The following is a 115,343-nucleotide window of genomic DNA, read 5'->3' as shown; positions in this document are numbered from 1 at the left end:
CCATCTCCTAAATCCTGAATGATTGCACCGCTGTTGCTCCAAACTTTTTTGCTTTCGCGGATGTTGTTCAAGATAATAAATGAATCTTGCCCAGGAACCTTAGTTTGTAATTTTGTTGGAATATTATAGAAATAAGTTGCTCCTTCTTTTACAGAGTAAAAACTTTCGCTTCCAGAAGCCAGCATTTCAGTAACCCATGCAGCAGGGGCTAAACCTTCTGCTTTCATGATTTCGATTCCGTTTGCAACACCAATTGCATCCCAAATTTCGAATGGACCATTTTCCCATCCAAAACCAGCTTTCATGGCATCATCAATTTTGTATAATTCGTCTGAGATTTCAGGAATTCTGTTTGACACATAAGCAAACATTCCGGCGAAACTCTTACGGTAGAATTCTCCCGCCTTGTCTTTTCCTTTTACTAAAACTTTAAAACGATTGATTGGTTTATCAATAGTTTTTGTAAGTTCAAGTGTAGCAAAATTTGCTTTTTTAGCAGCACGGTATTCTAATGTATCTAAGTCTAAAGAAAGAATGTCTTTATCTACTTTTTTATAAAAACCTTGACCCGTTTTGCTTCCTAACCAATTGTTTTCCATCATTTTGGTAACAAATTCTGGAAGTTTGAACAATTCGTGCTGTTCGTCTGTCGGGCAATTTTCGTAAATACCGTTGGCAACGTGTACCAAAGTATCCAATCCAACAACGTCAACAGTACGGAAAGTAGCTGATTTTGGACGACCAATTACCGGACCAGTCAATTTATCAACTTCTTCAATCGTTAATCCCATTTCTTTTACTAAATGGAATAAACTCTGGATTCCGTAAATACCAATTCTGTTTCCAATAAACGCCGGAGTATCTTTAGCAACAACCGAAGTTTTTCCTAAGAATTTAGATCCGTATTCGTTTAAGAAATCCAATACTTCTGTAGAAGTTTTTGGACCAGGAATAATTTCAAATAATTTTAAGTAACGCGCAGGGTTAAAAAAGTGGGTTCCGCAGAAGTGTTGTTGAAAATCTTCGCTTCTTCCTTCGCTCATAAAGTGAATTGGAATACCAGAAGTGTTAGAAGTAACCAAAGTTCCCGGTTTACGGAATTTCTCGATTTGTTCAAAAACTAATTTCTTAATGTCCAAACGTTCTACTACAACCTCAATAATCCAGTCTACATTGGCAATTTTTGCCATATCATCAGTCGTATTTCCAGTTGTGATTCGGCTAGCGAATTTTTGACTGTAAATAGGAGAGGGTTTTGATTTTAATGAATTCGCCAAGTGCTCGTTTACCACACGGTTGCGAACAACTTTACTTTCAAGCGTTAATCCTTTTTTAGTTTCAGCTTCTGTCAACTCGCGTGGCACGATGTCAAGTAATAAAACTTCAACACCAATGTTGGCAAAATGACAAGCTATTCCTGAACCCATAATTCCGGATCCAATTACAGCAACTTTTTTAATTGTGCGTTTCATATTTGTTAATTTTATTTTCTATTGGTCAAATATGTTATCGCCTTTTTATTATTTGGTAAAAAATTTACTGTGGACGATTTCATAATTTGTTACTATTTGTTTTTTTGTATGAGAATTTGAATTGTTTTTTAAAGACTATTCATTTTCCGTATTTTCTGTTTGGGTAAATATATTTTTGTCTTGAATTAATTCGTTTATGATTTCAGAAACCTCAATAAAATGTTTTAGTTTTTCGTCTGAAACATGTTTTCTAACGGTTTCATTAAATTTCAAAACAGTATTTTTAGATAAATCTCTTTTTTCTTTTCCAAATTCGGTCAGGTAAATCAAAACACCTCGTCCGTCAGTTGGGTTTTTTTTGCGAACAATCAAACCTTTGTCTTCCATCGATTTTAATGTTCTTGTCAGGCTTGTAGCTTCCATTCCCATTCTTGGCCCTAAAGCTGTCGATGGAGTTCCTTCTTCTTTATCTATACTTAAAAGAGCAAATCCGGTTGCCATTGTGGCATCGTATTTAGCAGCTTCTTCGTTATACATTCTTGAAACAGCCTGCCATGTAGCTCTCAAAATATAATCTATTGTTTTGTCTTTCATAGGTAACTATATCGATTTCAAATATAATCAAAAAATACTATGCGTGCATATAATTTTTTAATAAATTTTTGGTTAGTAAAAAAATATCTCTGATTTAGAGCGGTTTAGGTTTAAATTTGAATTGAAATATACTATTCTTTTTTGAGATTTTAACAAAATTAATGTGGTAAAAATTCTTTTATGGATTTAAAAGGAGATTTAATTCTGTATAATTCAAAAAACCATTGATTTAATGGAGGATTATTTTTTGGTTTGATGTTTTGAAAAGGAGTTTTTGTAGAATATTTTTTATTTAGTTATGAAAGTTTTCGGTTATAGTATTTCTATACAATCTCTAAATCTATTTTGATAATGGGTTTTATCTTTGTTTTACGGGAGCGATTTCTGATACCAAACGTTTCATCATTTAAAAGAAATCATTCAGTACGTATTGTTCGAACGAATGATGATTGAAACCGATGCGCCGTTTATGCTTCCTAAAAATGTCCCGAACACTCTTTTGAAGAAATACCATGTACGCCGATGCGAACCTGCTTTTCTGCTTTTGTTGCCGGAACAATTGCACAGTTTAAAGGAGTTTCGGGGATTGTTGTTGCGCAAGAAACTACGAAGAATGCTAAAGAGTTTTTTGGGATTTAAGGTTTCTTAACAGGTTTTTAAAATCTGTTAGGTATAATTAAAAGATTATTCTAGGTGTTTTTTAATTGCACAATAAACTATATGTTTACGCTTTCTGACTTGATTTATAAAATGCTTTTCTTTAAAAATTTCTGAACATCTTTTAATATATCCCATGTAATTAGAGTTCTTTTTTTTAGAAGTTACTTTTTTAGAAATTATAGAATACTCACTTCTTTCATTTAAAACTAAAGATGTTTTATTTCGTTCTTTTTGCTTTAGATCACTATTTTCTGCATCAAGTTCGCGTAGTGGTCTGTTATACAATTTTTTTATCTGATTTAGATAAATAGCTTTCTTTTGATAAGGATTTTTATCTATACCTTTTATTGCTCGTTTTGCTCTACGTTTTATAATACTAATTAATCTTCTATAAAATTTTGCTAGATTAGTAGATTTTATTACCACATTGTAACCTCTGAATTCAAAACCAAGATAAATTAAGGGAGAATTAATGGATTGAGTTCCGTCACTATTTATTTTAATTGATGTTAAACGTTCTTGGTTTAATTTGTTAAATATTCGATTTTCAAAAATAAAAACTTCAGTTTTAGCAGAACTAATTTCTAAATTACTCTCTTTAATTAAATCTTCAATGTAAGTTTTAGTAGTTTGGATGTCATCAATATTACAAATTATTACGATATCATCTGAATATCTTCTGTAGTAACCATTTTTTTCTTCTACAAGATTTTGAATTATTGCTTTATCGAAATCGTATAAATATATATTTGCTAAAACTGCGCTAATCGGCAATCCTTGAGGAATGCCAATTATTTGTTTTTTTTCTTTAGAATCTTCTTTCCTAAATGGGTTTTTATATATTCTTAATTTACCATTTTTTATATGATTTCTGAAATCTTCATTCGATTCAAAAAAACATTTGAATCCTTTTTCTCTTCTAATTCGGGCAAGTTTATCTTCTTCGAAACCACTTTTTTTGCCTGATTTGTTTTTTCTTTTTCTTAAATCATCTTTCAGTACATAACTAAAATTTGTACAAGATTTAAAAACATTATAGTGATCATTTGGAAGTTTTGTTTCGTTTATCATAAAAGACCATTTTTGCTTCAAAATGTCATGATCTAATGAAGAAAAAAAACCTTTAATATCGAAAGTTAGTACAGCAGTTTTTTTATTAATAGACGCACGTTGCTTTACTTCGTCGAAGACTTCTTTTGCAAAATGAATTGTACTTTTTCCCTTGTCACATAATTTGTCAATTTTTAATTTACGATAAGCCGTTACACTATCAAATAATTTAGGTGATAGTATTAACTTTTCTTCATATTTTTTATTTAATAAATAAGCATAATATCCATAAATTAAAGCATCATAATGGCTTGCATAATGAAGAGGTCTTAATTTTGAAGATTTTTCTGTGATATTTGTTTTAGAATTTACATGCTTATGAGAGCGTCTATGTATTGTATGTTTATTAGGGTCTGATTTTTTATACTTTCTTTCTTTAATAAACGCATGTATTAAAGGATAAAAAGCATATTTCGAAATAAATTCTTTGTTTTCAATTTGAAGTTTATATTTACGCCAATTTACATCAATTTGTAGGCTAGGAGAAAGGTGTAAGTAACCCTTTGTTTTCATCCAATCCGGGATATTCTGTAATTTACTCATAAATAACCTTGTGCATTAAGTTCTAGCAATAATAATATTCATTTTACATACACCCAAAAGGGGCGGACTAGCACCCAATTACTGAGTCATCGTTTATTTCGTAAATTATAACTTAAATGCAACATCAATGACTATGACCTTGACTTATATCAAATTAATGACTATCTTTGCAACAGCGTTATCCCTTGCGGGTGAACTGTTCTTGATAAATTCTAAACCTGAATATCTCAAATATTCAGTAAAGCAAAAAGCCCTATAGTCCTCGCTAGATGTAAAAAATCAACTTTTCTGCACAAGGTATACAAATGTAAGACTTAAATGTTTATGTTTACACTGAACAGAAAATAAAAATTTTATGACAAAAATTAGGATAGGAGATTTAGTTTCACTTAAAAATCATCCATTTGGTATAGATGCCGATAATGTTAAAATTTCTGCATTTGCTGGCATGACGCCCCCAATTCTGGTAGTTTCTGAAATAATGAATTCAATAACAGAATTTGATGGAGATACAGGGGAGGAAAAACCTAAGCAAGTAAAATGTATCTTTTATTCCCACAAGTCCCATAAATTTGAAAATTATTGGTTTAATGTTAAACAGCTTAAAATTATTTCGAAATTTGAAGATGATGATGAAGACGAAGAAAAAAACGTCGTTGTTAGTAAAAAAGGTGAATTTAATACAGCTTTAGATTCTAGTTTATCTGATGTTGGAATTGAATATCCAAAATCCAATATATTAAGTGAATTAAAAAAGGATTTTTTAAATAGACAAGTTATTCTAAAATCATGTGATCATGAATTAGGAAAAATTAAAAGTACATTTTCTAAAGTTGATAATAAATCATCACAAAAACTTAATTCACATCTAGATTTTTTGCCTCCAGTTTTAACAGTTATAGATGTCAAGCTAAATGATGAAAAAATTTCCTTTAATACTAAATCAGGAAATCAAAAAAAGATAATCTCTTATTTTTTGCTTAAATGTAAATGGTATAATCCATCATCAGGAGGTTTTTCAGAAGATTTTATTCCCATTGAAACAGTTTTACTTGTGCAAGAAGTAAAATCTTTAGAATTAATATCACAATTCATATTAGATAAATTATTTTTAAGGCAAAATCTCGAAAATCAAATAGTTTTGGAATCTGGTGTAGTGATTGATCATAGTTATTTCCAGCCAATTGAAATAATCTTTAATCATTATTATTATAAACTTAAGTACTATGATTTCTTCAAAAATAGATTCAACGAAATTGATTTATCAAAAATAGATTTAGATGAAGAAACTGTCGAGTTAAGTGATTTTATAACTGAAAAAATTCCTGAGTATAAAAAACAATTGGAGGAATTTAGTAGTGTCAAAGAGTTTGATTTTATTGTTGGTAACTATTATCGAATAACTTACAAAGATTTACAAGAGAAAATTACTAGAAGGATAATATTAGTTAAAGAGTTTATCAAAGATAAAGTAATAATAGCCGATTGTTTACTCAGAGATGGTGAAGAAAGACATTTTAGGTTAGATGGAGGTATTTTGAAAATAGAAGTTCTTGATTCTAAATTTTTTATATAATAACATATTTTTATTAGAACTAACCCTGTGAAGTTTCCCAACCTCACATCAGTAATTTAAAGCCAACAAAAATAAAATGCGCAATTCCCATTGCGCATTTTATATATAATAAAAAAAATATTATTTCAATTTCATCAATTTCTCTAAATACCCAACCTTTTCTTTTTCAGACTGAACCAAACGTTCGTAAAGTTCCACAACTTTATCAAGAGGATTGAATGAAATAAAAAATATAAATGTTTTTTAATATACTCTTTTTCTTACTTTAGTTCAATAGTCAATAAATAGTAACTTTAAATTTTTATATTTGCACTATAAACTTCATGAAAAATGAATTACAAAATATCATTTCAGGAAAGAGCCAAGTTAGGCATGGAAATTCTATCCAAACAATCTCCCGTTACCTTAGAAAAAGCGAGAGCGCAGGCAGAGCGCTTAAGTCAAGCAAGCAAATCAAAAGTGAAGAAACAGCGTTAATAAAACAATTCTGTGATCGAAATAGTTTTTGGATTACATACATAAACATTCATGCTTTTATATCTTCAGGTGCAGAGCAAAAAGTCTATCTTCAGAACAAGCATAAAGTAATTAAGCTTAATGATAGTATATATTATGAATCTTGGGAAGATTATTTCAACAATTTGTTGCTGAATAATTATTTCTTTCCAGATACTGCATATCAATTAATTGGATTTTATGAACAAACAGAAGTACTTTACGCTGTAGTGGAACAAAAATTTGTTCAATCTGATATTGCAACAGAATTAGAGAATGTGAAATATTTTTTAAACTCAAACGGTTTTGTTAATACTAGAAATAATGATTATTTTAATGCTGAATTAGGTATTATTCTTGAAGATCTACATGATGAAAATGTTCTGACTTTTGAGAATAATTTATTTTTCATTGATACGGTTTTCTATCTGACAGAGCAATTTTACATACCTTGATTTGTTATAATTTAACAAATTATACTTTTCAGTATAATTTGTTAAATTATAACAAAATATACTACATTTGTATCTGTAATTAAAAAACAGAAAAATACATATGATACTTTCAGTAAAACAAAGTTTTGAACATTTAGCCGGAGATATTTCAGCTGAAATGGCAGGACGTTATATGTATTTTTATGAAAATGAAATGTAAATTTTAGAGTTTAAACTCAACATAAAACAAAAAAAGCGTCCTTATTTGGGACGCTTTTTTTGTTTTAAAGCACTTCTCCCGAAGTCTCGGGACGCTCAGTATGACAAGAAAAGGGCAACAAAATGATTGAAAACAAACCATAACTAAAAATAATTAAAAAATAATTTGACCAAATGTTTAATGATTAATCAAAATAGGGAAATATAGTCTTGGAAAGTAATTCGATGAGAGCCAGTCTTTTGGTATAAAACCTAGATCTGCACTAGTATGCGGACAGGCATTTCCTTGTCTTAATCTTAACTGTAACTATTTGATAGTCAGAAAAATAATCTTAAAAATGATTTGGAAATGTGATTTTTTCTATCCTATCTTTGCCAAACAAAATCGGAACAATTAGTTTCAGAAAATAACAACAACAACAACAATTAAAGAAATAAATAAAATGAGTTTTAAATTATACATAAACAACTTAGGATTAGCAGCCGCGACTTCGGACCGTGGATGGATTACTATGTCGGTGCATCATTATAAGCAATAGGATAATTATATCGTATTTGTTATGAAGCACCTTTAATCGGGTGCTTTTTTTGTTTAGGTGCAAAGGTTCAGAGATACAAAGGTTTATAGATAAGGTTTGAATAATTAAAGAATAACTGATGAAAAAGATAAGCACATTGTTTGCTAAAGCAGCAACTATTTTAGCGAGAGCAATAAATAAACTAAATGCAGAAAACGTATCGCTAATAAGCGGAGAAATAATAGCCAGCAGAAAATTTGATGTTCAATCTTCAGCCATTAGCGATGGAGAATTATACAAAAGATTTTGCGCCAAAAACGAAGATACAATTCCGGCGAATGAGCGTTCGTGTCAGGAAGCAGCTTTAAAAAATAAAATTAATAAAACATACGAATTACACGGAATGAAAGAGCGAATACCTAATTATCAGAATTATGGTGTTTTCCTGAAATCCCCAAGAATTCTTAAAAAAATATACGACCATGAGCAATATATTAAAAGAATACAAAAAAGCGATTAAAATTAAATATGAAATAGAAAAACAAGGCAAATACTTCGATTATTTGCACAGTCCTTCTCGTGCAAAACTGCGTGATTTGTGCTGGCTTATTTTCGAGAATAATCCAGCTCAGGATGACTTAAATGTTTTTAGAAATTTATTTTCTTTGGATTTTGATCATAGCAAAAAGAATAAGTTTAAGGAACAAAAAGATAAGTTCAGACCTATTGAAACGTTCTTTAAAGGCGAAACAGATCCAACAAATATTGATGCAATAAATATGGCAGCAATTATGGTAGATTTTGAGCCGCGTCCTTTTAAAAAGTTTTATGATGCCTATAAAATGGAAGGTGCAAAAGAGATTGAAAGTACTGGAAAAAAGAACGCGGTCACGCATCATTCTAAGCGGAGAAAATATCTATCTAAATTTTACAGCTATTTTTTCTAAAAATAGATTAGAACACATTACGATGTAAGACAGCGAGGGCGTTGTCTAATTGAAGTAAATCTTCATCAAATAAAAAGGCTGTCTTATAAAGACAGCCTTTTCTTGGTTAAATTATTTTGATTCTTAATTCTGATTATAGATTTTAGCGTAAAGATCTTTGTAAATTTCTTTGATGATCTTACGTTTTAATTTTAGCGTAGGAGTAAGCTGTCCGCCGTCGATAGACCAAACATCTGGAGTCAGCTCAAAACGTTTGATTTTTTCCCAGTGACCAAATTTCTCATTAATGCTTTCAACTTCTTCATCGATGCGCTTAATTACATCTGGATTTTCGCTGATTTCTTTGTCAGTGCTTCCTAAAGTAATTTTATGAAGTTTTGCCCATTCTTTTACAAATTCAAAATTGGGCTGGATAAAAGCGGCCGGCATTTTTTCGCCTTCGCCAATAACCATAATCTGCTCGATAAAACGAGATTGCTTCATGGCATTTTCAATTAACTGAGGTGCAATGTATTTACCTCCAGAAGTCTTGAACATTTCTTTCTTGCGGTCCGTAATTTTCAAGAAACCTTCGCTGTCAATTTCTCCAATATCTCCAGTGTGGAAATATCCGTCTTGCAAAGCTTCGGCTGTTTTTTCAGGATCTTTAAAGTAGCCTAACATAACATTTGGTCCTTTGCATAAAATTTCACCGTCTTGGGCAATTTTTACTTCTACGTTGCGAATTACCTTACCAACAGTTCCAATTTTAAAACCTTTGTTTCTTTCATCGTTTACGGCAATTACCGGTGATGTCTCAGACAAACCGTAACCTTCCATAACCGGAATTTCTGCAGCAGCAAAAACTCTTGTTAAACGTGGCTGTAAAGCAGCACTTCCAGAAACCATTAAATCTAAATTTCCTCCCAAACCTTCTTTCCATTTGCTGAAAATAAGTTTACGGGCGATTTTTAATTGAAATTCATACCAGAAACCATTGGCTCCGTACGGTTCGTATTTTAAACCTAAATCAATAGCCCAGAAAAATAGTTTTTTCTTGATACCAGTTAATTCAGATCCTTTTGCGTAAATTTTATCGTAAACTTTTTCTAAAAGCCTCGGAACTGCCGTAATCACAGTTGGTCGAACTTCTTTTAAGTTATCACTAATTTTATCAATTGATTCTCCAAAATAAACCGAAACACCATAATATTGATAGATATACAAAATCATTCTTTCAAAAATATGGCAGATAGGCAAGAAGCTCAAAGCAGTGCTTTTTCCCGCATCAAACGGAATTCTAGGTGCACTGTCTAAAACATTCGATACAATATTTTTGTGCGAAAGCATAACGCCTTTTGGCTTTCCTGTTGTTCCAGAAGTATAAATAATCGTTGCTAAATCATCCGTCTGAATGCTGTTTTTTCTAGCTTCAACTTCGTTTTGATTGCTTTCGTCTTCACCAAGTGTCAATAAATCTGTCCAATGTTTGCATCCTGCAATCTCATTAAAAGAATAAACTTCTTTTAAAGTTGGTACGTTAGCTTGAATCAGTCTTACTTTTTGAAGTACTTCTTCATCAGACACAAAGCAGTAAATACTGCCGCTGTGATTTAATATATATTCGTAATCTTCTTCAGAAATTGTTGGGTAAATAGGCACGTTTTGAGCACCTGTCTGCAGGATACCAATATCCATGATGTTCCATTCAGTACGATTGTTTGAAGTAATTACTGCAATTTTATCATCTTTCTGAATGCCCATGCGTAATAATGCTCTAGAAACAGCATTTGCTTTTGCAATATATTCCTGGCTAGATGTTTTTTCCCAGACTCCATTTTTTTTGGTCGCTAAAGCAACCGGAAGGTTATAAGTTTCTTGTTGATAATAGGGAAAATCAAAAAGGCGTGTGATTGAAACCATGTTTAATATATTGAATTTTATCGCAAATTAAATAAAAAATAGGTATAATTTTTAATTTTATGGAATTTTATAGGAAAAATTATAGGTACTATTGAAAATCAACGAAAACGTTTTCTTTTTTGTAGTAAATTTTCCAAAAAACCGATAAAAATTTAATTAGTTCTTATTTTTTAAATAGGCTATTGCACGTTGTAATCCACATATTCTTTTACTCTTTCTCCCATCAAGAACATTTTTTTCTTAGTGAAGTGAATAGAAAATTGAGAATAAATCCATGCATCGCTGTCATTTGGTCTGTACCAAAATGTATAAGATGCACTATTGAAACCTTCTTTAAAGATTGGCACTCCTTCATCAGTACATTCAATTCCCCAGTTGATTTTCTTTTTGCTTAAATCAGCTGATTGAATAACTCCGGTTCCATCAGGATTCAATAAAGTAAAAGGTTCTTTTACGCCTGCAGGGATATAAGTTCCTGGAATAGGATAACCAATGGTTGTAGTAATATAATGATCACGTCCGTTATAAGAGATTTGATCTACCTGAACTTGCGAATGTGATTTTGCACCAATAAAAAATAATGCAATAAATAGGTAATGTATTGATTTCATTCTATGTAGGTTTAAGTGTTTTTGGGGTTTTAAAAAAAATCAGCGGCAAGATTTTTTTGCGAATATAGTTCAAATTTCATTAGAAAAATGAATCCCAATTACAAGAATGAAATTTTTTATTTTTTAAAAGATTACTCTGTTGAAAATTGATTTTCTAATAATTTTTCTTTAAAATCTGACTTGAAAGTATAAGCAAACGTAATCATCAGCGCACGCGTATCTGATTTATTAGTTCGATTATTACTAAACAGTAAAGTATTGTTTTTGTAACCGCTTTCGAGCGTATTAAACAGATCTGTCACAACTAATCCTAAACGTGCATTTCCACTTCCAAGTTTTTGCTGAAAACCCATATCTACGTTGTAAATCGGAATTCTTTTTCCCTGTGGTGTTGTCAAAGCCGAGTTGTAGTTTCCAATAAGCTGGAGTTTCCCGCCTTTCCAGGGAGCAAAATTGTTTATGATTTTTCCGTACCAGCTAAAAGCATTGCGAACAACATCTTGTGCAAGATTAGAGGCATCGATGTTTTGCTGAAAAGCAGTTAAGCTGATGTTTGCATCATAAAAACCAATTGGCTTTAGACTGAAAATAGTTTCTAATCCGTAAGTTACAGTGCTTCCAATGTTTTTTGGCATCAGCAAAACAACTCCATTATCTTGAAGTGTCGCATATTGCTTGATGGTATTTGAAGCATTTCGATAAAAAGCATTTGTAGAAAACGAATAGTTAGACCAATCTTTAGTATAGCTTATTTCGCCAATGTGAATAATTTCTGGTTTTAAATACGGATTTCCGCTATGTGGATTCAATGCATCTGTAATATCCATAAACGGATTCAGATCATCTAAATCGGGACGATTGATGCGTTTGCTGTACCCAATTTTTACAAATTCATCTTGTTTTAAATTCAATTGCAATGATGCTGATGGAAAAAGTTTAAAATAATCGTTGTTAAAACGATCGCTATTATTTTGTGTGGCTCCATTGTTCGAAACATTTTCTGCACGCAGGCCTAAATTGTAATTCCATTTCGGATTTTCTTTATCGCCTATAAATGAATTCAACATAGCGTAAGCAGCATTTATTTGCTCGTTGTATTTAAAAATATTGCTTGCTAACGGATTTATAACATATTCGCCATTAACCAGATCAGCGCTTTCAAAATCCGAATTAAAAAAGCGGAACGTTCCTTTATAACCTGTTTCTATAATTGATTTTTCAGAAACCGGAAAAGTATAGTTTAGAATAGCATTTGAAATATTTTCATGTTCATAATTATGTGTTCGCTGCAAGACAACTTCGTCAATCTGCTGTTGATATTCGTCGTAATTATAAGTGTCAATATTGGTGTTTTCTCTGTCTTTATTGAATGAAGAAATAATACTCGCATTTAGATTTTTTCGATCATCATCAAATTTTTTGTCATAATTAAAAGCCAGTTCACCAACTTTTGAGCGTTCCAGCTCTAATGAATGTCTTTTGGTACTAGAGAAAAAATCATTTGCACTAGTAGTAACCTGCGTATATAAAGTTTCATCATTATCTTGACTTTCCATATTTCCTAAAGCTTCAAATGAAAAAGTGTTTTTTTCGTTTGGAGAAAAATCAATATTCAATTTCAAATTCTGAAGTCCTTCCTTTCGTTCATCGTTTCTGTTTTGATGAATAAAATGCTCGTCATCAATAAAATAATTAGTTCTGTCTGAATTTATTTTTTTGGTTCGTCCAGCAAAACGATTGTCATAACCTAAACCAAAATTCCATTTTTCTGTTTTTTGATTTAGTAAAACAGAACTGTTTATCCTTCCTTTGGCACCAAAACCGCCTCCTAAAACCACTGCGCCATTTAGTCCATTTTGGTTGTTTTTCTTTAATTTTATATTAATGACGCCACTTTCAGCATTAGCATCATATTTTGCCGTTGGATTGCTTATTATTTCAATACTTTCGATACTGCTTGCTGCAATCTGATCCATATTTGAAATCGCAGAATTTTTTCCGTTAATCAAAATCAAAGGTGATTTTCCTCTCATGGTAATACCGCCTTCAGCATCTACAGCAACGGTCGGAATACTTTTTAGCATATCGGTAGCCGTTCCGCCTGATTGCGAGATATTTGAAACGGCATTAAAAATAAAACCCTCGTCTGTTTTCTGAATTTGTTTTTTTTGAGAATGTACCACAACATCATTCAGCAAATTGGTGTCATTTTGTAAAATAATTGTTCCGATGGAAATTGGAGCACTTTCAATTTTTACTTTTTTTCTAACTGTTTTAAATCCGATTAATTTGAATTGTAATTGATAATCACCAGAAGCTATATTTTCTAAAACAAAATTCCCTGAAGCATCCGTTACGGCATATTGGGCAACTTTAGTCGAATCGATGCTGTTTTTTAAAAGGACATCGACAAATTCTACGGCTAGTTTTCCGTCGGTAACATTTCCTTTTATAACAGCTGTTTTTTGTCCAAAAGAAAATGGGCTGATAGTGAATAAGAGAATCAGAAATAAGAATTGATGCGTCCGTTTTTTCATAAGACAAAGATATTTATCCGAATAAATAGAGCTTCTTAAACTTCCTTAAGATAGTATTAAGTTAGCCTTAGCTAAGATTAAATTTCTATTAACAGATAAGATATCAAATAAAAAAAAGGTCTTTTTCCCCTATAAAAAACAGGAAAAACCATTGCCGTTTTGACAAGCAGTACTATTAATTTTATTTTATTAAAATGCGAAAGCCGAAAAGCAAACGAGTAGGCATTATTTAAAATCTAAAGAATATGGAAACTGCTTTTTTCTTAGCAATGGGATGGTGTGGGACCAAATACCCAGGCTGGTGGAGACGCTTTTGGAAAAACCCACCGCCACCGCCAGATCCGGAACCTTGGTGGACTGTTGCATTAATTGGTATTGGACTAGTTGCGGGAGTTGCCGGCGGCACATTATTTAGCAACGCAATACTTGACAGCCGATTTTTTGCTGGTCAAAATGCTATTGCTTCAGGTTTATTTGCCTTTGGTGCTGCTAATATTGCAACAGGTATTGCCTCAGCGTTTAAAAACTAAAAAAAATGCCTCGACTTAAGTATAGTGTCGAGGCATTTTTTTATATAATGAAACTAAAATTTAGTTTTTCTCAATCCATTTTCTGGCGTTAACAAAAGCTTCATGCCAAGGCGAAACCTCGTCGTTTCTGTCTTTTGGATAATGCGCCCAGTTCCATTGGAAAGTCGAACGCTCAATATGAGGCATCATAACCAAATGTCTTCCAGTTTTGTCACACATCATTGCGGTGTTGTAATCAGAACCGTTTGGATTTGCAGGATAACCTTAGTATTATTTTGGTGTTTCGAAACCATCTGCTGTTTTAAATGTGAAACTTACATTCAGATTATTATCTTTTAAAAAATTAACTTTAGTGTTCATAAAACTACCACGAGGTGTGGCTAAATCAAATATTAAAGGTTTAATCTCATCATCAGGAAATATATCTGAAACATAATCTATTTTTACTTTTGCGGCATACATGTTTTCAATTAAATAAATTCTATAATTCAGAATTTGCCCGGGCAAAAGCAAATCATTTTGAAATTGTTGAAATTTTGTTCTTTTCAGTTCAACTAAAGTATCTGGAGGTACACTTACACTAAACTTTATCTCTGGTCTTGGAATTAATATTATACCTTGCTTTAAAGTTTTTCCATTATAAACGGTCCCTGCTGGTATTATTTTGGATTTTTTCATACTTGTATCCGCAGGTACAATTTTGAAAATTTTCATAGTACTTGGCCCTCCAAACATTTGGTATTCTATAGTTTTAATTTTTGCTGGTACTTTTCCAGTATTTTTTAATTTATATTCATAATAAAAGCCGTTAGTATCATTTAAAAAAGAGTAGTTAATTTTAACAAGATGTGGTGTTCTGTTGATAATCTCTTCTCTTTTTGATTTAATTTGATCACAATAAAATGAATAAGATGCAAATAAAATTATAAATAATAATGGAACTAAAATTAATATTAATTTGACTTTTCTTGAACTGTTAGGGAAAAGATCTAGAAATTTATCATAAAAGAATTTAAAAATGTCTGCCATGTCTTCAAAAGGAGATTATTTACTTATTAAATATTTTTTGATTTTTTTTTGTTACCGATAATACTGTGTTTTTTATTTTTTAAACTTTTTTATTAATTAGAATATATATTAGTTAATGTTTCTATATAATAGAATGGATGGAATTTATCAAAATTTTGTCTAAGCTATTAAAAAAGAAAGCTTCAACTATATAGTTGAAGCTTTCTTTTAAATTTAGTTTTTCTCAATCCATTTTCTGGCATTAACAAACGCTTCATGCCAAGGTGAAACCTCGTCGTTTCTGTCTTTTGGATAATGCGCCCAGTTCCATTGGAAAGTAGAACGCTCAATATGAGGCATCATAACCAAATGTCTTCCAGTTTTGTCACACATCATTGCGGTGTTGTAATCAGAACCGTTAGGGTTTGCAGGATAACCTTCGTAAGCATATTTAGAAACAATGTTGTAGTTTTCTTCCGCAAGAGGCAAATTGAATTTTCCTTCTCCGTGAGAAACCCAAACTCCTAAAGTACTTCCGGCCAATGTCGATAACATAACCGAATTGTTTTCCTGAACTTTTACAGAAGTAAAGATACTTTCGTGTTTCTGGCTTTCATTATGCAGCATTTTCCCGTGAACTTCGTGTTCTGGATTAATTACCTCTAATTCCATAAACAACTGACAGCCGTTACAGATTCCGACAGATAAAGTGTCTTCTCTTTTGAAGAAATTATCTAAAGCTGTTTTTGCTTTTTCGTTGTATAAGAAAGCACCGGCCCAACCTTTGGCAGAACCTAAAACATCTGAATTAGAGAATCCTCCAACTGCACCAATAAACTGAATATCTTCAAGTGTTTCACGACCAGAAATTAAATCGGTCATGTGAACGTCTTTTACGTCAAAACCTGCTAAGTACATTGCATTTGCCATTTCACGTTCAGAATTACTTCCTTTTTCACGAATAATAGCTGCTTTTGGTCTTGGTTTAGAATTGTCTATTTCTGGTTTTTTTCCTGTAAAGTGAGCAGGGAAATTATAATTTAAAACCTGATTTTTATAGTTTTCAAAACGTGCTTGAGCTCTTCCGTTTTTAGATTGTTTTTGGTCTAATAAATAAGAAGTCTCGAACCAGATATCTCTGTATTTTTTAATGTCTAAAGTCCATTCAGAAGCTTCGGAACCAACTTCCAGAGTTTCTGTAGAAGTTACAGATCCAATTTTGAAAAATTCGATATTGTTGGCGTTTAATTTAGCTTCAACAGATGCATCTTCTTTTGCTTGGAAAACAATTCCGATGTTTTCAGCGAAAAGGATTTTTAATAAGTCTTTTTCCGCGAATCCCGAAGCTTCGGGACTGAAATCAATTTTAGCTCCCAAATTCACATCAGCAAAACACAATTCTAAAAGTGTAGTAATCAAACCACCGCTTCCGATATCGTGACCTGCTAAAATCTGGCTTTCGCCGATTAATTCCTGAATGGTATTAAAAGCATTTTTAAAGAAAGAAGCGTCTTTTATAGTAGAAGTTTCGTTTCCAATTGTATTTCTGATTTGTGCAAAAGATGAACCTCCTAATTTGAAATCATCTTGGGACAAATTAATATAATAAATAGAATCTCCGTCTTTTTGTAAAACAGGCTCAACTACTTTTCTAATATCGGTACAGTTTCCTCCAGCCGAAATAATAACCGTTCCCGGCGCGATTACTTCGTCGTTTGGATATTTTTGTTTCATCGAAAGTGAATCTTTTCCTGTCGGAATATTGATTCCCAATTCGATAGCGAAATCTGAACAACCTTCAACAGCAGCATATAAACGAGCGTCTTCGCCTTCGTTTTTACAAGCCCACATCCAGTTTGCAGAAAGTGAAATTCCTTTCAATCCGTCTTTAATTGGTGCCCAGATAATGTTTGATAACGATTCTGCAATAGCATTTCTAGAACCCGCAACTGGATCAATCAAAGCTGCAATAGGAGCGTGCCCAATAGAAGTGGCAATTCCTTCTTTACCTAAATAATCCAAAGCCATAACGCCAACATTATTTAAAGGCAATTGTAACGGACCTGCATTTTGCTGTTTTGCCACTTTTCCACCCACACAACGGTCCACTTTATTGGTTAACCAGTCTTTTGAGGCAACAGCTTCTAAACGTAAAACGTCTTTTAAATAACTTTCGAAATCATTTGCTGAATACGAAACGTCAGCATATTTTCTATCGATAGTTTTATCTGTCATAACCGTTTTTGGAGAACTTCCGAAGAAATCTTCTAAAGCATAATCCATCGGTTTTGAACCATTTGAGTGTGATTGAAAAGTAAAACGGTGATCTCCCGTTACATCTCCAACCTGATACATTGGCGAACGCTCTCTGTCGGCAATTCTTTGTAAAATATCAATATCTTTTTGACCAATAACCAATCCCATTCTTTCCTGAGATTCGTTACCAATAATTTCTTTTGCAGAAAGTGTCGGATCTCCAACTGGTAATTTATCTAAATCGATCAAACCTCCAGTTTCTTCAACTAGCTCTGAAAGACAATTTAAGTGTCCACCTGCACCGTGATCGTGAATCGAAACAATTGGATTATTGTCGCTTTCTACCAAACCACGAATGGCATTAGCAGCACGTTTTTGCATTTCAGGATTTGAACGCTGAATGGCATTCAATTCGATTCCTGAACCGAAAGCTCCTGTATCTGCAGAAGAAACTGCAGCTCCGCCCATTCCGATTCTATAATTTTCTCCACCAAGAATTACGATTTTATCGCCTTCTTGCGGTTTCTTTTTAATTGCCTGATCTAATTTTCCGTAACCAATTCCACCCGCTTGCATGATTACTTTATCGTAACCAATTTTACGGTCGTTTTCTGAATGTTCGAAGGTTAAAACTGAACCTGTAATAAGCGGCTGTCCGAATTTATTCCCGAAATCAGAAGCTCCGTTTGAAGCTTTGATTAAAATGTCCATTGGCGTTTGGTACAGCCATTTTCTTTCTTCAACAGCGTTTTCCCATTTTCTATCGTCTTTCAAACGAGAATATGAAGTCATGTAAACTGCAGTTCCTGCCAATGGCAAAGAACCTTGTCCACCTGCTAAACGGTCACGAATTTCTCCTCCTGATCCTGTTGCAGCTCCGTTGAAAGGCTCAACTGTTGTTGGAAAATTATGTGTTTCTGCTTTTAAAGATAAAACCGAATCAAATTCTTTTATCTCATAATAATCAGGTTTATCTGCCGATTTTGGTGCAAACTGCTGCACTTTTGGTCCTTTTACAAAAGCAACGTTGTCTTTGTAAGCAGACACGATATCGTTAGGATTTTCTTGGGATGTTTTTTTGATTAATTTGAAAAGAGAAGTCTCTTTTTCTTCACCGTCAATAACAAAAGTTCCGTTGAAAATTTTGTGGCGACAATGTTCTGAATTAGCTTGAGAGAAAGCAAAAATTTCAGAATCAGTTAGTTTTCTTCCTAGTTTTACAGCAAGATTGTCTAAGTAATCAACTTCTTCCTGGCTTAAAGCCAAACCTTCTACTTTATTATATGTTGCAATATCATCGATTTCCAAAATAGGTTCTGGCTGAACATTAATTGTAAAAATCTCCTGATCTAATTGATTGAATTTTTGAAAAAGCATCGGATCAAAATCAGTAAAGTCTTCCGTTGCCGGATGAAATTCTTCAATTCTGATAATGCCCGGAATACCCATATTTTGAGTGATTTCTACAGCATTTGTACTCCAAGGTGTGATCATAGTGGCGCGTGGACCAACAAAAAAATCCGACAGCGCGGATTTTTCGATCTTATTAGAGTTGGCAAAAAGCCAGTTTAGTTTTGAAATGTCTTGAGCCGAAATTTCGTTTTGCGTTTGTACGGCAAAAACAGTTTTGCTTTGGTTTTCAAAGAAATGGATCATTGTGATGTGTAGTTTGTTGTATTGAAGGTGCAAATTTAGTGTAAATAAATAGCAAGCGCAAATTTGAAAACAAACTCTTTTGAACTTTTTGCCACAAAGGCGAGAAGGCGGAAAGTTTTTTTGTTTCTCGCAGATTTGGCAGATCAAGCAGATTTATTTTAGATTATTAAATCGGCGTAAATCTATAGTTAGTTTTGTATCTGCCTTATCTGTAAAATCTGCGAGAAAAATTAAATTCTTAAACTAAATAAAACAAAAAAAGCGACAAATTTTGTCGCTTTTAAATAAAGTAAGATGTAATTTAATTGATAATTATCTTTTTAGCTACTGTTTTTGAATCGGTCGAAATTATAACCACATAAATTCCTTTTGCAAGATAACTTACCGATACTGTTGTATCTGTAGTATTTTGTTTTTTGAAAACAGTTTGACCTGCAAAAGAAAGAATTTCGATTGAATATGGAGAAGCCGAATTACCTAAGCCGACATTAAAATTTCCGTCAGAAGGATTTGGATAAAGTACAATTTCATCTGAAAGTTCTACCACCTCTTCTTCAATAGGCTGCGCCATTTTGCTTGCCAGATTATTACAAGTATCTGTGGTATACGAATCCCATTGTGAGCTCAAATTGAAAGTTGTTGTTGGAGAGGTTACAGTTGATTTTCTTCTTAAAGTGACATCAGCAGCAAAATTTGCTGTTCCGCCACTAAAAGTTCCGATGATGTCAATTAGAACTCCATTTTTAAATAAACCTACAGCGTCATTTCCATTAAAAGTCAATTCGGTTGCCGTTGTTGAGATGTTGGCAGCACTTGTAGAAAAACAGGTTGATGAAATAGAACTGTTTACAATTACAAACTTACTTCCTGTTGTTAATGTTCCTGTTAAAGCCAAACCTGTGCTCCAAGAACCTGCACCATTAGTTTGTTTTTTGATCATATAAGCAGCTAAACTAACTGAACTTCCGGTATTGTTGGCGATTTCCAATGCTTTGTTGTTTCCAGAACCTTCAATATATTCAGAGAAAAGCAAATCGGTTGCTGTCCCGGTGCCACTGCTGTTGGTTGTAACGGCAATGATATTGCTTGATGCAGAAGTATTTCCGGCAGCGTCTTTTGCTTTTACATAAATAGAATAACTTGTTGAGGCGGTTAAACCTGTAATTGTTGCTGTTAAACCAGAAACGGTTGTTTTTAATACACTGTTAGCGTACACATCATAACCTGTAACGGCAACGTTATCTGTAGAGGCACTCCACGAAAGTGTAATAGAAGTTGCTGTTTTTGTTGTTGAAGCCAAACTCGCAGGAGCACTCGGCGCTTGAGTATCTCCAGAAGATGTTCCGCCCCAAATTTGAGTTACATATTCTGGATGGTCTATGTATGGATTTCTATTTCCTTGACGTGCATAAATAGCATTATTTCTAGCAATTTCTCTAGCGCTAACAGGATCTTGTGCGTTCCATGCTAACAGAACATTTAAGAAAGCAGTTGTAAAAACTTTATTGCTTGAACCATCAAACATAGCGTATGAATAGCCGGAAACGGTATTTTCGTAGCGGGTTGCAAAATAGAAATACATTCTCGCAATGTCGCCTTTAAAAGCATTTACCGGTTCAAAAACAGTTCCTGAATATCCGGATACTGAACTTGATCCCAATTTGCTTCCGTTTTGAGAAGTATACGTTGCAGCACTCACGGTTCCATGTGGGTAATTAGAACGCATTCCGTTTACTTTTCCGTCTGTTGGTGTTATAAAATGTGCATCGGCAACCATTGGTGACTGCTCATTAAAAACCGATTGCGGAATAATGTGTTCTCTGTTGTAGCAATCGCCTTCTACAGAATAATTTCCGCATCGCTGTGTAGTTCCTGTACTGTAATTGTAAGGATCTGTTCCTGATGGATTTTCAGAATAAATATCTAAAACTGTTCCGTCATTTTCATAGAAATTATCAACATCAGACGTTTGGTAGGTTGTATACAAGCCGGCATAACCATTATCAGTATGCCCTTTTATAATGTTGTACAATTGCGTTTTTAAAGTGTAACCCGTTCCGGTTGCAGTGGTGTAATAACCAGAAGGAATTTGAGCAAAACCAGCTGTAACAAATACCAATAAAAATAAAAAGTAGTTTTTTTTCATAGTCAATAGTTTAAGATTTGGTTAGAAATATAATTTTAAGAATCTGATTTTTAGAAGTTTAAAATTAGTATTGTAACAAATCTACTACTTTTATGAATACGATACGTTAAGTGATGTTTAATTTTAGATATATTTTCTTACGGATGTTTTTTGTTGCCACAAAGGCGCTAAGACGCAAAGATTTATTTTAACAATAATTACGGGCTATTTGTCATTTCGAGGAACGAGAAATCACACTCGAAACTCTACAAAGATTGGCGATTCTAGGAATGGAATCACTAGTGTGATTTCTCGTTCCTCGAAATGACAAGATTGTGAGTAAGAAACTTTGCGTTTTAGCGCCTTCGCGGCAAAATACTACTTCGGAAAATCTTGACTCTGATAAGCGCCCAAATCCGGAGGAGAAGTTCTCGTAATGCCTAAAATATCCAGCGGCATTATATAGGCCTGATTCCCTTTCGCGAAAGCGGCAGAAGTTTTATCAATATTGAATTGATTTTTAGCAACATTATAAAACTTCGGATTTTCGTTTAGAATAATCTGATTGTAATGTTGTGTATCTGTCTTAAATTGATAATCAGCATTTGTTGTTGAACCGCTAAATTTCAGCAAACAATTGTTTAATTGATATACAAATGCGGTATTTGCATTTTTGCTTAAATTGAATTCGTTGGTATTCGAACCGTAAATAATACAATTATTAAAAGTGGCTTGAGTAAGCGGATTTGTTTCTGGTGCTGCGCCGGCCAAACTATTGCTTAAATTGACTGCAAAATGTGAACTGTTTTGCCAATTGTTGTTGAAAGTACAATGCGTAAAACTATAATTGCCTCCATAAACACAGGACAAACTTGCCAAGCCAGAATAATTGATAACTATATTTTCACCAGAAATACGGGCATTTTGAGCTAAGATTCCATATTCTGCACAATTGTAAATCTGCGTATTTTTGATTGTCAAAGTCGTTGCATCCTGATTTTTTATATTTAATCCATTTACAGCATTTTTGAGCGTTAAATGATTGATTGTGTTATTTGTACTTCCGTCAGCTAAAATAACCGAATTCCACTGCCCAGGAATAGCATCATAAAGAGATTCTAATCTGTCACCTTCAAAAATTACTTCATTTTCTAATTCTTTAGTAGTAGAAACTGTTCCATTAATTTGAAGTGAGGCCTTATTATCTACAAAAAGTCCTGAATTGGCATGAAAAAATACTCGTGATCCTGCTTCAAAAGAGACTGTTTTATTTTGAGGAACTCCTGCATATCCGTAAATTACATAAGGTTTTTGTTTGGTAAAAAATAATTCGTTTCCGTTTACGGCGTCATTTTCATCCAAATAAAATCCGTCAACATCTTTGCCGTCAATTTTGATTTTTTCTTTAGTTCCGTCAGCATTTTGCTTTGGATATAAAAAAACCGCATCCTGAATTAAAGTTACTAAAGCGACTTGCTGTAAATTAGCTCCGCTGTCAAACTGAATTTCGTCTGTGTATAAAAAATCTGCAGGATTGGCGTCTGTAATATCGGCGGTCGTTTCTATAAAAATATACAAACTGTCTTTTGCCAAAAGCGTAACATCTTTAAAGATTTTTCCATTGTTGCCGCTCATTCCGTCTACCGTCATTCGGTATTTAGAATTCAGTCCTTTTTTTAATTGTACAATCGGAATCGAAATGTCATTTTTGCTTTTGTTGTACACTTTAAGCTGATAAGTACTTGAACCGATGTTTTTAAAAACAGTATCCAAATAAACGGTATCTTTTGAAAACTTTAAATCTCCAGAACTGGCGACAGTATCAAAATCAGTTCGGCAAGAACTGAAAGCTAAAAGTAAACCGAGAATGAAGAGTACAAAATAATGACGCATTTGAATAAGTTTTTTTGCCACAGATTAAAGAATTAAAAAAAATTCTCGTGCCGGAATAATCTTAAATCTGTAAAAATCTGTGAAATCTCTGGCTAGAAAAAATTAGTTTCACCAAAGATAGAGATTGATTGTTTTTGTAAAAATAACAAAAAACTTACATGTTTTTAAGTTGATTTTTAATTTAGAATTCGATTTTCCAATTTGTATCTCATCTTTTCTTTAATTTTACGATTTTAAAGCTTAATTTAATGAATTATACAAAAGAGCAAATCTTAGCGCGTTGCAATGAGTTTTCTAAAAACACGTTGATGGAAACGCTTAAAATTGAATATATAGATGCAGGTGAAGATTTTTTAACAGCTAAAATGCCTGTAAATCCAAGCGTTCACCAGCCAATGGGATTACTGCATGGCGGTGCTTCGGTTGCTTTGGCAGAAAGCGTAGGCAGTGCAGCATCATTCTTTTTTATCAATACAAAAGAACAAGAAGTTCGAGGTATTGAAATCGCTGCAAATCATTTAAAAAGTATTCGCGAAGGCTGGGTTTTTGGCACAGCGCGCATTATTCATAAAGGAAGAAGTATTCATTTATGGGAAATAAAAATTACCGATGAAGAAGGAAATTTAATCTCGCTTTGCAAATTGACAAATATGGTTTTAGATAAAAAGAAAACCGAATAGAACCTATGAATGACTTTTTTTCTACTATAAGAAAACACCAAGCACAAAATTTACCTTTTGTAATTTATTCTAAACCAAATTCGTCGAGCATTTTTGCGCTTTTACAGCAAGATGACACGTTGTATAAAGTGTCAGATTACAGTGAAAAAGGGTTTGTTTTTGCATCTTTTGATGAAAAACAATTGATTTTAATTCCAGAAAAAGAATCTAAAATCATAAGCGCAGAACAAACTCATGTTGATTTTAATCCGATTGAAATTGAGGATTTGCCATTTGATTCTGATGCGAAAACGCAATATGAAAATTTGGTTGAAAAAGGAATCGAAGCGATTAAAAACGACGAATTTAAAAAAGTAGTTTTGTCCAGAAGCGAGAAAGCAGATTTAATCGATTTTGATTTTATTGTTACTTTTCAGCGTTTGATTCATTTATATCCTACCACTTTTTCATATTGTTTTTTTCATCCTGAAATTGGGCTTTGGATGGGTGCAACACCAGAACAATTACTAAAAGCTAATGGAAGCGTTTTTGAAACTACAGCGTTGGCAGGAACGCAGAAAGCCAATTTAGAAACTGAAATTTCTTGGCAGCAAAAAGAAAAAGACGAACAGCAGTATGTAACTGATTTTATTGTAAAGCGATTACGCGAAGTTGCTTCTTCTGTAGTTATAACAAAGCCTTACAGCATAAAAGCGGGATCAATCTGGCATATTAAAACAGATATTTCTGGAATTTTGAATGAGAATTCAACTTTGCAGGAAGTTATTGATACACTTCATCCGACGCCGGCCGTCTGCGGTTTGCCAAAGAAAAAAGCAAAAGCATTTATTATAGAAAACGAAAATTACGACAGAACTTTTTATACAGGTTTTCTGGGCGAATTAAACAGCAGTTTTGCGCATAGCGCCAACAGTTCTGATTTATTCGTAAATTTACGAAGCATGCAGATTAAAGATAAAACTGCCATCTTATACATGGGATGCGGTATTACCAAAGAAAGTGTTCCTGAAAAAGAGTGGGAGGAAAGCGTCAATAAATCGATGACGATGAAAAGAGTTTTAAAAAAATAGTTTCACGTTTCAGGTTTCAGGTTTCAAGTTTCAAGTCGCGCAAAGAACGTGAAACCTGAAACGTGAAACGTGAAACCTGAAACTTGAAACCTGAAACGTGAAACCTGAAACGTGAAACCTGAAACTTGAAACAAAAGATATAAATAGTATACAGTTTGCAGTCTCAGTGCACAACTTGAAACCTGAAACTTGAAACAAAAAACAAAAGAACAAAATGAAATTAGACATACTAGCCTTTGGCGCACATCCTGACGATGTAGAATTAGGTTGTGCAGGAACCATTTTAAAAGAAGTATCTCTTGGTAAAAAAGTAGGTATTGTAGATTTAACCCGTGGCGAATTAGGAACGCGCGGTACTGCTGAAACAAGAGATCAAGAAGCAAAAGATGCCGCAGAAATATTAGGTGTTTTGGTACGTGAAAATTTAGGTTTGCGCGATGGTTTTTTTGTAAATGACGAAAAGCATCAGTTAGAAGTTATTAAGATGATTCGCAAATACAAACCTGAAATTGTATTATGCAATGCAATTGATGACCGTCATATCGATCACGGAAAAGGAAGCAAACTGGTTTCTGATGCCTGTTTTTTATCTGGATTGATGAAAATTGAAACTTCTATTGACGGAGAAAATCAAGAAGCGTGGAGACCAAAAGTAGTGTATCATTATATTCAATGGAAAAATATTACGCCAGATTTTGTAGTTGACATTACAGGTTTTGAAAAGAAAAAAGTAGAAGCAATTTCAGCTTATAAAACACAGTTCTATGATCCGAATTCAAAAGAACCTGCAACACCAATAACAAGCAAAAATTTCTTTGAAAGCTTAAATTATCGAGCACAGGACTTAGGAAGACTAGTTGGTAAAGATTTTGCGGAAGGTTTTACTGTCGAAAGATGTTTGGCAGTCAATAGCTTAGAAAATTTGATGTAATTTTTTCATTTTTTTCTTTGTAGAAGTAAACCTTTGTTATATATTTGCAACCGCTAAGCAAAATGGTGGTTGTAGCTCAGCTGGTTAGAGTAGCGGTTTGTGGTGCCGCGGGTCGCCGGTTCGAACCCGGTCAGCCACCCAGAAATTTAAAGCCTTGAAGAAATTCAAGGCTTTTTTTGTTTCTTAGCAGAAACAAAATCTAAAAATTAAAAAAATTCCAAATTCCAAGACTTACTGAATTGGAATTTGGAATTTTTTTTAGAATTTTTCAAAAAAAAAGCATGACGTTTAGATCATGCTTTAGCGGTTATTATATTTGGTTTAATGTATTTTATTGAATTTCCTCAAACGTAGTTCCCTGTTTGATGTCGCCGGTTTTAAAACCTTTTTTAAACCAGTACATTCTTTGTTCTGATGTACCGTGAGTAAAAGAATCAGGCACAACTTGACCGCTCATTTTACTCTGAATGGCATCGTCTCCAACTGCATTTGCTGCACTTAAAGCTTCATCAATATCTCCTGCATCTAAATTTTCTTGATTATAATGTGCCCATACTCCTGCATAAAAATCAGCTTGAAGTTCAAGCGCTACCGAAAGTTTATTGGCTTCGGCTTCGCTTTTGCCTTCTTGTTCCTGACGCATTTTTGCTGACGTTCCCAGTAAGGTTTGTACATGATGGCCAATTTCATGTGATATAACGTATGCAATGGCAAAGTCACCACCTTTGGCGCCAAATTTAGTTTTTAGTTCTTCAAAGAAGCCTAAATCCATATATACTTTTTGATCGCCTGGACAATAAAAAGGACCAGATGCTGAAGATGCGCCGCCACAGGCTGTATTTACAGCACCTCTAAAAAGTACTAATGTTGGTTTTTTATAAGTCTGGCCGTGCTCTTCAAAAATTTTAGTCCAGATGTCTTCATTATCTGCTAGAATAACTCTAACAAAATTCCCCATTTCTTCATCTTCTTTACTTAATGGAGCTGCAGCCTCGGTTTGTGTTTGTCCTCCCTGCATTTGTTCTAAAATATTCCCTACAGTTTGTCCGTTTTCACCGCCAAAAACATTTAGCAACAAAATGATTATACCTATAACACCTCCGCCAACGGCAACTTTTCCGCCAGAAATCGATCTACGGTCTTCTACGTTATCACTTTGTCTTCTGCCAATCCATTTCATAGTATATTGTATTTAAACTTATTGTATTTTATTTAATACGAATTTATATATTTTTTAGGAATATATATTAATGAAAGCGATAACTTTTTTACATTATTTCAACCATTTTCGCAATGCCTCTTCTACTGTGCCGCGAATAATTGGTTTTGAAATATAGTCGTTCATTCCAGCAGATAAACATTTGTTTCTTTCTTCCTTTTCTGCCCCTGCGGTCACGGCAATTATCGGAATGATTTTTCCAATTTTAGTAACCCTTATGGCTTTTGTAGCTTCATAACCGTTCATAATTGGCATTTGTATGTCCATAAAGACAAGATCTGGATTTATATTTTCTATTTGCTTAACCGCTTCATATCCGTTTTCGCATTCAAAAATAATAGAGTTTATATTTAAGTTTTTTACAATAGTTTTTAAGAGAAGCATATTTACTTTATTGTCTTCAACAATTAAAATAATTACTTTTTTCTGGTTAGAATTATAACTTAAAGCATATTCTGGATTGTGCCTATTTGAGATTTCTTTAAATTTCTCATTTATAGATTCGTGACTGATTTTAAGATTTAAATCAAAATAAAAAGTGCTTCCTTGATCAATTTTGCTCTTAAGCTGTAAACGGCTTTCCATCAAGGCCAGCAATTGATTCGAAATAGTTAGGCCTAATCCTGTTCCGCCAAATTTTCGAGTTGTTGAACTGTCTTCTTGCGAAAATGCCTTGAATATTTTGTTTTGATTTTTCTCTAAAATTCCAATTCCAGTATCGGTAACTGAAAAACGGATGATATAATTATCATCAAATTTTTTGTCCAAAACGGTAACATTTAATTTTATCGAACCTTCATTGGTAAATTTAATAGCATTTGAGAGAAGATTAATCAAGATTTGTTTTAAACGTACAATATCTGTCCATATGTATTTTGGGACATTAGGATCTACGTTGAGCTCCAACTGAAGGTTTTTTTGATTGGATTCATAAACAATCAAATCAAATATTTGTCCGAGTATTTTTTGAAGATCGTATAAATCTATAAAAAGTTCCAGTTTTCCAGCTTCAATTTTAGAAAAATCAAGTATATCATTTATGATTTCAAGCAATGAATGTGCAGATTGATTAATTGTTGTCATGTACTTTTCCTGAATTTCTTCAAGATTTGTTTTCATCAGTAAATGTGTAAATCCGATAATACCGTTTAATGGAGTTCGGATTTCGTGCGACATATTGGCCAAGAAATCAGACTTCGATTTATTTGCAGCCTCTGCCAGTTCTTTGGCTTTAATAGCATCTTCACTTTCTTTGATTTTTGCCTGATTTCGATTTCGGTCTAAAGCCGATGAAATATTATTGGCTAAAGTTTGAAAAATATAAATCTCATCATCGCTCCATTTTCTTTCTTTGGTACAATCATCAAATCCAATAAAACCAGAGAATATATTATTCGAAAACAAAGGAAGTATCAATATCGATTTAATTTCATTGGCAATTAATAATCTTTTAAAAAAAGTGTCTTCAAGATTTTGAGTCAGTGTACTCAAAACTTTTTTTGTTTCAGAATGGTAGATTATTTCTTTTAAATTTTCTTCTGTAAAATCTTGTAATTCTGTTATTTGATGAGGTATTCCTTCTCTTGACCATTTATATTGCTGGCTTATGGTATTGGTTTCAAAATCCTTTTCATAATAAAATATATGATCCACTTTTGAAGCTTTTCCAATAATAGCATAAGTTTCTTCAAACATCTTTTGCGGACTTTTACTAAGCAAAAACTTCTCAGTACAAAGTGCCAATGCCGAAAGCAATTCACTTTTCAGTTCTAGTTTTTTCTCTGCTTTTAATCGCATTTGAGAAGAAATAGCCAACGAAATTACATCCGAAATCGTTTTGGCATAGTTGATGTCTTCATTGTCCCATTCCCGTTTTTCACCTGTACTTTCAAAACAGGCAACTCCTGCTAACTGTCCGTTTAAAAAAATAGGAACATCCAGCATCGATTTTATTTTATTTGTAGTAAAATAAATTTCTTGAAATTCAGAAGTTTCTAATTTGTCAAAAACATCTGGAGCATTAATAATGGCTTTGCTTTTTAAAGTTTCAAAATAAATAGGATAGGATTCTTTGTCCAGAATATTTTTATCGCTCAACGTTTGATTGTCTCGGCTAAATAAATTTTTGCAGGCAATAACATCATTTGAAAATTTCCAGAAACTGACTCTGTTTGCTTGTGAAACTGTAGCTGCTTCTCTGATAATGTAATCAATTACAGTCTGAAGATTATCATAATCACGGAAATCAGTAGTCGATAGTTTTTTAGTTGAATTGTTGTACGCTTCAATTTTTTCTAAACGTCTTTTTTTCTCGTTTTCTATATTTTTAATTTCTGTTATATCTCTTGCAATTCCAGCAAAACCAATGGTTTGGCCCGAATCATTTTTACGGATGATCACTTTTTGGGAAATCCATATTTCTTCTCCATTTTTCTTTAAAATCGGAATTTCAATTGTTGGGTAATTAATTTCATTTTGCTCCAGATTCTCATAAAAATCTACTGCATTCCGAATATAGTCGTCGTGAATGAAATTAGAATAATGCTGCCAAAGAACCTCATTTTCAGTATAACCTAAAATCGAGTAGCCAAATTCATTTATAAAAGTAAAATACCCGTCAACATTGATTTCAAAAATAATATCAGTTGCAGTCTGAATCAGATTTTTATACTGATCCTGAACAATAATCTGCTCCGTAACATCCTGACCAATGCTGATAATTAAATGCTCTGAGAATTTTTTATCTTTCCATTGAATGTATTTATATTCGCCGCTTTTATTTTTTAGTTTCCGGATATATAATTTGTTGTCGATATAGTTTTTAAAGTAATTATCCTGGTTGAATTCAGAATCTTCGGTAAGACGCCAAAATTCCATATCGAGAACTTCTTCTGGCTGATATCCTAAAATTGAAGTTATAGTCTCGCTGCAAAACAAAATTTTTCCGTTTTCATTTGTAGCAATCGTAAGCGAATTTCCTTTATGAACAATCTCATTTGTAAACCTGAAATTGTCGCGGTTATTCAGCAAAACAGCATATTTTACCTGATTAATGATAAAAATCAGAATACTGAAATTGATTAAGAGAACAGATGTTTTTAAGGGAATTAATTTGAAAACAACTGTTGCAGTCAAGTAGATGAAAGTAACTGCAACAAATGTCCAATATATTTTTATAGGCTTAATAACATTGTACGAGAAGAAAAATGCAATTAAAAAAGTGATAATTGGGACAACATCATTTGGAAGAAAAATAATATTACGGCCAATATAGACCATATAGACAAAGAAGGCAATGATGAAATTTTCCTGAATTCTATCTCGTAAAAATTTGACCTTATCTGTAATGAGGTAAATAAATAAAACTGAAAAACCAATAGAAACATTTAGAATTAAAAGACTTGTTGGTCTAATTTTGAAAATTTCATTGATGATTTCGATTAAAATAATCGCAATACCAAAAAATAAAACGTAAAGAAGATACTCTTTATTTGCGGTTTCAGTATCTCTTTTTTTTTCGATGAAATTGCCAATCTTAGCTTTGATTCTAAAGAATTGATAAATCAATATGCTAAGAAATCCGCAGAGAGATAATCCTAAGACAATAAGTTTTGGATTGTTATAGAAAATGATATCAGAATTGAAAACGTACCAGTTTGTTATAATTGATTTCACGGTATTGCCGATAGCAGCAATACCTGAAATCAATAAATCATACAAACTATAGTTTTCTACCATAGAGTTTGGGTGTTTGGTTTAATAAGTAGCATTTTTTGAATTTCTAAACAGAGTAGGTTAGGCTCTTTTTTACTTTAGAAATTTTTATTTTATTCAAAATCCGATTGCCCAATTGAGTCAATTGAATCTTCTTGTTCTTCTTCATTAAAAATAGCATAGTAAGTAGCATATGTCATTGACGTATTAAAAACAAGTGTAAACACAACTCCCACACAACATGCAACAAAACCTACCATCGATCCTAAAAAACCAATAATAAATAAGGCAAACATTAATAATGGATTTTTGCTCACAACAATAATACTTGATTTAATAGCTTCTAAAGCTTTTAATTTTCCAAAAATGATTAATGGGATAGTCAGGAACGTAAAGAAAGATATGATTCCAGAAAGCATACCGCCTACAAATCTTAGTCCCGCACTCTCAATAACATTTGAAATTGCTGTACCAATAAGAGCGATAACTAAAGTTGCTAAAAATAGCTGACCAAAATAAGGTGCTTTGTAATAAGTAAAAATAGTTGAAACATTAAATTCTTCATCTTTATCTGCAGAATCTGCCATTTTAAGAAATCCGGCACTAAAAGGTGCCAGCAAAGCAGTTATAAAAGAAACACCAATTGTTGATATTAATATTTCTGAATAAGATAATTTTTGAGTTTCAAGATTTTCAAAAAACTCTCGGGTAAGGCTTTCCGCGCCATAAACACCAGCGATAATACCCAAAATAGCTAATCCAAATACAAATGAAAAAACTACAATTATTAATGCTGAATACAGCGATATTTTTTTAAAATTTTCGATAGCGTGATTAAAGACTGCTGAAAAATCAATTGTATATCCGTGATTTTTAATGTCTTCGATTTGGTCAAGAGTAGATTTCATTTTTTTGTAGAATTGTTTATACTTTTAGCGTTTAAGTTAAATATTGAAACGTAAATATAGTATTTTTAATCAATTATGTATGAAAATCTACAAAATATACGAGAGTTCGTTTTTATTTTCTTACAACCAGTCTAGCAGGCGTTTAAGGGATGTTAATTTATCTTTGTAAGGAGCATATCGCATTGGAAGGTCAAGCCAGTTTCCTTTTTTGACTACAGCTTTATGATGAGAAAAAATATCGAAGCTTAATTGACCATGATAAGCACCAATTCCGCTATGGCCAACGCCTCCAAAAGGCAGTTTTTTATTGGAGAAATGAACTACAGTATCGTTGATGCATCCGCCACCAAAAGAATAGGCAGTAATTAATTTTTTCGCAAATGATTTATTTTCGCTAAAAACATAAAAAGACAAAGGTTTTTCATAACGGCTTACAACGTTCTGAATATCGGCTTCGGTTTCGTAAATCAGAATAGGCAATAGTGGACCAAAAATTTCTTCTTTCATAACCGGACTGTCAAGTGCTGGTTCTTCGATTAAGGTGGGCGAAATGTATAATTTGCTAGAGTCGGTTTCGCCTCCAAAAATTACTTTTTCGCGGTCTATCATACTGTCTAATCGTACCCAGTTTTTGGTATTGATGATTCTGGCGAAATCAGGAGATTTTTCCATTTTTTTACCATAGGCTTTTATAATTTCTTCCATTAAAAAAGAAACAAAATTTACCTTCATATTTTTTTGCACAAGAATATAATCTGGCGCAATACAAGTTTGGCCTGCATTGATGAATTTTCCCCACACAATTCGTTTGGCGGCTAATTTTAAATTGGCAGTTTCATCAATAATGCAAGGGTTTTTTCCGCCTAGTTCTAATGTAACTGGTGTTAAATTTTCTGCTGCAGCTTTAGCAACAATCTTACCGACAGAAACACTTCCGGTAAAGAAAATATAATCCCAGCGCTGTGCCAATAATTTATCTGAAACTTCGACTCCGCCTTCAAAAACTTCAACATGATTGACGTGAAATGATTTTGAAATGATTTTGGCAATAATGGCAGAAGTATGAGGTGTGAGTTCTGACGGTTTTACAACAACTCTATTACCTGCAGCGACCGCGGCAATTAACGGACATAAAGCCAGCTGAAAAGGGTAATTCCATGGAGCGATTACCAAAACATTTCCGTATGGTTCTTTGTAAATAAAATCAGTAGAAGGAAAATTAAGCAACGACGGAAAAACGCGTTTTCTTTTCGCCCATTTATGAATGTTTTTAATTGTGTCTTTCAGGTCTGAAATGACATAATTAGTTTCTGTTAAAACAGCTTCAAATTCGGGTTTTTTAAAATCATCATACAACGCTTTTACAATTAAATCTTCGCTTTGCTGAATAGTATGCAATAATTTCTTTAGCGTTTCTCTTCTGTATCCGATGTCGTTTTTGTAGTCCATTTTATGATCAGCTTGTTTTTTTCTCTATGCAAGTTAATCGATAAAATTTAAAAAATTAACAATTATATCATAAAATCACAAAGCATTCCAGATGGTTTCGTCTGGTGTTGGTGCTGTAATTGTAATGTTTTCTTTAGAAACCGGATGAACAAAAACTAATTTTCTGGCATGAAGATGAATTCCACCGTCTGGATTACTTCGGTCAAAACCGTATTTTAAATCGCCTTTTATCGGAGATCCAATTGCAGACAGTTGTGCTCGAATCTGATGGTGACGGCCTGTATGAAGATTAATTTCTAATGCCACATAATTCTGAAGTTCTTTAAACACAGTATAATCTAAACTGGCAATTTTACTGTCTGGAACTTCTTTTAAATGTGCTTTTGAAGTATTATTTTTTTCGTTTCTTTTTAAAAAATGAACCAATTTGGCTTTTGTTTCCAGAGGTTTGTTCTTAACAACTGCCCAATACGTTTTTTGCGTTTCACGATTGCTGAACATTTCGTTCATTCGTGTTAATGCTTTACTTGTTCTGGCAAAAACAACAATTCCGGTTGTAGGTCGATCTAAACGATGAATCACACCAAGAAAAACATCACCAGGTTTATTGTATTTATCTTTTATATATTCTTTTACAACATCAGATAATGGTTTATCGCCCGTTTTATCGCCTTGTACAATATCGCCTACACGCTTGTTTATCACAATAATGTGATTGTCTTCATGGAGAATTTGCAGGTTGTTTTTATTAGATATGATTTTCATTTTTCGACTTGCTTAGATTTTAGACTGACTTAGACTTCTTAGATTTAGACTTGTTTTTTGTTTACAATAAAGTTGCTCTAAATCTGGATGTCATTTTAGTAATTTCTTCTAACATATGAATTAATTCGCTTGTAATTTCGTCATTTATAAAACCTAAATCAGATGAAATTAAGAGTTGTGTTTCAACTTCGTATGCAGATCCAATAGCAATTTCTAAAAATCTTGCAAAGTCTCTATTTGAATTTCGTGAAGAACCTTCTGCAATATTTGAAGGAATAGAAACAGATGCTCTTCTTAATTGGTTTGTGATTCCAAATTTTTCTTCACTAGGAAATGTTGATGTTATCGAATAAATTTTAGAACAAAACATTCTGCTTTTTTTCCAAATTAAAAGCTCTTTAAACTGATGCATTTTTCTTAGATTTTTAAATTTTTTTAGCTCTTTAGAATGAATTAGACTCCTAAAATCATTTATAAAAATCTAGAAGTCTAAGTTAGTCTAAAAATCTAAGAAGTCTAATTTTAATACTGTTCTCCAGAATTAGGAAAATCACTCGACTTAACATCAGCGACATATTGACCAATTGCAGAAGTCATTTCCTGATAAAGATTCAAGTAGCGACGTAAAAAACGCGGACTAAATTCATTGTTCATTCCAAGCATATCATGAATAACTAAAACTTGACCGTCAACACCGCCACCGGCACCAATTCCGATAACTGGAATAGAAATGCTTTTAGCAACTTTTTCGGCTAACTCAGCTGGAATTTTTTCTAAAACAATACCAAAACAGCCAATTTTCTCTAGCAATTTTGCGTCTTCGATTAATTTTTCTGCTTCTTGATCTTCTTTAGCACGAACGCTGTAAGTTCCAAATTTATATATAGATTGTGGAGTTAAACCCAAGTGACCCATAACTGGAATTCCAGCGTTTAATATTTTTTTGATTGATTCTTTTATTTCTTTTCCACCTTCTAATTTCACGGCGTGACCGCCACTTTCTTTCATGATTCTGATAGCAGAACGCAATGCTTCTTTTGGATCAGATTGGTAACTTCCGAAAGGCAAATCAACTACAACCAAAGCTCTTTCGATAGCGCGAACTACAGATGAAGCATGGTAAATCATTTGATCTAAAGTGATCGGCAAAGTTGTTTCGTGACCCGCCATAACATTTGATGCCGAATCTCCTACTAAAATCACATCGATTCCTGCAGTGTCAACAATTTTTGCCATCGTATAATCATAAGCGGTAAGCATAGAGATTTTTTCTCCGTTGCTTTTCATTTCGATTAACGATTTTGTAGTTATTCTTTTATAATCTTTTTTAGCTACTGACATTTTGTTTTTTGTTTATTTTTTTTTGATAATGTAAAAGTATTGAATAATTGTAACTTGAGAATCAGCAATAGAAGAATATTTCGATGCTGAAAAGCTTTCCGTCTTTAAATTCAATCCTAAATTGACTCTCTTCCATAACAATAGAATAATTATGAGGAGACTTTATTGAAGCTTCAATATAAGTTCCGTATTTTTCAATGAAAGCTTTTTCGGACATTGAATTGTCTAAAGTAGAATTTGCGTTTATGGCAAATTTGTTGTTTTCATTGATAAAAACCTTAACGATTTCTGCTTGATTTTTCTTTTCATCGACAGAAGCTTCTAGATCAGGAAAATAATAAAACAGCTCGCTTAAATATAGGCCGCATTCATCAGGAACACTAGCTTTTTTATCAGGCTGTCCCAATGTTTTTACTAAATCTTTCTGAGATAAAAAAAGCGATTTTGTTTTAGTGGTTTTTAAAATAAATTCTGCTTTTTGAAAGAATGCTGCAATTTCTTCAGGAAGTTTATGTTTTGCTAATCCTTTGGCTATAGCTGTATTTAAGTCTGTTTCAGCAATAAGTTTTGGATCATTTAATTGCTTGACAACTTCAGAATATCTTTGATAGGCAGGTGCCAGTTTTGAATAATCACTATTCCATGCTAATTCAACAAGTCTTTCGCTGACTGTTTTTCTTTCTGAAACAGCATTGCCATCAAGTTTATCGAAATCTTTTATCAAGGTGTCAAAATTTGGTCTCTGCCCTATAAATTTTCGCAAAGTATATTTTGCGTATTCTTGATCAAAATTTCCATTTATGTTTACCCAGTCATCTTGATTTAAAGGTAGATAGCTAACTGCAACCGGATCTCCAGTAAATAGAACTTCTTTTATTTTTGAGTTTTTATCCGGCAAAGCTCTTGCTTTTAAACCTGCAGCCAAAACAAAAAGATGATTTCCGCCATAATATGCATCTCCGCCTTCTAAAATAGGATTTTCAGGATCTTTGATTTTAATGTCTTTAGCATTTAATCTTGTGGAGACAAATTTCTCCTGAACATATCCTTCGTTAAAATTATCGGCTTGAATTTTATACCAGCCATTCTTATTTTCTGATAACAAACGAATTTCGGCACCATATTTAAAATAACCTAAAAATTCAGCTGAGGAGCTAGCAGAGGTATAAAGTCGGGTATCTGAATTAAGGAAATAACGTTCTTGTGAATGCAGTAAAACTGAGCCAAATAAGGCAATTACAAAGTAGAATTTTTTCATGAAGTATGTTTGAGACGTTTTTTGCTGCAGATTAAAGGATTTTAAAGTTTTTTTCATCTGTGCTAATCCTTTAATCTGTGGCTAACTTTATAAATCTTAGCAATCGGCCATGTTTACGGCAATTGCCAAACCGCCTTCTGAAGTTTCTTTGTATTTAGAGTTCATATCTTTTGCCGTTTCCCACATCGTATTGATTACTTTATCTAAAGGTACTTTTGCATTTTTTGAGTCGGTTTCCAGTGCTAATTCGGCAGCATTTATCGCTTTAATCGCACCCATTGTATTTCTTTCGATACACGGAATCTGAACTAAACCGCCAATTGGGTCGCAGGTTAAACCAAGATGATGTTCCATTGCAATTTCAGCAGCCATTAAAACCTGAGCAGGAGAACCGCCCATTAGTTCGCAAAGTGCAGCAGCTGCCATTGATGACGAGACGCCAATTTCGGCCTGACAACCGCCCATCGCAGCAGAAATAGTAGATCCTTTTTTAAAGATACTTCCAATTTCTCCAGCCACCATCAAAAATTGTTTAATTTCTTTTTCGCCTGCGTTGTGGTTTTCAATCACTAAATAATACATTAAAACGGCAGGAATAACGCCCGCACTTCCGTTTGTTGGTGCAGTAACAACGCGTCCTAAAGAGGCATTTACTTCATTCACGGCAAGTGCAAAACAGCTTACCCACTTTAAAATCTGGCGAAATTTTACTTCTGTTTTTCTAATTTCTTCGAGCCAAGACTGCGGATCATGATAATTAGATAATCCAATTAAACCTTGATGCATATCAAAAGCCCTTCTGCGAACGTGTAAACCGCCAGGAAGAATGCCTCCGGTATGACATCCAATGTACATACATTCTAACATCGTATTCCAGATGCGCATTAATTCCGTATGAATTTCTTCTTCCGTGCGCATCGATTTTTCATTTTCATAAACAATTTCTGAAACAGATTTGTTCTCAGAAACAGTATAATTTAAAAGCTCAACAGCATTTTGAATCGGGAAGGGGAAGGCACATTTAATGACTTCTTTTATTCTAGCATTTGTACGCTCTTCTTTTACAACAAAACCGCCTCCAATAGAATAAAAAGTAGATTCATATTCAGAATCATCTGCCTTATAAGCAGTGAATTTTAATCCGTTGGCATGAAAGGGAAGAAATTCTTTGTTGAAAACAATATCTTGAAGAAAATAAAACGGAATAGTATATTGATTTGCCAATACAATTTCATTTTTATCTTCGATGGTTTTAATGATTCCGGCAATATTTTCGACAGGAATATATTCTGGATCTTGACCGCTTAAGCCGAGCATAACCGATAAATCTGTTGCATGACCTTTTCCTGTCAAGGAAAGCGATCCGTACAAATCGACTTTTACACGCTTAATTTGATTTAAAATAGATTCGCTTTTTAACTCTTCTAAAAAACGTTCTGCGGCTCTCCAAGGTCCTAAAGTGTGCGAACTAGAGGGACCAACGCCAATTTTAAGCATATCAAAAACAGAAATACATTCTTCCATTATATAATTTTTATTAAGACAAAGATAATTGAATAATGCAATGAAGTTTTATTTTGGATTGTTAATGTTGCGGTTTTGTTAAAAAAAATATTAAATTTTAATAATTCGATAACGAAATAAATTTAATTGCTTAATATAGGGCTTTCGTAAAGAGTTCGTGGTTTTTTTAGGTATTTTTGTATAGAAGCAATCACACAAAAAACACTCGGTTTTTTAATTCAAAAAAAATCGAAAAACGATAACTTCACGTCTTTATTTTAATTGTTTAAATGTCTTTACAATACAGTTAAAATACCACAATGAAGATTAAAATTACATTATGATAGAATTTTTCCAGCATTTAATTGACGAGTTAGAATTTCCACTTGTAAAACCAGTACCTATTTTTTCCCTGATACTTCTTATAATTTTATTATGCCCAATTTTACTTAAAAAAATTAATATTCCCGGAATTATCGGCCTTATTATTTCAGGTGTAGTCATTGGTCCTCACGGATTAAATATGTTGGCCAAAAGCTCTGCAGTAGATTTGTTTTCGACCATTGGATTACTTTATATCATGTTTATTGCAGGTCTTGAACTCGATATGAATGAGTTTAAGGCAAATCGAAATAAGAGTTTATTATTCGGATTTTTTACCTTTATCTTTCCGCTTTCGATTGGTTTTCCCGTTTGTTTTTATTTATTAAATTATGATTTTAATGCGAGTTTTTTAACCGCAAGCATGTTTGCTACGCACACTTTAGTAGCGTATCCGATAGTAAGCAAACTCGGAATTGCAAAAAATCAGGCAGTTGCCATTACCGTTGGCGGAACTATTTTAACTGATACCGCCGTTCTGATTATTTTAGCGGTGATTATGGGAAGCAGTCAAGGGAATCTAAATCAGGCTTTTTGGATCAAATTAGGTGTTTCATTGGCTATTTTTTCAGCCATCATGTTTTTGGTTATTCCGAGAATTGCCAAATGGTTTTTTAAGAAATTGGAAAGTGAAAAACATGCGCATTATATTTTTGTACTTTCAGTAGTTTTTTTCGCGGCATTTTTGGCCGAAGTGGCAGGAGTTGAACCTATTATTGGTGCGTTCGTTGCCGGTTTAGCGCTAAATCCTTTAATTCCGCAATCGTCTGCTTTGATGAACAGAATTGAGTTTATCGGGAATTCATTGTTTATTCCGTTTTTCTTGATTTCTGTTGGAATGCTCGTTGATATCAGCGTAATTTTAAGCGGACCAACAGCACTTATTGTGGCCGGAACATTGAGTGTTGTAGCTATTTTCGGAAAATGGATTGCGGCCTTTTTTACCCAAATTGTTTTTAAATATACAAAAACAGAGAGACAGCTTATTTTTGGATTGAGCAGTGCGCACGCCGCCGCAACTTTAGCCGTTATTTTAGTTGGATTTAAAGCGAAGATTTTAGACGAAAATATCTTAAACGGAACTATTATTCTAATTTTAATTACTTGTATTGTAGCCTCTTTTGCGACTGAAAAGGCGGCGAAAAAAATTGCAATCTGCGAGGAAGAAATTTTAAATGAAGATGCTCATAAAGACCAGATTTTAGACGAACATATTTTGATTCCGCTGGCAAAAACATCTGCAACGTCAAGTCTTTTAGATTTTGCACTTTTAATTAAAGACAAAAAATCATCGAATCCCGTAACACTTTTAACAATTGTTCCGAATAACGATCAGGCGGAGAAAAATATTTTGAAATACCGAAAAGCGGTTGACAAATTCGTAATTCAAGGTTCTGCTTCAGAAGTTAAGATTAATACAATCGCCAGAATTGACCATAATCCTGCGAGCGGAATTGCGCGAACTTCTAAAGAAATAATGTCGGATATTGTAATTGTAGGCTGGCCGAGAAAAACCGGTTTTTTAGATAAAATCTTTGGAGAAAATGTAGATTCAATAATTAATAATGTAGATAAAAGTTTATTTATCTGCCGTTTTCAAAAAACATTTATAGAAGAAAAAAGATTGGTTTTCATTTGTCCGCCTTTTTCTGAGAGAGGAAAAGGGTTTCAGCTTTTACTGCAAAAAATTTGTCGATTGTCTCAAGAATTAAGTGTTCCGATTGTCATTTATGCCGAGTATAAAACGCATCAAACGATTTTGCAAATTGCCAATAATTTGAAATTGAATGCTAAATTAGGTTTTAAAAGCATAATGGATTGGGATGATTTTGAATCTATTTCTGATGAAATAAAACCAACAGATTTAATTGTTTTTAACTTGTCTCGAAAAGGTTCTGTTTCGTATCAATCAATATTTGACAGATTGCCGTCAAAATTTGAAAAATCTTTCAATGACAATAATTTGATTTTAGTTTATCCGCAAGACGATAATAAAGTAACTTCAATGGATGCGTATGAAGATTTTACCGCAACGCCATTGAAAAAAGGTCTTGAAGCGATCGAGCAGCTTGGTAGAGGCTTGGGGAATATTTTTAATAAGGGATAGAGAAAATATTAATTATGAAGGAAAATCTACAAGAGATATTTAAAAAATATAGTTTTCCTAAAAGAGATATAAATGCTTTGGTTGAAGTTTCAGATGTTGAATATTATTCTAATTTAAAACTTCCCGAAGATTATGTATTTTATCTTGAAAATTATTTTGGCATTGACCAGTTTATTGGTGTTGAGTTTATAAAACTTTGGAGTTTAGAAGAAATTATTGAAGCTAATAAAAGTTATAAAATTGTTGAAGAATTAACTGCAACTATTGGAATTGGTACAAATGGAAGCGGTGAATTTATTGGAATTGAAATTGATTCAAATAAGAATAATGTAAAAATTATACTTTCACCTTTTATCGATTTAAATTCGAAATATCATGTTGAAATAGGAACTTCATTTACAGATTTCCTTATTAAGCTTGATAAAGGAATTGAATGGTTTTCGTAAATAAAATTAAATAACGATATTAATATGAGCAACAAGATAAAATCAATACGGCCATTTATAGGATCTAAAGATTTCGAAATCTCAAGAAATTTTTATAAAGATTTGGGGTTTGAAGAAATAATTTTAGGGCCTAATTTTTCGGTTTTTAAAACAGATGAAATTGCCTTTTATCTTCAAGATTATTATGCCAAAGAATGGATTGACAACACCATGGTTTTTTTGGAAGTTGAAGATGTAGAAAGTTATTATGCAAGACTTTTAGATTTGAATTTAACTGAAAAATATCCAACTGCAAAATTAGTTCCGATTCAATATTTAGATTGGGGAAGCGAATGTTTTCTGCATGATCCGTCGGGTATTTTGTGGCATTTCGGAAAGTTTAAATAATTTTATTTTAAATAAAAATCACATAAATTAACTGTGTTTTCTTTTCGCTGATACCAATCGTTATAAACTAATTCTAATTTCTCAACGGTAAATTCTCCGAAATCATAATCACGGAATTTTTCAACAACATCTAGTAATTTTTCAGGATTTTGAAGTTTTTCCTGAAAACGCATTATTGTAGAATGTGCTGTTGCAATTGCATATCGGCTGTCGATACTTTGTTCTAAATTCGATTTTTTGAAGTTCTCCCGAAGTGTGTTTCGCAAAATATTCAACGTTTCGTCAGCAGGAAAACCTTGAATCATTATGGCATCATTTGAAGCTGTTACGCCCCAAAATTTGATTTTGATTTCATCTACTTCAACCAAACTTTTTTGAATAATTTCGATATACTCTTCAATATTTATTTTATCTAAAGTAAAACCTGCATAACACGAAATAATAGACATTACTGTAATATGAAAATCAGCATCAGGATAATAATATTGTGTTGCATCAATTGCATTTAATTCGGCTAAAAAGGTTTGAATATTATCTTTTATTTCTTTCGAAGGCCGAATCAATAAAGTAAGTCCGAATCGCGAATCAGAAGTGTCGGTAATATGCGTGTCTAATTTGTAATCTCCCTCTAAAATAGCTTCGGAAGACTTTTTATAAAGTTGAGTATAATGGTCTTTTAAATTCATTTAGAGTTATTTCTTTTTTGCTTTTTCTAGATTTTCTTTTACTCTAAATTTTACAATTTTAGTAATCAAGTCAAAAGGCATTGGTTTATTTAAAGGAAATTGTACAGAACCTTTTCCGGATTTATATTGTGAAAGCTCCTCCTGAAAAGCTTCGTGACCACTCGGCAAAGCATACAAGCCAACATGATTTTTAAAAGCAGCAAAATAAACTACAATCCCATTCTGTTCAAAAGCCGGCATCGAATAACTGATTTTTTCTTTGGCTTCTGGCGCAGCTTTTTGAATCGTCATTCGAACTTTCTCCAAAATTTCCTGAACTTCATTGGGAAATCCGCCAATGTATTCGTCTATGTTTTCAGGTTTTTTTATTTCCATGAGGTTTGGTTTTTTTGTTTCAAGTTTCAGGTTTCAAGTTTCATGTTGCGTACAGAACTTGAAACTAAAAAAACTTGAAACCTGAAACTTTTTTAAGCAAGTCCTTTCGGGAATCGATCTAAAACCAAATTCAGCTGAATTTTATGTTCTAAATACGCTTTTGCACCCGCTAAAACCAATGTAAAACCTTCAGTCGAATTTCGAACTTGATCAATTATTTTATCTGAATCTCCTTTTAAGCCTGAATTTGTAATACTCACAAAAGTTTCATTTTCGTTTAACGGATGAAATACCCATTCGACGATTGTAGTTTCATCAGGATTTCCCCATTCGATTACAATTTTTTTATTTTCCTGCAAAACATGAGTGGTTATGGTTAATGAAAAACCATACATTTCCCAAGTCCATTCGGTTGTAGTGTCTTGTTCTAATTTTCCGGAGCCTTTTGTAAACCAAAATTTACTAGTAATTTCCGGATTAATAAAAGCCTGAAAAACTTCTGAAACGGGTTTTCTAATCAGCATTTCAGCTTTTGCAAAGTGGTTGTTTTCTACTTTCATTTTAGTAAGATTTAAAAGTTAGAAGTGAAATGTAAATATAACTCTAATTGTTTAATTCTGAAATCATGATTTAAATTTCAATTTAACACTCACAATTCAAAATTTACAATTCATAACTTCTTACTGTCAATCCATTTTCCAACAGTCGGCGGAACATAATTTTTCATTTGTTCCAGCAAATCATCAATATTGTCGCTTACCAAAAGCATTTTTTGATTGGCATCTTTCAGCAAGCCTTTCTCTACCATAACTTCTGTCAATTCAATCAAAGAGTCGTAAAAACCATTAATGTTTAAAATAGCAATTGGTTTTTTGTGCAAGCCTAATTGTGCCCAAGTCAGCATTTCGAAAAGCTCTTCAAGAGTTCCAAAACCTCCCGGAAGCGCAATAACACCATCGCACAAATCACTCATTTTAGTTTTTCTTTCGTGCATGCTTTCGACCAAAACCAATTCGGTTAAACCAAGATGCGCAATTTCTTTCGATCTTAAGAAGTTAGGAAGAACGCCAATAACTTTTCCGCCTGCGTTTAAAGTTCCATCTGCAACAGCGCCCATAAGACCAACATTTGCGCCTCCATATACTAATTCTATGTTTTGCTGGGCTAAAGTTTTACCCAGCGCAATTGCTTGTTCTTCGTAAATTTTATCAGTACCAAAACTTGAGGCACAGAAAACTGTAATTCTTTTCATTTTTTTTGGAGTTATGGGTTGTGGGTTGTGGGTTAAGGGTTAAGAGTTATGGGTTATGAGGTTTTGAATTATGAGTAGTGGGTTATAAGCTGTGAGTTTGGCTTAAACGCCACAATAATTAACGGATGACTCTAGTTTGATTTCTAACTTCTAACTCATAACTTATAATTCATTACGCTTCTTCAGTTCATATTCAAAGTGGGGTAAATTTATCCCATTATTAACAACTACCATTGTATTTGTTTTTTGTGCTCCCAATTTTAAAACGGCTTTCTGAGAACGGAAATTTTCTTCTCCGACATGAAATATTATAGAGTTTACATTTTGAAAAGCATAATCAATTAATAGTTTTTTACAAGATTTATTATAAGGTCCGCCCCAAAATTTTCTTGCTAAGAAAGTATATCCAATCGCAATACTCGAATTTTCTGGTTTATAATCGTAATAACGGGTAGTTCCTATAATTTCATTGGTTTGCTTATCTAAAATTAAAAAAGCGCCCTTAGAATTTATTCCTGTTTCAAAAAAGGTTTTAAAGCCTTCTCTGTTACTTCTGTCTTTTGCAGGATGCTGTTCCCAAATTAAAGGATCTGAAGCAACTTTGAACAGCTCTTCAAAATGACTTTCTTCTAAAGGAATTAATTTTACGATTTCATCTTCTAAAAAATCGGGTTGTAAGTTGAAATATAGTGGTGTCATTTTTATGTTTTTATAGTTAGTTTTTTTAATTGAGATTACTCGTAGAGTATGTCATTCTGAGGAACGAAGAATCACACAAGAATTCCAGTCTGTAATTCCGCCAATTTTTGTCGATAAACTAGTGTGATCCCTCGTTCCTCGGGATGACAAAACAATTTTAAATCCCTTTAATCTGCACACACGAAACATTTTCCATTTTAATTTCTTTACCAACTTTCTTTAGTAATCCCGTTCTGGAATCTCTTTTAAAAACAATCACATTCCCAGTGAGAACATTCGAAGCAACCAAAAATTTGCCGCTTTCATCAATGGCAAAAATTCGAGGATGTTTTCCTAAAGTCGATTGATAACCAATATTTTTCAAAAGGCCATTTTCGTCAATAGAGAAAATGGCAATATTGTTTTCTTGACCTCGGTTTGTGGCGTATAGAAATTTTCCGTCTGGTGAAATATGAATGTCTGAACTTTCAAAACCTTCTTTTATTTTGTCAGGATGTGTATTGATTCGCTGTATCTTTTTTAAAGTTCCGTTTACATATTCGTAAACACTTATCGCGCCTGCCATTTCTTCAATACAATACCCGAATTTTTGATTGGGATGAAAAGTAAAATGTCTTGGCCCGGCTTCTAAGTCGGTTTTTAAAAACGGATTTTTTGTTTCGATTAAAGGCTGTTTTTGTGTTTCGTCAAAATCATAACACCGAATTTTATCTGCGCCTAAATCAGGTAAAAAGATATAATCATTTTGAGGCGAAAAAACTGCAGAATGCACATGCGAACGAGTTTGGCGCTCTTTATGAACGCTTCCGTCGCTGTATTGAAAATTCTGCGCAAGCGAATCGATTTTTCCATTTTCTAAAAGCGGATGAACGGAAACACTTCCTTCTGTATAATTTGCATTTACGAGCCATTTTCCGTTTTTGTGAACCGAAACATAAACCGGATTTTCTCCACCACTGCTTTGTTTATTTAAAAAAGTCAGCGATTTATTTTCAGGATTAAATTCAAAACTGCTCACACTTCCTGCGTTCGGCGTTTTGGTTTGTGTACAGGCGTAAAGAAATTTTCCGTTGGGAGACAAGGTCAAATAAGATGGATTAACGACATTTTTTGCCGCTGTTATTTTTGTCAATTTTCCGCTTAACGTATCCAATTGATAAACCTGAATTGATTCTGCGGTAACATCTTTATTATACGATCCCAAAAACACATATGTATTTTGAGAAAATACACTGCATGTTAATAAAAAAGCAATTGCTAAGAAGTTTATTTTTTGTTTCATTTTTCATGTTTTGCTTCATTGTACGCAAAGTATGTCATTTCGACCAAAGGGAGAAATCAAACAAGATATTTTTCACAGAAAATCGCCAGTCTTTGTCGAGTTACGTGTGTGATTTCTCCCTTTGGTCGAAATGACAAAACCAAGTGTTTTTTAGTTTGGGTTTCAATCTAAAATTTATCTAATCCCTTTCCACCATTGCTGGAATTCCTGATTCTCATTTTTAAGTTCTACCAATTCTCCAATTCTAGGAGTAATTAACGGAATTGGGTTTTCTGAATTGGCATTCAATTCGGTTACTTTTATAAGCGGTTCATCCCAAGCATGAAGAGCCAATGCAAACTTAGACGAATGAACCGGAAATACTCTTTTTGCTTTCAAATCTTTCATTGCTTTTATGACATGTTCTGGCAGATTATGAATGTATTTCCATGCCGGATTATATTGACCATTGTCGATTAGTGCAATGTCAAAAGGTCCAAACTTTTCGCCGATTGCTGCATAGTGAGAATCGTAACCGCTGTCGCCTCCCAAATACATTTTAAAATCTTTGGTTTCTAAAACAAACGAAGTCCAAAGCGTGTTGCATCGTTTAATGCTTCTTCCAGAAAAATGCCTAGATGGAGTAGTATAAAGCGTTAAATTTTGATCTAATTCTATTTTTTCGTGCCAGTCTTTTTCGATAATATTTCCGACAGGAAAACCCCAAAATTCAAAATGTGAACCAACACCAAGTGCTGTGATTACCTTTTTTATTTTTGGTTTCAACTGCATAATCGTTTTATAATCTAGATGATCATAATGGTCGTGCGTCATCAATAAATAATCAATTTCTGGAAAATCATCGGCTGTGTAAATATCAGTTCCCTTAAATGCTTTTGTTGTTCCGTAAATAGGAGAGGCGTTGCCGCTAAAAACAGGATCTATTAGAAAACGTTTGCCTTCAAGCTGAATGTAATAAGAAGAATGCCCAAACCAAACCAGAATATCCTGCTCTAACGGAATTTCTAATAAATTGGTTTTTACAGACGGAATAATATCAGTCGGAATTTTGCGATCTACTTTCTTAAAGAAAAATTGTTTTAAAATATCAAAATAACCATAACCTTCTGCAAGTTCAGGCGTAAAGTTTTCGTTTTCGAATTTTCCGTTTTTATACTGAGGCGATTTTTGTATTAAAGCCAATCTTTCTCCAGAAGGTTTTTTTCCAAATCTTGGATGTAATAAAAAGTAAAAAATAACAGATAATAGAAGAATAGATATTATTAAGATCATGATTTTTTTGTGTGGTATTTTATTTTTTTGTGACGGTCACAATTTAATTTGAAGGATACAATTTATTTAAATTTTGGACAGAAAGCAAAACCATTTTTTTGAGAATTTCAGCATCAATGTCAATTAGTTTTTTGATGTAAATACAGCCTTTTGCCGATTTGTGTTTGCCTAATTTAGAAAGTAATTCTTCTCTATTTTCAGGAGTAAGATATACGTAAAGCGAAATAGCCGCTTTTCTAGGAGAAAATCCAGCAAGCGGCGCATCACCCTCATGTCCGCTTTCATATTTGTAATGATAACTGCCAAAACCAATAATACTCGGTCCCCACATTTTAGCTTCAAACCCGGTTGTATTTTGCATTATTTTAATCAGTTCGAAAGCATCATTTCTTTTAATTTCATCCTCAACAGTATTTATAAAATCAACAACACTGCTTTCTGTTTCTGTGGTTTTATTTTTTGCCATCGTATTTTATTTTGAATTAAGTAGATCGCTTTTCAATAAAATGGTTTTGATTTTGAATTCAGAAATATAAAACAAATCAGAACTTTCATTCATCTCATTTTCTAAAACAATCAAACTGATATCGCTATCAGGAAAATACAAATTTACAGAAGAAAATCCGTCGCCCAAACCGGTGTGCCCAACATATTTTACAGTTTCTTTTTCAATAGTTCTTATGCCATAACCATAACCGTCTTTTTCTTTTCCAAAGAAATTGTGTTGCGACAAAACTGTATTTTTAACCATTTGATTGTAGAATGCCGGTTTCAGAATTTTCCCTTTATGAAGATTATTATTCCAAATGGCTAAATCTGAAACAGTAGAAATAATGCCATCTGCACCAAAACTTTCTGGTGTAATCTGTGATGAATTTTTTGGATCTAAAATATTTTTTGTATTAATATATCCGGTCGCTATATTTTGTGCTTTGTCTTTTGAATAGCAAAAAGTATGGTTCATTTTTAATTTCTTAAAAAGAGCTTCAGCTGCTTCAGCATACCTTTTTTTGGTGCTGAATTCTACTATTTTGCCCAGAAGATTAAAACTTAAATTTCCGTATTTAAAATCGGTTCCGGGTTTAAAAGCAAGCGGCTTCTGCAAATCGACAATTCCGTGTGTATGATTTAAAAGCTGATGAACAGTTACAGAATCTGCCCAGCTTTGTTTGAGTTCTGGCAGGTATTTTTTTATTGGCGCATTCAAATCGATTTTACCTTTTTCTGCTTCCAGCAAAATCAAAACCGCAGCAATTTGTTTGCTGTTCGACATAATCTCAAATTGACTGTCTAATTTTAGAGGTTTTTTAGTTTCAAAATTAGCAAAACCATACGCTTTAGAATATAATGTTTTTCCGTTTTTCGAAATCAAAACCACGCCATTAAATACTGGATTTTTTGTGTTTTGAATCAAGCTGTCGATTTTAGCTGAATAGTCGTCTTTTTTCTGAGCGAATGAATTGCAGTTTGAAAACAGGAAAAGGAAAAATAATAAAGAGCAAATTCTAAAAGTAGCGTTCATTTTGTAAAGTTGTTTTTTGTTTAAGGTTTCAGGTTAAAAGGAGATAAATTTACCGCAAAGCACGCTAAGATTTTTATGTAGCAGTATGTTTAACAACGACACAAAGCTCGCAAAGCTTGATCAACACAAAGCTTTGCGAACTTTGTGTTCTAGTTATAAAGCGATGTAAAAAAAATCTTAGCGTACTTTGCGGTTAAAAATCAAAACATTCCGTTTTCGTTAATTTTTTCAGCAGGAATTGGTTGTCCTAAATCCCAAAGTTCTACTATTTTATCTGCTTCAAACCTAAAAATATGAACGACGGCAGCGCCCAAGTCATTTGAATTTTGTTTTACATGCGAATGAACTGCAACCAAATCTCCATCTCTTAAAGCATGATGAATTTCAAAAGTTTTATTCGGATTTTTTCGTGATGATTCTTCCATTGCCAGCATCAGCGTCTGAGCATCTCCTTTAAAATAAGCATTATGATGCTTGAAATTCTCGCCAATGTAAAGTCGGAACGCTTCGTGAGAATGTCCTTTTGCAGCGAGTTTTAAAAAGTCTTGGGCTATATATTTCTTAGTCATAATTTTAAGGATAAAAAGATAACTAAGTTATGAAATTTAGAAGTATGTTTTCAAGGAAAAATGAGGGAAGCTGAAAAGTTTTAGAATTCCTCTGATTTAATTTTAGAAACGTCAATTCCCAGTTTTTCCAATTCTTTTTGACCTAAATCAGTTATATAAAAGTGCTTGTCTGTTGGTTTGTTTTTGGCAATCCATGCTTTATCTGCAAAATTTTCCATAAGAAGCTGTCCCAATTTGCCGCCAATATGTTCGTAGCACATTTTGGCTGGTTTTTTGTTGTTGAATTTTTCCATTATTCTTAATTAAAAGATTGTCTGAATTCTAAAGGAGAAAAATTTGTTTTGGTTTTGAATAATTTGCTGAAAGACTGCTGATGCTCAAAACCCAATTCAAAAGCAATTTCACTTATTGACAAATTTGTTGTCGAAAGTTTTTCTTTTGCTTTTTCGATCAATTTATCGTGTATGTGCTGTTGTGTACTTTGTCCGGTGTGCAGCTTTAATAAACTGCTTAAATAATTAGGAGAAACATTTAAACTTTCAGCAATGTAATGAACTGTAGGCAAACCTTTTTTAGCCAGAGAATCGCTGCCGAAATAATCACCAAGCAGTTTTTCTAAGCGTGCCAGAATTTGATGATTGCTTATTTTTCGAGTAATGAATTGACGGTTATAAAAACGTTCAGCGTAAGTAAGAAACAATTCGATTTGGGCAATAATAACGTCTTGGCTGAATTTATCTATATTAGACTGATATTCCTGCTGAATGTTTTTGACGATATTAATAAGCATATTCTCTTCTTTATCAGAAAGATGCAATGCCTCGTGAACAGAATATTCAAAATATTCGTATTGTTTTATTTTTTGTGCAAGCGGAGTATTCCACAAAAAATCAGGATGGATCAATAATGACCATCCTGTATGTTTTAGTGCTGCATTTCCTTCAATAGAAAAAACCTGACCGGGGGCAATAAATAGCAAAACGCCTTCTTTAAAATCATATTCCTGCTGGCCGTAACGCATTTTTGCATTGGCATTTCTTTTAATTGCAATAGAATAAAAATCCAGCATCAAACTTTTAGGTTCTTCCGCATTCAGGTATTTAATATCATCAAAATTATAAACACTGATTAACGGATGCTGCGGTTTAGGCAAATCTCTAAATTCATGAAATTCGCTTATACTTTTTATTCGATGCGGTTGCTGATTTGCCATGGTCTAAGGTACTTATTTCTGATTATAAATTGAAGCAAATTCTTTTGCATAATCTGCCAGTTTTACTTTTCCCATTTCGGCTGGTCTGTTGCGGTAATAATCTTCTCCTAATAAGCCGTTGTAAAGTCCGGCGTACATTTCGACTAAACCTGTCGCAATTTTAGGCTGCATACCCACAAAAATCAATCCGTTAAGGACTTCTTCATCGCTGATTAACTTCCATTTTAAATCTGGTTTTCCAATCGCTTCGCCTAAAATACGTGCTGTTTCATTTCCGTTAACTTCTTCGCTTGCAACGTAACGAACTTTTTTCCCATCAAGCGGTGTTGTCAATTCTTCTGCAATGGCGCTTGCGATATCATTTGGAGAAACCCACGGAATCAACTCTTCGCCGCCATAATTTGCGCTGATAAAACCTTGATTTTTTATCGCCGGAATATAAGCCAGTAAATTATAATAAAAAGAAGTTGGGCGCATATAGGTAATCGCAACATCTGAAAGTTGGTTTAAAACACCTTCGATTTCATTATAGCGCTGAATAATACCTGAGTTTTGTTTTAAATGTGCGCCAATACTGCTCAAGAAAACCACACGTTTCACACCCGATTTTGAAATGGCTTCGGCATAATTATTCCCGATATTTCTAGTAAAAGCGTCTAAATCAAGATTCGGATCGAAATAATTCGCACGCGGAATCATACAATAAACTGCATCGGCTCCGGTAAAAGCATTCGTTAAGAATATTGCATCTTCTACAGATCCAATTACTGCTTTTGCACCTAATTTTTCAATTTCGTCTTGATTTTCAGCTTTACTGCTGATGATCGAAATGTCGTGTCCTTTTTGTACCAATATATGGGCTAAAGGTTGGCTGATGTTCCCTAAAGAACCTGTAAGTATAATTTTCATCGTTCTATTTTTTGATGTTACAAAGTTGCGCAACAACAAACGAATAGATTTAGCCAAATCTACTATTGTCTTAGTCTAAAATGAGTTGCTAAGATTCTGATGTTCTAAGATTCTAATTTTTCCAAATAGTAGAATATGAGTTCTTATTTTTTTATCATTTTAATTATTAATCTGTGGGTAATTTTAGTTTTCAGATAATTTCTTTTCATTTTCTGTTTGAGGTTTTCCCGTGGCATTTGGTTCTCCTTTTCCGGTTGTTATCAGTTTTTGAAGACTATTCTGAATATAATTTGTCCAGGCATCTCGGCAGATTTCAAAACATTCGTAATCTGGAACTAATCCAAAATGAGTGAAACGAAGTGCTGTTTTTCCGTCTTTTTCGGAAATTTCAAAAGTAGGTTTTGTTCCAGTCCACTCAGTTTTGTCTTCTGTAAATTTGAAATAGTTTTTTTCAACCAGCCAAACAATTTTCTGATTCGGAATTACCTCAGTTAATTTTATTTTACAGCGGTGAACATCTTCATAATGATACTCAAATTCGTCATTTAGTTTAGCGGAATTCCCTTCAATTTCTTCTGACCACCAGCCACGAACATTGGCAACGGCATTAAAAACTTCTTGTGGAGTCTGATCTACTAATATAGTTGTGGTGAAATCTTTTGCACTCATTTTGTTTGATTTATAAATTAGAGTAACAAATTTACTATTTGAAAATCAATATTTTAGGGTTGATAAAGGACAATTTTGAGGGTTGTTTCAGACAGATTTTGAAGGTATGCCGGTTGTACGGATTTAAAAAGATTTGCGCGGATTGTTTTTTTTCATCGTGAATTTCGCGAATACCTTTGCGTCTTTCCGGTTAAAATTTATTTAACCTGTCTCTCCTAAAAATCCCAATCAATACATTAATAATATAAATTGGGGTTGCAATAAAAATAATTAATAAAATCTCACTCACTAAAACTACATTTATACTTTGATAATCATCAAATAGAGGAAAATTAGTATTCGTGTAGGTTCGAGGATTATAAAAGAAAACAATCCAATATAAAAGAAAACTTCCGAGTAAAATAACGGAATGAATTATAGTTAACAGTTTTATCAAGTGTTTTTTGAAAACGTACTGAACCAGCCAATACCCAAGACCGTTTAAAGTGTAGAATAAAAATAAAACGATAGCTAAATGATAATTAGCTATAACAAAATAAGTATCATGAACATTAATATCTACTGTACTATCAGGATTAAATAGCCCGATTATCAACATTATAACAGCAACGATCCAGAAGATGTGATAGACTTTAATTTTTTTAATATTCATATAATAAATGGAGTGTATAATTTTTAATTAAAAACATTCTGTACAAATCTTTAAGTCTGTAAAAATCCGTACTCGATCTAAGTAAAATTAGTTTAATCTCTTTCACATTGTTATAAACAATTAAAATATTCATGACAATAATAATTTAATAAAGACCATCTTCAGCCTCATAAATCCATTCTGGAGCGTTATCAATATTTTGACGCAGCAATAAATTCAGCTGAGCGGTATGATGCTGTACGTGACGCATATTATAAAGCAATATTTCGATAACATTATAACGCATGGTTTTCGATTCGTTTTCCCAATTGCTATTATAAATTTCATCAGTCATTTCTGCAAGAAGGCGACGTAATTTCTCGCGTCCGAATTCTAAATAAATCAAAACTTCTTCCTTAGTGTAAATCCTTTCAGGCATTCTGTCTTCAAATTCTGAAAGCGAAAATGGTGCAGGCGGTTCAAAACCCTCGGGTTCAAGAGTTAAATAATAATCTAAAAAGAATAATGTATGAAAAGCGTTGTAGCCAAATAGTATTTCAGTGTCCCAAAGTGATTCTGGACAAAGGTCAACAGCATTTTTGAGCATATCAATACTTCCTGCAAATTGGCGCCAAACTATTTCCTTTAAAGAATTGTCCATAGTGCTTTTGTTTTGTTAAACGAAAATACAAATTAAAACCATATTAAAGATTGTTTTGGTAATAGTTGACTTATAAAACAATAATGCAATCTTTTGTTTAAAATGGTAATATTTATTTCGATTTTTAGATTAGTATAAAGTAAATCCTTATTTTTAGCCATCAAGAAATTTAATCCAAATTATGAAGAAAACATTTTGCGCCGCAGTACTATTGTTGACCGCCTCTTTTTCTGTTTTTGCACAATTAAAAACACCATCAGAATTTATTCCGAATTACGGAAAACAAATTAGTTACTATCATCAGGTCGAAGATTATTTTAAGTATCTGACAGAACAGTCTCAATACATCAAAAAACAAAAATACGGGGCAACAAACGAACAGCGTGACTTGAATGTTTACTATATTTCGACTCCAGAAAATTTAGCAAATCTGGAACAAATCAGAAACAACAATTTAGCTTCGATAGGATTGTCGGACAGCAAAACCGCTTCTGCAGATGATAAAATTATCGTTTGGCTGAGTTTTAATGTTCACGGAAATGAATTTGCCGGAACCGAAAGCGCCTTGACTGTTGCGTACGAACTTTTGAATCCGTCGAACGAAGCAACGAAACAATGGCTGAAAAATACTGTTGTAATTCTTGATCCGTGTATAAATCCTGACGGCTATTCGCGTTACGGAAATTGGCTTAGAGAAATAACAGGCAAAAAAAATCACCCCGGCTTATACGACAGAGAGCATATGGAAGTTTGGCCAGGAGGAAGATACAATCACTACCTTTTTGATTTGAATAGAGATTGGGCTTGGCAAACGCAAGTTGAATCACAGCAGCGTATTAAATTATATAATCAATGGATGCCTCAGGTTCATACAGATGTGCACGAAATGAGCTATAATTCGCCTTACTTTTTTCCGCCCGCAGCAGAACCGCTGCATGAATTTATCGAGCAATATCAAAAGGATTTTCATAACGTCTTAGGAAAAAATATCTCTCAGAAATTCGACAAACAAAATTGGATGTACAATACTAGAGAACGATTTGATTTGTTTTATCCGAGTTATGGCGACACTTATCCAACGTATAATGGTGCTGTCGGATTAACATTAGAGCAGGGCGGAATAGGCGCTGGCCGAGAAGTTACCATGGAAAACGGGGCAAATGTGACTATAAAAGACAGATTAACACATCACGCCACAGCAGTCTTAACGGTTGTAGAAAGTGCTGCTTCTCAGAAAGATGTTTTATTGAAAGGTTTTAGAGATTTTCATTCCAATGCGCGAAAAAAAGCAAAAGGGATTTACAATACTTACGTTTTAAAAAGCAATCCTAAATTGGAACAAATGGCAGAATTGCTAAAGAAAAACGACATCGAATACAGTTATGCTGATGCGTCAGGAACTGCATCTGGATTTCATTATCAAAATAAAAAAACAGAAAGTTTTAAAATCGAACCGAATGATTTGATCATAAGAGCAGATCAGCCAAGATCTGTACTGGCGCAGGTTTTATTTGAACCAAATCAAAAATTAAATGATAGTTTGTCCTATGATATTACGGCTTGGGCTTTGCCGTTGGCGTATGGAGTAGAAGCATATGCAGTTAAAAACAGTGTTCAGATAAAAACAAAAGCCAAAATTGAAACTGCTGAGAAAACAGTTCCGGCAAGTGTTTACGCATTTTATGTGCCTTGGAACAATAGAACTTCGGCGCAAGTGGTTTCATTATTGCATCAGGCGGGAGTAAAAGTACGTTCGGCTATGAAAAAAGCGGTTTTTGGAACCATTACAATAGAACCAGGCGGTTTAATTATCAGCCGAGCCGATAATCCCAAAATAGCCGATTTTGAAAAAACAGTAAGCGAAATCATCAAAATAAAAACTGATTATAGTTTTATAACCACAGGATTTTCAACCAATTCTAAAGATATAGGAGGTGAGAATTTCGTTTTGCTGAAAGCTCCAAAAATCTTAATGTTATCCGGAAAAGGTGTGGTTTCGACCGAATTTGGCGCAACTTGGTATTATTTAGACGAAACAATAAGCTATCCGGTAAGTATTGTTGAAACGGCTAATTTTAGCCGAGTTAAATTGTATAATTACAATACATTAATTCTTTCTGACGGTTCTTATGATTTTTCAGACGATCAAAAAAAGCAAATTGACGAATGGATTAAAAACGGCGGAAAAGTAATTGCTATGAGCAGTGCTATTTCTTTATTTCAGGATCGCGAAGGCTACGCTTTGAGTTTATTTGCAAGCAAAGAAGACAAAGAAAAATCGGAGAAAGAAGAAAAGGAAATTGAACTTAAAAAACGCTTTTTAGATTTTGAAGGTTCAGAGAGAAGAGAAATTTCAGGGTCGATTCCGGGTGCGATTATCGAAAATAAATTAGATAAAACGTATCCGATGGCTTTTGGCTTAGGAAATAGTTATTTCAGTCTTAAAAGCAACGAGCGATCTTTTTCTCTTTTAAAGAGTGCTATTAACGTGGCTTATATTCCAAAAGATTATGTAAGTTATGGTTTTGTGGGCAATAACATCAAGAAAAAACTAAACGAAACGGTAAGTTTTGCAGTCGATAGAAGAGGCGACGGAAGTGTAATTTATATGATGGATAATCCGCTTTTTAGAGGTTTTTGGGAAAACGGAATTCTTTTATTCAGCAATTCACTTTTCTTAGTTAATTAAAAAAAAACGCTCTTCAGATAAAATTTGAAGAGCGTTTTTTTTAGGAGCAAATGGTATCGTTTTCAATTCAATGTCCCGTCCCGCTATCCGCTAAATCTTTTTTCTGCTAAAGAAGCAGAAAAAAGGATATCGCTTCTATCGGGGCTAGAGATAACGTCTATTTTTCAAAGGATCGAAAAACTTTTCTTTTCAATGGGATTTAATTTTTAATTAAAAGTATCTTTATTCCTTACAAAATCATTCTTTTGTCATAACAAATAGTTGCAAAAGTATATCCTACACAGAGAGTTTGTTTTCTAACTCAAACAAAATATAACCTCCATGCTCAGATTGTCCTCTTTCTTTAGCGACAAAACCTTTGCTAAAATAAAACTGAACAGCTTTGGTATTATTTTCTAAACATTTTAAAGAAAGAGGAAAACCTGTTTTTGCGATTGTAGCTTTTAATAATTCAGTTCCAATTCCTTGACCTTGATATTGCTGGTCAATGTATAAATGGTGAATAAAATTGCCTTTCATCCAAATCGAAATAAATCCAACCGGAACATTATTAAGAAGAGCAACTAAAATAAATTCTCTTTTAGTGTCTCTATCAAAGTCTTTTAATTGAAATTCTGAAGGATCAAGCCAAGAAAAAGTATTAATCCTTTCTTTTAAGAATAAGGTTCTTAATGGTTCGTAATCACTTTTTCTGATTTCAACTATTTTCATTGTATTAAAACTAATGCGCTTTTATTTCAATCCTTTCATTTCATTTTCCAGCATTTTTTCAATATTGAAAAAAATGCCGTCTACTTTATATTTTCCTTTTTCGAAACTTAAAAAATCACAATTGCCAACTAAAGATTGCGATTTGCTTTCGAGTTCGAAGACATTCAAAAGTACATATTCGTGATCAACCAATATCACATGAAAACCACTTTCGCATTTTTGCCCGTCTCCAGAAGATAAAATAGCATTTATAATACTATGAAATTTTACAGAAGTTTTTTGTGCCAAATCATCATCGCCTTTTAAGTGATAGACATAACCTAGAAAATTGAGTTGTTTTAAATCAAACGGAAAATCGCTTAAAGAATGATTAATTAAATTTATAACTTCATCATAATCTTTGGTTTCTAATTGCTCTTTGTTGTAAAATTCGTGAAGCTTTTTCTCGTCTGGCGATCGCCAAAAAGCATTGTATTTGGGCTGAAAAACATATCCGAAATACAAATGGCGATAATCATCATGCGTTAAAAGAGTGTCATTTTTGACTAGTCTTTCCATTAATTTAGGATAGTAATAAGAAGAATTTTTATCTTGAATTTCTTTTTCAATTGCTTTATAATCAGGAATTTTAAAATTATTTTCCTGGGCAAAAGCAGTAATTCCGACAAGGAAAATGGCAATGAGTAAAATTTTTCTCATCATGATTTTAGATTTAGATTGTGATTTTGGTTGAACTATAGTACAATTAATATTTAAATGTTTATTTACTATCTGAAATCTAAAGTTCAGAAAAAAGTGATTTTTAAAAAGAAGAATTAATTGCTGATCCTATTTCTATTATTGGTTTTTTTTAGATATAAATAAGTCAAAATTGGCAATCCAATTATTTGTAAAGCAAAGAAAAACATTTGATTTATCAAACCAGTAGAGCAATAACCAAGAAAAGATAAGTTCGACTAATATTCCGATCATATATTTTTATTTTAATCGCTCTAAAACTCCTTTTCGCTTCACAATGTTTTTATAATCCCATTGTATTTCGATTGCTTTTGTGATCCAGCGTTCTACATCTTCTTTAACAATTTGAGCAGAATCTGTATAACGAAATTCTGCAGCTTTGAAAGAACCTTCATTTGAAAGTTTTTCTTCATCAAAAGATTGACCGCTCCAGAATAGTAAACGAACAGAGCCTTTTAATTTGCTGTAACCCACAATCGGATTTCCTTCTAAAAACCAAACCGGATGTGCGTGCCAGATTTTATTTTCGGCATCAGGCAAATTTTTATTGATTATAAAAGCTAATTGATCACAGATTTCTTTGTCTGCACTGGTTTGTAAATTATTATAATCTTGTACGGATGCGTTCATAATAGAAAACTTTAATTTATTGATGGTAATACAATTATGAACTAAATTAGTGTTTTTTATTGCAAAATATAAATTGAAAAACAGAATTTATTTTGAAAACGATTTTGCGTTAGGGATAGGAGCGGTATCCTTTTTGTTTGTTCTTTAAAAACAAAAAGATATAGCGGATAGCCCGGCCGAAGGTAACGCCCAAATTAATAGACTAATTTTAAACTTAAAAATAGATATGCGTATTGAAAGTGTCTGTTATATTATCTACAAAATCTTTTGTGTATTGTCCGGTTTGGTCAAGATCTGGATCTAAAATGGTAATATCAAGTCCGCTTAGTTTTTCGCTTTGAAATAAATAGGAGGTAAGCTCATTGAATTCGTTGTAAGTAAGACCGTCGGGCGATCTGCTGTCGACGCATGGCATTATAGAATCGTTTAAAACATCGACATCGATATGTAGCCAGAAGCCGTCTAGATTCTTGTTTTTAACTTGAGTAAGAAAAGATTCAATACAATTTAAAATGCCTTGTTTTCTTAATTCGTAAAGACTGATATAAGTGGCAGAAGAATTTCTGATTTCGTTTTCGTATTCATCGTCGTATTCGCGATTGCCTACGCACCAAAGATTGTCTTCTTTTATATAGGGCGCTAAGTTTAGAATATTAGTCAATTTTTGATGCCCATTTCCGGTTACTATTGATGCTGCCATGCCACCAACTCCTCCAGTTTCAGATAGCGAAACATTCATAAAATCAGTGTGGCCGTCGAGATAAAACAAGCCGTAATTGCCTTTTTGTTTTAAAGCAATTGCTGGTCCTAGAAGAATACTGCAATCACCGCCAAGTACAAAAGGAAATTTATTTTGTGTAAGCAGATTATTTATTAAATATGCCTGTTCTCTGGCATAATGTACTAATGAATTTGCGTTGAGAATATTCGTTTCTGGATCCTTACTATTGGTATATTTTGGAGCATCAAGCCGTATAATGTTTTCAGTATTAAGAGCTTTGTGCAGATTGTGTTTCCAAAGCCAGTCTGGTAATTTTTTTACGCCAGGTTCTTTTCCGGGCTGTGGTTCTTTTAAGCCTAAATTGGATGGAAATTCGACTATGCGTAATTCTTTCATGACTTTTTTATTTAGTGATAAAGTTATGGAAATAAGATTTAGGTTGAAATAAAAAAAATCCGACTTGCTTTCACAAATCGGATTTTTTAAATTGAAAATAATATGTAACCGCATCAATGCAAGGCATCAACACAATGTTTTTTACAAGTGAATTACTTCGCCGTAGGCATCAGCCACAGCTTCCATAACAGCCTCGCTCATTGTTGGGTGAGGATGGATAGATTTAAGGATTTCGTGACCTGTAGTTTCTAGTTTACGGGCTACAACTGCTTCAGCAATCATATCTGTAACACCAGCACCAATCATGTGGCATCCTAACCATTCTCCGTATTTTGCGTCAAAGATTACTTTTACGAATCCGTCAGCTGCACCGGCCGCTTTTGCTTTTCCAGAAGCTGAGAATGGGAATTTACCAATTTTTAATTCGTATCCTTTTTCTTTAGCTTGTTTTTCAGTTAAACCTACAGAAGCAATTTCTGGAGTTGCATAAGTACAACCCGGAACGTTTCCGTAATCGATTGGGTCTACGTGTAAACCAGCAATTTTTTCTACACAGTTAATTCCTTCAGCAGAAGCCACGTGAGCCAAGGCTTGACCTGGAGTAACGTCTCCAATTGCGTAATATCCTGGAATGTTAGTTGCGTTGTATGCGTTTACTAAGATTTTATCTCTGTCAACAGCAATTCCAACTTCTTCTAAACCAATATTTTCGATGTTTGTTTTAATTCCAACTGCAGAAAGTACAATGTCAGCTTCAAGAATTTCTTCTCCTTTTGCTGTTTTTACCGTTGCTTTAACGCCAGTTCCAGTAGTATCAACCTTTTCAACAGAAGCGTTAGTCATAATTTTAACTCCTGCTTTTTTCATAGAACGCTCCATTTGTTTTGAAATGTCTTCGTCCTCAACAGGAACAATGTTTGGCATGAATTCTACGATAGTAACTTCAGTTCCCATAGAATTGTAGAAATGAGCGAACTCAACTCCAATTGCTCCAGAACCTACAATAATCATAGATTTTGGCTGTGTTGGCAATGTCATTGCCTGACGGTAACCAATTACTTTTACACCATCCTGAGGTAAGTTTGGCAACTCGCGAGAACGAGCTCCAGTTGCGATGATAATGTGATCAGCGCTATATTCAGTAACTTTATTGTCTTTATCTGTAACGTCAAGTTTTTTTCCTGGTTTTAGTTTTCCAAAACCTTCAATAACGTCAATTTTGTTTTTTTTCATTAAGAATTGAACCCCTTTGCTCATTCCGTCAGCAACACTGCGGCTTCTTTGAACCACTGCTGGGAAATCTTTATCGAATTCAGAAACTTTCAATCCGTAATCAGAAGCGTGTTTTAAGTAATCAAAAACCTGAGCTGATTTTAATAATGCTTTTGTTGGGATACATCCCCAGTTTAAACATACACCACCAAGGCTTTCTTTTTCAACTACAGCTACTTTAAAGCCTAATTGTGAAGCTCTAATAGCTGTTACATATCCGCCAGGGCCACTTCCTAAAACAATAACGTCGTATTTCATTTTTTTGGTTTTTAGTATTTATTACCGAAAATGAAGTTTAATTCCGAAACTCATTTTCCGATTTTTCTTTTGTTATTTGTGATTGCGAATTTAAGGATTTATTTTAAAATACACTTTAGATATGTAAAATGTTCATTGTAAAATGTGAAATGCAACTTTATAAAGTGAAATAAAAAAAGTAAAATGTGAGATGAAACCCAATTTGGATTCACATTTCACATTTTACTATTTACATTTTACAAAAAATACAATTAAACCTTAACGTGTCCCCAGTTTTCTCCGCTTGCAATTCTTCGAATTTGCATTTCGCTAACGCCAAATTGTTTTGCGATCATTTTAAGACGTGTTTTTTGTTCAGGTCGAGATAAGATTTTCTTGATCAGCATAACCTTTGTAGTAGTTAATTTTCTTCCGTCTGCTTTTAAGTTGTGTTCGATTAGGTTTTTCTTTGCCTGAATCACACGCGGACTTTTACGGCTGTGCGCCATCATTTCTGCTTTTGTTGCCCAACGTAAATTGCTTACATTATCGTTGCTTCTGTTATAGTCAAGATGCAGGACATAAGTTTGTTCTTCTGACTCTTTCGGAATAAAATATTGCGCAACTAATTTGTACAAAAAGAGGTATTTGTTAACGATTTTATCGTCTTTTTTGACTTTAAATCTAAAAGTTGGATATCCATCACTTAAACCGCCTTTTAAGAGACGTCCGTTTTCAATTTCATCAGTAAAACTAATTAAGCGTCCTCTGTTTGAAATGGCATAACGTAATTGTAATGAAGCATTTATTTCTATTTCTTTGAACTGTTCGTTTGGATAAAATCTATTTTGTGGCATTTTCTTTTACATTTGATTTCTATACTCTCAAAGATAAATAATAAACGAAAAATTACCGCTATGTTGTTGATTATGAAAGATCAATTTTATGATTTCTATAACGCTAATTTAACGTTTTAAAGCGATTTCGATAGTTTTTAATCGGGTTTTTAATCACAAATTGTGAATTATGTAGTTTTTTATTTTTGAAAAAAGAATAAAATTTAAGATAAATGATCATTAAATTATTGACCTAACCAATTTTTAAAATTATAAATTTCTTTTTTACTGCTGAAAATAGGCTCATTTTCTACAGACGAACAGTTAAAATAAGTTCGACTTTTTGATGGTGATGTTTTATACTTCTATAATTATGTTTCTTTAACTATATTAAAAAAACAATAGGGTTCAACTTGAATTAAAGTTGAACCCTATTGTTTTTAATGTAAACACTTTTTAAGAGTGTGATTTGATTCTATATTGTATTTGAAACCTAAGTAATAAGTGTTTTAAAATCTATTAAAGGTATTCAAACCCATGTCATTTTCTTTTTCTTTATGAAACAATTAATTATAATTATGGACAAGGATTGCTAAGAACCATATGTATTGTGCTCTCTTTTAAAATATTATAATCACATAATGTTCTCCCGTCTTCAAGTTGTTTTCCTGCAAATATTAACCTTTGGCATTGAGGGGGAATTCCTTCTTTATCTTGTATCTTAGCCTTAATATTATCAATAGTATCTGAACATTCAACCTCAAGAGTTATAGTTTTTCCAGTCAATGTTTTTACAAAAATTTGCATTGAGAACGCATTAACCGAACAGGCTAAAAATAAAACGATAATTAGTAATTTTTTTTTCATGGTTTTTTTTAAATGATTATTTATTTTTCAAACTTAGTTATTTATTTGTAAGAATGCAACTAGTAGTATTAAGTTATAGTTAGCTTACTTTAAATAAAATACAATGAAGTATCATAGTTTTAATGTCTAAATTATTTGTAAGAATTTGAAAATAAATGATATAGGAAATTTCGCAGCGTTAATTAGCTACTGAAAATTGCGAATCGTACAGGTTTTTGTAATAACCATCAGTTTTATTGAGTAATTCCTGATGTGTTCCTTGTTCAACAATTAGTCCTTTGTCCATTACCACAATCTTATCTGCATTTACAATTGTCGCCAATCTATGGGCAATAATAATAGAAGTTCTTCCTTTTGTAATAGTTTCTGTTGCACGCTGAATCAATTCTTCTGAATAGGTATCTATCGATGAAGTTGCTTCATCTAAAATCAAAATACTGGGATTGCTTACATATGATCGTAAAAATGCGATTAATTGGCGTTGTCCTGAAGATAACATTACACCGCGTTCTTTCACATCAAAATCATAATTATCAGGCAAGCTCATAATAAAATCATGCACACCAATTTTTTTAGCCGCATTTAGCACTTGTTCGCGTGTAATCTCAGGATTGTGCAAAGTAATGTTATTATAAATCGTATCAGCAAACAGAAATACATCCTGCAAAACCACAGCAATTTGTTTTCTTAATGAAGCCAAAGTATAATTTTCAATATTATGTCCGTCAATAAAAATAGTACCGCTGTTGATTTCGTAAAAACGATTCAATAAATTAATTATAGTCGATTTTCCTGCTCCAGTCGAGCCTACAATCGCAATCGTCTGTCCGGCATTCACAGATAAATCAATACCTTTTATAACTTCTTCTTCCGGAATATAGCTAAAACGAACAGCTTTAAATTCAATGCTTCCATCGAAAATAGGCGCTTCTAGAGTTCCAGTATCTTGAATATGATCCTGTGTGTCAATAATATCAAAAACACGATTGGCTGCAATCATTCCCAATTGCATCTCATTAAACTTATCTGCAATCTGGCGCAATGGGTTAAAAAGCATTCCGATGAACATTGTATATGAAAATAAATCTCCAAAAGTGGTAAAATGATCGCCGTTCAAAATTTTAAATCCACCGTAAACGACAACTAAACCTAACGTAATAGACGAAATAATATCAGCAATGGGAAAAAATATCGAGTTGTATAAAATTGTTTTTATCCAAGCAACTCTATGTTTGTCATTGATGTTTTTAAAGTTTTCAGCTTCAATTTTTTCACGGTTAAAAAGCTGAACGATTTTCATTCCTGTAACGCGTTCCTGAACAAAAGAATTCATATTCGCGATCTGAGTACGAACTTCTTCAAATGCAACCTGCATTTTACGCTGAAAAATTCGGGTAATAAAAACCAAGATCGGCATCGCAACCACAACAATCCAAGTCAGTTTCCAGTTCATGTAAAACATAAAAATTAAAACCACCAGCATTTTCATCAAATCACTTATGATCATGAACAATCCTTGACTGAAGATCCTTGCAATCGATTCAATATCAGAAACTGATCTGGTTACCAATTGTCCAACCGGAACCAAATCAAAATATTTCATTCTAAAACTCAAAATATGCTTGAAAAGTTTTGTTCGAATGTCTTTTACAATATCTTGACCAAGCCAGTTGGCCCAGTATACAAAATAAAATTGGGAGAAAACTTCCATAAGCAAAACACCGCCCATCAAAACAATATACATTAATAAACCTTGTTTATCGTGTGTCTTTATATAGCCGTCAACCGTTTCTTTTAATAAATAAGGGCGAAGTGCTGCAAAAATCGACAGCGATACTGCAAAAAGAATAACGCCGTAATAGCGCCATTTATAAGGTTTGGTATAAGTTAAAATTCGTTTGAATAATCCGGTATCGAATGCTTTTGCTTTCATTTGTTTTTTTTATGCTTAAGCAACTGGCTTAATGCTTGCTGCTTATTGCTTATTCCTATAAATAATCATAATCAATTTTGGTTAAATATAAACCATGCGCCGGAACAGAAAATCCAGCTTTTTCTCTGCTTTTACTGGCGATAATATTTTCAAAATCTTCTAAAGAAATTTTATGTAAACCAATATTGACTAGGGTTCCTACAATAGAGCGTACCATATTTCTTAAAAAACGGTTCGCTGAAATAGTAAAAATTAGCTTATTATTTTCTTGTTTCCAATACGCCTCAAAAATCGTGCAATCAAATGTATTTACGTCTGTATTTACTTTCGAAAAACATTGAAAATCGGTATGATTCAATAAAATATTTGCTGCTTCATTCATCAAAGCTACATCTAATTTTTGATTAAAATACCAGCTCAATTCCTCTAAAAATGGATTTTTAACAGTATTGATATGGTATTCGTATGTTCTTTTTGTAGCGTCAAATCGGCAATGTGCGTCATCTTTTACTAAAATGAGATTAAAAATCGCAATGTCTTTTGGTAAATAAGAATTTAATTTATGTACTAAATTCGGAACATCAATTTCCGTTTCAAAATCAAAATGGCCGTACATTTCCTGTGCATGAACACCTGTATCAGTTCTTCCGGCGCCCATAACATTTATAGTACTATTTAATAAAACAGAAAGCGCTTTGTTTAAAGTTTCCTGAACAGATGATGCATTCGGCTGAAACTGCCAGCCGTGATAATGTGTTCCGTTATAAGCAAATTGAATAAAATATCTCAAGGTAAAGGTTCAAAGGTTTTGAGAGGCAAAGGTACAAAGGTTTTTTTGAAGTTGCTAAGATTCTGAGTTGCTATCCCGAAGCCTCGGGACTAAGGTTTCTTTTTTAGGTTCACAGAAACAAAGGTTCACAGGTTCAAAGGTTTTTTTTGCGATGTTATTCGTAGAGACGCACTGCAGTGCGTCTAACATAACGGGATAACGTTTTTATCTATATGATATGTAACCATTTTTACGTAAAACCACAAAAATCTTCACAGAAAAATATTTATTTTCTGTGCCACTGTATTTTTTAAAACTAGATAAACAAACCTCTCTCCCTTTGCCTCTCTGTACCTCTGTACCTTTCCAAAAACTGTTAAACCCAAAAATACCAATCATAGTTTGTCCAGTGAAAAATCGTGTCAGAAATTGACAATTCCAACGATTTAATTCGAGCCTTTTTTTAACATTTTTTAGAAAAAATTGTCAAAAGTTAATTTTGCAAATATTTCATTTTAATAGGAAATATTTCTCCTATGTTTGTAATCTAAATATCAAAAACTATGAATGAAATTACTTCTTATTGGTGGGTCATTTTAATATTGTTTTCCATCATTTTTTACAAATTTATTTTGCGCGTTTTCTTCGGAATGGTAATGGTTCCTGAAGATAAAATTGGTTTGGTTACTAAAAAATTCGTTTTGTTTGGCGCAGACAAATCATTGCCGGACGGCCGTATCATCGCAACAAAAGGTGAGGCAGGTTATCAGGCAAAAACCCTTGCTCCAGGTTTATATTGGGGAATGTGGATCTGGCAATATTCAATAGATATGACTGGATTTACAGTTATTCCGGAAGGGAAAATTGGTTTGGTTTTAAGTAAAGACGGACAGGAAATTCCAACCGGACGAATCTTAGCACGAAAAGTAGACAGTGATAATTTTCAAGATGCTACTTTTTTCTTGAACAACGGAGGACAAAAAGGACGTCAGACGGCTTTCATTACAACAGGTTCGTATCGTATCAACACCTTCTTGTTTGAAATCGTAATTGCAGATCAAATCAAGATTTACGAAAACATGATTGGTATCGTTACAGCGCTTGACGGAGAACCAATTCCGCAAGGACAAATTGCTGGTAAATTTGTTGAAGGCCATAATAACTTTCAAGATTTCGACAAGTTTTTAGGAAGTGGAGGAAATCGTGGTTTACAGCCTCAAGTTATGTTGGCAGGATCATACTATATTAATACATGGGGAGTTCAGATTGAACAAAACCCAATGACAGATGTGCCAATTGGTTACGTTGGAGTTGTGATTTCTTATATAGGAGAAGATGGACAAGATGTGACCGGCGATACTTTTAAACACGGAAATATTGTTTCTAAAGGACAACGAGGTGTTTGGATGGAACCGCTTGGACCTGGAAAATATGCCTTGAATAAATATACAACAAAACTTGAAGCAGTTCCAACAACTAACTTGGTTTTAAACTGGGCAAACGCTCGAAGCGAATCGCATGATTTAGATAAAAATTTATCTACAATTACCGTTCGTTCAAAAGACGGGTTTCCATTTAATCTTGACGTGGCGCAAATTATTCACGTTCCGGCAAATGAGGCGCCAAAAGTTATTGCCCGTTTTGGAAGTATGAACAACTTGGTTTCTCAAGTTTTAGAGCCAACAATTGGTAACTATTTTAGAAACTCGGCTCAAGACAGTGATGTGATCTCTTTCTTATCAACTAGAAAAGAGCGCCAGGAATCAGCCAAAAATCACATTAAGTTAGTTCTTGACGAATATAATGTAAATGCAGTTGATACTTTGATTGGAGATATCGTCCCACCAGATTCATTAATGAAAACTTTAACTGATAGAAAATTAGCTGAAGAAGAGCAAAAAACCTATCAAACGCAAAGAATGGCGCAGGAACAGCGTCAGGGAATGGAGAAAGAAACCGCAATTGCTGATATGCAGAAAGAAATTGTACGCGCCTCACAAAGTGTTGAAATTGCACAACGTACTGCCGATGCAACCGTTAAGAAAGCAGAAGGAGATGCTACAAGTTTAAAACTGAATGTAAATGCCGAAGCAGAAGCTACAAAAATGCGTGCCAATGCAGAAGCCGAAGCAACAAAAGCGAGAGCAGGAGCACAGGCAGAAGCAACTAAATTAAATGCAAGCGCAGAAGCAGAAAGAATCTCAAAAACTGGTTTAGCCGAAGCAGAGAAAATTATGGCAATTGGTAAATCGACTGCAGAATCTTATCAATTGCAAGTTAGTGCCATGGGCGGTGATAACTTTACGAGATATAAAGTTACTGAGGAAATTGGTAAAGGAAATATCAAAGTGATTCCAGATGTTTTAATTTCCGGTAATGGAGGTTCTGACGGTTCGATCAGTGGTTTATTAGGATTAAAACTAATGGAAATGATGGATACTAAAGATTCTAAAGATTTAAAAAATCCTAAGAAACAGTAACCGTTAACATATTTAGATTTCCTGTTGGAATGAATAATTATAATACCTAACAGGTTTTAAAAACCTTTTAGTATACAAATCCGATCTGTATCTGCAGATCGGATTTTTTATGTTCAAAATAAAAAAAGACCGTTCGAAAGACGCACTGCAGTGCGCCTCTACAGAAAAACCTTTGTACCTTTGAACCTGCAGAAAAAATCTCAGTCCCGAGGCTTAGGGATAGCAACTTAGAATCTTAGCACCTTAGAATGAAAAAAATCCTCTTGCTCTCCGATACTCACAGTCATATTGATGATACTATTTTGAAATATGTCGCTCAAGCTGATGAAGTTTGGCATGCTGGAGATATAGGAGATTTAAATGTAACAGATACCATAAAAAAACTGAAACCGCTGCGTTGTGTTTACGGGAATATTGATGACGCACAAGCAAGATTAGAATTTCCATTACATAACCGATTTTTATGTGAAAATGTTTCTGTTTGGATTACACATATTGGGGGTTATCCCGGTAAATATAATCCAGCTATAAGGGAAGAAATGGCTTTGAATCCACCAAAATTATTCATCTGCGGACATTCGCATATCTTAAAAGTAATTTTTGATAAAAAAAATAATCTATTGCATATGAATCCTGGCGCTGCCGGAAAAAGTGGGTTCCATCAAGTTCGAACAATGCTTCGATTTGTAATTGATGATGATAAAATTAAGGATTTAGAGATTGTCGAAATGGGTAAAAAGTAATTTCAGATTAATGAGGAAGTGGTATTTTTATTTTAATCTTAGTTCCTTCATTAACTTTAGGAGAAATATCAAAACTTCCTTTAAATTTTTTAATTCTGGCTCTGATTCGGTTAAGTCCAAAACCTTCAGCTTCATTTATTTTTTTTGCTTTAAAACCTTTTCCGTTATCTCGAATTTTAATGGTAAAATGTTTTTGGCTTTCGCTTAAAACAATTTTGGCATTGTTTGCTTCGCTGTGTCTAATAATGTTGTTGAATAGTTCTGATACAATAAAGTAAATATTCATTTCAAATTTTTCCGAATATCTTTTATCGGTCGGAACATTGCTTGAAAAATCAAAATGAATAGTAGCGTTTGAGTTTCTCTCGCACAAATCTTCCAAAGCATAAATTAATCCAAAACGAACTAAAAGACTCGGGACAAGATCATGAGATATATCGCGCAAAAGATCGTGAGCATCTGCTAAAATGGCTTTGGCTTTCTGAATTTCATCTGATTTAATGTTGTTTTGAGCTGTAAAAGTATTCAAATGCAAACCTACAGAAGATAATAAAGAGTTGATGTTGTCGTGTAAAAATGAAGCTATTTTTTTTTGTTGAACTTCTTGAGTGTCAATTCCTGCATTAATAATATTGAGCAGTATTTTTTGCTTGATGTCTTTTCGTTTAATTTTTTGTTTTAATTTATTATTCTGATAAAAGAAATAGAATAAGAAAAACAGAATTATAACAAGTACAATTGATAAACTGACTATCTTCTTGTTTCTCAATTGTTCTAATTTATGCGATTCTAAAATAGTGGCTTTTTTAGATGTTTCAGAAGAGAAAGAAGCTGTCGTAACAAATATTTTTTGCTTATTAAAAATGGGATTTCCATTTATAAAAACAAAGAAAAAAAAGGCTGTGAAAAATCGAGAAAGCATAAAACCAACAATTTAAATCATGATATATTTAAAATCTAAGGATTGATTAAATGATTTTTTAGGGCATACTTGACAAGACCAATTGTGTTTTTGGTTTGAAGTTTTTTCATAATATTTTTTCGGTGTGTTTCAACCGTATGGATGCTGATAAAAAGCTGTTCGCTAATTTCTTTGCCGCTGTATTCTAGTGAAATTAGTTTAATGATTTCGATTTCTCGATTACTTAAAATGGGATTTTCTACGTTTGCGCTTTTGCTTAATTTCGGATTATTTTGGGTGAAATTCGCAAAGATTTTTTCTCTTACAGCATCAGAAAAATATTCTTGATCTTGATAAACAGCATGAATGGCTTCAATGATATTTTCTCCAGCGCATTTTTTAGTCAGATATCCTTTTGCGCCTAATTTCATTACTTCCTTAATGATTTTCAAGTCATCATAACTTGATAAAATAATGACTTTGCAGGGAAATTGTTTTTCGCTAAACTCTTTGAGAACACTAATTCCGTCTTTTTCAGGCATGCTGATATCTAGTACTAAAATGTCAGCATTATTTTGAGTGACGTCATTATAGATTGCAGTTCCATCTAATGAATTACCCACAACTTCAAAATTTGAGACAGTCTGTAATAAATTCGTAAGACCATCAATAAGCACTTGATGGTCATCTGCAAGATGGATTCTTATTTTGGGTAATATCATTGTTTATGGAATGAAACCGCAAATTTATAAAGGAATTATCTGGAAAGATTGCCCTAATAAGGTTGTTTTATATCTTTTTAGGGCACAAAAAAACCCGAATATAAAATTCGGGTTCTCTTCGCACAAAAAAATTAAGTTTATAGGTTTATCTCAAACGATCTACAGATTTTACGAGATCTTCATCTTTTTTGATGGCCTTATTAGCTAACACTAATAATACGATAGCAACAATAGGAAGAAACATCCCAATACCTTTCTCTGAAACAGCGTTTACTGTTTCTCCAGATAGATTTAGTGATCGATATACAAATAATCCTAATAAAATTAAATTTAATATTATGTTCAGTCTGTTCATCACAAACTGATTTTGTCTTTTCTTGTATGAAATAATGCTGACGATAGAAAGCATTGTACTTAAACCTAACAAAATAGTATAAAGCTGTTCCTGCATAAAGTAGAAAGGCTTTCCAGTATTTAATGTCCAAAGCGGAATAAAAAACATTAGCACCCCTGTCACTACAAAGGTAAGAATTAAATATACGGTTTGAATTCGTTGTATCATGGTCTAAAATTGTTTTACAAAAATATATTTTCTTTTTTATAAATACTATTGTATGATTAAATTTTATTCGTATTATTGCATCATAATACCGTAAGCACTTCATACTGCGGTCAATTGAAATCATTTATCTACCTATTCTTTTTACAGTATTTCCTTTAAAATAATTAAATTCATAGAACATTCATGTTTGATATTTCTGCATTAAAAGAAATGAAGCTTTCTGAGCTTCAAGAAATAGCTAAGTTAGCTAAAACTATAAAGTTTAATGGCGTTAAAAAAGAGGCTCTAATCAGTCAGATTTTATCGCATCAAGAAGCGACTGTAGAACCGCCGGTTACTGCTGTGGCTAATACGGAAATAGCTGACGATAAACCAAAAAGAGCCAGAATAGCTCCTGTAAAAAAAGCAGCTATTTCAAAAAATGCTCCGGTTTTAGAATTTGATAAAGTAGAGGAACAAGCTCAAGAAGAAAAAGAAGTACCAGTAGTTTCAAAACCAAATTCAAAAATTCAAGCGGCTCCAAAAGTTCAAGAAACGGCAGAAACTGCACCAATTGAGAAAAAAGGTCCGAAAATCGTAAAGTTCAATAAATCGGCTTACGAGAAAAAAGTAGCTCTTCAAAAAGAAAAAGAAGCAGTAAAAGAGGTTAGTACTGAAGAAGCTGCAGAAGAGGCAGAAACGGCACCGCCAGCTCCAACAGCTGAAAAAATAGAACAGCCTGCCCCGGTTAAAAAGCCTAATCCAAATCAGAATAAGAATCCAAACCAAAATCCGAATCAGAATCCAAATCAAAATGGGAATGTAAACGGAAACGGAAATGGAAGCAATGGCAATCAAAACCCAAATCATAAAAATAAAAAGAATAATTTCAGAGATTCAGATTTTGAATTTGACGGAATTATCGAAAGTGAAGGCGTTCTTGAAATGATGCCCGACGGTTACGGATTTTTACGTTCATCAGATTATAATTATTTAGCCTCTCCAGATGATATTTATTTATCAACTTCACAAATAAGATTATTTGGTCTTAAAACCGGAGATACTGTAAAAGGAGTGGTTCGTCCTCCAAAAGAAGGCGAGAAATTTTTTCCGTTAGTTCGTGTACTTAAAATTAATGGTCACGATCCTCAAGTAGTTCGCGATAGGGTTTCTTTTGAACACTTGACACCAGTTTTCCCTTCAGAAAAATTTAAATTAGCCGAAAAAGGCAGTTCAGTTTCAACTCGTATTATCGATTTATTTTCTCCAATAGGAAAAGGACAGCGTGGTATGATTGTCGCACAGCCTAAAACAGGTAAAACAATGTTGTTAAAAGACATTGCAAATGCGATTGCAGCAAATCACCCTGAAGTTTATCTTATTGTTCTTTTGATTGACGAGCGTCCTGAGGAGGTTACAGATATGCAAAGAAGTGTAAGAGGAGAAGTTATTGCTTCTACATTTGATAGAGAACCGCAAGAACACGTAAAAATTGCCAACATTGTTTTAGAAAAAGCAAAACGTTTGGTAGAATGCGGGCACGATGTAGTAATTCTTTTAGATTCAATTACACGTTTGGCAAGAGCTTACAATACAGTTCAGCCAGCTTCTGGAAAAGTATTAAGTGGAGGTGTTGATGCGAATGCATTGCAAAAACCAAAACGCTTTTTTGGAGCAGCAAGAAATGTAGAAAACGGAGGATCTTTAAGTATCATAGCAACTGCATTGACTGAAACAGGTTCTAAAATGGATGAGGTTATTTTTGAAGAATTTAAAGGAACCGGTAATATGGAACTTCAATTGGATCGTAAAATCGCTAATAAGCGTATTTTCCCTGCAATCGATCTTACTTCTTCAAGCACGCGTCGTGATGACTTACTATTAGACGAAAAAACGTTACAAAGGATGTGGATTATGCGTAAATATTTATCAGATATGAACCCAGTAGAATCTATGGATTTTGTAAACGAACGTTTCAAGAAAACAAGAAATAATGAAGAGTTTTTGATTTCTATGAATGACTAAAAGCAAGGTACAAAGGTACAAAGGCTCAAAGTTGAAGAGGTTTTCTTTTAGGAATCTATCAATATATAAAAAAAGGGATGAGTTTTAAAACTCATCCCTTTTTGCTTTTTATCTCAGAGACTTATTTATGAGAACTTTATGTTTTTTTTTAAACCTCTAACCTCTGCAACTTTGAGCCTTGGTCCTCTATTTAATCGGTTTATCAACTACTGGTCTAGCATCTCTATTTGCTAATTCCCAAGCAATAACAAAAGCTAACTGCGCTCTTTTTGTTAAAGCATCGTATTCAATTTTTTGAGGTTCATCACCTTTTCCGTGGTAATCTTCGTGAACTCCATTAAAAAGGAAAACAGCAGGAATTCCGTGTTTTGCGAAGTTATAATGATCAGAACGCTCATAAAAGTGGTTTGGATCTTTAGGATCATTAAATTTAAAATCTAAATCTAATTTGGTGTATTTTTCGTTTTTGGCTACTGTAATATTGTGTAATTCAGTTGATAAACGGTCAGCTCCAATTACATAAACATAATTATTAGTATTAGCATGTTCTACGTCGCGACGGCCAATCATATCAATATTGATGTCAGTAATCGTGTTAGCGATAGGGAATAACGGATTTTCAGAATAGTATCTTGATCCGTGCAAACCATGCTCTTCTCCAGTTACGTGAAGGAATAAAATGGAACGTTTTGGTCCGTGTCCTTCTTTTTTGGCTTTTGCGAATGCTTTTGCAATTTCCATAACAGCTACAGTTCCAGAACCATCGTCATCTGCTCCATTATACACTTCTCCGTTTTTAATTCCAACGTGATCATAATGTGCTGAAATTACTAAAACTTCATCTGGTTTCTCAGACCCTTCAATAAATGCCCAGATGTTTTCAGAATCTGGTAAATTTTCATTGCGTCTTGCATTCAAAAAAGCTGCAGGAATATGCTGGTAGTAATCTGTTGCTCCTTTAGGGAAAGAAATTTTATTTTTTTTGTATTGCTCAATCATGTAAAGACCCGCTTTTTTTTGTCCTTTCGAACCTGTATCACGGCCTTCCATTTCATCAGAAGCAACAACGTATAACATTGTTTTTAAGTCATTAGATGTAATAGCGTTCATGTATTTAGTTGGGTCTGAATTGTCTTTAGAGACAACCGACTGTGCATTTTTACATGAAAATGCGGTGGCAATTAATAGTAGAATTACAATTTTTTTCATTTGTTGTTTAGTGTAAATTAAGGAATATGTATAATACATAGAAAATAAGTAAAAGTAGAATAAAAAAGGAGTTTATAAAGAATAAGATCACGCTTTTAACAAATGAAACAAATCTGCTTTCTCCATAAAAACGGTGATGTGCCGGATAAAAGTAGTAACACATCCAGATTATTCCAACAAAATTTATGATATCAGCTACAAATGCAATTGGGCTGATTGCTCCAATTGTTTTGTTTACAATAAATAATATAAGAAATATTAAGAGCAAAAATGAAAAATAATGCAGTGTAAAGATACCGTGATCAAAATAATACCACTTCTTTTTATTGTGGAAAATCCATAAAAAGAAGGCGAAAAACGGCATTATAATGAAGAGTATTTTTGGAATATTATGTATAAAGGATTCAATAAATTTTTCAATGATTTCGGCTTTGGTGTTGTTCTCCGTCACGTGTACAGCCTTTTCGTAGATCCAATATTCAAAATCGGTAAATTTTTCTTTTGGTTTTCCGTATTTCTGAATCGAATCAATTTCTTTCATTGAATCTAGTTTAAAATAGGACTTGTCAATTGTTTTTGACTGTAAATATGACTTTTCATTCCATTTTTTATGTTCTTTTGTGTTTGCTTTCTCGAAATTAGACGTAATTTCCTTTTCACTTTTTGCCAGGTTCTCAGTTACATGGCTTGGAAACATAGCAATTAAAAGAAAAGTAATAAAACTGATAAAAATATAAAGTCGCACTGGAGCCAAATAAGACAGTCTTTTTCCAGAGAGATATTCTTTGGTTAATGTCGAAGGTTTAAAAAGTAAGTTTTTAATGGTTTTCCAAAAGGCATTTTCATAATGTGTCAAATCTTCAAAAAAATGAATGAACAAATGATGAAATGTTTTTCTGCTATCAGTATTTTCCTGTCCGCAGTTGGGGCAGAATTTTTGTTCGACAACATGCCTGCAATTCAAACAGGTTTTGTCTTTTCTAATGGGACTATGTGACATTGGTTAATTCGTTGATTTTGATTTGGTTTAGTATGGTTTTTTTTTATGCCCGCAGTTGAAACGGATTTAATCGGATTTACGCTGGTATCTTATCACTGCAGATTTTTTTGTTGATTATGAGTAAAATCTGTGCAAACCAGTTTAAATCCGATTAATAAGTCTTCTATCAGCAAAATTATTTTTTCAAAACTTCATTCAAGAAAAGCTGTAAATGTTCGAATGATCTTTTCGCAGCTACTGGATTATAAGCTGCGCCTTTGGAATTATCGCTTCCTGCTTCTGGATTTGTAAAAGAGTGAACAGAATCTGCATAATAGATCATTTGCCAATCGGCTTTAGAATCGCGCATTTCTTGTTGAAAAGCAGCAACTTCTTCTTTAGAAACATAAGGATCATCAGCTCCGTGGCAAATTAAAACTTTAGCAGTAATTGGCGTTGCTGGTCGTGAAGCATCTTTGCCTAAACCGCCGTGAAATGATGCAACTCCCTTTACGTTCAAATGTCCGCGTGCCGCTTCAAGAACTCCCGTTCCTCCAAAGCAATAACCAATAACAACAATATTATCTGCATTTGCTCCAGATTTGATTAATTCCTGTAATGCAGCGTCGATTCTTTTTTGATACGCTTCAAAATTAGTTTTATAGAAACCAGCCTGTTTTCCTGCTTCAGCAGTGTTTTTTGGATAATTTCCTTCTCCATAAATATCAGCTATAAAGACATGATAGCCTAATTTCGATAAATTCTCTGCAATTCCTTTAGAGGCGTTGTCAATTCCGAGCCACGCAGGCAAAAGTAAAATACCAGGGTTTTGACTGCTTTTTTTAGCAGCTTTTATAGACAAACCGTTCAATACCTGACTTCCGTCGGCATATTTTACGGGTTTTAGTTGTGCATTTATAATGTTAGAAAACAGTATAGTAGCAAAAATAAGAAGGGTCGAATTTTTCATAGTGGTACAATTTTAAACAAATATCAGAAATATTATGTTACAAAAAAACCTCGAAAGACAATTCTTCCGAGGTTTATTTAAAGTGATTTTTCTGGCTAAAATTATTCGCCGGGATGATATGTTTTTTCGGCATGTTTTTCTACATCTTCCTTATAGAATAAAACGTCTTTAAATTGACCTTTTTGGTACATTTCTGCTTGATCTGTAAAATGTTTTGAGTTTATATCGCCGCTGTTTCCGCCAGCCAATAATGATTTTGCTTTTATTTTAGGGCCAAATTCAACGGCGCAGATAAAACTGTTTCCGTTATAGCCGTAACGTTTTTTTGAACCATTTTGGTAACTGCTTTTAAAAGAGGGCAGACTTCCCCAAGATCCTGGACCAAAACCAATTGGCAAGCTTGGCCTAGCATCGTCATATTTTAAATCAATATCACCGCTTGAACGCTGAAAACGGTTGATTTCGCCCCAGGCAACTTGCCAAGTTCCCCATTTCGATTTTAAGTCTTTTATAACTGCCTGCAATTGCGGAATAAGCTGACTTACTGTAGCATTTTTAGCAAAATTTTTAGTGTTTTCAACCTGATCTAATTCTCCTTCATCTATATAGGCTTTTAAGATAATCGGATCTAATTTATATGCCCATTCAATAGCTAATGTGGTTGCAACTGAATTTTCTTTAGCGTAATAATCCCAATTTTTTAGAATTGAAATTGGTTCTTGTAGTTCTAAATATTCGGCTGAATCTGGTTTTATATTTTTTTCAAAAACATTAATTAAACTCGGAATCAAAATTTCAAAAATTGATAATTTCGAATCATAACCGTCTGCAATAACTTTGTCTAAAGTATATTTGTTGTCTTTGCTGAAGATTCGAACGGCATTTATTCCTCTAAAATTTTCTCCGTCTGGCGCCATATAAGGTACATAATTTTCTTCTTTCGGACTGTTTTCTCCTGCAACACTATATGGAGTTGAATTGCAGTTTTGTAGCCAGCCGTTTGCCGGATTGTACAAATGAACCGTTTCATCAACTTCGTGCAAACCTTTCCATTGAGTCGAAGAAATAGAACCGTCAACCACTTTTGACCAATTAAGGTTTTTGTCCCGGATCGGAATAAAATTGCCATGCCAATACGCGATATTTCCTTTACTGTCAGCATAAACGGTATTGTTAGAGGTGTTGGCTTTTAAATCCATTGCTTTTTTGTACTCTTCAAAATTGGTGGACTTTGTTCGCACCCAGCTTTGAATCAAACTTGCCATCGAGCGGTTATTTGATTTCAGGCTAATCCATTTTCCGTCGCGTTTGGCCATGATCGGACCGTTATTTGTAGCGTAAGTTTTGAATTTTTTTGGAATTAATTTTCCGTTTTCTGTATAATTGATTGTGATTTCTTTTTCGATTACCGGCAAAAGTTTACCATCAAATTCGTAAAACAATTTATCGTTTTTATTGGTGATTTTTTCTGCGTACATATCAGCAACATCAACATTTGATGAAGTATGCATCCACCCACAATCATCATTAAAACCTTGGTAAATAAAAAATTGTCCCCAAGTTACAGCGCCATAAACATTGAGGCCTTCGTTGCTTGTAATCTGAACTTCAGGTCTAAAGTAAAAAGTCGTGTGCGGATTAATATATAAAATTGCATTTCCGTCAGCTGTTTTTGATGGGGCAAAGGCAAATCCGTTTGAGCCGGTCTGCACATATTTTTCCCTTTCAACATAGGCAACTTTATCAGTGTTACCAGAATAAAAAGCCTTCAGTTCTGCAGTAGAAAGATCAGCAGTACTTATTGCACCAATACTTCCGTCTGTCCAAAGCAGCGGAAACCACGGTTCAAAATGCGTTAAAAGTGCTGGTTTAACTTCAGGATGTTTGTATAGATAAAAGTTGATTGCATCAGCATAACTGTTTAAAAGTTTTTTGAGCCATGACGGCGCTTTTTTATAATCGGCTTTTGCTTCATCAGCGTCGATTAAAAGTTTAATTTCTAAATCATTATATAAAACAGACTGTCCTTTTATTTCTGAAAGACGTCCTAGCTTTTCAATATAATTCATTTCAATTCGCTTAAAATCGTCTTCGCATTGCGCATAAAGCAATCCAAAAACAGCATCAGCATCGGTTTTTCCGTAAATATGCGGAATGCCCCAATTGTCTCGAATTATAGTAACTTGCTGTGCTAGTTTTTCTAAGCGATTTACTTCTTTAATGTTGATTTTTTGGGCTGAAATCTGAAAACTGATACAGCAAAACAAAAAAGTTAGCTTTACTATTTTAGAATAAGTAAACATGGTTATTTGATATTAAATTTTTGACCAGCCGTGTAAATGCTCATTTCCAGTTTTTCAATTGAAATCAAATTGTTTTTCTTGGATTTTGAAACTCCTTTTGGATTTCGAACCACAATAACTTCGCTTTCGCCAGCCACTTCAATCTGATTATTTCGAACAATAATTGCGGTACTCTCATCAATACCAATTCCAGTTAAATCAGGAAATTCAACCAATGCCGAAAGTAAGCGATTGTAACGGTTTCTCTTTAAAAAATGCTGATCAATAACGGCTGTTTTCAGTAATCCTAAACCTTCAGAAGTTTCTAAATTATCGTATCGAATATTGTCAAAAGTACCTGAATATTCTTTTTGAAGTTTTTGATTTCCAGTAATCATTTTTTCAGACATTACAGCTGCGCCCGCACTCGTTCCAGAAATCGTACTTCCGTTTTCATACGCTTTTTGTATCGCTGTTTTAACTGGAGTATTGTTTACAACCGCCATAAATCTGGTTTGATCGCCACCGCTTATAAAAATAAGTTTTGCTTTTTGAACCGAATCTGTGAGAACTTTATTTTGAGCTGTTGCGGCAGTGAAATTCAGCATCACAATTGGGTTTGATGTGAGTTTTATCATTTGAGTTTTAAAAAAGATAAACGCACTGTCTGGTTCCTCACTCGACATGGGTAAAACCACGATATAATCTTTTTTGTTTAATTCGGCTGTAGCCAAAACTTGTTTCATTAAATCATCAGAACGATTTCCGCCGCCAATGATAAATAATTTTCCTTTTGGATTTTGTGCCTGAAGTAAGCTGCTCACAACTAGGAGTGAGGCCATCATAATTTTTTGCAAAGAAAATGGTGAAAAAAGGTTTTTCATGGGTGAAGTTTGACGTAATTAAAACTGATTTCTAATTATAATGTGATGTTTCTTTTAAAAGCACAGCCCAATTCAATGATAGAATCAGTTTTGGCAATTCCGGGGATGCTGTCGATTTTCTCGTAAAGAATTCTTCGCATATGTTCGTGATTTTTTGCAATAATTTTGATGTACAAAGTGAAAGAACCTGTTACATAATAACATTCGGTAATTTCAGGAATATCTTTTAAAGCTTCGATAATACGATCAGAATCAGAATCTTTATTCAATGTAATACCGGTAAAAGAAGCCCAGTCGTACCCAATATTTTTTTCCTGAATAATGGGTTTAATACCTGCGATTACGCCTTGTTCGATCATTCTATTAATACGCTGGTGCACCATCGTATTTGATATTTTCAAATTGGCAGCAATTGCAGAAAAAGCCATTCTTCCGTCTTTTTCCAATTCCTTAATTATATTAATATCAAATTCGTCTAATATTTCCATTCCTTTATATTGAATTATAATTTCTGTTTTTAAGATTCATAAAAGTAATTATTTTTTTTAATAAAAGGCGATTAAGCCGTATTTATCCAATTTTTAGAATTGATTTTTTTAAAGTATTAAAAGTTTAATTTGACTTATTTAGTTAATTAAAAAGTCAAAATATTGTTTTTTATGCTTTAAATTAATATTTTTTGATACTTTTGTACTTTAAAAAATACAGATCATGATTCAAACAGAAAAAGGACTTTCATCAAAATCAGAAATTTTGATCGAAAAAGAAAATAAATATGGAGCTCATAATTATCATCCGCTTCCGGTTGTATTAGAAAGAGGAGAGGGTGTTTATGTCTGGGATGTAGACGGGAAAAAATATTATGACTTCTTATCAGCTTATTCTGCGGTAAATCAAGGTCACTGTCACCCAAAAATTGTGAAAGCGATGGTAGATCAGGCACAAAAACTAACGCTGACCTCTCGTGCTTTTTACAATGATAAATTAGGAAATTATGAAGAATTTGTAACCAAGTATTTTGGTTTTGACAAAGTACTTCCGATGAATACCGGCGCAGAAGCTGTTGAAACAGCATTGAAAGTCTGCAGAAAATGGGCTTATGAAGTAAAAGGTATTCCAGAAAATCAGGCGCAGGTTATTGTTTGTGAAAATAATTTTCATGGAAGAACAACAACAATCATTTCATTTTCTAACGATGAAACTGCCCGTAAAAATTTCGGTCCGTTTACGGATGGATTTATAAAAATAGAATACGACAATCTTGAAGCTCTTGAAAAAGTTTTAGAATCGTCTAAAAATATTGCTGGATTTTTGGTTGAACCAATTCAGGGAGAAGCTGGAGTTTATGTTCCGTCAGAAGGATATTTAGCGAAAGCAAAAGCGTTGTGTGAAAAACATAATGTTTTGTTTATTGCAGATGAAGTTCAGACCGGAATTGCGCGCACCGGAAAATTATTAGCCGTTCATCACGAAAATGTACAGCCGGATATTTTAATTTTAGGAAAAGCCATTTCTGGCGGTGTTTATCCGGTTTCAGCAGTTTTATGTAATGACGAAATTATGAATGTCATTAAACCAGGGCAGCACGGCTCTACTTTTGGAGGAAATCCTGTTGCGGCGGCTGTTGCGATTGCAGCTTTAGAAGTTATAAAAGATGAAAATCTTGCTGAAAATGCAGAACGTTTAGGAATTATTTTAAGAAAAGGATTAAATGAAATTGCAGAAAGAAATAACTTAATTACACTTGTTCGCGGAAAAGGTTTATTAAATGCAATTGTAATTAATTGTGGAGAAAACTCAGATCTAGCTTGGGAAATCTGCTTAAAATTTAGAGACAACGGATTATTGGCTAAACCAACTCATGGAAATAAAATTAGATTGGCACCGCCATTAGTAATGACAGAAGCTCAAATTCACGAATGTCTTGAAATTATTGAAAAGTCATTAAACGATTTCAGATTATAAAATAAAATTAAACATTTAAACAAACAGCTGCAAGATTATTTCTCTTGCAGCTGTTTTTATATAATTTCAATAATGCAGGTATAAATTATGTAACAAACGACATAAATTATATAAAATTAAATTGAAGATCAGAAGTAGTTTTGAATGTCCTTATAAGTGAAAATAAAATTGAATTATAAACATCAAATTTATGTTGAAACTGCGCGGGACAGATACCAAAAACCTGAATTATAAACTTAATGTAATTTAACCATGTCGTACGCAAATAATGATATAACACGTTTTTTAGATGCACAAAACAAACTTTATCTAACTGCTTTCTCAGAACTTAAAAAAGGGAAAAAACAAACGCACTGGATGTGGTTTATTTTTCCTCAAATAAAAGGTTTAGGGAAAAGTACTATTGCTAATTATTATGCTATCGCAGATGTTAAGGAAGCAGAAGCTTTTCTAAATCATCCTATTTTAGCAAAGCATTTAATTGAAATTTCACAATTACTTTTAAATTTTAAGACTAAAAAATCTATTGAGACTATTTTAGGAGAATTGGATGCACGAAAATTACGTTCTTCAATGACTCTTTTTTCTCAAACAGAAAATGCTCATCCGATATTTCAGGAAATATTAGATACATTTTATTCAGGTTATGCAGATCCAATAACATTAGCGCTTACAGCATCAACTGTAGAAATTGCTATGGCTTCATAATTTAATTAAGCTTTTTAAAAAATAAAAATTATAGATTTTATATTAATTTTCAACTTTACTTTTTTTTATAAAATCAGCAAAAAAAACCATTCATGGGGGTGAATGGTTTTTTTAGTTTATATAAGTTCCGGATTAACTTCCGTGATCTTGATTTTCCGTAATCTTTTTGTTCGTATCCATGTCTCTTAAAGGAATTGAGAAAACTGCATTAATTCAGAACTATCTCCATTGCCTATTAATATTCAACTTTACTTTTTTATAAAATGAGCAAAAAAAAACCATTCATACATGAATGGTTTTTTAGTTTATATAAGTTTTGGATTAACTTCCATAACCTGGGTTTTGTGTAATCTTTTTGTTCGTATCCATTTCTCTTAAAGGAATTGGGAAAACTAAAGTAGGATCGTTGTAAGGAATTAGTAATGAACCATTTCCGTTTACATCAATAGATCCTTTTGTTCTCTTTAAATCGTGAATAGCAAAACCTTCCATACCTAGCTCTAATTCGCGTTCTCTTAATATAGTTGGCAATGTTAATACTGCAAAATTTACAGCATGAGCACGGTCTCTAATTAAATTGATATCATTTAAAGCAGTATCTCCAACAGCAGTTCCTAATCTAAAGTTAGTTTCAGCTCTTATCAAATACATTTCAGCCAAACGAATAATACCTACATCTCCGTATTGATTTGTATATTTTGAAGTCAATAATCTTCCGTTGTCTTCGTTTACGTAATTAAAATTAGCTCTAACGTCATTATCAGGATCATCAAATTTGTTAAGGTAAGTACCTCTAAGTTCAATATCACCCCCACGGCCTCCGTTTCCTTCAGACGCGTACATTACTACAATTTCATTTTCTCCTGTTTGTTTTGTAATTTGAATTGCAAAAATATCTTCGCTTTGATTTTCATCATGATTAAATGCATTTGCATAATTCGTAGACAATGCTCTTCCGCTGTCCTCAATTACTTCACTTGCAGCATCTCTTGCAGCGGCATAATTTTGCTGTTGCAGGTATACTCTCGCCAATAAAGCCTTTGCAGCATATTTATCAGGATAAAAACTGTTTTCTGCAGGAAGTCCGGCATAAGCATCGTTTAATTGTTTGATAATTAAAGCATAAACTTCTTCAACACTGCTTCTTTCTGCAGACAGGTCAGTATTAAAATCATAAATAGCTTTTGGTCTGATAATAACACCTAATTGTGTATTTTGTTTTCCTGCCTCATATGGCAGCGCAAAAAAGCGAACTAAATCAAAATAAGCTAATGATTTCAAAAAGTTAGCCTCAGCTACCATTGTTGTTCTTTTCTCTTCACTAGATACTTTATCTACATTTTCGATAACTGTATTTGCTGCATTAATGATTTCGTAGTTACGAGCATAAATTTGTCTCACAAAAGCATTGTCTACCAATACAGATTTGGTATACATTTGTCTAAATTCTGCATAAGTTCCTCTCCATCTAAGATCAGTTGTACTGGTTACGCCGGTTTGTGCCATCAAATCACCAGATACCAAACTTCTTCCTCCAAAAACATCAGCATCTGCGGCAATTGCATACGCTCCGTTTAAAATGTTTATAATACCAGTTTCAGTACTCAAAGTAATTTGTGAATCCTGATTTTGTCTTGGTTCTATTTCTAATTCATTTTCACAACTTGATATAAAAGCTGTGAAAAGTATAAATAAGATAAATTTATATGATTTCATTTGTGTCATTTTTAAAAATTAATATTTACACCTAAAGCAACTGTTCTAGCAGGAGGAGCAGAGTAGAATTCTTCTCCGATTCCCGTATCATCTCTTCTGGCTTCAGGATCATAACCGTTGTAATTTGTAAAGGTTAAAAGGTTGACACCAGTTGCATAAAAACGAACACTGCTAATTCCAGCATTTTTTAATGTAGTTTTCGGCAGTGTATATCCTACTGTAAGGTTTCTTAAACGAATAAAATCAGCTTTGTCAAGGTATCTTGTAGATTCACCTGTTCCGTTGCTTCCGTATAATCTCGCTTGCGGTACATTTGTGATATCACCAGGATTTTGCCAGCGGTTTAACTGATCAGTAGTTTGGTTATCAAAATAATCTGCTGCTGCTGATTGGTATTTTCCAGCAGAGTTATAAATACTTGCTCCCCATTCTCCTTGAAAGGTAAATGAAAAATCAATTCCTTTATAATTTATTGTATTTGTCAAGCCAGCCATTAACTCAGGGAACGGATTTCCAACAATAGTTCTTTTAGCTTCGCTGTAATCATTAGTTGTTGATTTGTCTAATGTTCCATCAGCATTTACTGTGTTTTTATAATATAAAGCATCTCCGTTAGCAGGATCAACTCCAGCATATTCAATTAAATAGAAAGATGAAATATTTTCTCCAACTCTATTAATAGTGAAAGTAGAAACAATATCTTGGCCATTTGGCATTGATAAAACTTCAGATTTGTTAGTTGTTATATTAAAACTAGTATTCCATTTAAAGTTTTCATTGTCAACGTTTCTAGTATTTACTGTAAACTCAAAACCGCTGCTTTTTACTTTACCAATATTTTGATTAATTGTTGTAGCTCCAGAGCTAATTGCTAAAGGAACAGCAAACAATAAACCATCAGTAGTTTTGTCATAATAATCTGCTTCGATGCTGATACGGTCAAATAAACCGAATTCTACACCAAAGTCTACTTGAGTTGATTTTTCCCAAGTTAAATTGTCATTTCCAGCCTGATCAAAAGTAAGCCCTGATTTTAGATTGTAAGGATCAGCACCGTATAACTGACGTGATGCAAAGTTACCAATTTCAGCATTTCCTAACTTACCCCAGCTTCCTTTTAATTTTAAGAAAGATAAAGTTTTGTTGTCTTTTAGGAAACTTTCTTCTGAAAGAATCCAACCAGCAGAAAACGCTGGAAAAATTCCGAAACGCTCATTTTTTCCAAAACGAGAAGAACCGTCACGACGAATACTTGCTTTAAACAAATATTTATTGTCGTAAGAATAATTTAATCGGCCAAATTGAGACACAAAAGTGTAGTTTGTTTCATTTCCAGCACCGGCATTAACTTCTGCTCCGCCATCAATTGTCTGGAAAGAATCATCTGGGAAATAAATACTTGTAACAGATTGGAATCTACGGCCATATTTGTTGAATTCCATACCTGCAACGGCATTAACGCTGTGTTTTTCAGCAAACACTTTGTCGTATGTAAGGTAGTTACTCCAGATATAGGTTTCATTGTTTACAGAAGTTGCATATACTTCACCATCTGTTGCCATAAATGGAGCATTTTTACCTTGCCAGTAATCTTCTGTTTGAGATAAAAGGTCGTATGAAAAGTCTGAATTGATTTTTAAAGAAGGTATAATTTGGTATTCTGCAAAAACTTTACCTGTAACTCTTCTCATAACCGTTTTCCAAAAAGAATTATCAGCCGCTAACAAATAGTTGGCATATAGTGTATTTGGATTAGCAGTTCCGTCCTCTAAACGAGCAGGAGATAATGGCGATTGTGCAACAGCCTGAAGTGGTGTAGTAAAAGAGTTGTCATCTTGAACACGATCGATTACCGATCTTGAAAAGCTTAAATTCATTCCGATATTGAATTTATCAGAAACTTTGTGCGATACATTTGTTCTTGCTGTAATTCTTTCCAATTCATTGCTGTCAATAATACCAGTAGTATTATTATAAGCACCAGAAAAGAAATATTTTGTTTTTGCATCGCCTCCAGAAGCAGAAAAATCTACATCTGTTGCTAGACCAGTTTGAAAAGCTTGATCTTGCCAATCTGTATTTACAGCTCTATTTCTCCAGTCAGTTCCCTGAGCAAGAAAATCGAAAGTGCTTTCTGCCTCTGCAGCATCACCAGTTCCGTTGATAGAAGCTTCTGTAAATAAGTCAATATATTGATCTGCGTTAAGCCATTTCTTTTTATGAGTAGCTTCGCTGACACCTTGAGACATGTTAAGAGAGAAAGTTCCTTTTCCGTCTTTACCTTTTTTCGTAGTGATAATTACAACTCCGTTTGCACCTCTCGCTCCATAAATAGCAGCTGAAGAAGCATCTTTTAAGACATCTATCGATTCAATCTCATTAGGACTTAGTGTAATTAAAGGGTTTGTTGGCGCACCATTAGTAGATTCGTTTGAAGTAACTAACGGAATTCCATCTAAAACATATAAAGGCTGAGTTCCTGCACTAATACTTGCAGCTCCTCTAACTCTAATGTTCATTCCTCCATCAACTTTACCATTTGTTTGTGTAATTTGAACCCCGGCTAATTTACCAACTAAAGCATTTTGTACGTTGGCAACGGGAACTTGCTGAATATCTTTTGCAGTTACTCGGGCAATATTATCTGTTGATTTTCTTTTAGTTTGTGTTCCATATCCAACAACTAAAACAGCTTCTAGTTCGTTTGATGATTCTTCAAGAGTAATCGTCATTGAAGCTCTTGCTGGAATTTCTATTGTTTTCATTCCTAAGTATGAAATTACTAATAGCTGGCCACTTTTTGCATCAATTGAAAATTCACCATCAAAACCAGTTTGTGTACTTTGTTTTGTTTCTTTTACAATAATATTTGCTCCAGGTATCGGAAGCCCTCTTTTGTCTGCAACTATTCCAGTTACTTTAATTTCTTGCGCAATTGTTAATTGAATAAATAATACAAATAACATTACCAAAAAACTCTTAGAATTAATTTTCATGTGTTATCACGTTTTGGTTAGTGTTTTCCAAATATCTTAAATTATTGTTAAGTTTTAAGTGTTTGTTAACAATAAATATAACACAATTGAGCACTTTTGTATTATTTGCAACATTGATATTGAATAATGGGATTATTTATAATAATTACGTGTTTTTATTGTGTATTATTTAATTATAAACTTGATTGTTCTTATTAATTGTGTTGATTTAACAATTTTAGTTGTATAATTACGATGTTTTGTGATTTTAAATTAAATTTTCCGCAATATGAATTTATTAAGAAACCAAAAAAGCGATTGTTCGGGAAAACAATCGCTTTGGCTGTAATTACTTAAAATATCAAAAAAAGTAATTATTATTCATAATTTAATTACTGCAATACATTTCATAAATACTGTTATTGTTTTTGATCTTCATTTTCTTTCAGGTTATTTTTTTGTAAAATTATTTTATTACATCTAGTCAAATAATTCATCTACGGATAAATATCTTTCTCCTGTATCGTAATTAAAAGTAAGAATTACTGAATTTTCTGGAATATCCTTTAATTTTTTTGCAATAGCAGAAAGAGATGCTCCAGTCGAAATTCCAGCAAAAATGCCTTCTTCCTTGGCTATTCTTTTTGTAAAATTGTACGATTCATTTTTATCAACCGTTATAATTTGATCTACATATTCACGATTAAAAACTTCTGGAATAAATCCTGCACCAATTCCCTGAAAAGGATGAGGCGCCGGCAAACCACCACTTAAAACAGGAGACAGGGCAGGTTCTACAGCAAATGTTTTAAGATTCGGAAAATGCTGTTTTAAAATTTTTGAAACTCCAGTAATATGACCGCCAGTTCCGACGCCAGTTATCAAGTAATCAATGCCATCTGGAAAATCTGCTAAAATTTCTAAAGCAGTAGTTTTTTCATGAATTTCAACATTTGCCTGATTTGTAAATTGCGATGGCAAAAACGAATTTTTAATAGTTGCTGTCAATTCTTTGGCTCTTTCTACTGCTCCAGAAGTTCCTTTTTCTCTTGGCGTCAAAACAAACTCAGCACCATACGCATTCAAAATTCTTCTTCGTTCAATGCTCATCGATTCTGGCATTACCACAATAACTTTATAACCTTTAACTGCGGCCACTAGTGAGAGCCCAATTCCTGTATTTCCCGAAGTTGGCTCTATAATAGTGGTTTCTTCATTTATAAGTCCCTTTTTCTCTGCATCTTCAATCATGGCCAAAGCAATTCGATCTTTGATGCTGGATCCTGGATTTGATTTTTCTAATTTAATCCAAACCTCATGCGATTTAAAAAGCTTGTTTAATCTGATGTGAGGCGTGTTTCCTATAGTTTCTAAAATGTTTTGATATTTCATATTGATTTTGATATTTTTAAAATAGTTAAAATTCGTGGCAAAATGTTTTATCCAAAAAGTAAAAAAGCAATAATCAAAGTCACAATAACATTAAACAGCTGTGCAATTAAAAAAGCAAATAATGGTTTTCTGCTGTTGTTTTGAAGTAAATCTTTAAAGTTAGTTTCTAAACCAATGCTAGTGAAGGCAAGTGCAAACCAAATGCCCTGCAAATTCTTTAAACTGTCTTTTACAGAATCTCGAACTTCTGGAGCAATTAAAAAGGAGAAAATTAAGGAAGCACCAATAAATCCGATAACGAATTTTGGAAAACGTTCCCAAATAACGCTTAAAGTTGGTTTTGATTCCACTGCTTCAGCTGATTTGTTGTGCGTATATGTCCAATAAACGGAAATGGCAAAAGCGGCAATTCCTAACAAAACATTTTGAGAAAATTTAACAATGGTACTAATTTTCAAAGCTGTTTCTCCAACCAAAGTTCCAGAAGCCACAACGGCCCCGGAGGTGTCGATACTTCCTCCGAGCCAAGCGCCAGTTACTTCTTCAGGAAAATTAAAGAACTTGGCGATCATCGGCATGAAAATCATCATTGGTATTGCCGTGACCAAAACAATCGAAATTACATAAGATAATTTTTTCGAATCGCCTTTTATTGCGCCAGAAGTGGCAATTGCAGCAGAAACACCGCAAATAGAAACAGCACTAGAAATCATCATCGTTAATTCGTCGTCGACCTTTAATTTTCGACAAAGCCAAAAAGCAAAATACCAAACGGATAGAACGACAATTAAAGCCTGAATTAATCCTAAAGAACCTGCTTTTAGAATATCAGAAAAAATCACACTTGTTCCCAATAAAACCAATCCGATTTTTACAAATACTTCTGTAGAAAGTGCGGCGCGAAACCATTCGGGAAGTTTGAAGAAATTGCCAATCGCTAAACCAATGATCAAACTAAAAATAACGGCTTCTAAATTAATAGATTTTACAGCTAAATTTCCAGCCAGAATAAGTGCAATCAGCATTAAAAAATACACTATTGGAAAAGTAAAAAGAAAATATTTAACCGATTTTCCAATTAAAAAAGCGCCTATAGTTCCAATCGAAATCAGATATAAAAATTGAATTAAAAGGATTTTAAGGTTTTGATAAGTAAAGACTTTCGTTTTTAAATCAGTACTATTCGACCAGCTGAAAACGGGAACGTCAGGTAGAAATACAAATAGCGAAATTCCGATGATTAAAAACCCGAGAATTACCACCGTCCAGTCTTCGTGAATATTAAATTGTTTTGGTTGAGTTGACATTGTATGTTTATTTCCTGCAAGGTTTTCAAAACCTTGCAGGTGTTAGTTTTATTAAATAAAGCACTTTAATAATTAGTCCTATAAGGTTTTCAAAACCTTGCAGAACATCTATTTACAAATCGACAAAGTATTTTTGTTTGCCAAAATCAAATTCATAATGCGTTAAATTAGGCCATAAAGGTTTTATAAGACCTTTTTCCCAGTTTTGCAGGGCAACATGCAATTCTTTTACTTTCTCTGGATTTTTTAGGGCTAAATCTGTAGTTTCCGATTTATCTTCTGCCAGATTATAAAGCCATTCTTGATGCGTTTTTCCACTGATAATCAATTTCCAATCACCGCTTCTAATGGCTTTTGCATCGCCTGAACGCCAGTATAAAGTTTTGTGTGCTTCTGTATTATTGTTTACAGTGCTGATCAAATCTACGCCGTCATAAACGCGGTCTTTTGGTAAACCAGAATGGGTAACTGCTGCAATGGTGCTAAAAATATCTAAAGTACTTACTGGCCATTTGTAAACAGTGTGCGGCTTGATTTTTCCCTTCCACGAAAGTGCAAACGGAACATTTACACCGCCTTCAAAATGAGAAAATTTACCGCCTTTTAACGGTGCGTTTGTTGTTGCAAAAGTATAATCGGCGCCACCATTGTCGCTGGCAAAAATAATTAAGGTATTTTCTTCTAAACCTTCTTTTTTAACTTTTGCTCTGATTCTTCCAATTGCATCATCAAGCGCACTGATCATGGCAAAATAAACGCGTTTGTTTTCATCTTTTACATTCGGAAAACGGTCGTAATATTTTTTACGAACCTGAAAAGGCGTGTGCGGCGCATTAAAAGGAACATACAATAAAAAAGGTTTGTCTTTATTTTTATCAATAAAGGCTTCTGCTTCGTCAGCAAATGTTTCGGTTAGATAGGCTTTATTATGTACGATAGTGGTATCGCGGCGAATTTGACCAATTCCCACACGGCCATTTCCCCAAATCATTTTATCTGTAAAATCTTTATGATGGTGATTGATAATATCGGGATTATCATCTTCTGGCGTGTAAAGCGAAAAGGCTTGATAAAATCCGTAATGATAATCGAAACCGCGATCTAAAGGAAAAAATCCTTTATTGTGACCCAAATGCCATTTTCCTATAATTGCCGTGCTGTAACCTTGTTTTTTAGCCAAGTCAGCAAAAGTAATTTCCGATTGAGGCAAACCTTGTGTGGCTATAGACGCTTCATTTGGATATTCGATTTTGTCATTTAATCGCCAATTATTGGTATTAATTAAATATTTAAAAGCATAATATTCTAAATTGTTTTTTGGGTAACGATCGCCTGGCTGAAACTCATGCCCAAAACGTTCCTGATAACGGCCAGTAAGCAAACCCGCGCGTGATGGCGAACAAATGGAAGCGGAAACATAACCATCTGTAAAAGTTACTCCAGAAGCGGCCAAAGAATCAATGTGAGGAGTGGGAGTCGATTTCCCCCCGTATAACGAAATGTCATATTTTCCTAAATCATCAGCTAGCAGAATGATAATATTTGGCTTTTTTTCGGTTTTTGAAGTATCTTTTTGCGCTAGAAATGTTGCTTTTCCTTCGGCTAATTTTTGATTTGATTTAATCAATGTTCCATCTGTATTGATTGGCCAGAAAAGAAAAACAGCTATTATAAAAAGAACAATAACTATTGAAAAAACAGTCTTTTTTGTTTTGGATAAAGCCATAGATTTTGTTTTTATTGAGGTAATGAATAGTCTTAGTTTGTGTCTAATTTTTAAACACATAAAACCATAGATTTTAAAAAGTGGCTGTTTAATTTTTTTTTATGTTTTAAAATTAATTATGTGCTAAAGCCACATTAACATCGTTTTTTAAATCGCCTAAACCATCTTTTTTGAAGATAATTTTGCCATTTTGATAAAATATCAAAGTAGGGAAGACCTTCACCGTTTTTAAGTCGGCTATGACTTGCGGACTTTCTTCTAACTCAATTTGAATGATTTTTAATTTCTCTCCATATTGAGTTCTGATATCTTCTAAAATTGGTTTTACCGTTTTGCAGGTAGCGCAGTATTTTGAACCAATGTCTACCAAAACGTAATTATTCTCAGCAATTATTTTTTTGTATTCTGCAATTGATAATTTACTTTTTAAATTGGTATAAAATGGTTTTCCGCCGCCAATCCAGCTTGCGATACCTCCGTCTAAAATATAGACTTCAGAAAAACCTTTTTTAGATAATTCAGTTGATAAAAGACCACTTCTGTAAGCGGCAATAGAATAAATAAATACCGGTTCTGATGGATTTAAAGCGGCTACAGCTTTTTCGAAATTATCTGATTTGGTGTTAAAATTTAAAGCACCTTCAATATGGTTTAATGCAAATTCTTCAGGACCTCTTGCATCAATTATCTGTGGATTTTTTTGAGCTTTAATTTTTGCATAAAAGGCATCTAACAAAACTACGCTCGAACTTTTTTCTTGAGAAAAACTTATAAAAGTGAAAAGCAAAATCAAGGCTGTGATGCTTTTTTTGAGTATTTTATTTTTCATAATGGTATAATTTGAATAAAAGTGGCAGTGTATTCACTTTAATTAGAATACACTGCCTGTCTTTATTTTATTTGTATTTTAAGATTGAGCCTGTTCATAATAAACAGGACTCGGTTCGATAATTTCAGCTTTTGCTTTTAGCGGAAGCGACAATACACCTTCGGCCAATGCACTTCCTTCTTTTTTAGATTTGAATATTGGCCACAAAAATTGTGCATACCATTCTTCTTGTTTGTATGATTTTGTTCCGTATGATTCTGGAAATTTTCTGGTAATTAAACCTGTTCCGAAGATTACGTCCCAAATGAAAAACATGTTTCCGAAGTTTCCTTTGAAATGCCCAACACCGTCGCCGCTTGTATCTGCATGATGCGCGTGATGCGTAGCTGGAGTAGAAATTAAACGCTCTAAAACCCATGCAATTGGGTGTAGCACTCTGTATTTGTAAAATGGTTTATCCCACGCAATACTTGAATGCGCTCCTAAAGTGATGAAACTTTTGATAACCAAAACAAATAAAGCCGGCAATCCTAAACCTAAATAAGTTAAAGTGGCAGTCAAATAAATTTGAGAAAAGAAAACTGTATAAATAAAGTTTTGTCTAGAAGCCATAGCCATTCCCATATATGGAGCCGAGTGATGCGTTCTGTGAAAACGCCACAAAAACGGAACTTGATGGTGAAGCCTATGATACCAATATTGCGTTAAATCGTCGGCAATTGCGATTAGGAAAAAGCCTCCCCAAAACGGAACCCAAGAAAGTGCATTAGCCAAATTAGGAACTAAATAAGGCAAAGCAGTCAAGCTGAAAAAAGCGATTACTGGCGGTAAAAGCAATTTTGGAGCCAAGAAACAAATGATGTCTATCTTGCGTTCTTCGCCTGTCCATTCGTCATCGTATAAACCTGCTGTAAATTCGATCACGCCTAAAACCAGCATAAAAACGGTTAATCCCCAAGTTCTTATATGCTCAAAAGCGGGTTTTGCAAATTCTAAAAATGCTGGTAATGAAATATGTGATTCGCTTACCAAATTATTGCTTAATTTAAAGTAAAGGAAAATTGCCACCACCGGCAAAGAATATATAAAAAGACTAATTAGTAAATCTCTTGTCAGTTTTTCTTTTTGAACTATTGCCATGATTTCTTATTTTAAAAATTGATTAATTAATGCTAAACCTCCCGCTAATATGACTAACGGAACTAAAAAAACGATCGCACCAACGATGATTTTTTTTCCTATAATTTCATAGTCTACTCGTTTCATATCTTTTTGATTTTAAATATGTTATTGTAAAAATAAATAATTAACTGTTAATTCTATAGATTTAGTAGAATTTTATTTTTATTTTTTTAATTAATTTGTTAGGATTCTTTATTTTTAATTGGTGCTTGCTGGTTTAGTAACTTGCTTAGCCAAATCTTGCAGCGTTTTTCCTTTATCAGCTCCTGTATTGTGTATTCTTCTGTTATAGACATCTTGCCAGTCGATTAACGGATAAACGTTGTTTTCTTTAGCTTGTTCATCAAACAGTTTTTTAAGCTCTGCTAATTTTTCTGGATATTTCGCGGCCAAATTGTTACGCTCGTTAAAATCTTCGTTGAGGTTGTACAATTCCCAAACATCTGCATCAAAATTGCTTTCTGCAGGTTTTTCGTTTTTGCCAAAAGCTTTTTTTACAGCAAATGAATCTGGTAAATGCGCTGCACCGGCTTTCCATCCATCTTTATAAATTGCTCTGTTTCCAAAAATGTAGTAATATTGAACTTTATGCAGTGATTCTGCTTTTGCATCAGTCAGAGAACTATATAAAGAAGAGCCTTGAATAATATCCTGTTTTACATTTTTAATATATTCTGGAGCTTTAACTCCTACAATATCCAAAGTTGTTGGAAGTAAGTCCGTTACATGGCTGTATTGATTTCTGATGCCCCCTTTTTCTTTAATTCCGTTTGGGTAAAAAACTATCAGAGGATTGTGTGTTCCTCCTTCAGATTGTGCATCTTGTTTCCAGTTTTTAAAAGGGACATTTGTTGCCTGCGCCCAGCCTAAAGGATAATTTGTATTTAAACCTTTTGGCGTTCCGATTTCATCAATGTTAGCTAGGTTTTTCTTCAAATTTTCGTCGTCAGATGTTCCTTGAGAAAACAAACTTTGATTGATAGTTCCTTCTGTAGTTCCTTCTTTGCTGGCTCCATTGTCACCAATTGCTAGAAAAATAACAGTATTGTCTAATTGATTTGTTTCTTTTAAATAAGTAACCACTCTTCCAATTTCGTAATCGGTATAAGTCAAAAATCCTGCGTAAACTTCCATAAATCGAGCATAGACCTTCTTTTGATCTGGAGTCAGTTTTTTCCAATCTGTAATCAGCGGGTTGCGTTCTGGCAAAACCGCATTCGCAGGAATTACGCCCAATTTCTTTTGGTTCGCAATAACTTCTTCACGATAAGCATCCCATCCTTTGTCAAATTTTCCTTTATACGGATCACTCCATTTTGTGGCTACTTGATGTGGTGCGTGTGCTGCTCCCGGCGCATAGTACAAAAAGAATGGTTTTCCTGGCGCGGCTTTTTGCTGTTTCTGAATATAGCTTATTGCTTTGTCTGTAATTAATTCATTTAAGTGGCGTCCGTCAGGTTTTACGTGAACTTGATCTTCAACTAAATCAGGATTATATTGATCCGTTTGAGAACCTAAGAATCCGTAGAAATGATCAAAACCTTTTCCGGTTGGCCATCTGTCAAACGGACCCGCATCTGTAGCATCTTCGTCTGGTGTAACTCCATATTTACCAACAGCAAAAGTGTTGTATCCGTTTTCACGTAAAATCTCTGCTATAGTTCCTTTATCCGATGGAATTCTGCCGTCCCAGCCTGGAAAACCTGCTGATAAAATGGTGTGTGAAAACCCGCTTACATGAACTCTTCCTGAATTTCTTCCGGTCAATAAAGCAGCGCGTGTAGGAGCACAAATGGCAGTTGTATGAAAGTTGGTGTAACGTAAACCATTATTAGCCAATTGATCAAAAGTTGGAGTTTGAATTAAACCCCCAAAAGCACTTGAAGCTCCAAATCCTACATCATCTAATAAAATCCAAATTACATTGGGTGCACCTTTAGGCGCTTTTACCGGTTCTGGCCAATATTCTTTAGAATCGGCTAAAGTTTTACCGACAACACCTTTAAATTCTTCAGGTTTATTTTGGCTAAAGCCGAACTGCGCAATTAGTAGCGCAGTAATCAAAAGCCCTTTTTGCGGACTTTTGATGGTACTGTTATTTTTAAAATTTTTCATAATTCAATAGTTTTTTGGGTGTGGTTGTTGTTAATATCCAGGGTTTTGTGGTAAACCTACTGGATCAATATTTCTTTCACTTTGTGGAATCGGATATAAATTATTTCTTTCTGAAACAGAATTTTTAGCCGTGACTTTTTTCACTTCTGTAACCAAAGTTCCCCAACGCACTAAATCGAACCACCTTTGTCCTTCTTGAACAAATTCTTTTTTGCGTTCTTCCTGAATTGCAGCTCTAAAACCAGCTTGCGTTAAACCCGCTAAGTCTACAGTTGGATCTGGAGTTGTAATGGCTTTGCCAAAAGCTCTTCTTCTTACTTGATTAATCACTTCATAAGCTTCAGGAGTTGGTGCACCTTGTTCGTTTATGGCTTCCGCCAAAGACAATAAAATGTCTGCATAGCGAATAATTGGAAAGTTTATTGCTACGTTTCCTGGAGTTGCCAGATTGGTTAAATCCAGATACTTTTTGAAAATTGGTTTCGGAAAAGTATATAACGTTCCAGTTGTTGGATTAAGCAGTTGTTTGGCATAACTCACATCTCTTCTTGTATCTCCGGGAGCATAAATGTCATAAAACAAGGCCACGTCTGAGATAATATCTGCTGGCTCTGTAGCCGTAAATCCTGTAAAAGAAGTAGATTGAAAAGTACTACCGCTTGATCCGTTTCCGGCTTGATTAGGCTCAAACTGAACAGAGAAAATGTGCTCTTTTCCGTTCTTCTTAGTTTTTGTAAAAATGTCCTGAAAACTTTCGAATAAAGCATATCCGTAACCTCCGTTAATTACTTGTCTTGCTTTTAAAATAGCATTTGGGTAATCCTTTCTGGTCAAATATACTTTTGTTAAAATGGCTTTTGCTGCTCCAGAGGTGGCACGGCCAGCATCGGCTGCAGTGTAAGTTGCAGGCAAAGCTTCGGCATCATTTAAATCACTAATAATTTGAGTATAAACTTCATCTACAGTTGCTCTTTTTGATTTTAAATTTTCTAATTGAATAGAAGTTGGCTCGTGCAAAACAATTGGCACACCGCCCCAAAGTCGAACGGCCTGAAAATAAAGCAATGCTCTGATGAATTTTGCTTCAAGAATCAATCTGCTTTTTACAGCATCAGTTCCTGCTGCTTTTGGAATATTGTCTATAGCAACATTGGCTCTGTTGATTCCAGCGTAAATTTGTCTCCAGGCAACCTGAACGCGATCATTAGTAGCGTCATGTGTTAATGCGCTCATTGCTCGTACCTGAGGATTTGTTGCAGAAACTCCAGCAGCAGCATAATCAGATCCCATGTCTGTCAGGAAATAAAGATTTCTGCCAAATAAACTTTGCTCTCCCGGATCAAGGCTTAAAGAGTTATAAACTGCAGTTACACTTGCAATAGCATCATCTTGTGTTTTAAAGAAGTTTTCTTCGGTTACAAAAGAGGTTGGTGTTACCTCAAGGTCGGTGCACGATACAAAGAGTCCGGCACTTAAAAGGAATATTATGATAATCTTTTTCATTTTATATTTTTTTACTTAGAAAGTTACGTTCAAGCCAGAGATGAATGTTTTTGAGTTTGGATAAGAACCAAAATCAATCCCGGGATACAAGTTGTTTTGTTCGTATGAACTTACCTCTGGATCATAACCAGTGTATTTTGTCCATGTGATTAGATTTTCTGCAGAAACATAAAATTTCACGCTTTTTGTTCCCAATTTTTTAGAAACACTTTTTGGTAAAGTGTAACCAAGCGTGATTAATTTTAATCTTAGGAAAGAAGCGTCTTCTACATAACGCTCAGAAACAATTCCTAATGGAGAACTTGTAGCTCTGGGAACCTCATTGCTTGGATTTGTTGGCGTCCAGCGATCTTCTAATGTAACATTAGCATTGGTTCCAAGTGTAGAAATTTCTAATTGCTGATTTAAGGCGTTGAATATTTTTCCGCCGTAAGATCCTTGGAAAGAAAAATTCAAATCAAAATCCTGATATGAAATTGTGTTGCTGAAACTTCCAACAAATTTTGGTTGAGAGCTTCCAAGATTTCCTTTGTCAAGGGCTGAAATAACACCGTCTCCATTTGTGTCAACATATTTTCTGTCTCCCACTTTTGTATTTGCAAGACTGTTTATTTTTGGCTGTGTATTTACTTCTTCCTGAGTCTGGAAAATTCCGTTTGTTCTATATCCCCAGAAAGTTCCTAAAGGCAATCCTACTTTTACTGTAACAGGCTGTTGCTGTAATAATGAACCGTTTGGCACTACAGGAAAAAACTGATCAACCCCATTTCCAATAGAAACTACTTTATTTCTGTTGGCAGAAAATACAATGTTTGAGTTCCAAGAAAAAGTTTCTGTTTTTACGTTTTCAGTAGTTAAACCAACTTCAATACCTTTATTTTCAACACCTCCAATATTCTGCAATACAGTCGCATATCCTGAAGTAAGCGGTACTGGAACGCTGATTAGCAAATCGTTTGTTTTTTTGTAATACACATCAAAGACAAAATTGATTTTTCTGTCTAATAATGATAAGTCTAAACCAACATTATATTGATCTGTTTTTTCCCATTTCAAATCTGGGTTTGCAAGGCGGGTAGGAGCTAGTCCTGTGTATAAGGTTCCTCCAAAAGCATAATTTACAGATCCCATTGAGGCTAATGAAAGATAATTTCCAATTTCCTGATTTCCTGTTGTTCCAGCGGTAATTCTAAGTTTAGCTTCGGTTACGCCTTTGATGTTATCAGCAAATTCTTCATCTGTAATATTCCAAGAAAAACCTGCCGAAGGGAAATACCCCCAAAGTGATTCAGATCCAAATCTTGAAGAACCATCCGCACGTGCAGAAAGTGTAAAGTTGTATTTTCCTTTATAAGAGTAGTTAACTCTTGCCAGCCATGATTTTAAGACACTTTCAAAAGCATCACTATAGGGTTTTACTGCAACACCATCCTGTAAAGCATTGTACGTATTGGCATCATTAACAAAAGTGTTTGAACCGGCATTCACCACTTCGCCTTGCGTGTATTGAAGAGTATAACCGCCTAAGGCAGAGAATTTATGGTTTTCGCCAAAGTTAGTATTGTAATTCAATGTGTTTTCATTCAGTACAGAACTTACCAATCGATCTCCAACAGAAGCAAGACCTTTTGTTCCCGCACCATTTGTTGTGTTTGCAGGCGCATAATAGTTTTGTTTTGTATTGATTACGTCACCGCTTACCGCCACTTTCGCAGTAAGTTTTTTAGTGATTTTATATTCACCAAATAAACTGGTTAAGATTCTGTTGATCTTGGTTTCGTTGGTGGTATTTTCTAAATCATTAATCGGATTTGGAACATAACCGTTAACAGAAGTTGCGTAGATATTATTCGTTACATTATAGCTTCCGTCAGCATTTTTAATCGGAACAACTGGAGCAGTTAATACAGCACTTACTAAAGGATTTGGGGTTCTTCCTCCGCTTCCGTTAGTTCCTACACCATTTGAGATTGAATTGCTGTAATTAGCGTTTACACCAAATTTGAAATTCTGAGAATAATTTTTTTCATAATTAATACGAAGCGATATTCTTTTAAAGTCAGATCCCAAAACAATTCCTTCCTGATCAAAATATCCTGCAGAAACTGCATATCGAGATCTGTCGTCGCCTCCAGAAAATGACAATTGGTGGTTTTGAACCGGAGCTGCCGTTCTAAACGCAGCAGATTGCCAGTCGTAACTTCCTGATGTTTTGAAAGCTTCAATTTGTGCTGCCGAAAAAGAGGGAGCCTGACCAATACTCGCCTGAACATCATTGCGCAAACTTGCCCATTGGCTTGCATTCATCAAATGTAATTTTTTAGAAACATTTTGAAAACCAAAATAACCTTGATACGAAATATTATCCTGTCCCTTTGTTCCTTTTTTAGTTGTAATAATCACAACACCATTTGCGCCACGAGATCCGTAAATTGCAGTTGCAGAGGCATCTTTTAAAACTTCAATAGATTCGATGTCGCCAGGATTTATAGTCGACAATACATTGACAGTAGCACCAGAGAAAGAAACACCGGCTGTACTATTGTTATTGTCGTTATAAATTAAGATTCCGTCAACTACATAAAGCGGTTCATTACCTGCTGTAATTGAGTTTCCTCCTCTAATACGTACGCTTGAAGATGCGCCAGGACGGCCTGAACTTTGTGTAACTACCACACCAGGAATAGCACCTCTTAAAAGGTTATCTGCCGATGAGGTTACTTGAGAGAGATTTGCTTTTGGAACCGAAGCTACAGAACCTGTAATGTCTTTTCTCTTTTGAGAACCATAACCTACAATTACCAATTCATCTAATTCTTGGCGTTCCTCTTTTAGACTGATTGTAATTGGATTTTTTTCTACAATTACTTCGGCTTTTTTATATCCAATGTAACTTACAATCAAAGTATAAGGAAATTTCTGTCCGGTTTGAAAATAAAATTTTCCTTCTGCATCAGTCTGTACGCCGTGAGTTGTTCCTTTAATTACAACTGAAGCGCCTATAATGGGTTGATTTGTAACGTCATCGACAACTGTTCCGTCAAGTTTAGATTGAATAAGTGGCGTTGTATTTTGGGCATTAATTCCTGCCGTCAGGAGCAGGAGAAATAGTAATGAGTATATTTTAAAATTTTTTTTCATTTCTTTGTACTGGTTTAAATAATTGACAAGGCGCCTTGAAAGTTGATTTTTCAACTCTCTAATTGTTTCCTTGATTTAGTGATAAATTTTCTTTAAGCCTCGCCATTTCTGTTGCCGCAGAAATGGCTTTTTTTATTTACAGCAACAGCTTTGCATATTTTTCATTTTAGTTTTGTTTAGTTGTTAATTATTTTTTTTTGGAATTTATAGCTATTGTTTCAAAGATCTCTTCAAGGCAAATGCATGCATTAAATAGACTTTTGGAAATTTCGATAAAGTATAATTGGTAATGAATTTTTTAGATGTTCGTTTGTTGATTTCGATTTATGTAAAAGAGAAAACCGATTCTAAACGAAAAAAATTGCTGTAGGGTTTAGCAACAGAAGCACATATAACATAAGTTGTTATAAGTATATTTTTTTGGAAGATTTAAATACGATATGCTTTCGGTTGTTTTCAAAATATAATTCTTTATGATTTTAAATATTATTTTAAACTCTACTAATCCTATAGACAAAGTTAATTTTAATATAATAAAAACCAAAAAAAACTTTATTTTTTTTTAAAGAAAAAGAAAATAAGATTAAAAAGTAAAGTAATTTATGTTTCTAAGTAATTTATTATCAATGTTTTGAAGTATTTTTTAAACCCGAACAAATGTTAATTTTTTTGATATTGAATAGTAAGAAATGTAGTATTTTATACTTATTTTTTAGATTTTTAACTTCCTATAAATCAAAAAAATAGAATTGAAAACGTCAGGAAAAAGTTAGTTTGATATTGTAGAGCAGTTTTTTAGATGAAAGTAGATCTGTTTTTGAAGTTGATTTTGAATAAATTAGAGTAATTTTATAGATATTAAAATAAATTTAAATTTTTTATTCATCCTATGGATTAATACTTATATTTGTAATAAGTATTAATACTTAGTTTTATATTCTTTAAAATGATAAAAGTTAGCGAAGCCTTAGCGATTGTAGCATCCAGCAGTTCTAATATGCCAGTGCAAAAAATTCCGTTGCATAAAGCAATTGGATATGTTCTGGCCGAAACCTTATATTCTCCAATCGATATGCCTCCTTTCCGTCAATCTGCTATGGATGGTTATGCTTTTATCCACAGTGAAAAACATCAGTATGACGTCGTAAGTATTTCTCAGGCTGGTGATCATTCAGATATAAAACTCAAAGAAAATGAAGCGGTACGCATTTTTACAGGAGCTTTTGTTCCTAAAAATGCCGATACAGTTGTGATGCAGGAACATGTAATGGCAAACGAAAAATCGATTTTGATTACCAATATGCCAGCGCAGTTTACGAATGTTCGCGTTAAAGGAGAACAAATTGCAAAAGATGATGTAGTTTTTGAAGCTAATACTTTAATTACTCCTGCAGCAATTGGCTTTTTAGCCTGCTTAGGAATTACAGAGATAGAAGTATATAAAAAGCCAAAAGTGGCTATTTTAGTAACAGGAAACGAATTGGTAAAACCTGGAAAAAAATTACCGAAAGGCAAAATTTACGAAAGCAATTCAGTAATGCTTCAAGCTGCACTTCAAACAATTGGAATAAAGAAAACAAAGGTTTATAAAGTAAAAGACAATCTTAAAGCCACTAAAAAGGCTTTAAAAAATATTTTAGATAAATACGATATTGTTTTAATTTCTGGCGGTATTTCTGTTGGAGATTATGATTTTGTAAAAGACGCTTTGCTGGATAATGGTGTCGAAGAGCTATTTTATAAAATCAATCAAAAACCCGGAAAACCAATGTTTTTCGGATCTAAAAATGAAACTTTAGTTTTTGCTTTACCGGGAAATCCGGCATCATCGCTGACTAATTTTTATATTTATGTATATCCCGCGATTAAAAACCGAATGGGTTTTGCAGCAATACATCTGCCAAAATTGGTCAGAAAATTAAATGCAGACATCAGCAACACAACCGGAAAAACATTATTTTTAAAAGCATTATACGATGAAACAAATGTCACTGTTTTAGAAGGCCAAGCTTCATCAATGCTGAATACCTTTGCAATAGCCAACAGCTTGTTAATTGTTCCTGATGATATTGAATCTTTAAAAGAAGGAGAATTAGTGACTTTGATGCCGATTGGATAAGAGATTTTAAGAGTAAAGAGTAAAGAGTAAAGAATAAAAAGTAAAAAGTAAAAAGTAAAAAGTAAAAAGTAAAAAGTAAACATATCGTATGTTAAACACACAGCACAAACTTGAAACCTGAAACTTGAAACCTGAAACTTTAAACTTGAAACATGAAACTTGAAACCTGAAACTTGAAACCTGAAACTTGAAACCTGAAACTTAAAACTTGAAACTTAAAACTTGAAACAAAAAAAAACAATACCAAAAAAATGCAGTTACTCAGTTCAGAAAATATAATATTATTCAGCTTCGCATTAATTATAATTGCGTTTTTATATTCAAGTGTCGGGCATGGCGGAGCATCGGGATATTTGGCTTTGATGACCATTTTTGCTTTTCCGGTTGCAATTATGAAACCATCGGCGTTGCTGTTGAATTTATTTGTTTCGAGTATTTCGTTTTTCTTTTATTACAGAATGAATTATTTTAAGCCAAAGCTGTTTTATCCGTTTGCAATTGCTTCGGTTCCGGCGGCTTTTATTGGCGGATTTGTGACATTAGATAATACAATTTATAAAATCATTTTAGGGCTCGTATTGGTTTTTGCAGCACTGAGATTGTTCGGAATATTCAATTTTAAAGAAAAAGAAGCAGTAAAAATTAATTTGCCTTTTGCTTTGGCGATTGGTTTTGCAATTGGTTTATTATCTGGAATGTTAGGCATTGGCGGAGGTATTATTTTAAGTCCAATTTTATTGTTTTTAGGATGGGCTTCTGTAAAAGAATCGGCGGCAGTTTCGAGTTTATTTATTTTTGTGAATTCAACTGCAGGAATGCTGGGTTTCTTTTTGGGAGGAAAAACAATTCCGATTGAAAGCTTTTATTTAGTTCCGATTGCAGTAATCGGCGGCGTTTTAGGAGGATTTTACGGAAGCGGTTATTTCTCCAATAAAACTTTAAAAATGGTTTTGGGAGCCGTGATTTTAATGGCAAGTATCAAATTGATTTTTCCTTAAAAATATTAAACACATGTGTTAAAAGACAAGATTGGCAAAAACATGAAACCTGAAACCTGAAACCTGAAACTTGAAACCTGAAACCTGAAACCTGAAACAAAAAAATCATGGAAACACTAACAGTATTTATTCTATGTGGAGGAAAAAGTTCCAGAATGCAGTCAGAAAAAGGATTAGTGCTGTTTCAGGAAAAGCCTTTTATTGAACATATTATTCAGGCGATTTTGCCTATTACAGATCAAATAAAACTCATTACGGCAACGAAAGAATACGATTATCTGCCATATCAAAAGATACCAGATAGTATTGCAGATAAAGGGCCGCTTGGCGGAATTTACACTGCTTTGTTACACTCTGAAACCGATTTTAATTTGATTTTGAGCTGTGATATTCCCTTGATTTCAACGGAATTATTAGCTGAGTTAATTTCAAAACATACTGAAGAAGCACTCATTACCGTTTTTGCTTCAGAAAGCAGATTGCATCCCTTAATTGGAATTTATTCTAAAAAAATATTGCCTGTTATCAAAAGCGCCATTGATAAAGACGATTTAAAAATGATGAATTTAATAGCAAATATGCCGCATCAAATCATCAATATTGATGAAAGTGAAAACTTTCATTTAACAAATATTAATTCGGCCGACGAGTTAAATGACCTTAATATCAATTTAAGTTAAAAGCTATGCAAGATTCAAAAACACCAAAATTAACCATTGTAGGCGCAGGTCCTGGCGACGCTGAATTGATAACTTTAAAAGCGATAAAAGCTTTAGAAAGTGCCGATGTAGTTTTGTATGATGCGCTAGTAAATGAAGAATTATTGCAATATGCTGCCAATGCTGAAATAGTTTTTGTAGGCAAACGTTTAGGTTGTCATGCCTATACACAAGGCCAGATTAACGAATTGATTGTTTCGATGGCACATTGTTACGGACACGTTGTACGCTTAAAAGGAGGCGATCCTTTTATTTTTGGCAGAGGAAGCGAAGAAATAGAATATGTAGAAAAATTTGGTCTAGAAACTGCCATTGTTCCCGGAATTTCATCAGCATTAGGTGTCCCGGCAGCAGTTGGAATAAGTTTGACACAGCGCCAGATTGCTGAGAGTTTTTGGGTAATAACCGGAACAACCTCAAATCACGAATTGTCAAAAGATGTACATTTGGCTTCAAAATCGGCAGCAACGGTTGTTATTTTGATGGGAATGCATAAATTAGAGGAAATAATTTCTATTTATAAAGAAAACCGAACAGATGATCTGCCAATTGCAATTATTCAAAACGGAACAAAAAATAACGAGAAAAAAGTAGTTGGAACTATCAATTCAATTGGTAATTTAGTAATCAAAAATAAAGTCTCGTCGCCAGCTATTATTGTGATTGGCGAAGTAGTAAAAAATACTTCAAAACTTACTTCTTATTTTCAAGAACATTTTGATGATGAATTTATTTTCCAGAATTTAAATTTAGAATAATGATTGAAGTTAAATATTTTGGAGCTGTCGCTGAAAAGACAAAATGTGCTTTCGAAAAGATTTCTTTTTCTGAAGTTTCATTGCACGAATTATTGCAGGATTTAGATAAAAAATACCAATTTGATTCGCTTGCTTTCAGCGTTGCAGTAAACCAAAAAATAGTGCCAAAAGCAACGAATTACACTTTGCAAAATAGCGATGTTGTTGCGTTGTTGCCTCCGTTTGCTGGAGGATAAAATCAATTTTATGAATGCATCAACTCGATATAACAGACAAATTATACTTCCTGAAATAGGAGAGGATGGCCAGCGTAAATTAGCTAAAGCTAAAGTTTTGATAATTGGGGCAGGCGGTTTAGGTGCTGCTGTTTTACCTTATTTAGCTGCTGCTGGAGTTGGCGAAATAGGGATTGTTGATCATGATGTTATCGAACTTTCAAACTTGCAGCGACAAGTAATTTATAAAACTTCGGCTGTTGGAAAATATAAGGTTGAAGAAGCCAAAGCAATGATTTCGGAATTCAATCCAGGAATTAAAGTTAATGCAATTGCAGAAAAACTATCAGGAAAAAATGCCATTTCGTTATTTGAAAATTATGATATTATTGTTGATGCGACAGATAATCTTTCCATAAAATATTTAATAAATGATGCTTGTTTAATTACAAAAAAGCCAATGGTCTACGGATCTATTTTTAGATTTCAAGGTCAAGTTTCAGTTTTTAATTATCAAGATGGACCTACCTATAGATGTTTGTATCCGGAAGAAAATAACAAGGTATTAAACTGTGAAGATGCAGGAGTAATCGGAATTTCGGTTGGAATTATAGGAATGCTTCAGGCAAATGAAGTTATAAAAATGATTCTAGAAATAGGAGAGGTGCTGAACGGTAAAATACTGGTTTATAGTATTTTAAATAATGAGCAGCAAAAGTATGACTTTGATAAGAATCAGGCTTTTGAAATGAATGAAATTGAATTTCACAAGAAATATAATAGTGATAAAAATCATGTTCAAGAAATTTCTTCAGAAGCTGTTTTAAATGAAATTGATGCTGATGAAGTTCTCTTTTTAGATGTTAGAAACGAAGATGAATTTCCAAAAGTAAATTTCAAAAATGGTATTCAGATTCCGTTGATGAATCTAGAAAACGAAATTGAAAAACTGAATACAAACCAAACAATTTACGTTTTTTGCCAATCTGGAATTAGAAGTAAAACCGCAGTAGAATTGCTTCAGAAACATCAATTTAAAAATGTAAAAAGTATTGCTGGCGGGGTTTTAAAACTGAAGCAATTTTTAAAGGAAGAAATAAAAATCGAACAGTAGATTTAAAAAGTAAAAGATTTTTATTCTCTCGCAGATGAATCAGATTGATAATGTAAAGAATTCAGAGATTAACTTTTGCAAAATCTGAAAAGAGCAATAATTCATAATTTTTTCGAATAAAATAAAAAATGAGTAAAAATGTATTTGTAGAAGGACCAATTGTTCCTGAATTTATAGCCGAATCGATTGCTAAACATCAATCGAAACACACAATTGGTGCGCATAATATTTTTTTAGGACAAGTTCGCGCAGATGTGATTCACGATAATACCGTTGTCGCGATTGATTATTCTGCTTATACGGATATGGCAAATGAAGCTTTGCACGCGATTCGAGAAAAAGCTTTTGCTAAATTCGACTTAACCTGCATGCACATTTATCACAGTTTAGGTGTTGTGAAAGCGGGCGAAATTTGTTTGTTCGTATTTGTTTCGGCAACACGCAGAAAACAAGTTTATGAAGCAACAGAAGCCATCGTAAACTGGATTAAAACTGATGTGCCGATTTTTGGAAAAGAAATGTTTGAAAACGATACATTCACTTGGAAACAAAATACCTAACAAAATAAAATGGTAGATATTACGCATAAAATAAGTACATTAAGAACTGCAACTGCAACCGCAATCGTCAAAGTCAGCAAACAAGAAACGATTGATGCTGTTGTAAATAATTTAGTTCCGAAAGGAAACGTGTTCGAAATGGCAAAAACAGCCGGATTATTTGCGGTAAAAAACACACATTTGTCAATTCCGGATTGTCATCCGATTCCAATTGAATTTACATCGGTAGAATATAAAATTGAAGGTTTAGAAATTCATATTATTTTCAATGTAAAAACGGTTTATAAAACCGGAGTTGAGGTTGAAGCGATGCACGGCGCATCTATTGTTGCATTGACAATGTATGATATGCTGAAACCTATTGATAAAGAAATCGAAATTGCAACGATTAAATTAATTAATAAAGAAGGTGGAAAATCGTCTTTTAAAAATAAATTTCCAACTACAATAAAAGCAGCAGTTTTTGTTTGTTCTGATTCAATTTTTGCTGGAGAAAAAGAAGATCGTTCAGGAAAAATTATCGTCGAAAAATTAAATTCGTTCGGGGTTGAAACGGCGCATTACGAAATTATTCCTGATGAAATTAATAGTATTCAGGAAAGAGCTAAGGCTTTCGCCAAAGAGCACCAGCTGGTTATATTTACCGGAGGAACTGGATTATCTCCAAGAGACGTTACGCCCGAAGCTTTGTCGCCATTATTAGAAAGCAGAATTCCAGGAATCGAAGAAGCAATTCGAAATTATGGACAGCAGAGAATGCCGTACGCTATGTTATCAAGAAGCATTGCAGGAACATTAGGAAAAAGTTTGGTTTTGGCTTTGCCAGGATCAACAAACGGAGCCAGAGAATCTATGGATGCCGTTTTTCCGCATGTGATGCACGTTTTTCATATTTTAAAAGGAAAAAATCATGACAGCCTCTAAAGCCATTTTGACGGATGATTTTGGGCGAAAACACAATTATTTGCGTATTTCGCTGTTAGAAAAATGCAATCTGCGTTGTACGTATTGCATGCCTGCTGACGGAATCGCATTGTCTCCTAAAGCCAGTTTAATGACTGCTGAGGAAATTTTTAGCATCGCCCAGACTTTCGTAGAAAATGGAGTAGATAAAATCAGATTGACTGGCGGAGAACCTTTACTCCGAAAAGATTTTCCGGAAATTATTTCGAAATTAGCTTCTCTTGAAGTTTCGCTTTCCATTACTACAAACGGAATTTTAATTGATCGTCATATTGCTGTTTTAAAGCAATTTAAAATCAAAAAAATCAATTTGAGTCTAGATACTCTCGTTTCGTCTAAATTTCACACTGTAACACTTAGAGATCAGTTTCAAAAGGTTATCGACAATCTTCATTTGCTTTTAAATAATGATTTTGAGGTAAAAGTAAATGTGGTTTTGATTAAAGGCTTTAATGAAAATGAAATTTTAGATTTTGTCAAGTTAACGCAGTTTTTGCCCATTTCAATTCGTTTTATCGAGTTTATGCCTTTTGCCGGAAACGAGTGGGACAGAAGCAAAATGGTTTCTCAAAACGAAATATTGTTTCAAGTCGAAAATACTTTTTCATCTGATAAAATACAAAAACTAGAAGACGAAGAAAACTTTACAGCAAGAACTTATAAAATAAAAGGTTTTCAAGGTAATTTCGGAATCATAAGTTCAATCACAAACCCGTTTTGTGACGGCTGCAACAGAATCCGCTTGACGGCAAACGGCAAAATTAAAAATTGCCTTTTCTCGAATGCAGAAACCGATTTGCTTACGCCTTTTAGAAATGGCGAGTCGATCACGAATTTAATTTCAGATTCAATTAAAAATAAAAAGAAAGTAAGAGCCGGAATGGTTACCGTTTCTGAAATGGATGATCCAGCATTGCATTTTGATAACCGCAGTATGATTGCGATTGGCGGATAATGCTCATAGTTTTTGTCATTCCTTGGAATGACAAACTACACGATTGATGGTTTTAAGTAATAAAAAGGTTCAACTTTTTCAAGTCAAACCTTTCTACAAATATTATTTTTTCTTTTTAGCTTTTGCCTTTTTCTTAGACTTTGCTTTCTTTTTTGCTATTTTTTTAGCTTTCGCTTTATCTTTCGCTTTTTTAGCTTTTTCTTTTTTCTTAGCGGCAGCTTTTAATTTTGCTTTTTTAGCTTTTTCTTTCTTTTTGTCCTTTTTAGCTTCGTCCTTTTTCTTTGCTAATTTCTTTTTCGCTTTTTCTTTCTCTTTGTCTTTCACTTTTTTCTTCTTTTTATCAGATTTATTTTTAGCAGTTTCTAATGCAGCTACTACTTCATTTATACTTTCCGGGTGTGATTCATTTTTTGGTGTTTCACTGTTTGGACTATTTGGATCTAGTTTTGCTGCGGGAGCTGAAACCTTTTTTGCTGTCGTTCTTCGTGCCACAGGTGGTTTTGGTGTAGTAGTTGCCGTGGTTTTAGTAACAGAAGCTACTGGAGCTTTTGCAGTTGTCGGTTTTACAGGAGCTTTACGAACTGTTGTTTTTATTGCCGGATTATTTTTATTTTCTGCAACAGGCTGACTATTGTCAGATGTTGTTGAATCGATTTTCTCAGGGGTAATTTCTTCGTTATTGTTTTCCATATTAAGGTGCTTTTAAATGAGGATATCGTTTAATGTAACTAAATTGTTAACTTATAGTTAAGTAAAGATAATTATAAAACAAGTCTTCCAATGTTAAGTTTTTCTCTAATAATTAAATTTAACTATTTGAATTTTAATTACTTAAGTATTTGTGTGAAATTAAAAAGTAAAATCTCTTAACAATTCTACACGAAAAAACGAAGTGAATACTTTATAGATAAAAGCATGGTATTTGTTGCTTTTTTTTTGAAAACAAATGCCACAGCCAAATGAGACGAACATTTTTTGTGTTGATCCCAATGCCTCGGTAAAATTAATTCCTAATAAAAGTCAGGATAAGTTTTATTTAATTTTCTGCAATTTCTAAAATTTTGAAATTACTTTTTGGTGCTTCACACAGCGAACAGCAATAGGTTTCTGGCAAATCAGTAAATAAAATACCTTTCGGAATACCTTGGCTTTCATCTCCATATTCTGATTTATAAAGAGTTAAGCATTCTTGACATTGATAAATATCGAGTTGCGCTTTTTCTTTTTTCTGTTGATTTTCTGTTGTTTCTGAAACAGAATTTCCAAGCTCATCGAAATATTTCCTGCTTAATTCAATTAAGATTGTTGGCAATTCGAGTTTGTCTATGTCTTGTGAATGCACAATATATTCGCGCGTGTTCGGATCGAAATTCTTTGCAAATAAAATATTATAAGTGTCTCTTATTTTAATAGATTCTAAAACCGCTGGCAATTCGTTTTTTTCGACAACAATCGAAGTAAAATAATGTCCATCTCGATTGTATTCAGATAAACCGAAAGTCAATCCATAAGTGCTGATGTCGAATTGATCTAGTGTTCGAACTAAGAAAGTTTTAAGATTCAAAGCCCATTCTATTGCAACTGGCAAATGCCAATTTAACTCTAATAATGAATGACGAACATTGATTCCTTTTTTACCTAAAAATTTTTCCCATTCTAGTTTTCGATCTTTCGGAATTCCTTTTACAATAAATGATTTCCAAGGCGTTATGCATATTTTTCCAATTTTGCAGTCAAAACACAAATCGCACATTTCTTTGAGAAAAGCTAAATCGTATAAATTATTTCTCCAATACAAACCCAGCCAATATTGATCAATTCCCATTCGGTTCATGCCTTCGTAATATGGAAAAGGATAAAAAGGAATATTTAAAGGTTTATCGATCGTTCTATTATTAGTGTCTAAAATTTCGCTTACTAAACTAAAAAGCATATCGATGCCACAAGCTTCTTCCTCTATAATTTTTTCAATTTCATAGTAAAATTTGGCAATATCCCAGCTGTAAATTAAGACCGGGTATACTTCCATACGTTCCCATTTTGGCAAACGAATGTATAAATACCAATAATCTTCATGTTCTGAAGCTATGAAGTTAAGATGCCCAGTAAACAAAGGAACCAATTGCTGTTTTGGATCTGTAATGTTTACTTTTAGTTTTGGCTGTTCTTTAAACTGTTCTAAAATGTACAAATACCGATTTCCAGTTAACCAACCCGTATTTCTGAAAATATCTGTTGAAACATACGAACAAACGATATTATTCCCGCTTTTCTCATTCGGAAAAACAAAATGATATTTCCCAAGTTTCTCTTTGTCAACAGATTTTAATCCTTTGGGGAAAATAATATCTTGTCTAGAACCAAACGAAATTGAATCTAAACCTTGATCCAACGCCATATTAACTACTTCTCTTAGTTCTCCTGGCGAAATAACACCTCCTTTTACTATTAATCTTGTTAGTTCCATTTTGTTTTTTTTGTTTCAGGTTTCAAGTTTCAGGTTTCAGGTTTCAAGTTTCAGGTTTCAAGTTTCAGGTTTCAAGTTTCAGGTTTCAGGTGCACGTTCCAACAACTTGAAACTTGAAATCTGAAACAAAAAAACTTATCTGCATTTCGCCAGTATCTCTTTAACCTCAGTTTTACAGCTTCCGCAGCCTAATCCAGCACCGGTGTTTTTGCATAAATCAGTAAAATTATGGTTACCACTTTTAATTGCTTCTTCTATATTTCCAACTCCGACTTGACTGCAAGAACATACTAATTTTCCTAAAACAGGTTTTGCGTTTGAGCTTCCTCTTAGCAGAAAATTTCGTTTGTCTGATAATTCGATTTTGCTCTCGATCATGGTTTTAAATTCGGCAAACTCATTTTTATCGCCCATTAAAATCGCTCCAACTAGCAAATCATCTTTCACGATGCATTTTTTGTAATAACGCTTTTTCAAATCGGCAAAAACAATCTCTTCGTATGAATCGTCGTTTTCTGGAACTTCAATATCACCAATACTGCATAAATTAATATCTTCTAATTTTAAAATATTCATTAAAATAGAACCTTTGTAAAAACTGCTGATATCGCCTGCCAAAAAGTTGGCTAAAATATCTGCTTGTTCTTCAGCTGCAGAAGTGATTCCGAACAATTTATTATTGAATTCTGCTATTTCTCCAATTGCAAAAATATCCGGATTCGAAGATTGTAAATACTGATTTATTTTTACACCGCGACCGCAGGCAAGTCCAGTTTCGCGTGCAATTTCAATATTCGGAATCGTTCCAATCGTATAAACAATAGCATTTGCAGTAATAATTCTCCCGCTTTTTAATGCGATTTCAATCTCATTCGGATTATTGGTTTCAAAAACAGTACTTACTTCATTGTCAAAATAAATCTGTATATCACGAAGCTGTACTTCCTCGGCTAATAATTTGCTGGAAATTCGGTCTAATTGGCGTTCCATCAATCGAGACGCTCTTTGAATTATAGTAGTTTTTACTTTTTTATGTTTTAATGCTGCCGCTAATTCTAATCCTAATAAACCACCGCCAATGATTACAACATGCTGTTCTTCTGGCGGTAAATTGGTACTGTCTAAATGTTTTTTTAATCGGTCTGCATCTTCTTTTCTGCGAACTGTAAATCGGCCTGGCAAATGAAGCTGTGCATTTTCAGGAACAAAAGGCCTGCTTCCGGTTGATAAAATCAATGAATCATAAGTATGGGTATCTCCTAAGCTGTCTGTGATTGTTTTTTCGTTTGTATTGATTTTATCAATCGCGACACCCGCTTTCATGGTAATTTTGAGTTTGTTTAAAGTTTCTCCATCTTTCACTTTTAATAATTGTTCCCAGGAAAATTCGCCAGTCATGTATTCTGGGAGCAAAACGCGATTGTAAAACGGATTTATTTCATTAGAGAAAACAATAATTTCGTCAGTTGAATTGAATTCACGATAATTTTGAATAAATCGAAAAGAAGCTGCGCCCGCACCCACAATTGCAATTTTCTGGAAAGGTTTTACATACTTGGTAATATTTACGGTTGTGTATTTAAAATCAGGCTCTTTAGAAATGGGATCAACAACTGTATTGGTTAAATTATTCGTTCGATTTAAATCATTTTCAAGTTGTTTTCCCCAATGCATCGGCAAGAAAACGACTTTTTCTTTGATCGAATCGGTCACTTTGGCTTTTACACGAACTTCTCCGTTTTTACTGGAAACAATAACAATATCGCCATTTTTTATGTCGGATTTGTAGGCATCAATCGGATTAATTTCGAGAACCGGACTTGGTGTATGCGTCATTAATCTTGACACTTTTCCAGTCTTTGTCATTGTATGCCATTGATCTCGAACTCTTCCCGTGGTTAAAATAAATGGGAATTGCGGACTCGGCTGTTCAGACGTATTTTCAATATGCGCTGGTAAATTGAAAATGGCTTTTTGTGAAGGCGTATAAAACTTTTTATCGGTAAAAAGGCGAGGAGTTCCCGGATGTCCATAATCAGGAACGGGCCATTGAAAAGTGCCTTCGGTTCTTAAACGATGATAATTTAAAAATGAAATATCGATATTAGTATTTTTAGTAAGCGCACAGTGTTCTTTATAAATTTCTTCGGCACTATTAAAATCGAAGCCGCTGAAATTCATTTTTTTAGCAAAGCGAATTAAAATTTCGATATCCGGAAGTGCTTCTCCCGGCGCATTTATTCCTTTTGGCAAATAAGAAATTCGGCGTTCAGAATTGGTCATTGTGCCTTCTTTTTCTAACCAGCCTGCAGCGGGCAATAATAGATCGGCATATTTTGAAGTGTCTGCATTATGCGAAATGTCCTGAACCACTACAAATTTGGCTTTTTGCAGCGCTTTTTCAATACGACGCGAATCAGGCAAACTCACTAATGGATTTGTACAGATAATCCAAATGGCTTTCATCTTTCCAGATTCTAAAGCTTCAAACATTTCTGTTGCCGTTAAGCCCGGTTTGTCAGAGATTTCGTTTACGCCCCAAAAATCAGCAACTTCTTTTCGATGTTCTGGATTTGCAATGTCTTTATGTGCCGCTAAAAGTGTTGCCATACCGCCAACTTCGCGTCCGCCCATGGCATTTGGCTGTCCAGTTAACGAAAAAGGACCAGAACCTGGCTTTCCTATTTGTCCGGTTAATAAAGATAAATTCAACAAAGCTGTATTTTTATCTACGCCAACGGCGCTTTGATTGAGTCCCATTGCCCAAAGCGAAATAAACCCTTTTGCTTTCCCGATAATAGCTGCAGCGAGCTTAATATCGCTTACAGAAATACCACACAGTTTAGATGCTTTTTCTAGCGAAGTGCTTAAAACTAAGTCTTTATATTGTTTGAAATTTTCCGCATGATTCTTAACAAAATCGTGATCTGTATACCCTTTTTCGATAATATGTTTGGCAATGGCATGATATAATATAATATCAGATCCTGGAATAATCTGCAAGTGCAAATCGGCAAAAGCAGCGGTATCAGTTCGTCGCGGATCGATGACGATAATTTTTATTTTTGGATTTTTCTCTTTGTGTTTTTCAATTCTTCTAAATAATATAGGGTGACACCACGCTGGATTTGCGCCTGTAATCAAGAAAGTATCAGCCAATTCAATATCGTCATACGCAATGGGTACAGAATCTTCTCCAAAAGTTTTTTTATAACCGACAACGGCAGAACTCATGCAAAGTCTCGAGTTCGTATCTATATTATTTGTTTTTAAAAAGCCTTTTACAAGTTTGTTTACCAGATAATATTCCTCGGTCAAACATTGGCCTGAAATATAAAAACCAACGCTGTCGGGTCCGTGTTTTTTTATAATTGATGTAAAAACCGCAGCAGCTCTTTCAAGAGCAGTGTCCCAGCTTACACGCTCCAGCGGATACGATTTACTGCCTCGCATTTCAGGATATAAAATTCGGTCTGATGTATCATTTACTACATAATGCAAATTCATTCCTTTAGAACACAGCATTCCTTTGTTCACCGGATGGTCTTTGTCGCCCGTTACCATTACACCGTTTTTTGCATCGTTGGTTACGATTATACCGCAGCCAACGCCACAATACGAGCAAGTAGTTTTGATTTTGGTGTTTTGCATTACTGCTCTTTTTAGATACTATTAATGAAAATGCTACAATTCTAAATGAATCACTTATATGTTTCTTTACAAAAATAAGTATTTTTACGTATAAATACTTATTCTTAGAATTTATTTTCTATTTTTGATGGAAATAAATGAGGAACAACAAATTAGTTTTCAATCCAGTAAAATTTAGGAACTCATGAAAGAAGAGCAAGCGATTTGTTATACCTGTACCAATGAAAATTGTTTTATAAAGAAACATTTGCATTTGGAAAAGATGACGCACTATGTTGCTAAAAAAAAGAGTTTTATCTGTAAAAAAACAAATCAGTTTATTACCGAGGGTTCGCCATTAAATGGGCTGTATTTTATTTGCAGCGGGAAAGTAAAAACGGTAAAAACCGGAATAAACGGTCGTGAACAAATTGTGCGATTGACAAAAAATGGTGATACAATTGGTTTTCGCGGATTCGGAAGAAGTAAACGTTATTTGATTGGTGCTTATGCACTTGAAGATACAATATTGTGTAATTTTAGTAACGAAACGATGCTCGAAATTCTGCAAAATGTTCCTGAATTCACCTATGCCTTAATGCTGTTTTATGCTGATGAACTGAACAAAAGCGAAAATAATATCAGGAAAATTGCTCATATGAATGTACGTGAGCGCGTAATCGATTTATTGCTTTATATTCACCGCAAATTTGGACAGACCAATGGCTTTATTGATATTGATCTTTCTAGAAAAGAAATTGCTGATTTTGCAGGAACTACCGAAGAACAAGCTATTCGTGTACTTTCAAATCTTAAAAAGGAATTGCTGATTAAAACTGTTGGAAAGCGAATTGGGATTTTGAATATTTCAGCATTGCGATCTGAGGTTATGGAGCATAAATATTTTACTTTCTAAAATATAAAGTAAAAGTACTTATTTATGTTTTAATTTTTGTCTTGTGTATGTAACATATGTTCCAAAAGCAGAACTCTACTTTGTACTACTTTTTTATTCCGAATTGGATCATAAAGACTGGGGTTTTGTAACATTGCAATAAGAGTTAAAACTTCCTTTTCATTTAGTTTGTTAATTTTTTTATTGAAATAGAATTCTGAAGCTTCTTTTACACCGAAAGTTTTATAGGTAGAGTCACCATAAAAGTTTTTAAAATCAGTATTTAGGAGAAGATATTTAAAGCAATCTGTTTGTGTAAATTCTCTCTGTATTTTAAGTTTATAAAATAATTTGGTTAAAGAATATCCGTGTCGGTAGGGACCTATATAATCTGTAGCTCGATCGCAGGGACATTTTTGTTCTTTCATTTTGGTATTTATCTTTTCATAAATTTTAGTAAATGCCTTAAGATTTTCTTTCTGTGCTTCTTTTGTTTTATGAGTTAAATCTACAAATTCTTCATTTTTATACATTACAGTAAAATCACTTAGTAGATACGCAATTGTAATTGCTAAAATGATAACTAAACTGATAAATAGCTTTAAATATTTTTTGACCATAAAGAAGAGTTTTTTTGTAAAGACTTCAGAAGTGATTCTCAACCGCTGAGTATAATTTATTTCTTTCTCCCAACAAATCGAATCACAGCACCTTTTCCGTTATGAAATAAACCTTCATTAAGTTCAATTTCTTTTTCTTCTAATTCGATGATTTCATAGTTCGGAAAATCAGCTTTGATTTCTTCTACTGAAAATAAAGATTCAATATCTTTGGGACCGCCCACTTTATCATTTAAAGCAAGATATTCTAA

95 protein-coding genes, 1 tRNA gene and 2 pseudogenes (2 of these 98 running past the window's edge) are annotated in these 115,343 nt (G+C 33.5%); 29 read left to right on the top strand and 69 right to left on the bottom strand.

Going from position 1 to position 115,343, the window contains the following annotated elements; genetic code table 11:
- Positions 1-1,472, bottom strand: partial view of a 3-hydroxyacyl-CoA dehydrogenase/enoyl-CoA hydratase family protein gene (locus tag IR010_RS12210; RefSeq protein ID WP_194569302.1) — the 5' portion only. It extends 919 nt beyond the left edge of the window; only the first 1,472 of its 2,391 coding nucleotides appear in the window; it begins with the start codon at positions 1,470-1,472; its stop codon lies off the left edge, out of view.
- Between the two features lie 135 nt (positions 1,473-1,607).
- Positions 1,608-2,066 carry a MarR family winged helix-turn-helix transcriptional regulator gene (locus IR010_RS12205; protein WP_029272942.1) on the bottom strand — a complete coding sequence of 153 codons (459 nt, stop codon included), beginning with the start codon at positions 2,064-2,066 and terminating at the stop codon, positions 1,608-1,610.
- Between the two features lie 442 nt (positions 2,067-2,508).
- Here IR010_RS12205 and IR010_RS20260 point away from each other — a divergent pair, with 442 nt between their 5' ends.
- On the top strand, positions 2,509-2,715 hold the full coding sequence (locus IR010_RS20260; RefSeq protein WP_410505263.1) for a hypothetical protein: 207 nt from the start codon (positions 2,509-2,511) through the stop codon (positions 2,713-2,715).
- A gap of 35 nt (positions 2,716-2,750) precedes the next feature.
- On the opposite strand, the gene IR010_RS12195 is transcribed toward IR010_RS20260, so the two are convergent.
- Positions 2,751-4,379: a reverse transcriptase/maturase family protein gene (locus tag IR010_RS12195; RefSeq protein ID WP_194569299.1), complete on the bottom strand. Its 1,629-nt coding sequence runs from the start codon at positions 4,377-4,379 to the stop codon at positions 2,751-2,753.
- A 355-nt stretch (positions 4,380-4,734) separates the two neighbouring features.
- Between IR010_RS12195 and IR010_RS12190 the strand changes: the two genes are divergently transcribed.
- Positions 4,735-5,955: a hypothetical protein gene (locus IR010_RS12190; protein WP_194569297.1), complete on the top strand. Its 1,221-nt coding sequence runs from the start codon at positions 4,735-4,737 to the stop codon at positions 5,953-5,955.
- 120 nt (positions 5,956-6,075) lie between these two features.
- On the opposite strand, the pseudogene IR010_RS20125 reads toward IR010_RS12190, so the two are convergent.
- Positions 6,076-6,177: pseudogene (locus IR010_RS20125) on the bottom strand (transcriptional regulator); the annotation flags it as partial.
- 101 nt (positions 6,178-6,278) lie between these two features.
- On the opposite strand from IR010_RS20125, the gene IR010_RS12185 reads away from it, so the two are divergent.
- The 3 genes from IR010_RS12185 (at position 6,279) to IR010_RS12175 (ending at position 8,568) form a co-directional block, all read left to right on the top strand.
- Positions 6,279-6,905 carry a hypothetical protein gene (locus IR010_RS12185; protein WP_194569295.1) on the top strand — a complete coding sequence of 209 codons (627 nt, stop codon included), beginning with the start codon at positions 6,279-6,281 and terminating at the stop codon, positions 6,903-6,905.
- Positions 6,906-7,760: 855 nt separating this feature from the next.
- Positions 7,761-8,141, top strand: a complete 381-nt coding sequence (locus tag IR010_RS12180; RefSeq protein ID WP_194604140.1) for a hypothetical protein — start codon at positions 7,761-7,763, stop codon at positions 8,139-8,141.
- The gene (locus tag IR010_RS12175; protein WP_228515150.1) at positions 8,104-8,568 is read left to right on the top strand and encodes a hypothetical protein; all 465 of its coding nucleotides are present in this window, start codon (positions 8,104-8,106) and stop codon (positions 8,566-8,568) included. Before IR010_RS12180 ends, IR010_RS12175 begins: the two co-directional genes overlap by 38 nt.
- A gap of 123 nt (positions 8,569-8,691) precedes the next feature.
- Here IR010_RS12175 and IR010_RS12170 read toward each other — a convergent pair whose 3' ends face one another.
- The 3 genes from IR010_RS12170 to IR010_RS12160 all read right to left on the bottom strand — a co-directional run bounded on the left by IR010_RS12170 (position 8,692) and on the right by IR010_RS12160 (position 13,618).
- A complete protein-coding gene (locus IR010_RS12170) occupies positions 8,692-10,470 on the bottom strand; it encodes an AMP-dependent synthetase/ligase (RefSeq protein WP_029272947.1) in 1,779 nt (592 codons plus the stop codon).
- 179 nt (positions 10,471-10,649) lie between these two features.
- Complete coding sequence (locus IR010_RS12165) at positions 10,650-11,081, bottom strand: hypothetical protein (protein WP_029272948.1); 432 nt, start codon at positions 11,079-11,081, stop codon at positions 10,650-10,652.
- 131 nt (positions 11,082-11,212) lie between these two features.
- The gene (locus IR010_RS12160; protein WP_194604137.1) at positions 11,213-13,618 is read right to left on the bottom strand and encodes a TonB-dependent receptor domain-containing protein; all 2,406 of its coding nucleotides are present in this window, start codon (positions 13,616-13,618) and stop codon (positions 11,213-11,215) included.
- A gap of 245 nt (positions 13,619-13,863) precedes the next feature.
- Between IR010_RS12160 and IR010_RS12155 the strand changes: the two genes are divergently transcribed.
- Entirely contained in the window at positions 13,864-14,148 is a 285-nt protein-coding gene (locus IR010_RS12155; protein ID WP_029272950.1) for a hypothetical protein, read from the top strand.
- A gap of 60 nt (positions 14,149-14,208) precedes the next feature.
- Here IR010_RS12155 and IR010_RS12150 read toward each other — a convergent pair.
- From IR010_RS12150 to IR010_RS12130, 5 genes and pseudogenes are all read right to left on the bottom strand, one after another.
- A pseudogene (locus IR010_RS12150) lies at positions 14,209-14,409 on the bottom strand (phosphoribosylformylglycinamidine synthase subunit PurQ); the annotation flags it as partial.
- Positions 14,410-14,418: 9 nt separating this feature from the next.
- Complete coding sequence (locus IR010_RS12145; protein WP_194604132.1) at positions 14,419-15,177, bottom strand: hypothetical protein; 759 nt, start codon at positions 15,175-15,177, stop codon at positions 14,419-14,421.
- A gap of 213 nt (positions 15,178-15,390) precedes the next feature.
- Positions 15,391-19,068 carry a phosphoribosylformylglycinamidine synthase gene (gene purL, locus IR010_RS12140; protein ID WP_194604129.1) on the bottom strand — a complete coding sequence of 1,226 codons (3,678 nt, stop codon included), beginning with the start codon at positions 19,066-19,068 and terminating at the stop codon, positions 15,391-15,393.
- Between the two features lie 301 nt (positions 19,069-19,369).
- Positions 19,370-21,214 carry an endonuclease gene (locus IR010_RS12135; RefSeq protein ID WP_194604126.1) on the bottom strand — a complete coding sequence of 615 codons (1,845 nt, stop codon included), beginning with the start codon at positions 21,212-21,214 and terminating at the stop codon, positions 19,370-19,372.
- A 357-nt stretch (positions 21,215-21,571) separates the two neighbouring features.
- On the bottom strand, positions 21,572-23,086 hold the full coding sequence (locus IR010_RS12130) for a hypothetical protein (protein ID WP_194604231.1): 1,515 nt from the start codon (positions 23,084-23,086) through the stop codon (positions 21,572-21,574).
- Positions 23,087-23,334: 248 nt separating this feature from the next.
- On the opposite strand from IR010_RS12130, the gene IR010_RS12125 reads away from it, so the two are divergent.
- The 4 genes from IR010_RS12125 (at position 23,335) to IR010_RS12110 (ending at position 25,906) form a co-directional block, all read left to right on the top strand.
- A complete protein-coding gene (locus IR010_RS12125; protein ID WP_029272954.1) occupies positions 23,335-23,766 on the top strand; it encodes a PaaI family thioesterase in 432 nt (143 codons plus the stop codon).
- 5 nt (positions 23,767-23,771) lie between these two features.
- Positions 23,772-24,836 carry a chorismate-binding protein gene (locus tag IR010_RS12120; protein WP_194604123.1) on the top strand — a complete coding sequence of 355 codons (1,065 nt, stop codon included), beginning with the start codon at positions 23,772-23,774 and terminating at the stop codon, positions 24,834-24,836.
- Between the two features lie 214 nt (positions 24,837-25,050).
- Positions 25,051-25,767 carry a bacillithiol biosynthesis deacetylase BshB1 gene (gene bshB1, locus IR010_RS12115; protein WP_029272956.1) on the top strand — a complete coding sequence of 239 codons (717 nt, stop codon included), beginning with the start codon at positions 25,051-25,053 and terminating at the stop codon, positions 25,765-25,767.
- 65 nt (positions 25,768-25,832) lie between these two features.
- A tRNA-His gene (locus tag IR010_RS12110) sits at positions 25,833-25,906 on the top strand.
- A 192-nt stretch (positions 25,907-26,098) separates the two neighbouring features.
- On the opposite strand, the gene IR010_RS12105 is transcribed toward IR010_RS12110, so the two are convergent.
- The 9 genes from IR010_RS12105 to IR010_RS12065 all read right to left on the bottom strand — a co-directional run bounded on the left by IR010_RS12105 (position 26,099) and on the right by IR010_RS12065 (position 37,945).
- Positions 26,099-26,947 carry a neutral zinc metallopeptidase gene (locus tag IR010_RS12105; protein WP_029272957.1) on the bottom strand — a complete coding sequence of 283 codons (849 nt, stop codon included), beginning with the start codon at positions 26,945-26,947 and terminating at the stop codon, positions 26,099-26,101.
- A 93-nt stretch (positions 26,948-27,040) separates the two neighbouring features.
- Positions 27,041-30,724 (bottom strand): PAS domain S-box protein, encoded by a 3,684-nt coding sequence (locus IR010_RS12100; RefSeq protein WP_194604120.1) that lies wholly within the window; start codon positions 30,722-30,724, stop codon positions 27,041-27,043.
- 89 nt (positions 30,725-30,813) lie between these two features.
- Entirely contained in the window at positions 30,814-31,608 is a 795-nt protein-coding gene (locus IR010_RS12095; protein WP_194569275.1) for a hypothetical protein, read from the bottom strand.
- 120 nt (positions 31,609-31,728) lie between these two features.
- On the bottom strand, positions 31,729-33,057 hold the full coding sequence (locus IR010_RS12090; protein WP_194569273.1) for an aldehyde dehydrogenase: 1,329 nt from the start codon (positions 33,055-33,057) through the stop codon (positions 31,729-31,731).
- A gap of 75 nt (positions 33,058-33,132) precedes the next feature.
- Positions 33,133-33,822 (bottom strand): RluA family pseudouridine synthase, encoded by a 690-nt coding sequence (locus tag IR010_RS12085; protein WP_194604117.1) that lies wholly within the window; start codon positions 33,820-33,822, stop codon positions 33,133-33,135.
- Positions 33,823-33,883: 61 nt separating this feature from the next.
- Positions 33,884-34,234 (bottom strand): four helix bundle protein, encoded by a 351-nt coding sequence (locus tag IR010_RS12080; RefSeq protein ID WP_194604114.1) that lies wholly within the window; start codon positions 34,232-34,234, stop codon positions 33,884-33,886.
- Positions 34,235-34,344: 110 nt separating this feature from the next.
- Positions 34,345-35,163 (bottom strand): 3-methyl-2-oxobutanoate hydroxymethyltransferase, encoded by an 819-nt coding sequence (panB, locus tag IR010_RS12075; protein WP_029272963.1) that lies wholly within the window; start codon positions 35,161-35,163, stop codon positions 34,345-34,347.
- A 61-nt stretch (positions 35,164-35,224) separates the two neighbouring features.
- The gene (locus tag IR010_RS12070) at positions 35,225-36,421 is read right to left on the bottom strand and encodes an SH3 domain-containing protein (protein ID WP_194569269.1); all 1,197 of its coding nucleotides are present in this window, start codon (positions 36,419-36,421) and stop codon (positions 35,225-35,227) included.
- A 96-nt stretch (positions 36,422-36,517) separates the two neighbouring features.
- Entirely contained in the window at positions 36,518-37,945 is a 1,428-nt protein-coding gene (locus IR010_RS12065; RefSeq protein WP_194604112.1) for an L-serine ammonia-lyase, read from the bottom strand.
- 319 nt (positions 37,946-38,264) lie between these two features.
- Here IR010_RS12065 and IR010_RS12060 point away from each other — a divergent pair, with 319 nt between their 5' ends.
- From IR010_RS12060 to IR010_RS12050, 3 genes are read left to right on the top strand one after another with little or no spacing between them, the layout of a single operon-like run.
- Complete coding sequence (locus IR010_RS12060; RefSeq protein ID WP_029272966.1) at positions 38,265-40,412, top strand: cation:proton antiporter; 2,148 nt, start codon at positions 38,265-38,267, stop codon at positions 40,410-40,412.
- A 14-nt stretch (positions 40,413-40,426) separates the two neighbouring features.
- Positions 40,427-40,858, top strand: a complete 432-nt coding sequence (locus IR010_RS12055) for an SMI1/KNR4 family protein (RefSeq protein ID WP_194604109.1) — start codon at positions 40,427-40,429, stop codon at positions 40,856-40,858.
- A gap of 24 nt (positions 40,859-40,882) precedes the next feature.
- Entirely contained in the window at positions 40,883-41,245 is a 363-nt protein-coding gene (locus IR010_RS12050; RefSeq protein WP_194604107.1) for a glyoxalase, read from the top strand.
- Between the two features lie 2 nt (positions 41,246-41,247).
- Here the strand turns inward: IR010_RS12050 and IR010_RS12045 are convergent, their stop codons facing one another.
- The 15 genes from IR010_RS12045 to IR010_RS11975 form a co-directional block, all read right to left on the bottom strand.
- Positions 41,248-41,931: a 2'-5' RNA ligase family protein gene (locus IR010_RS12045; RefSeq protein ID WP_194604104.1), complete on the bottom strand. Its 684-nt coding sequence runs from the start codon at positions 41,929-41,931 to the stop codon at positions 41,248-41,250.
- 6 nt (positions 41,932-41,937) lie between these two features.
- Positions 41,938-42,306, bottom strand: coding sequence for an iron chaperone (locus IR010_RS12040; protein WP_194569259.1), 369 nt, complete (start codon positions 42,304-42,306; stop codon positions 41,938-41,940).
- A 92-nt stretch (positions 42,307-42,398) separates the two neighbouring features.
- A complete protein-coding gene (locus tag IR010_RS12035; protein ID WP_194604102.1) occupies positions 42,399-42,866 on the bottom strand; it encodes an SRPBCC family protein in 468 nt (155 codons plus the stop codon).
- Positions 42,867-42,976: 110 nt separating this feature from the next.
- Complete coding sequence (locus tag IR010_RS12030; protein WP_194569256.1) at positions 42,977-43,558, bottom strand: TIGR00730 family Rossman fold protein; 582 nt, start codon at positions 43,556-43,558, stop codon at positions 42,977-42,979.
- Between the two features lie 162 nt (positions 43,559-43,720).
- Positions 43,721-44,257, bottom strand: coding sequence for a GNAT family N-acetyltransferase (locus tag IR010_RS12025; protein ID WP_194604099.1), 537 nt, complete (start codon positions 44,255-44,257; stop codon positions 43,721-43,723).
- A 157-nt stretch (positions 44,258-44,414) separates the two neighbouring features.
- The gene (locus IR010_RS12020; protein ID WP_194604096.1) at positions 44,415-45,539 is read right to left on the bottom strand and encodes a lactonase family protein; all 1,125 of its coding nucleotides are present in this window, start codon (positions 45,537-45,539) and stop codon (positions 44,415-44,417) included.
- Between the two features lie 174 nt (positions 45,540-45,713).
- A complete protein-coding gene (locus tag IR010_RS12015; protein WP_194604093.1) occupies positions 45,714-46,811 on the bottom strand; it encodes an MBL fold metallo-hydrolase in 1,098 nt (365 codons plus the stop codon).
- Between the two features lie 43 nt (positions 46,812-46,854).
- Positions 46,855-47,277 carry a DUF1801 domain-containing protein gene (locus IR010_RS12010; protein WP_194569248.1) on the bottom strand — a complete coding sequence of 141 codons (423 nt, stop codon included), beginning with the start codon at positions 47,275-47,277 and terminating at the stop codon, positions 46,855-46,857.
- Between the two features lie 6 nt (positions 47,278-47,283).
- Positions 47,284-48,333 carry a serine hydrolase domain-containing protein gene (locus IR010_RS12005; protein WP_194604090.1) on the bottom strand — a complete coding sequence of 350 codons (1,050 nt, stop codon included), beginning with the start codon at positions 48,331-48,333 and terminating at the stop codon, positions 47,284-47,286.
- Positions 48,334-48,533: 200 nt separating this feature from the next.
- Positions 48,534-48,902, bottom strand: a complete 369-nt coding sequence (locus tag IR010_RS12000) for a nuclear transport factor 2 family protein (protein ID WP_029272978.1) — start codon at positions 48,900-48,902, stop codon at positions 48,534-48,536.
- 80 nt (positions 48,903-48,982) lie between these two features.
- Positions 48,983-49,195 (bottom strand): hypothetical protein, encoded by a 213-nt coding sequence (locus IR010_RS11995; RefSeq protein ID WP_029272979.1) that lies wholly within the window; start codon positions 49,193-49,195, stop codon positions 48,983-48,985.
- Positions 49,196-49,200: 5 nt separating this feature from the next.
- Entirely contained in the window at positions 49,201-50,115 is a 915-nt protein-coding gene (locus tag IR010_RS11990; protein WP_194569242.1) for a helix-turn-helix domain-containing protein, read from the bottom strand.
- Positions 50,116-50,127: 12 nt separating this feature from the next.
- Positions 50,128-51,024, bottom strand: coding sequence for an NmrA family NAD(P)-binding protein (locus IR010_RS11985; protein WP_194604087.1), 897 nt, complete (start codon positions 51,022-51,024; stop codon positions 50,128-50,130).
- Positions 51,025-51,207: 183 nt separating this feature from the next.
- Complete coding sequence (locus tag IR010_RS11980) at positions 51,208-51,693, bottom strand: SRPBCC family protein (protein WP_194569238.1); 486 nt, start codon at positions 51,691-51,693, stop codon at positions 51,208-51,210.
- A gap of 797 nt (positions 51,694-52,490) precedes the next feature.
- Positions 52,491-52,985: a DinB family protein gene (locus IR010_RS11975; protein ID WP_194604084.1), complete on the bottom strand. Its 495-nt coding sequence runs from the start codon at positions 52,983-52,985 to the stop codon at positions 52,491-52,493.
- Between the two features lie 181 nt (positions 52,986-53,166).
- Between IR010_RS11975 and IR010_RS11970 the strand changes: the two genes are divergently transcribed.
- A complete protein-coding gene (locus tag IR010_RS11970) occupies positions 53,167-55,674 on the top strand; it encodes a M14 family zinc carboxypeptidase (protein ID WP_194569234.1) in 2,508 nt (835 codons plus the stop codon).
- A 276-nt stretch (positions 55,675-55,950) separates the two neighbouring features.
- Here the strand turns inward: IR010_RS11970 and IR010_RS11965 are convergent, their stop codons facing one another.
- The 9 genes from IR010_RS11965 to truA all read right to left on the bottom strand — a co-directional run bounded on the left by IR010_RS11965 (position 55,951) and on the right by truA (position 64,805).
- Positions 55,951-56,385, bottom strand: coding sequence for a GNAT family N-acetyltransferase (locus IR010_RS11965; protein WP_029272986.1), 435 nt, complete (start codon positions 56,383-56,385; stop codon positions 55,951-55,953).
- 21 nt (positions 56,386-56,406) lie between these two features.
- On the bottom strand, positions 56,407-57,087 hold the full coding sequence (locus IR010_RS11960; RefSeq protein ID WP_228515149.1) for a DUF4919 domain-containing protein: 681 nt from the start codon (positions 57,085-57,087) through the stop codon (positions 56,407-56,409).
- 276 nt (positions 57,088-57,363) lie between these two features.
- Entirely contained in the window at positions 57,364-57,753 is a 390-nt protein-coding gene (locus tag IR010_RS11955; RefSeq protein WP_194604081.1) for a DUF1801 domain-containing protein, read from the bottom strand.
- A 214-nt stretch (positions 57,754-57,967) separates the two neighbouring features.
- Complete coding sequence (locus tag IR010_RS11950; RefSeq protein ID WP_194604078.1) at positions 57,968-58,870, bottom strand: arginase family protein; 903 nt, start codon at positions 58,868-58,870, stop codon at positions 57,968-57,970.
- Between the two features lie 141 nt (positions 58,871-59,011).
- On the bottom strand, positions 59,012-60,400 hold the full coding sequence (lpdA, locus tag IR010_RS11945; protein ID WP_029272991.1) for a dihydrolipoyl dehydrogenase: 1,389 nt from the start codon (positions 60,398-60,400) through the stop codon (positions 59,012-59,014).
- Positions 60,401-60,651: 251 nt separating this feature from the next.
- On the bottom strand, positions 60,652-61,236 hold the full coding sequence (locus tag IR010_RS11940; RefSeq protein WP_194604076.1) for an NUMOD4 domain-containing protein: 585 nt from the start codon (positions 61,234-61,236) through the stop codon (positions 60,652-60,654).
- Positions 61,237-61,791: 555 nt separating this feature from the next.
- On the bottom strand, positions 61,792-62,082 hold the full coding sequence (locus IR010_RS11935) for a ubiquitin-like protein (protein ID WP_228515148.1): 291 nt from the start codon (positions 62,080-62,082) through the stop codon (positions 61,792-61,794).
- Positions 62,083-62,260: 178 nt separating this feature from the next.
- Entirely contained in the window at positions 62,261-64,015 is a 1,755-nt protein-coding gene (locus IR010_RS11930) for an ABC transporter ATP-binding protein (protein WP_029272994.1), read from the bottom strand.
- 55 nt (positions 64,016-64,070) lie between these two features.
- Positions 64,071-64,805 carry a tRNA pseudouridine(38-40) synthase TruA gene (gene truA, locus IR010_RS11925; RefSeq protein WP_029272995.1) on the bottom strand — a complete coding sequence of 245 codons (735 nt, stop codon included), beginning with the start codon at positions 64,803-64,805 and terminating at the stop codon, positions 64,071-64,073.
- Between the two features lie 542 nt (positions 64,806-65,347).
- Here truA and IR010_RS11920 point away from each other — a divergent pair.
- On the top strand, positions 65,348-67,264 hold the full coding sequence (locus IR010_RS11920) for an SPFH domain-containing protein (RefSeq protein WP_035667318.1): 1,917 nt from the start codon (positions 65,348-65,350) through the stop codon (positions 67,262-67,264).
- A 248-nt stretch (positions 67,265-67,512) separates the two neighbouring features.
- Complete coding sequence (locus IR010_RS11915; RefSeq protein WP_194604071.1) at positions 67,513-68,007, top strand: metallophosphoesterase family protein; 495 nt, start codon at positions 67,513-67,515, stop codon at positions 68,005-68,007.
- Between the two features lie 7 nt (positions 68,008-68,014).
- Here IR010_RS11915 and IR010_RS11910 read toward each other — a convergent pair whose 3' ends face one another.
- From IR010_RS11910 to IR010_RS11900, 3 genes are all read right to left on the bottom strand, one after another.
- Entirely contained in the window at positions 68,015-68,929 is a 915-nt protein-coding gene (locus IR010_RS11910) for a sensor histidine kinase (RefSeq protein WP_194604068.1), read from the bottom strand.
- A gap of 35 nt (positions 68,930-68,964) precedes the next feature.
- The gene (locus IR010_RS11905; RefSeq protein ID WP_194604225.1) at positions 68,965-69,627 is read right to left on the bottom strand and encodes a response regulator; all 663 of its coding nucleotides are present in this window, start codon (positions 69,625-69,627) and stop codon (positions 68,965-68,967) included.
- 148 nt (positions 69,628-69,775) lie between these two features.
- Positions 69,776-70,192 (bottom strand): DUF4293 domain-containing protein, encoded by a 417-nt coding sequence (locus IR010_RS11900; RefSeq protein ID WP_029273000.1) that lies wholly within the window; start codon positions 70,190-70,192, stop codon positions 69,776-69,778.
- A gap of 183 nt (positions 70,193-70,375) precedes the next feature.
- On the opposite strand from IR010_RS11900, the gene rho reads away from it, so the two are divergent.
- Positions 70,376-72,196 (top strand): transcription termination factor Rho, encoded by a 1,821-nt coding sequence (gene rho / locus IR010_RS11895; protein ID WP_194569218.1) that lies wholly within the window; start codon positions 70,376-70,378, stop codon positions 72,194-72,196.
- Between the two features lie 186 nt (positions 72,197-72,382).
- Here rho and IR010_RS11890 read toward each other — a convergent pair whose 3' ends face one another.
- The 6 genes from IR010_RS11890 to IR010_RS11865 form a co-directional block, all read right to left on the bottom strand.
- Positions 72,383-73,405, bottom strand: a complete 1,023-nt coding sequence (locus IR010_RS11890; RefSeq protein WP_194569216.1) for a M28 family peptidase — start codon at positions 73,403-73,405, stop codon at positions 72,383-72,385.
- A 7-nt stretch (positions 73,406-73,412) separates the two neighbouring features.
- Positions 73,413-74,405, bottom strand: coding sequence for a DUF3667 domain-containing protein (locus tag IR010_RS11885; protein WP_194569213.1), 993 nt, complete (start codon positions 74,403-74,405; stop codon positions 73,413-73,415).
- Between the two features lie 175 nt (positions 74,406-74,580).
- Positions 74,581-75,354: a dienelactone hydrolase family protein gene (locus IR010_RS11880; RefSeq protein ID WP_194569211.1), complete on the bottom strand. Its 774-nt coding sequence runs from the start codon at positions 75,352-75,354 to the stop codon at positions 74,581-74,583.
- Between the two features lie 101 nt (positions 75,355-75,455).
- Positions 75,456-77,657: a penicillin acylase family protein gene (locus IR010_RS11875; RefSeq protein WP_194604066.1), complete on the bottom strand. Its 2,202-nt coding sequence runs from the start codon at positions 77,655-77,657 to the stop codon at positions 75,456-75,458.
- A gap of 2 nt (positions 77,658-77,659) precedes the next feature.
- A complete protein-coding gene (locus IR010_RS11870) occupies positions 77,660-78,520 on the bottom strand; it encodes a cyanophycinase (RefSeq protein ID WP_194604063.1) in 861 nt (286 codons plus the stop codon).
- A 35-nt stretch (positions 78,521-78,555) separates the two neighbouring features.
- The gene (locus tag IR010_RS11865; RefSeq protein WP_029273007.1) at positions 78,556-79,008 is read right to left on the bottom strand and encodes an Lrp/AsnC family transcriptional regulator; all 453 of its coding nucleotides are present in this window, start codon (positions 79,006-79,008) and stop codon (positions 78,556-78,558) included.
- A 223-nt stretch (positions 79,009-79,231) separates the two neighbouring features.
- On the opposite strand from IR010_RS11865, the gene rocD reads away from it, so the two are divergent.
- Both rocD and IR010_RS11855 read left to right on the top strand, forming a co-directional pair.
- On the top strand, positions 79,232-80,485 hold the full coding sequence (gene rocD, locus IR010_RS11860; RefSeq protein ID WP_029273008.1) for an ornithine--oxo-acid transaminase: 1,254 nt from the start codon (positions 79,232-79,234) through the stop codon (positions 80,483-80,485).
- Positions 80,486-80,737: 252 nt separating this feature from the next.
- Positions 80,738-81,193, top strand: coding sequence for a DUF1810 domain-containing protein (locus IR010_RS11855; protein ID WP_029273009.1), 456 nt, complete (start codon positions 80,738-80,740; stop codon positions 81,191-81,193).
- A 321-nt stretch (positions 81,194-81,514) separates the two neighbouring features.
- Here the strand turns inward: IR010_RS11855 and IR010_RS11850 are convergent, their stop codons facing one another.
- The 10 genes from IR010_RS11850 to IR010_RS11805 form a co-directional block, all read right to left on the bottom strand.
- Positions 81,515-82,909, bottom strand: coding sequence for a RagB/SusD family nutrient uptake outer membrane protein (locus IR010_RS11850; RefSeq protein ID WP_194569205.1), 1,395 nt, complete (start codon positions 82,907-82,909; stop codon positions 81,515-81,517).
- Between the two features lie 11 nt (positions 82,910-82,920).
- The gene (locus IR010_RS11845) at positions 82,921-85,905 is read right to left on the bottom strand and encodes a SusC/RagA family TonB-linked outer membrane protein (protein WP_029273011.1); all 2,985 of its coding nucleotides are present in this window, start codon (positions 85,903-85,905) and stop codon (positions 82,921-82,923) included.
- 459 nt (positions 85,906-86,364) lie between these two features.
- The gene (gene cysK, locus IR010_RS11840) at positions 86,365-87,276 is read right to left on the bottom strand and encodes a cysteine synthase A (protein ID WP_194604060.1); all 912 of its coding nucleotides are present in this window, start codon (positions 87,274-87,276) and stop codon (positions 86,365-86,367) included.
- A gap of 47 nt (positions 87,277-87,323) precedes the next feature.
- The gene (locus IR010_RS11835) at positions 87,324-88,583 is read right to left on the bottom strand and encodes a YeiH family protein (protein ID WP_194604057.1); all 1,260 of its coding nucleotides are present in this window, start codon (positions 88,581-88,583) and stop codon (positions 87,324-87,326) included.
- 112 nt (positions 88,584-88,695) lie between these two features.
- A complete protein-coding gene (locus IR010_RS11830) occupies positions 88,696-90,309 on the bottom strand; it encodes a sulfatase-like hydrolase/transferase (protein ID WP_194604055.1) in 1,614 nt (537 codons plus the stop codon).
- Between the two features lie 112 nt (positions 90,310-90,421).
- Positions 90,422-91,138, bottom strand: a complete 717-nt coding sequence (locus tag IR010_RS11825; protein WP_194604053.1) for a rhodanese-like domain-containing protein — start codon at positions 91,136-91,138, stop codon at positions 90,422-90,424.
- 78 nt (positions 91,139-91,216) lie between these two features.
- Positions 91,217-92,278 (bottom strand): sterol desaturase family protein, encoded by a 1,062-nt coding sequence (locus IR010_RS11820; protein WP_029273016.1) that lies wholly within the window; start codon positions 92,276-92,278, stop codon positions 91,217-91,219.
- Between the two features lie 240 nt (positions 92,279-92,518).
- A complete protein-coding gene (locus IR010_RS11815; protein WP_029273017.1) occupies positions 92,519-94,435 on the bottom strand; it encodes an arylsulfatase in 1,917 nt (638 codons plus the stop codon).
- Between the two features lie 30 nt (positions 94,436-94,465).
- Positions 94,466-95,938 (bottom strand): RagB/SusD family nutrient uptake outer membrane protein, encoded by a 1,473-nt coding sequence (locus tag IR010_RS11810; RefSeq protein WP_194604050.1) that lies wholly within the window; start codon positions 95,936-95,938, stop codon positions 94,466-94,468.
- A 15-nt stretch (positions 95,939-95,953) separates the two neighbouring features.
- Complete coding sequence (locus IR010_RS11805; RefSeq protein ID WP_194604047.1) at positions 95,954-99,079, bottom strand: SusC/RagA family TonB-linked outer membrane protein; 3,126 nt, start codon at positions 99,077-99,079, stop codon at positions 95,954-95,956.
- A gap of 946 nt (positions 99,080-100,025) precedes the next feature.
- Between IR010_RS11805 and glp the strand changes: the two genes are divergently transcribed.
- The 9 genes from glp to moaA all read left to right on the top strand — a co-directional run bounded on the left by glp (position 100,026) and on the right by moaA (position 107,480).
- On the top strand, positions 100,026-101,198 hold the full coding sequence (gene glp / locus IR010_RS11800; RefSeq protein ID WP_194569190.1) for a gephyrin-like molybdotransferase Glp: 1,173 nt from the start codon (positions 100,026-100,028) through the stop codon (positions 101,196-101,198).
- 251 nt (positions 101,199-101,449) lie between these two features.
- Positions 101,450-102,196 carry a sulfite exporter TauE/SafE family protein gene (locus tag IR010_RS11795; RefSeq protein WP_194604044.1) on the top strand — a complete coding sequence of 249 codons (747 nt, stop codon included), beginning with the start codon at positions 101,450-101,452 and terminating at the stop codon, positions 102,194-102,196.
- Between the two features lie 107 nt (positions 102,197-102,303).
- On the top strand, positions 102,304-102,876 hold the full coding sequence (locus IR010_RS11790) for a molybdenum cofactor guanylyltransferase (RefSeq protein WP_194604041.1): 573 nt from the start codon (positions 102,304-102,306) through the stop codon (positions 102,874-102,876).
- 5 nt (positions 102,877-102,881) lie between these two features.
- On the top strand, positions 102,882-103,673 hold the full coding sequence (gene cobA / locus IR010_RS11785; protein WP_194604039.1) for a uroporphyrinogen-III C-methyltransferase: 792 nt from the start codon (positions 102,882-102,884) through the stop codon (positions 103,671-103,673).
- Entirely contained in the window at positions 103,673-103,909 is a 237-nt protein-coding gene (locus tag IR010_RS11780; protein ID WP_029273024.1) for a MoaD/ThiS family protein, read from the top strand. The genes cobA and IR010_RS11780 overlap by 1 nt, the downstream gene beginning before the upstream one ends.
- Before the next feature lie 10 nt (positions 103,910-103,919).
- Complete coding sequence (gene moeB, locus IR010_RS11775; protein WP_194604035.1) at positions 103,920-105,002, top strand: HesA/MoeB/ThiF family protein; 1,083 nt, start codon at positions 103,920-103,922, stop codon at positions 105,000-105,002.
- A gap of 128 nt (positions 105,003-105,130) precedes the next feature.
- Positions 105,131-105,562 (top strand): molybdenum cofactor biosynthesis protein MoaE, encoded by a 432-nt coding sequence (locus IR010_RS11770; RefSeq protein WP_194604032.1) that lies wholly within the window; start codon positions 105,131-105,133, stop codon positions 105,560-105,562.
- Positions 105,563-105,571: 9 nt separating this feature from the next.
- Entirely contained in the window at positions 105,572-106,486 is a 915-nt protein-coding gene (gene moaCB / locus IR010_RS11765; RefSeq protein ID WP_194604028.1) for a bifunctional molybdenum cofactor biosynthesis protein MoaC/MoaB, read from the top strand.
- Positions 106,473-107,480, top strand: a complete 1,008-nt coding sequence (moaA, locus tag IR010_RS11760; protein WP_194604025.1) for a GTP 3',8-cyclase MoaA — start codon at positions 106,473-106,475, stop codon at positions 107,478-107,480. The genes moaCB and moaA overlap by 14 nt, the downstream gene beginning before the upstream one ends.
- Positions 107,481-107,582: 102 nt before the next feature.
- On the opposite strand, the gene IR010_RS11755 is transcribed toward moaA, so the two are convergent.
- From IR010_RS11755 to IR010_RS11745, 3 genes are all read right to left on the bottom strand, one after another.
- On the bottom strand, positions 107,583-108,170 hold the full coding sequence (locus IR010_RS11755; protein WP_194569174.1) for a hypothetical protein: 588 nt from the start codon (positions 108,168-108,170) through the stop codon (positions 107,583-107,585).
- Between the two features lie 346 nt (positions 108,171-108,516).
- On the bottom strand, positions 108,517-109,947 hold the full coding sequence (locus IR010_RS11750; protein WP_194604021.1) for a rubredoxin: 1,431 nt from the start codon (positions 109,945-109,947) through the stop codon (positions 108,517-108,519).
- A 135-nt stretch (positions 109,948-110,082) separates the two neighbouring features.
- Positions 110,083-113,598 carry a nitrate reductase gene (locus tag IR010_RS11745; RefSeq protein ID WP_194604018.1) on the bottom strand — a complete coding sequence of 1,172 codons (3,516 nt, stop codon included), beginning with the start codon at positions 113,596-113,598 and terminating at the stop codon, positions 110,083-110,085.
- A 184-nt stretch (positions 113,599-113,782) separates the two neighbouring features.
- Here IR010_RS11745 and IR010_RS11740 point away from each other — a divergent pair, with 184 nt between their 5' ends.
- A complete protein-coding gene (locus IR010_RS11740; RefSeq protein WP_194604015.1) occupies positions 113,783-114,493 on the top strand; it encodes a Crp/Fnr family transcriptional regulator in 711 nt (236 codons plus the stop codon).
- A gap of 29 nt (positions 114,494-114,522) precedes the next feature.
- On the opposite strand, the gene IR010_RS11735 is transcribed toward IR010_RS11740, so the two are convergent.
- Both IR010_RS11735 and IR010_RS11730 read right to left on the bottom strand, forming a co-directional pair.
- Positions 114,523-115,092, bottom strand: a complete 570-nt coding sequence (locus IR010_RS11735) for a transglycosylase domain-containing protein (RefSeq protein ID WP_194604013.1) — start codon at positions 115,090-115,092, stop codon at positions 114,523-114,525.
- A gap of 56 nt (positions 115,093-115,148) precedes the next feature.
- Positions 115,149-115,343, bottom strand: partial view of a class I SAM-dependent methyltransferase gene (locus IR010_RS11730; RefSeq protein WP_194604010.1) — the end only. Its footprint extends 429 nt past the window's final position; only the last 195 of its 624 coding nucleotides appear in the window; its start codon lies beyond the right edge, outside the window; the stop codon is at positions 115,149-115,151.

The organism is Flavobacterium sp. MR2016-29 (genome assembly GCF_015350695.1).
Classification (GTDB): domain Bacteria; phylum Bacteroidota; class Bacteroidia; order Flavobacteriales; family Flavobacteriaceae; genus Flavobacterium.
This window is presented reverse-complemented; position numbering and strand designations above follow the sequence as displayed.

What these genes read in the sequence shown, in the direction of transcription:
- IR010_RS12205 (WP_029272942.1), bottom strand. Translation starts at nt 2,066, where the DNA reads ATGAAAGACAAAACAATAGATTATATTTTGAGAGCTACATGGCAGGCT.
- IR010_RS20260 (WP_410505263.1), top strand. Translation starts at nt 2,509, where the DNA reads ATGATGATTGAAACCGATGCGCCGTTTATGCTTCCTAAAAATGTCCCG.
- IR010_RS12195 (WP_194569299.1), bottom strand. Translation starts at nt 4,379, where the DNA reads ATGAGTAAATTACAGAATATCCCGGATTGGATGAAAACAAAGGGTTAC.
- IR010_RS12190 (WP_194569297.1), top strand. Translation starts at nt 4,735, where the DNA reads ATGACAAAAATTAGGATAGGAGATTTAGTTTCACTTAAAAATCATCCA.
- IR010_RS12185 (WP_194569295.1), top strand. Translation starts at nt 6,279, where the DNA reads ATGAAAAATGAATTACAAAATATCATTTCAGGAAAGAGCCAAGTTAGG.
- IR010_RS12180 (WP_194604140.1), top strand. Translation starts at nt 7,761, where the DNA reads ATGAAAAAGATAAGCACATTGTTTGCTAAAGCAGCAACTATTTTAGCG.
- IR010_RS12175 (WP_228515150.1), top strand. Translation starts at nt 8,104, where the DNA reads ATGAGCAATATATTAAAAGAATACAAAAAAGCGATTAAAATTAAATAT.
- IR010_RS12170 (WP_029272947.1), bottom strand. Translation starts at nt 10,470, where the DNA reads ATGGTTTCAATCACACGCCTTTTTGATTTTCCCTATTATCAACAAGAA.
- IR010_RS12165 (WP_029272948.1), bottom strand. Translation starts at nt 11,081, where the DNA reads ATGAAATCAATACATTACCTATTTATTGCATTATTTTTTATTGGTGCA.
- IR010_RS12160 (WP_194604137.1), bottom strand. Translation starts at nt 13,618, where the DNA reads ATGAAAAAACGGACGCATCAATTCTTATTTCTGATTCTCTTATTCACT.
- IR010_RS12155 (WP_029272950.1), top strand. Translation starts at nt 13,864, where the DNA reads ATGGAAACTGCTTTTTTCTTAGCAATGGGATGGTGTGGGACCAAATAC.
- IR010_RS12145 (WP_194604132.1), bottom strand. Translation starts at nt 15,177, where the DNA reads ATGGCAGACATTTTTAAATTCTTTTATGATAAATTTCTAGATCTTTTC.
- purL (WP_194604129.1), bottom strand. Translation starts at nt 19,068, where the DNA reads ATGATCCATTTCTTTGAAAACCAAAGCAAAACTGTTTTTGCCGTACAA.
- IR010_RS12135 (WP_194604126.1), bottom strand. Translation starts at nt 21,214, where the DNA reads ATGAAAAAAAACTACTTTTTATTTTTATTGGTATTTGTTACAGCTGGT.
- IR010_RS12130 (WP_194604231.1), bottom strand. Translation starts at nt 23,086, where the DNA reads ATGCGTCATTATTTTGTACTCTTCATTCTCGGTTTACTTTTAGCTTTC.
- IR010_RS12125 (WP_029272954.1), top strand. Translation starts at nt 23,335, where the DNA reads ATGAATTATACAAAAGAGCAAATCTTAGCGCGTTGCAATGAGTTTTCT.
- IR010_RS12120 (WP_194604123.1), top strand. Translation starts at nt 23,772, where the DNA reads ATGAATGACTTTTTTTCTACTATAAGAAAACACCAAGCACAAAATTTA.
- bshB1 (WP_029272956.1), top strand. Translation starts at nt 25,051, where the DNA reads ATGAAATTAGACATACTAGCCTTTGGCGCACATCCTGACGATGTAGAA.
- IR010_RS12105 (WP_029272957.1), bottom strand. Translation starts at nt 26,947, where the DNA reads ATGAAATGGATTGGCAGAAGACAAAGTGATAACGTAGAAGACCGTAGA.
- IR010_RS12100 (WP_194604120.1), bottom strand. Translation starts at nt 30,724, where the DNA reads ATGGTAGAAAACTATAGTTTGTATGATTTATTGATTTCAGGTATTGCT.
- IR010_RS12095 (WP_194569275.1), bottom strand. Translation starts at nt 31,608, where the DNA reads ATGAAATCTACTCTTGACCAAATCGAAGACATTAAAAATCACGGATAT.
- IR010_RS12090 (WP_194569273.1), bottom strand. Translation starts at nt 33,057, where the DNA reads ATGGACTACAAAAACGACATCGGATACAGAAGAGAAACGCTAAAGAAA.
- IR010_RS12085 (WP_194604117.1), bottom strand. Translation starts at nt 33,822, where the DNA reads ATGAAAATCATATCTAATAAAAACAACCTGCAAATTCTCCATGAAGAC.
- IR010_RS12080 (WP_194604114.1), bottom strand. Translation starts at nt 34,234, where the DNA reads ATGCATCAGTTTAAAGAGCTTTTAATTTGGAAAAAAAGCAGAATGTTT.
- panB (WP_029272963.1), bottom strand. Translation starts at nt 35,163, where the DNA reads ATGTCAGTAGCTAAAAAAGATTATAAAAGAATAACTACAAAATCGTTA.
- IR010_RS12070 (WP_194569269.1), bottom strand. Translation starts at nt 36,421, where the DNA reads ATGAAAAAATTCTACTTTGTAATTGCCTTATTTGGCTCAGTTTTACTG.
- IR010_RS12065 (WP_194604112.1), bottom strand. Translation starts at nt 37,945, where the DNA reads ATGGAAGAATGTATTTCTGTTTTTGATATGCTTAAAATTGGCGTTGGT.
- IR010_RS12060 (WP_029272966.1), top strand. Translation starts at nt 38,265, where the DNA reads ATGATAGAATTTTTCCAGCATTTAATTGACGAGTTAGAATTTCCACTT.
- IR010_RS12055 (WP_194604109.1), top strand. Translation starts at nt 40,427, where the DNA reads ATGAAGGAAAATCTACAAGAGATATTTAAAAAATATAGTTTTCCTAAA.
- IR010_RS12050 (WP_194604107.1), top strand. Translation starts at nt 40,883, where the DNA reads ATGAGCAACAAGATAAAATCAATACGGCCATTTATAGGATCTAAAGAT.
- IR010_RS12045 (WP_194604104.1), bottom strand. Translation starts at nt 41,931, where the DNA reads ATGAATTTAAAAGACCATTATACTCAACTTTATAAAAAGTCTTCCGAA.
- IR010_RS12040 (WP_194569259.1), bottom strand. Translation starts at nt 42,306, where the DNA reads ATGGAAATAAAAAAACCTGAAAACATAGACGAATACATTGGCGGATTT.
- IR010_RS12035 (WP_194604102.1), bottom strand. Translation starts at nt 42,866, where the DNA reads ATGAAAGTAGAAAACAACCACTTTGCAAAAGCTGAAATGCTGATTAGA.
- IR010_RS12030 (WP_194569256.1), bottom strand. Translation starts at nt 43,558, where the DNA reads ATGAAAAGAATTACAGTTTTCTGTGCCTCAAGTTTTGGTACTGATAAA.
- IR010_RS12025 (WP_194604099.1), bottom strand. Translation starts at nt 44,257, where the DNA reads ATGACACCACTATATTTCAACTTACAACCCGATTTTTTAGAAGATGAA.
- IR010_RS12020 (WP_194604096.1), bottom strand. Translation starts at nt 45,539, where the DNA reads ATGAAACAAAAAATAAACTTCTTAGCAATTGCTTTTTTATTAACATGC.
- IR010_RS12015 (WP_194604093.1), bottom strand. Translation starts at nt 46,811, where the DNA reads ATGATCTTAATAATATCTATTCTTCTATTATCTGTTATTTTTTACTTT.
- IR010_RS12010 (WP_194569248.1), bottom strand. Translation starts at nt 47,277, where the DNA reads ATGGCAAAAAATAAAACCACAGAAACAGAAAGCAGTGTTGTTGATTTT.
- IR010_RS12005 (WP_194604090.1), bottom strand. Translation starts at nt 48,333, where the DNA reads ATGAACGCTACTTTTAGAATTTGCTCTTTATTATTTTTCCTTTTCCTG.
- IR010_RS12000 (WP_029272978.1), bottom strand. Translation starts at nt 48,902, where the DNA reads ATGACTAAGAAATATATAGCCCAAGACTTTTTAAAACTCGCTGCAAAA.
- IR010_RS11995 (WP_029272979.1), bottom strand. Translation starts at nt 49,195, where the DNA reads ATGGAAAAATTCAACAACAAAAAACCAGCCAAAATGTGCTACGAACAT.
- IR010_RS11990 (WP_194569242.1), bottom strand. Translation starts at nt 50,115, where the DNA reads ATGGCAAATCAGCAACCGCATCGAATAAAAAGTATAAGCGAATTTCAT.
- IR010_RS11985 (WP_194604087.1), bottom strand. Translation starts at nt 51,024, where the DNA reads ATGAAAATTATACTTACAGGTTCTTTAGGGAACATCAGCCAACCTTTA.
- IR010_RS11980 (WP_194569238.1), bottom strand. Translation starts at nt 51,693, where the DNA reads ATGAGTGCAAAAGATTTCACCACAACTATATTAGTAGATCAGACTCCA.
- IR010_RS11975 (WP_194604084.1), bottom strand. Translation starts at nt 52,985, where the DNA reads ATGGACAATTCTTTAAAGGAAATAGTTTGGCGCCAATTTGCAGGAAGT.
- IR010_RS11970 (WP_194569234.1), top strand. Translation starts at nt 53,167, where the DNA reads ATGAAGAAAACATTTTGCGCCGCAGTACTATTGTTGACCGCCTCTTTT.
- IR010_RS11965 (WP_029272986.1), bottom strand. Translation starts at nt 56,385, where the DNA reads ATGAAAATAGTTGAAATCAGAAAAAGTGATTACGAACCATTAAGAACC.
- IR010_RS11960 (WP_228515149.1), bottom strand. Translation starts at nt 57,087, where the DNA reads ATGATGAGAAAAATTTTACTCATTGCCATTTTCCTTGTCGGAATTACT.
- IR010_RS11955 (WP_194604081.1), bottom strand. Translation starts at nt 57,753, where the DNA reads ATGAACGCATCCGTACAAGATTATAATAATTTACAAACCAGTGCAGAC.
- IR010_RS11950 (WP_194604078.1), bottom strand. Translation starts at nt 58,870, where the DNA reads ATGAAAGAATTACGCATAGTCGAATTTCCATCCAATTTAGGCTTAAAA.
- lpdA (WP_029272991.1), bottom strand. Translation starts at nt 60,400, where the DNA reads ATGAAATACGACGTTATTGTTTTAGGAAGTGGCCCTGGCGGATATGTA.
- IR010_RS11940 (WP_194604076.1), bottom strand. Translation starts at nt 61,236, where the DNA reads ATGCCACAAAATAGATTTTATCCAAACGAACAGTTCAAAGAAATAGAA.
- IR010_RS11935 (WP_228515148.1), bottom strand. Translation starts at nt 62,082, where the DNA reads ATGAAAAAAAAATTACTAATTATCGTTTTATTTTTAGCCTGTTCGGTT.
- IR010_RS11930 (WP_029272994.1), bottom strand. Translation starts at nt 64,015, where the DNA reads ATGAAAGCAAAAGCATTCGATACCGGATTATTCAAACGAATTTTAACT.
- IR010_RS11920 (WP_035667318.1), top strand. Translation starts at nt 65,348, where the DNA reads ATGAATGAAATTACTTCTTATTGGTGGGTCATTTTAATATTGTTTTCC.
- IR010_RS11915 (WP_194604071.1), top strand. Translation starts at nt 67,513, where the DNA reads ATGAAAAAAATCCTCTTGCTCTCCGATACTCACAGTCATATTGATGAT.
- IR010_RS11910 (WP_194604068.1), bottom strand. Translation starts at nt 68,929, where the DNA reads ATGCTTTCTCGATTTTTCACAGCCTTTTTTTTCTTTGTTTTTATAAAT.
- IR010_RS11900 (WP_029273000.1), bottom strand. Translation starts at nt 70,192, where the DNA reads ATGATACAACGAATTCAAACCGTATATTTAATTCTTACCTTTGTAGTG.
- rho (WP_194569218.1), top strand. Translation starts at nt 70,376, where the DNA reads ATGTTTGATATTTCTGCATTAAAAGAAATGAAGCTTTCTGAGCTTCAA.
- IR010_RS11890 (WP_194569216.1), bottom strand. Translation starts at nt 73,405, where the DNA reads ATGAAAAAAATTGTAATTCTACTATTAATTGCCACCGCATTTTCATGT.
- IR010_RS11885 (WP_194569213.1), bottom strand. Translation starts at nt 74,405, where the DNA reads ATGTCACATAGTCCCATTAGAAAAGACAAAACCTGTTTGAATTGCAGG.
- IR010_RS11880 (WP_194569211.1), bottom strand. Translation starts at nt 75,354, where the DNA reads ATGAAAAATTCGACCCTTCTTATTTTTGCTACTATACTGTTTTCTAAC.
- IR010_RS11875 (WP_194604066.1), bottom strand. Translation starts at nt 77,657, where the DNA reads ATGTTTACTTATTCTAAAATAGTAAAGCTAACTTTTTTGTTTTGCTGT.
- IR010_RS11870 (WP_194604063.1), bottom strand. Translation starts at nt 78,520, where the DNA reads ATGAAAAACCTTTTTTCACCATTTTCTTTGCAAAAAATTATGATGGCC.
- IR010_RS11865 (WP_029273007.1), bottom strand. Translation starts at nt 79,008, where the DNA reads ATGGAAATATTAGACGAATTTGATATTAATATAATTAAGGAATTGGAA.
- rocD (WP_029273008.1), top strand. Translation starts at nt 79,232, where the DNA reads ATGATTCAAACAGAAAAAGGACTTTCATCAAAATCAGAAATTTTGATC.
- IR010_RS11855 (WP_029273009.1), top strand. Translation starts at nt 80,738, where the DNA reads ATGTCGTACGCAAATAATGATATAACACGTTTTTTAGATGCACAAAAC.
- IR010_RS11850 (WP_194569205.1), bottom strand. Translation starts at nt 82,909, where the DNA reads ATGAAATCATATAAATTTATCTTATTTATACTTTTCACAGCTTTTATA.
- IR010_RS11845 (WP_029273011.1), bottom strand. Translation starts at nt 85,905, where the DNA reads ATGAAAATTAATTCTAAGAGTTTTTTGGTAATGTTATTTGTATTATTT.
- cysK (WP_194604060.1), bottom strand. Translation starts at nt 87,276, where the DNA reads ATGAAATATCAAAACATTTTAGAAACTATAGGAAACACGCCTCACATC.
- IR010_RS11835 (WP_194604057.1), bottom strand. Translation starts at nt 88,583, where the DNA reads ATGTCAACTCAACCAAAACAATTTAATATTCACGAAGACTGGACGGTG.
- IR010_RS11830 (WP_194604055.1), bottom strand. Translation starts at nt 90,309, where the DNA reads ATGGCTTTATCCAAAACAAAAAAGACTGTTTTTTCAATAGTTATTGTT.
- IR010_RS11825 (WP_194604053.1), bottom strand. Translation starts at nt 91,138, where the DNA reads ATGAAAAATAAAATACTCAAAAAAAGCATCACAGCCTTGATTTTGCTT.
- IR010_RS11820 (WP_029273016.1), bottom strand. Translation starts at nt 92,278, where the DNA reads ATGGCAATAGTTCAAAAAGAAAAACTGACAAGAGATTTACTAATTAGT.
- IR010_RS11815 (WP_029273017.1), bottom strand. Translation starts at nt 94,435, where the DNA reads ATGAAAAATTTTAAAAATAACAGTACCATCAAAAGTCCGCAAAAAGGG.
- IR010_RS11810 (WP_194604050.1), bottom strand. Translation starts at nt 95,938, where the DNA reads ATGAAAAAGATTATCATAATATTCCTTTTAAGTGCCGGACTCTTTGTA.
- IR010_RS11805 (WP_194604047.1), bottom strand. Translation starts at nt 99,079, where the DNA reads ATGAAAAAAAATTTTAAAATATACTCATTACTATTTCTCCTGCTCCTG.
- glp (WP_194569190.1), top strand. Translation starts at nt 100,026, where the DNA reads ATGATAAAAGTTAGCGAAGCCTTAGCGATTGTAGCATCCAGCAGTTCT.
- IR010_RS11795 (WP_194604044.1), top strand. Translation starts at nt 101,450, where the DNA reads ATGCAGTTACTCAGTTCAGAAAATATAATATTATTCAGCTTCGCATTA.
- IR010_RS11790 (WP_194604041.1), top strand. Translation starts at nt 102,304, where the DNA reads ATGGAAACACTAACAGTATTTATTCTATGTGGAGGAAAAAGTTCCAGA.
- cobA (WP_194604039.1), top strand. Translation starts at nt 102,882, where the DNA reads ATGCAAGATTCAAAAACACCAAAATTAACCATTGTAGGCGCAGGTCCT.
- IR010_RS11780 (WP_029273024.1), top strand. Translation starts at nt 103,673, where the DNA reads ATGATTGAAGTTAAATATTTTGGAGCTGTCGCTGAAAAGACAAAATGT.
- moeB (WP_194604035.1), top strand. Translation starts at nt 103,920, where the DNA reads ATGAATGCATCAACTCGATATAACAGACAAATTATACTTCCTGAAATA.
- IR010_RS11770 (WP_194604032.1), top strand. Translation starts at nt 105,131, where the DNA reads ATGAGTAAAAATGTATTTGTAGAAGGACCAATTGTTCCTGAATTTATA.
- moaCB (WP_194604028.1), top strand. Translation starts at nt 105,572, where the DNA reads ATGGTAGATATTACGCATAAAATAAGTACATTAAGAACTGCAACTGCA.
- moaA (WP_194604025.1), top strand. Translation starts at nt 106,473, where the DNA reads ATGACAGCCTCTAAAGCCATTTTGACGGATGATTTTGGGCGAAAACAC.
- IR010_RS11755 (WP_194569174.1), bottom strand. Translation starts at nt 108,170, where the DNA reads ATGGAAAACAATAACGAAGAAATTACCCCTGAGAAAATCGATTCAACA.
- IR010_RS11750 (WP_194604021.1), bottom strand. Translation starts at nt 109,947, where the DNA reads ATGGAACTAACAAGATTAATAGTAAAAGGAGGTGTTATTTCGCCAGGA.
- IR010_RS11745 (WP_194604018.1), bottom strand. Translation starts at nt 113,598, where the DNA reads ATGCAAAACACCAAAATCAAAACTACTTGCTCGTATTGTGGCGTTGGC.
- IR010_RS11740 (WP_194604015.1), top strand. Translation starts at nt 113,783, where the DNA reads ATGAAAGAAGAGCAAGCGATTTGTTATACCTGTACCAATGAAAATTGT.
- IR010_RS11735 (WP_194604013.1), bottom strand. Translation starts at nt 115,092, where the DNA reads ATGGTCAAAAAATATTTAAAGCTATTTATCAGTTTAGTTATCATTTTA.